The organism is Enterobacter sp. AN-K1 (genome assembly GCF_020971765.1).
In the GTDB taxonomy this organism is placed as follows: domain Bacteria; phylum Pseudomonadota; class Gammaproteobacteria; order Enterobacterales; family Enterobacteriaceae; genus Enterobacter; species Enterobacter hormaechei_C.
On the sequence record NZ_CP087390.1, the window covers coordinates 2,516,784 to 2,632,126 of the forward strand.

Below are 115,343 nucleotides of genomic sequence, written 5' to 3' on the forward strand. Positions count from 1 at the left end.
TCTGTCCGCGGTTGGTCGTATGAAGTTCAACCGTTCTCTGCTGCGCGACGAGATCGAAGGTTCCGGTATCCTGAGCAAAGACGACATCATTGAAGTGATGAAGAAGCTCATCGATATCCGTAACGGTAAAGGCGAAGTGGACGATATCGACCACCTCGGCAACCGTCGTATCCGTTCCGTAGGCGAAATGGCGGAAAACCAGTTCCGCGTTGGCCTGGTACGTGTAGAGCGTGCGGTGAAAGAGCGTCTGTCTCTGGGCGATCTGGATACCCTGATGCCTCAGGATATGATTAACGCGAAGCCGATTTCTGCGGCAGTGAAAGAGTTCTTCGGTTCCAGCCAGCTGTCTCAGTTCATGGACCAGAACAACCCGCTGTCTGAGATCACGCACAAACGTCGTATCTCCGCACTCGGCCCAGGCGGTCTGACCCGTGAACGCGCAGGCTTTGAAGTTCGAGACGTACACCCGACTCACTACGGTCGCGTATGTCCAATCGAAACGCCTGAAGGTCCAAACATCGGTCTGATCAACTCCCTGTCCGTGTACGCACAGACGAACGAATACGGTTTCCTCGAGACCCCGTATCGTAAAGTGACCGACGGTGTTGTTACTGACGAAATTCATTACCTGTCTGCTATTGAAGAAGGCAACTACGTTATCGCTCAGGCGAACTCCAACCTGGATGACGAAGGCCACTTTGTAGAAGATCTGGTTACCTGCCGTAGCAAAGGCGAATCCAGCTTGTTCAGCCGCGACCAGGTTGACTACATGGACGTATCCACCCAGCAGGTGGTATCCGTCGGTGCGTCCCTGATCCCGTTCCTGGAACACGATGACGCCAACCGTGCATTGATGGGTGCGAACATGCAACGTCAGGCCGTTCCAACTCTGCGTGCTGATAAGCCGCTGGTTGGTACCGGTATGGAACGTGCTGTTGCCGTTGACTCTGGTGTTACAGCAGTTGCTAAGCGTGGCGGTACCGTTCAGTACGTTGACGCATCCCGTATCGTTATCAAAGTTAACGAAGACGAGATGTATCCGGGCGAAGCGGGTATCGACATCTACAACCTGACCAAATACACCCGTTCTAACCAGAACACCTGTATCAACCAGATGCCATGTGTGTCTCTGGGTGAGCCAGTTGAGCGCGGCGACGTGCTGGCAGACGGTCCGTCCACCGACCTCGGTGAACTGGCGCTCGGTCAGAACATGCGCGTAGCGTTCATGCCGTGGAACGGTTACAACTTCGAAGACTCCATCCTCGTCTCCGAGCGTGTGGTTCAGGAAGATCGTTTCACCACCATCCACATTCAGGAACTGGCATGTGTGTCCCGTGACACCAAGCTGGGGCCAGAAGAGATCACCGCTGACATCCCGAACGTGGGTGAAGCTGCGCTCTCTAAACTGGATGAATCCGGTATTGTTTACATCGGCGCGGAAGTGACCGGCGGTGACATTCTGGTTGGTAAGGTCACGCCGAAAGGCGAAACCCAGCTGACGCCAGAAGAGAAACTGCTGCGTGCTATCTTCGGTGAGAAAGCGTCTGACGTTAAAGACTCTTCTCTGCGCGTACCAAACGGTGTTTCCGGTACGGTTATCGACGTTCAGGTCTTCACCCGTGACGGCGTTGAGAAAGATAAGCGTGCGCTGGAAATCGAAGAGATGCAGCTCAAACAGGCTAAGAAAGACCTGTCTGAAGAACTGCAAATCCTCGAAGCAGGTCTGTTCAGCCGTATCTATGCGGTGCTGGTTGCCGGTGGCGTTGAAGCTGAGAAGCTCGACAAACTGCCACGCGATCGCTGGCTGGAACTGGGCCTGACCGACGAAGAGAAACAGAATCAGCTGGAACAGCTGGCTGAGCAGTATGACGAACTGAAACACGAGTTCGAGAAAAAACTCGAAGCGAAACGCCGCAAAATCACTCAGGGCGACGATCTGGCACCAGGCGTGCTGAAGATTGTTAAGGTGTATCTGGCTGTTAAACGTCAGATCCAGCCTGGTGATAAGATGGCAGGTCGTCACGGTAACAAGGGTGTTATCTCTAAGATCAACCCGATCGAAGATATGCCGCACGATGCTAACGGTACGCCGGTAGATATCGTACTGAACCCACTGGGCGTACCGTCTCGTATGAACATCGGTCAGATTCTGGAAACCCACCTGGGTATGGCTGCGAAAGGTATCGGCGATAAGATCAACGCCATGCTGAAACAGCAGCAGGAAGTCGCGAAACTGCGCGAGTTCATCCAGCGTGCCTACGATCTGGGTACCGACGTTCGTCAGAAAGTCGACCTGAACACCTTCAGCGATGAAGAAGTGCTGCGTCTGGCAGAGAACCTGCGCAAAGGTATGCCAATTGCAACGCCGGTATTCGACGGTGCAAAAGAAGCTGAAATTAAAGAGCTGCTGCAACTGGGTGGTCTGCCAACGTCTGGTCAGATTACGCTGTTTGACGGCCGTACCGGTGAACAGTTCGAGCGTCCGGTAACCGTAGGTTACATGTACATGCTGAAACTGAACCACCTGGTCGACGACAAGATGCACGCTCGTTCTACCGGTTCTTACAGCCTGGTTACTCAGCAGCCGCTGGGTGGTAAGGCTCAGTTCGGTGGTCAGCGCTTCGGGGAGATGGAAGTGTGGGCGCTGGAAGCATACGGCGCAGCATACACCTTGCAGGAAATGCTCACCGTTAAGTCTGATGACGTGAACGGTCGTACTAAGATGTATAAGAACATCGTAGACGGCAACCATCAGATGGAACCGGGCATGCCAGAATCCTTCAACGTACTGTTGAAAGAGATTCGTTCGCTGGGTATCAACATCGAACTGGAAGACGAGTAATTCTCGCTCAAACAGGTCACTGCTGTCGGGTTAACGCCCGACAGCAGAGTGTGCTAACTCCGACGGGAGCAAATCCGTGAAAGACTTATTAAAGTTTCTGAAAGCGCAAACTAAAACCGAAGAGTTTGATGCGATCAAAATTGCTCTGGCTTCGCCAGACATGATCCGTTCATGGTCTTTCGGTGAAGTTAAAAAGCCGGAAACCATTAACTACCGTACGTTCAAACCTGAGCGTGACGGCCTTTTCTGTGCGCGTATTTTCGGGCCAGTAAAAGATTACGAGTGCCTGTGCGGTAAGTACAAGCGCCTGAAACACCGTGGTGTGATCTGTGAGAAGTGCGGCGTTGAAGTGACCCAGACCAAAGTACGCCGTGAGCGTATGGGCCACATCGAGCTGGCGTCTCCGACCGCTCACATCTGGTTCCTGAAATCTCTGCCGTCCCGTATCGGTCTGCTGCTGGATATGCCGCTGCGCGATATCGAACGTGTTCTGTACTTCGAATCTTATGTGGTTATCGAAGGCGGGATGACCAATCTGGAACGTAACCAGATCCTGACCGAAGAACAGTATCTGGACGCGCTGGAAGAGTTCGGTGACGAATTCGACGCGAAGATGGGTGCGGAAGCTATCCAGGCCCTGCTGAAGAGCATGGATCTGGAGCAAGAGTGTGAAACTCTGCGCGAAGAGCTGAACGAAACCAACTCCGAAACCAAGCGTAAAAAGCTGACCAAGCGTATCAAACTGCTGGAAGCGTTCGTTCAGTCTGGTAACAAACCAGAGTGGATGATCCTGACCGTTCTGCCGGTTCTGCCGCCAGATCTGCGTCCGCTGGTTCCGCTGGATGGTGGTCGTTTCGCAACGTCGGATCTGAACGATCTGTACCGTCGCGTGATCAACCGTAACAACCGTCTGAAACGTCTGCTGGATCTGGCTGCGCCGGACATCATCGTACGCAACGAAAAACGTATGCTTCAGGAAGCAGTCGATGCCCTGTTGGATAACGGTCGTCGTGGTCGTGCGATCACCGGTTCTAACAAACGTCCTCTGAAATCTTTGGCCGACATGATCAAAGGTAAGCAGGGTCGTTTCCGTCAGAACCTGCTCGGTAAGCGTGTTGACTACTCCGGTCGTTCTGTAATCACCGTAGGTCCATACCTGCGTCTGCATCAGTGCGGTCTGCCGAAGAAAATGGCACTGGAGCTGTTCAAACCGTTCATCTACGGCAAGCTGGAACTGCGTGGCCTCGCCACCACCATCAAAGCCGCGAAGAAAATGGTTGAGCGTGAAGAAGCTGTCGTTTGGGATATCCTGGACGAAGTGATCCGCGAACACCCGGTACTGCTGAACCGTGCACCAACTCTGCACCGTCTGGGTATCCAGGCCTTTGAGCCAGTCTTGATCGAAGGTAAAGCGATCCAGCTGCACCCGCTGGTTTGTGCGGCCTATAACGCCGACTTCGATGGTGACCAGATGGCTGTTCACGTACCGCTGACGCTGGAAGCCCAGCTCGAAGCGCGTGCGCTGATGATGTCTACCAACAACATCCTGTCTCCAGCGAACGGTGAACCTATCATCGTTCCTTCTCAAGACGTTGTACTGGGTCTGTACTACATGACCCGTGACTGTGTTAACGCCAAAGGCGAAGGCATGGTGCTGACTGGCCCGAAAGAAGCTGAGCGTATTTATCGCGCTGGCCTGGCCTCTCTGCATGCGCGCGTTAAAGTGCGTATCACCGAATACGAAAAAGATGAAAACGGCGAGTTCGTTGCGCACACCAGCCTGAAAGACACGACCGTTGGCCGTGCCATTCTGTGGATGATCGTACCGAAAGGTCTGCCTTTCTCCATCGTCAACCAGGCGCTGGGCAAGAAAGCGATCTCCAAAATGCTGAACACCTGTTACCGCATTCTGGGTCTGAAGCCGACCGTAATCTTCGCTGACCAGACAATGTACACCGGCTTTGCTTATGCAGCGCGTTCAGGTGCATCTGTTGGTATCGATGACATGGTCATCCCAGAGAAGAAACACGAGATCATCTCTGAAGCGGAAGCTGAAGTTGCTGAGATCCAGGAGCAGTTCCAGTCTGGTCTGGTAACCGCAGGCGAACGTTACAACAAAGTTATCGATATCTGGGCTGCGGCGAACGATCGTGTATCTAAAGCGATGATGGATAACCTGCAAACCGAAACCGTGATTAACCGTGACGGCGTAGAAGAGCAGCAGGTCTCCTTCAACAGCATCTACATGATGGCCGACTCCGGTGCGCGTGGTTCTGCGGCACAGATTCGTCAGCTGGCAGGTATGCGTGGTCTGATGGCGAAGCCAGATGGCTCCATCATCGAAACGCCAATCACCGCGAACTTCCGTGAAGGTCTGAACGTACTCCAGTACTTCATCTCCACGCACGGTGCGCGTAAAGGTCTGGCGGATACCGCACTGAAAACGGCGAACTCCGGTTATCTGACGCGTCGTCTGGTTGACGTTGCGCAGGATCTGGTCGTCACCGAAGACGATTGTGGCACCCTCGAAGGTATCACCATGACCCCGGTTATCGAGGGTGGTGATGTTAAAGAGCCGCTGCGCGATCGCGTACTGGGTCGTGTGACCGCGGAAGACATTCTGAAGCCGGGCACCGCAGACATTCTGGTTCCACGCAACACCCTGCTGCACGAACAGTGGTGTGACCTGCTGGAAGCGAACTCTGTTGACTCCGTGAAAGTGCGTTCCGTTGTATCCTGTGACACCGACTTTGGTGTGTGTGCGCACTGCTACGGTCGTGACCTGGCGCGTGGCCACATCATCAACAAAGGTGAGGCTATCGGCGTTATCGCGGCACAGTCCATCGGTGAGCCGGGTACACAGCTGACGATGCGTACGTTCCACATCGGTGGTGCGGCATCTCGTGCGGCTGCTGAATCCAGCATCCAGGTGAAAAACAAAGGTAGCATCAAGCTCAGCAACGCGAAGTCGGTTGTGAACTCCAGCGGTAAACTGGTTATCACTTCCCGTAACACCGAGCTGAAGCTGATCGACGAATTCGGTCGTACCAAAGAGAGCTATAAAGTGCCTTACGGTGCGGTTATGGCGAAAGGTGATGGCGAGCAGGTTGCTGGCGGTGAAACCGTTGCAAACTGGGATCCACACACCATGCCGGTTATCACCGAAGTAAGTGGTTTCATCCGCTTCACTGACATGATCGACGGCCAGACCATTACTCGTCAGACCGACGAGCTGACCGGTCTGTCTTCTCTGGTGGTTCTGGATTCTGCTGAACGTACTACCGGCGGTAAAGATCTGCGTCCTGCACTGAAAATCGTTGATGCTCAGGGTAACGACGTTCTGATCCCTGGTACCGATATGCCTGCGCAGTACTTCCTGCCGGGTAAAGCGATTGTACAGCTGGAAGATGGCGTACAGATCAGCTCTGGTGACACCCTGGCGCGTATTCCTCAGGAATCCGGCGGTACCAAGGACATCACCGGTGGTCTGCCACGCGTTGCGGACCTGTTCGAAGCACGTCGTCCGAAAGAGCCTGCGATCCTGGCTGAAATCAGCGGTATCATCTCCTTCGGTAAAGAGACCAAAGGTAAGCGCCGCCTGGTTATTACGCCAGTAGATGGCAGCGAGCCGTACGAAGAGATGATTCCTAAGTGGCGTCAGCTCAACGTGTTCGAAGGTGAACGCGTAGAACGTGGTGACGTGGTTTCCGATGGTCCAGAAGCGCCGCACGACATCCTGCGTCTGCGTGGTGTGCATGCTGTTACCCGTTACATTGTTAACGAAGTACAGGACGTATACCGTCTGCAAGGCGTTAAGATTAACGATAAACACATTGAAGTTATCGTTCGTCAGATGCTGCGTAAAGCAACCATCGAAAACGCGGGCAGCTCCGACTTCCTGGAAGGCGAGCAGGTTGAATACTCACGCGTTAAGATCGCTAACCGCGATCTGGAAGCGAACGGCAAAATCGGTGCGACCTTCGCACGCGATCTGCTGGGTATCACCAAAGCGTCTCTGGCAACCGAGTCCTTCATCTCTGCTGCATCGTTCCAGGAAACCACTCGTGTCCTGACCGAAGCGGCTGTTGCAGGTAAACGTGATGAACTGCGCGGTCTGAAAGAGAACGTTATCGTGGGTCGTCTGATCCCGGCCGGTACCGGTTATGCGTACCACCAGGATCGTATGCGTCGTCGCGCAGCGGGCGAACTGCCAGCTGCACCGCAGGTGACTGCCGAAGATGCATCCGCGAGCCTTGCAGAACTGCTGAACGCAGGTCTGGGCGGTTCCGACAACGAGTAATCGTTGATGCCGTAAATAAAAAACCCGCCTCGGCGGGTTTTTTTACGTCTGTATGTCTTCAATTCACTAACGGGATGCGTCGATAAAGCTCAATCATATCGCCCGCCAGATCCTGAATAACCATTGCGTTCATCAGGTGATCCTGAGAGTGGACGGTAATCAGGTTAACCGGAAGCTTCCCGGTGCCTTCATCAAGACCAATAAGCTGTGTCTGGATGGTGTGCGCATGCTTCACATATTCACGCGATTCTTCCATCGCTTTCTCGGCTTCATCAAAGTCGCCTTTTCGCGCCATCTGTAACGCCGTCAGGGCCGCACTGCGCGCTGCGCCTGCGTTGACCAGCAGTTCCATAATCGTGGTTTCTAAGTCTTCCATTATGACTCCAGAAGTTTGAGCGCTTTTTCCAGTACGGCATCACCTTTCATCATGCCGTAATCCATCATGTCGATGACCGCAACCTTTTTTCCGAGCGGATCGGCCTGCGCCTGGAGTTTTGCCTGTTCGTATTTAACCTGTGGCCCCAGTAATACGATATCAGCCGTCGCGATGTTATCTTTAAACTCCGCGACCGGAACGGCTTTAATGGTTACTTCGACTCCTTTTTTCTGCGCGGCATCTTTCATACGTTGAACCAGCATGCTGGTTGACATTCCCGCTGCACAGCATAAAACGATGTTCTTCATAGTCAGCCTCGATCTACATGTGTTTATTGATAATTATCCCGTGCAGACCGCTTCAACAACCGCTTTACCGCGATTGTGTGTCAGGCATCACAAAGAAATCGGCATTTTTCTGAAACCGGTTACAATTTTACAGCGGAGAGCATTCTGCCCGTCAGATCGGGCAGAATTTCAGGAAGGGTATTATCGGCTGGCCGTGCTTACGATGCGGTTTTTACCCTGTTGTTTAGCGGTATACAGCGCTTCATCTACGCTACCGATAAACTGCTCCAGCGGTTCGAAGTGCCACTCTCCCATCCCGGCGCTGAAGGTCACTCGCAGGTTCTCTTCCCGCCAGGTCCGCTTCTCAACGGCGGTGCGCCAGGCTTCCAGTAGCGCGTGCGCGGAGTTCATCAGCTCGGCCGGGAATATCACGCCGAACTCTTCTCCACCGTAGCGGTAAACGGAAACGTGGTGCGGCTGCATGATCTGAATACCTTCCCGCGCCACGTTGCGCAGCACAATATCCCCGCTCAGGTGGCCCCAGGTGTCGTTAATGGATTTGAAGTTATCGATGTCGATCAGCGCCAGAACGAAGGGTTGATGAGCGGTCAGCAGCTCATCCACATCGTTATCGAACGCACGGCGATTTTTGCAACCTGTCAGCGCATCATGGGTGGCCTGACGGACATAGGCCAGCTCGCGTTCTTTATTGGTTCGAATGGTATGGCTGAGCATCGCCTCAAGGCGTGGCGCCTGGTTGACGTCGCCGGTTTTGATGGCGTTGATAATGTTCATCAGCACAGAACGCGAGGCATGACGAAGGTAAAGCCCGAACAAAATGATGATGATTGCCGCCAGCGCAAATCCCCAGCCGACGACGGTGGTTTCATGCCGGGTGATGACGGTAAGCGTGGCATCGGAGACCCGATAAATCACAAACCAGTCCGGATTGGTGAAAGAGTAGTAGTAATACCAGGTTTTACTTTTGGGGTCGAAAAGATGGCCTTCGCCGCTGGTCATTTTGTCCATCAGCGCTTCGCTTACGTACTGCTTAAAGAGCGCCCCCGTGTCCGGATGCAGCACAACGGCACCGTCACGCTCCACGACAAAAAACTCACCCTGAACCGGCGCCACCATCTGGCGCAGGGTATACCCCATGGACGTTAAATCAAGATGGAAAGCGAGCGTGCCCTTCAGACGGCCTTCCGGTGAAATGACCGGCTTATAGAGGGTGACAGTAGGATGTTGGGTGAAATAGTCCAGATAGGGGCGGGTGTAGTGAGGAAAGTTGCTGGCTTCCGCTTGCCCGACAAACCATGGGCGGGTTCTGGCGTCGAACGACTTACTTTTCTCCGTTGGCAGCACTTCCGGCGCGCGCAGATGGCGCCCTTCTGTGTCCGCCAGAGAGATAGACGACACCGTCGGCATCAGGTTCTGCAAATGCATCAACATCTGCAAACCGTGTGTCGGATCGATATTTATTGTCTGATTTACTCTGTCGTTACGGGCGAAGTACATCGCAGCGCGACCAAGAATATAGTCATTTTCTCGCAGGATGGATTCGGTATAGTTCACCGCCAGATTATGGGTGAAATTACCATTAATTTTATGATAATCCTCAAGAAAATCCTTTCTCTGTGAAAGGACGACCAGGACGGCGATCAGCGCGAAACTGAACAGGATCCCCGCGAAGCTGACCATAATTGGCCGGGTAAAAGAGAGCTTTTTACTGTGGAGTGCCATGAGTTGTACATCAATCCAGATGGTAGACGCGTTGCGTCTGTCGATACCCTCAGCATAGTCGCTGTCCGGTTGCTGGTAGTAAATTATACAGAAGGCGATTACCGACGAGATGATTTATCTTAAGCGTAGATAAGAAACGACGTATTTATTGTATCAATTGAATTTTGTTTAAGAGGCGGAGGGCAGGGCGAAACGAGGAAGAAGCATTTTCACCCTGGTCAGCGTCCGTTGCTGACGTGGTTAAGCATAAGAAAACCGGGCAGATCGCCTCAATCGCCCGGTTATGATCTTACGAGCCGCCTCGTAACCTTTTCGCATTTTTGCAGACAGTTTCAGCGCTAATGCGAGGCTCTTCCCAGCCAGCTATCCCAGTCTTTCCACACCGGCTGTAGCCCCTGTGCAGTCAGGGCTTCCGCCACCGCTTCGGGCCGTCGGCCGTCGTGCGGTGCAAACTGTTCCAGTTCCGGGTGATCGTCCGCGTAACCGCCCGGCTGCGTTTTGGAAAAGGCGCTGACGTTATTGATCGCCAGCGGGATCGCGCGATCGCGAAACGCGGGGGATTCACGCGTGGAGAGCGACAATTCCACTTCCGGCGCGAACAGGCGAAATGCACACAGGGTTTGCACCAGCTGGCGCTCATCCATCAGCGAGGCGGGTTCAACGCCTCCCGTACAGGGACGCAGCCGCGGGAAAGAGATGGAATAGCGGCTTTGCCAGTACTGCTGCTGTAGCCACAGCAGATGCTCCGCCACCATATAGCAGTCCACCCGCCAGCTGTCGGACAGACCGATAAGCGCGCCCAGCCCAATTTTATCGATACCGGCGCGCCCCAGCCTGTCCGGCGTTTCCAGCCGGAAGATGAAATCCTGCTTCTTCCCTTTCAGGTGATGCCGGGCATAGGTCGCCTCATGGTAGGTTTCCTGATAAACCATTACGCCGTCCAGCCCGAGGGTTTTCAGCTCCGCATATTCCTCCTGCGACAGAGGCTGCACTTCCATTTGCAACGAGGCAAATTCGCGGCGGATGGCCGGAAGATGCTGGCGAAAATAGTCCATCCCCACTTTGCCCTGATGTTCACCCGTCACCAGCAGGAGATGTTCAAAACCCATCTCACGAATAGCCGCACACTCGCGGGCGATCTCATGCTCATCCAGCGTTTTACGCTTAATACGGTTGCTCATGGAGAAACCACAGTAGGTGCAGTCATTGGCGCACAGATTAGAAAGATAGAGCGGCACGTAAAAGCTCACCGTGTTGCCAAAACGCTGGCGGGTGAGGCGTTGCGCGCGCTGGGCCATCGGTTCAAGGTACGCGCTGGCTGCCGGAGAAAGCAGGGCCATCAAATCCTCGCGCGTCGAATGCCGGGCTGTTAATGCCCGCTCAACGTCCGCAGCCGTTTTGCTGTTGATGCGCAGGGCAATATCGTCCCAGTTAAGCTGACGCCAGCGATTGGTAAAGGTAGCCATCAGAGCGCCTCCAGAAAATCGGTCAGCGGGCTGGTGGCCTGCGCCTGAACACTGCGCGAGCCGGGGCCGGACTGCCGAGCCAGCAGACCGGACTCCACGGCAAGGCGGAACGCACGCGCCATCATCACCGGGTCGTCGGCCACCGCAATCGCGGTATTGACCAGCACCGCATCGGCCCCCATCTCCAGCGCCTGCGCGGCGTGACTGGGTACGCCGATGCCCGCATCCACCACCACCGGCACGGTCGCCTGCTCAATAATGATTTCCAGCATCGCGCGGGTCTCCAGCCCCTGGTTGGAGCCAATGGGGGCGCCCAGCGGCATTACGGCCGCGCAGCCGACCTCTTCCAGACGCTTACAGAGCACGGGGTCGGCACCACAGTAGGGCAGAACGGTGAATCCCTGCTGCACCAGCTTCTCTGCCGCTTTCAGGGTTTCGATCGGATCGGGCAACAGCCAGCGGGCGTCCGGATGAATTTCCAGCTTCAGCCAGCGGGTGTCGAGCGCTTCTCGCGCCAGTTGCGCAGCGAAAATTGCTTCCTCGGCCGTTTTCGCACCGGAGGTATTCGGTAAGAGCGTCACGCCTGCCTCCAGTAACGGCGCAAGTATGGCATCGTTGTGCTGACGCAGATCCACGCGCTTCATCGCCAGCGTCACCAGCTGGCTGCCACTTTCACGAATGGCATCCACCATCAGCTGCGGGGAGGCGAATTTTCCGGTTCCGGTAAACAGATGTGAATCAAAGACTTTGTCGGCAATACGTAACATCTTAGCCCCCTGCGATAACCTGAAACAGCAGGATCTGGTCGCCTTCATTGACCTGCTGATGTTCCCACCGCTCGCGCGGCAGGATCTGTTGATTGAGCGCCAGCGCCGTTCCCGGCTTCAGCTGGCGCAGCGTGTCGAGCAGGGCGGCAACGGTGAGATCGTCGTCGCACGTCATCGGCTCATCGTTAAACAGAATGCGCATTGCGGCCTCCGCATACCGGGCAGTGGCTGGCACGGTTTAACGCCAGATGACGCCAGCCGTTGGAGCGGGCGTCGAACAGCCGCAGCGTGTTGCGTTCTGTCTCCATGCCGCTGAGCAACTTGATGGTCTCCAGCGCCTGAAGAGTACCCATCACGCCCACCACCGGGCCCAGAATGCCTGCCGTGCGGCAGTTACGCTCCGGTTCAGCCTCGTCCGGCCACAGGCAGCGGTAGCAGCCCTGTGCCCACGGCGGCGTAAGCACCATTATTTGCCCACCGAAACCGACCGCGCTGGCGGTGATCAGCGGCGTGTTCTGCGCAACACAGGCCGCGTTGATGGCCTGACGTGTCGCCATATTGTCCGTACAGTCCAGCACCACGTCGGCAAGGGCCACTTCGCGTTGCAGATCTTCCCCGCTCAGCCGCGTCTGGAGTGCGACCAGTTCGATATCGGGGTTAAGCTGGTTCAGCCGCTGGCGCGTAACGTGCGCTTTAGGCTGGTTGATATCTTCTGTCGTAAAGAGGATTTGCCGTTGCAGATTGCTGAGATGTACCTCGTCGTCATCGGCCAGCACCAGCGTGCCCACGCCCGCGCCGGCCAGATACAGCGCTGCGGGGGTGCCCAATCCGCCCAGACCGACAATCAGTACCCGGCTGGCGAGCAGCTTTTGCTGCCCCTCGATGGCGATATCCTCCAGCAGGATCTGGCGGCTGTAACGCATAAAATCACGATCTTTCATCACCTGCTCCTGCCAGTTGTAAAAGCTGCGCGGTGGCGGCCTGCCAGTCTGCCGCCTGGGTGATAGCGCTGACGACGGCGATACTGCCGACGCCGGTCTCCAGCACCGCGGGCGCACGTTCAAGGCTGATCCCGCCGATGGCAACGGTGGGGTAATCGGCAAGGCGCTTAACGTGGGCCGCCAGCTGCGTCAAACCCTGTGGAGCGGACGGCATCTGTTTGGTTTGCGTTGGGAAAACGTGCCCGAGCGCGATGTAAGAGGGGCGGGCCGCCAGCGCCACGTCGATCTCCATATCATCGTGGGTAGAAACGCCCAGCCGCAGACCGGCGTCACGGATCGCGTTGAGATCGGTCGTTTCCAGATCTTCCTGTCCCAGATGCACGCCGTACGCCTGGTGTTTAACCGCCAGCCGCCAGTAGTCGTTGATAAACAGGCGGGCGTGGTAGCGACGTCCCAGCGCGATAGCGGCGATCACGTCGGCCTCCACCTCTTCATCGCGTTTATCCTTGATGCGTAGCTGGAGGGTGCGAACGCCAGCTTCCAGCAGGCGGGCGATCCACTCCACGCTGTCCACCACCGGGTAAAGCCCTAAGCGGAAGGGGACAGGGGGGAAATCAGGCTGGTACATTATGCCTCCTCTTTTTTGAGGTAGATTTCGCCGCCTTTCGCGCGGAAGGTTTCCGACATGTCCGCCATGCCGACTTCAATGGTCTGCGCGGCGGCATAATCACGTACTTCCTGGCTGATCTTCATCGAGCAGAATTTTGGTCCGCACATGGAGCAGAAGTGCGCCACTTTGCCCGATTCCTGCGGCAGGGTTTCGTCGTGATAGGCGCGGGCGGTGAACGGATCGAGGGCCAGGTTAAACTGGTCTTCCCAGCGGAATTCAAAGCGCGCTTTGGACATGGCGTTGTCGCGGATTTGCGCGCCCGGATGGCCTTTCGCCAGATCCGCCGCGTGGGCGGCAATCTTGTAGGTGATCAGCCCCTGCTTCACGTCCTCTTTGTTTGGCAGCCCGAGGTGCTCTTTCGGCGTCACGTAGCAGAGCATGGCGCAGCCGAACCAGCCGATCATCGCCGCGCCAATGCCTGACGTGAAGTGGTCGTAGCCCGGCGCAATATCGGTGGTCAACGGCCCCAGGGTGTAGAACGGTGCTTCGTGGCAGTGCTCCAGCTCCTCGGTCATGTTGCGACGGATCATCTGCATCGGCACATGGCCCGGGCCTTCAATCATCACCTGCACGTCGTACTCCCATGCGATTTTGGTCAGCTCGCCCAGCGTGTGCAGCTCGGCAAACTGCGCCTCGTCGTTAGCATCGCGGATGGAGCCCGGGCGCAGGCCGTCGCCCAGCGACAGGGAGACGTCGTACGCGGCGCAAATTTCGCAGATTTCGCGGAAGTGCTCGTAGAGGAAGTTTTCCTGATGATGGGAAAGGCACCATTTCGCCATAATCGAACCGCCGCGTGAGACGATACCGGTCAGACGTTTCGCCGTCATCGGCACGTAGCGCAGCAGCACGCCCGCGTGGATGGTGAAGTAGTCCACGCCCTGCTCGGCCTGCTCCAGCAGCGTGTCGCGGAACGCCTCCCAGGTGAGGTTTTCGGCGATGCCGTTAACCTTCTCCAGCGCCTGATAAATCGGGACGGTGCCAATCGGTACCGGGCTGTTACGCAGGATCCATTCGCGGGTTTCGTGAATATAACGGCCAGTGGAAAGATCCATCACCGTATCCGCGCCCCAGCGCGTCGACCAGACCAGCTTTTCCACCTCTTCTTCGATGGATGACGTCACCGCCGAGTTACCGATGTTGGCGTTGACCTTCACCAGGAAGTTGCGGCCGATAATCATCGGCTCGGATTCCGGGTGGTTGATGTTGGCGGGGATAATGGCGCGCCCGGCGGCCACTTCACCACGCACAAATTCCGGCGTGATGTTTTCCGGCAGGCGAGCGCCAAACCCTTCACCAGGATGCTGGTGGCGCAGCACTTCGCTGCGGATGCGCTCGCGGCCCATGTTTTCGCGGATGGCGATGAACTCCATCTCCGGCGTGACGATACCCTGGCGCGCGTAGTGCAGCTGGGTCACGCATTTACCCGCTCTGGCGCGTTTCGGCGTCAGCAGGCCGGTAAAGCGCAGCTCGTCCAGACCGTCGTCGGCCAGGCGCGCGTTGGTATACGCCGAGCTGCGCACGCTCAGTTCTTCGCAGTCGTTACGGGCGTCAATCCACGGCTGGCGCAGTTTTGCCAGACCCTGCTGTACGTTGATAGCAACAGAAGGGTCGCCGTACGGGCCGGAGGTGTCATACACCGGCACGGCTTCGTTGTCTTCAAACTGCGGGTTTTCTTTGCTGCCGCCGATAAGCGTCGGGCTGAGCTGGATTTCGCGCATCGGCACGCGGATATCAGCCTGTGAGCCGGAAATGTAGATGCGTTTCGAGTTCGGGAAAGCGGTGCCTTCCAGGGTGTCGATGAAGCGTTGTGCGTGTTCGCGCTGTTCGCGGCGGGTCAGTTTTGCAGTAGACATAGCTCATTCCAGATGTGAAGGACATGGCTTGTCAGACGACGGATGAAGCAAGAGAAGATCGCCTCAGGGGCGATACAACAGCAGTGTGACTCTTGTTCCCTTCGCAGGTATTAACCTGATCAGGTTCCGCGGATCCCGAATTAACGGTCTCAGCCCGTGCTTTCACACTGGGCACTCCGACAAGAAAAATTCCCCTCGTGAGAGGGGCGAATGGTTGTAAATTACTCGTTAACGATTAAGAACTCAAGCAGGGCGCGCAACGTTATCGCTGGTGCTGATATTCAGGTTGTTGTCCAGCACGAGGGCGATGAGCTTGTCTTCCAGCGTGAATCGCTCTTCCAGCGCTTCGCCAAGGTCGGAAAGCGCCTGCTGAAACTCAAGATAGTTATCGTGATCGATAGCGTTCTCTAGCGTGGAATCGTAGTAGTCCATGATCTGCTGGGTGTTGGCTTCCAGCAGCGGACAGAGTTTGCTGGCCGCTAAATACGGCGTTGTCCCTTCCATTTCGCGAATAATGCGTTCATAAAGGTTGAAATGGCCGTCGGAGAGGTAGTCGACCAGGCTCTGACAGAAGTCGTCCAGCGCTTTTTCATTCAGCCGCATAAAGGATTCTTTGCCAGGCTTAAGACCAACCAGATTGTAATACGCCACGAGTAGATGCTTGCGCACATGTAGCCAGCGATCCACCAGGGTGTTACTTCCTCCAACGCGCTCAGTCAGGCTTTCCAGCTGGTTTAACATGGTCGACTCCATAAGGTTTAGAATGGGATCTGCTTATCCAAAATGTAACCATAATGCTAACAACATGTCAGTGAAGCGAAGGTAGTGCAATAGATATGGAACGTATTATTGAAAAATCAGATCTGGGTTGGTGGATCGTCAGTCACGAACAAAAATTATGGCTGCCCGGTGGGGATATACCCTACGGTGCGGCAGACATCTTCGATCTCGTCGGCCAACCGGCGCTGCGGATCGGCGAGTGGCAGGGCGATCCGGTATGGTTGATCCAACAGGCTCGTCAGGATATGGGCTCCGTTCGTCAGGTGTTGGATCGGGATGTCGGCCTGTTCCAGCTGGCGGGGCGCGGCGTGCAGCTGGCGGAGTTTTACCGCTCGCACAAATACTGCGGCTACTGCGGCCACACCATGCACCCGAGCAAAACCGAGTGGGCAATGCTTTGCGGCCACTGCCGTGAACGCTACTACCCGCAAATCGCACCGTGCATCATTGTCGCCATCCGCCGTGATGATTCCATCCTGCTGGCGCAGCATACCCGCCATCGCAACGGCATTCACACCGTCCTCGCCGGGTTCGTGGAAGTCGGCGAAACGCTGGAACAGGCGGTGGCGCGCGAGGTGATGGAGGAGAGCGGCATTAAGGTGAAAAACCTGCGCTATGTGACATCGCAGCCGTGGCCGTTCCCGATGTCCCTGATGACCGCGTTTATGGCGGAATACGACAGCGGCGAGATTGTTATCGATCAGAAAGAGCTGCTGGAGGCGAACTGGTATCGCTACGACGATTTACCGCTGCTGCCCCCGCCGGGAACGGTGGCGCGTCGCCTGATAGAAGATACCGTGGCAATGTGTCGGGCCGAGTATGAGTAGTGTTACACTGACGGACTGACGCAATAAGGAACTGCAAAATGACCGAACTGAAGAACGATCGTTATCTGCGTGCGCTGCTGCGCCAGCCCGTTGATGTCACCCCGGTGTGGATGATGCGCCAGGCGGGACGCTATCTGCCAGAGTACAAAGCCACGCGCGCGCAGGCAGGCGATTTTATGTCGCTGTGCAAAAACGCCGAGCTGGCCTGTGAAGTGACGCTCCAGCCGCTGCGCCGCTTCCCGCTCGATGCCGCCATTCTTTTTTCGGACATTCTCACCATTCCGGATGCGATGGGCCTTGGGCTCTATTTCGAAACCGGAGAAGGCCCGCGTTTTACCTCTCCGATCAAAAGCAAAGCTGACGTTGATAAGCTGCCGATCCCCGATCCTGAAGGCGAGCTGGGCTATGTGATGAACGCCGTGCGCACCATTCGCCGCGAACTGAAAGGCGACGTGCCGCTGATAGGCTTCTCCGGTAGTCCGTGGACGCTGGCCACCTACATGGTGGAAGGCGGCAGCAGCAAAGCCTTTACCGTCATCAAAAAGATGATGTACGCCGAGCCGCTGGCCCTGCATGCCCTGCTCGACAAGCTGGCGAAGAGCGTCACGCTCTATCTCAACGCGCAGATTAAAGCGGGCGCGCAGTCGGTGATGATTTTCGACACCTGGGGCGGCGTGCTGACCGGACGTGATTATCAGCAGTTCTCCCTGTACTACATGCACAAAATTGTCGATGGCCTGCTGCGTGAAAACGAAGGCCGTCGCGTGCCGGTGACGCTGTTTACCAAAGGCGGCGGTCAGTGGCTGGAAGCGATGGCGGCCACCGGCTGCGACGCGCTGGGCCTCGACTGGACCACCGATATAGCCGATGCGCGCCGTCGCGTGGGGGACAAAGTAGCGCTCCAGGGCAACATGGATCCGTCCATGCTCTATGCGCAGCCTGCCCGCATCGAAGAAGAAGTGTCGACTATACTGTCTGGTTTCGGCCAGGGCGAAGGCCACGTCTTCAACCTCGGTCACGGTATTCATCAGGATGTACCGCCAGAACACGCTGGCGTATTTGTGGAGGCGGTGCATCGGCTTTCTGCCCAGTATCATAAGTAAGGAGTGGTTATGGATCTCGCGTCGCTACGCGCTCAGCAAATCGAACTGGCTTCATCAGTGATCCGCGAGGATCGTCTGGATACGGACCCTCCGCGGTACATTGGCGGGGCGGACGTCGGATTTGAGCAGGGCGGTGAAGTGACGCGAGCGGCGATGGTGGTGCTGAAATACCCTTCGCTGGAGCTGGTGGAGTACAAGGTGGCGCGTATCGCCACCACCATGCCCTATATCCCCGGCTTTCTCTCCTTCCGCGAATATCCCGCGCTGCTGGCCGCGTGGGAGCAACTCTCGCAAAAACCCGATCTGCTGTTTGTTGATGGGCATGGTATCTCCCATCCGCGTCGCTTAGGCGTCGCCAGCCACTTTGGTCTGCTGGTGGACGTGCCGACCATCGGCGTAGCGAAAAAACGCCTGTGCGGCGCGTTTGAGCCGCTCTCTGCCGAACCGGGCGCACTGGCGCCGCTTATCCATAAAGGCGAGCAGCTGGCGTGGGTCTGGCGCAGTAAAGCGCGCTGCAACCCGTTGTTTATCGCCACCGGGCATCGGGTCAGCATGGATAGCGCCCTGGCGTGGGTGCAACGCTGTATGAAGGGCTACCGTTTACCGGAGCCAACCCGCTGGGCTGACGCCGTGGCCTCTTCACGTCCGGCATTCATTCGTTGGCAGGAAATTCAGCCGTGATTCAGGTAAACTGCGGCTAATTTTCGATTCGAGACATTATCATGTTACAAAACCCGATTCATCTGCGCCTTGAGAAGCTGGAAAGCTGGCAGCACGTGACGTTTATGGCTTGCCTGTGCGAGCGCATGTATCCCAACTATGCCGCGTTCTGCAAGCAGACGGCGTTTGGCGAAGGCCAGATTTATCGTCGTATCCTGGATTTAATCTGGGAGACGCTGACGGTCAAAGATGCGAAGGTAAATTTTGACTCTCAGCTCGAAAAGCTGGAAGAGGCTATTCCGGCTGCGGATGATTTCGACCTGTATGGCGTCTACCCGGCCATTGATGCCTGTGTGGCGTTGAGCGAGCTGATCCACTCCCGTCTGAGCGGTGAAACCCTGGAACACGCCATTGAAGTCAGTAAGGCATCCATTACCACCGTTGCGATGCTGGAAATGACCCAGGAAGGCCGTGAAATGACCGACGAGGAGCTGCGTGCTAACCCGGCGGTTGAACAGGAATGGGATATTCAGTGGGAAATTTTCCGTCTGCTGGCGGAGTGTGAAGAACGTGATATTGAGCTGATCAAAGGGCTTCGCGCGGACCTTCGCGAGGCCGGTGAGAGCAATATTGGTATAATTTTTAACCAATGAGACAACAAAACGTGATTTAACGCCTGTTTTGTCACTCCTCGACTCTTCCCTTTCGCCCCCCGTCTGGTCTACATTTGGGGGGCGAAAAAAAGTGGCTATCGGTGCGTGTATGCAGGAGAGTGCTTTTTTGGCATTTTCGTCGCACTCGATGCTTAGCAAGCGATAAACACATTGAAAGGATAACTTATGAACAAGACTCAACTGATTGATGTAATTGCGGACAAGGCTGATCTGTCTAAAGTGCAGGCTAAAGCTGCTCTGGAATCTACCCTGGCTGCTATTACTGAGTCTCTGAAAGAAGGCGATGCTGTACAACTGGTTGGTTTCGGTACCTTCAAAGTGAACCACCGCGCTGAGCGTACTGGCCGCAACCCGCAGACCGGTAAAGAAATCAAAATCGCCGCAGCTAACGTGCCGGCATTTGTTTCTGGTAAAGCACTGAAAGACGCAGTTAAGTAAGACGCGTGGCAGTGAACAGTTTTAACGAAGGGGCGGCAACGCCCCTTTTGTCATTCTGGCGTGGAACGCTCGCGCTGGCAGGCGTACTGTTGCTGTCTGCCTGTAGCCATGATTCCTCACTCCCCCCGTTTACCGCCAGCGGCTATGCAGACAACCAGGGTGCGGTCAGGATCTGGCGCAAAGATTCTAGCGATGAAGTCCATATGCTCACCGCATTCAGCCCGTGGCATAACGGCAACACCTCGACCGCAGAATACCGCTGGCAGGGCGATGCGCTGTCGCTCATTGAACTGAATATCTACAGTAAGACTCCCGAACACGTGAAGGTGCGTTTCGACGACCACGGCGAGCTGAGCTTTATGCAGCATGAGGTCAGTGGACTGAAACAGCAGCTTTCCAGCGATCAGGTCGCCCTCTACCGCTACCGTGCGGAACAACTCCGCCAGACCAGCGATGCGCTGCGTCAGGGCCGCGTGGTGCTGCGCCAGGGGCGCTGGCATGCCGACGGCACGGTGACCACCTGCGAAGGGCAGACGGTGAAGCCTGAGCTTGAATCCTGGGCAACCGAACACATTCAGCGTCGTCAGCGGCATTCATCTGTGGAGGTGAGTGTGGCGTGGCTGGAAGCGCCGGAAGGCTCTCAGCTGTTGCTGGTGGCGAACGAAGATTTCTGCACCTGGCAGCCGACAGAAAAGAGTTTTTGATTTAAGTCCCCTCTCCCTTGAGGGAGAGGGTTAGGGCGAGGGGGAAATTACTCTCCCTGCTCCCGCGCAATGGCACGGTAGCCGATATCCTGACGGCTGAAGCTGCCGTTCCAGTGAATATCCGCCATCAGCGCATAGGCGCGCTTCTGCGCCTCTGCCACGGTCTGGCCCAGCGCGGTCGCACACAGCACGCGACCGCCGTTGGTGAGCACGCGGTCGTCGTCAGAGAGCTTCGTACCGGCGTGAAACACCTTCGCACCGTCAATCTCTTCCAGCGGCAGGCCGTGGATCTCATCTCCGGTGTTGTAGCTACCCGGATACCCACCCGCAGCAATCACCACACCTAAAGAGGCACGCTCGTCCCACTCGGAGGTTTTCTCATCCAGCTTGCCTTCGCACGCCGCCAGACACAGATCAACCAGATCGGACTTCATGCGCAGCATGATCGGCTGGGTTTCCGGATCGCCGAAGCGGCAGTTGAATTCAATTACCTTCGGGTTACCCTGCTTGTCGATCATCAGGCCTGCGTAAAGGAAACCGGTGTAGGTATTGCCTTCCGCCGCCATCCCTTTCACGGTTGGCCAGATGATGCGGTCCATGGTGCGCTGGTGTACTTCGTCAGTGACCACCGGAGCAGGGGAGTAAGCACCCATCCCGCCGGTGTTTGGCCCCGTGTCGGCATTGCCTACGCGCTTGTGATCCTGGCTGGTGGCCATCGGCAGAACGTGCTCGCCGTCAACCATCACGATAAAGCTCGCTTCTTCGCCGTCGAGGAACTCTTCAATCACGATGCGGTGGCCCGCGTCGCCAAAGGCGTTACCCGCCAGCATATCCTGCACGGCGGCTTCTGCTTCTTCGAGTGTCATCGCCACGATAACGCCTTTCCCGGCAGCCAGGCCGTCGGCTTTGATCACAATCGGCGCGCCTTTTTCACGCAGGTAAGCCAGAGCAGGCTCTACCTCGGTGAAGTTCTGATATTCCGCCGTCGGGATGTTATGACGCGCGAGAAAATCTTTGGTGAAGGCTTTTGAGCCTTCCAGCTGCGCAGCCCCTTCCGTTGGGCCGAAAATTTTCAGGCCCGCGGCGCGGAAGGCATCTACAACGCCGATCACCAGCGGTGCTTCCGGGCCAACAATCGTCAGATCGATATTCTCGTTTTGGGCAAAGCTCAGCAGCGCCGGGATGTCGGTTACGCCGATGGCGACGTTCTGTAGTGCGGGCTCCAGCGCGGTCCCGGCGTTACCCGGTGCCACAAAGACGGTTTCAACCTGCGGAGACTGCGCTGCTTTCCACGCCAGGGCGTGCTCGCGCCCGCCGTTACCAATCACTAATACTTTCATTTTCTGCTCCGGGAATTAATGGCGGAAGTGGCGCATGTCGGTGAAGATCATTGCGATGCCATGCTCGTCGGCAGCGGCAATCACTTCGTCATCACGGATTGAACCGCCAGGCTGGATCACACAGGTGATGCCCACAGCAGCGGCCGCGTCGATACCGTCGCGGAACGGGAAGAAGGCGTCAGAGGCCATGGCGGAACCTTCGACTTCCAGACCTTCGTCACCTGCTTTAATACCCGCGATTTTCGCAGAGTAAACGCGGCTCATCTGGCCTGCGCCTATTCCTATGGTCATGTTCTCTTTGGCGTAGACGATGGCGTTGGATTTCACGAACTTCGCCACTTTCCAGCAGAACAGCGCGTCACGCAGTTCCTGCTCGGTTGGCTGACGTTTGGTGACGACACGCAGATCGGCTTCGCCCACCATACCCAGATCGCGGTCCTGAACCAGCAGCCCGCCGTTCACGCGCTTGAAGTCCAGGCCTGGAACGCGCTCTGCCCACTGGCCGCAAACCAGTACGCGCACGTTCTGTTTCGCCGCGGTGATTTTCAGCGCCTCTTCGGATGCTGATGGCGCGATGATCACTTCGACAAACTGACGGGAGATGATGGCCTGCGCGGTTTCCGCATCCAGCTCGCGGTTGAAGGCGATAATGCCGCCGAACGCGGAGGTCGGGTCGGTTTTGTAGGCGCGATCGTAAGCTTCCAGAATAGACGCACTTACCGCAACGCCGCATGGGTTGGCGTGCTTGACGATAACGCAGGCTGGCTCGCTGAACTCTTTCACGCATTCCAGCGCGGCGTCGGTATCGGCAATGTTGTTATAGGAGAGGGCTTTGCCCTGTACCTGCTGGGCAGTCGCTACAGAGGCTTCTTTTACCTCTTCTTCTATATAGAAGGCAGCCTGCTGGTGGCTGTTCTCACCGTAACGCATATCCTGCTTCTTAATGAAGTTCAGGTTCAGCGTGCGCGGGAAGCGGCCAGAGGGATCTTTGCTTTCACCGTGGTAGGCAGGTACCAGGCTACCGAAGTAGTTGGCGATCATGCTGTCGTAGGCGGCGGTATGCTCGAAGGCTTTGATGGCGAGATCGAAACGCGTTTCAAGCGTCAGGGACCCTTCGTTGGCATCCATCTCATTAATAATGGCGTTGTAGTCACTGCTCTTTACCACGATGGCCACATCTTTATGGTTCTTGGCTGCGGAGCGCACCATGGTCGGGCCGCCAATGTCGATATTCTCAACAGCGTCTTCCAGAGAACAGCCTTCGCGGGCAACGGTCTGGGCGAACGGGTAGAGGTTAACAACCACCATGTCGATGGGGGCAATATTGTGCTGCTCCATAATGCCGTCGTCCTGACCGCGACGGCCCAGAATACCGCCGTGCACTTTCGGGTGCAGGGTTTTGACGCGTCCATCCATCATTTCCGGGAAACCGGTGTAATCGGACACTTCGGTTACCGGCAGACCTTTATCTGCTAACAGGCGAGCGGTACCGCCTGTAGAAAGCAGCTCTACGCCACGTGCAGAAAGTGCCTGAGCGAATTCGACGATACCGGCTTTATCAGAAACACTGAGCAGAGCGCGGCGGACTGGACGACGTTGTTGCATGGTAAATCCCCTGGATTTCACGATTACAGAGAGCGTTAGATGAATTTTCCTGTGAAAAACTCATCTAACACACCTGACGAGGCATCCTTGTGAAGCGCGAGCATTTTAACGAAAACGTTTGCGCAACGCTCGCACATTTTTACTTTTTCGTATCATTGTGGATAAGTCTGTGCGTAAAAAGGTATAAGGCGGGGTTTTGCTGTGGAATGCAGCAGTCAGTCATTTTTCTGTCATTTAGCGGTTGCGGCCTGCGGAGAACTCCCTATAATGCGCCTCCATCGACACGGAACATGTGAATCACTTCACAAACAACCGGGTCGGTTGAAGAGAAAAAATCCTGAAATAACGGGTTGACTCTGAAAGAGGAAAGCGTAATATACGCCACCTCGCAACGGTGAGCGAAAGCCGCGTTGCACTGCTCTTTAACAATTTATCAGACAATCTGTGTGGGCACTCAAAGTGACATGGATTCTTAATGTCTTCGGACACTAAATGAATACCAAGTCTCAACGAGTGAACACGTAATTCATTACGAAGTTTAATTCATTGAGCATCAAACTTTTAAATTGAAGAGTTTGATCATGGCTCAGATTGAACGCTGGCGGCAGGCCTAACACATGCAAGTCGAACGGTAACAGGAAGCAGCTTGCTGCTTCGCTGACGAGTGGCGGACGGGTGAGTAATGTCTGGGAAACTGCCTGATGGAGGGGGATAACTACTGGAAACGGTAGCTAATACCGCATAACGTCGCAAGACCAAAGAGGGGGACCTTCGGGCCTCTTGCCATCGGATGTGCCCAGATGGGATTAGCTAGTAGGTGGGGTAACGGCTCACCTAGGCGACGATCCCTAGCTGGTCTGAGAGGATGACCAGCCACACTGGAACTGAGACACGGTCCAGACTCCTACGGGAGGCAGCAGTGGGGAATATTGCACAATGGGCGCAAGCCTGATGCAGCCATGCCGCGTGTATGAAGAAGGCCTTCGGGTTGTAAAGTACTTTCAGCGGGGAGGAAGGCGATAAGGTTAATAACCTTGTCGATTGACGTTACCCGCAGAAGAAGCACCGGCTAACTCCGTGCCAGCAGCCGCGGTAATACGGAGGGTGCAAGCGTTAATCGGAATTACTGGGCGTAAAGCGCACGCAGGCGGTCTGTCAAGTCGGATGTGAAATCCCCGGGCTCAACCTGGGAACTGCATTCGAAACTGGCAGGCTAGAGTCTTGTAGAGGGGGGTAGAATTCCAGGTGTAGCGGTGAAATGCGTAGAGATCTGGAGGAATACCGGTGGCGAAGGCGGCCCCCTGGACAAAGACTGACGCTCAGGTGCGAAAGCGTGGGGAGCAAACAGGATTAGATACCCTGGTAGTCCACGCCGTAAACGATGTCGACTTGGAGGTTGTGCCCTTGAGGCGTGGCTTCCGGAGCTAACGCGTTAAGTCGACCGCCTGGGGAGTACGGCCGCAAGGTTAAAACTCAAATGAATTGACGGGGGCCCGCACAAGCGGTGGAGCATGTGGTTTAATTCGATGCAACGCGAAGAACCTTACCTACTCTTGACATCCAGAGAACTTAGCAGAGATGCTTTGGTGCCTTCGGGAACTCTGAGACAGGTGCTGCATGGCTGTCGTCAGCTCGTGTTGTGAAATGTTGGGTTAAGTCCCGCAACGAGCGCAACCCTTATCCTTTGTTGCCAGCGGTCCGGCCGGGAACTCAAAGGAGACTGCCAGTGATAAACTGGAGGAAGGTGGGGATGACGTCAAGTCATCATGGCCCTTACGAGTAGGGCTACACACGTGCTACAATGGCGCATACAAAGAGAAGCGACCTCGCGAGAGCAAGCGGACCTCATAAAGTGCGTCGTAGTCCGGATTGGAGTCTGCAACTCGACTCCATGAAGTCGGAATCGCTAGTAATCGTGGATCAGAATGCCACGGTGAATACGTTCCCGGGCCTTGTACACACCGCCCGTCACACCATGGGAGTGGGTTGCAAAAGAAGTAGGTAGCTTAACCTTCGGGAGGGCGCTTACCACTTTGTGATTCATGACTGGGGTGAAGTCGTAACAAGGTAACCGTAGGGGAACCTGCGGTTGGATCACCTCCTTACCTTAAAGAACCTGCCTTTGCAGTGCTCACACAGATTGTCTGATGAATGATGAACTTCTGAATGTACTTTTGAGTGCATTAAGAAGTTTTGCTCTTTAAAAATCTGGATCAAGCTGAAAATTGAAACGACACACAGCTCATGTGTGTTCGAGTCTCTCAACTTTTCGCAAGTCGATGATGAATCGAAAGAAACATCTTCGGGTTGTGAGGTTAAGCGACTAAGCGTACACGGTGGATGCCCTGGCAGTCAGAGGCGATGAAGGACGTGCTAATCTGCGAAAAGCGTCGGCGAGGTGATATGAACCCTTGACCCGGCGATGTCCGAATGGGGAAACCCAGTGCAATCCGTTGCACTATCGTTAGCTGAATACATAGGTTAACGAGGCGAACCGGGGGAACTGAAACATCTAAGTACCCCGAGGAAAAGAAATCAACCGAGATTCCCCCAGTAGCGGCGAGCGAACGGGGAGCAGCCCGGAGTCTGAATCAGCTTGTGTGTTAGTGGAACGGTCTGGAAAGTCCGACGGTACAGGGTGATAGTCCCGTACACGAAAGCACACTTGCTGTGAACTCGAAGAGTAGGGCGGGACACGTGGTATCCTGTCTGAATATGGGGGGACCATCCTCCAAGGCTAAATACTCCTGACTGACCGATAGTGAACCAGTACCGTGAGGGAAAGGCGAAAAGAACCCCGGCGAGGGGAGTGAAAAAGAACCTGAAACCGTGTACGTACAAGCAGTGGGAGCCTACTTGTTAGGTGACTGCGTACCTTTTGTATAATGGGTCAGCGACTTATATTCTGTAGCAAGGTTAACCGTATAGGGGAGCCGAAGGGAAACCGAGTCTTAACTGGGCGTTAAGTTGCAGGGTATAGACCCGAAACCCGGTGATCTAGCCATGGGCAGGTTGAAGGTTGGGTAACACTAACTGGAGGACCGAACCGACTAATGTTGAAAAATTAGCGGATGACCTGTGGCTGGGGGTGAAAGGCCAATCAAACCGGGAGATAGCTGGTTCTCCCCGAAAGCTATTTAGGTAGCGCCTCGTGAACTCATCTTCGGGGGTAGAGCACTGTTTCGGCTAGGGGGCCATCCCGGCTTACCAACCCGATGCAAACTACGAATACCGAAGAATGTTATCACGGGAGACACACGGCGGGTGCTAACGTCCGTCGTGAAGAGGGAAACAACCCAGACCGCCAGCTAAGGTCCCAAAGTCATGGTTAAGTGGGAAACGATGTGGGAAGGCACAGACAGCCAGGATGTTGGCTTAGAAGCAGCCATCATTTAAAGAAAGCGTAATAGCTCACTGGTCGAGTCGGCCTGCGCGGAAGATGTAACGGGGCTAAACCATGCACCGAAGCTGCGGCAGCGACACTTATGTGTTGTTGGGTAGGGGAGCGTTCTGTAAGCCGTCGAAGGTGTGCTGTGAGGCATGCTGGAGGTATCAGAAGTGCGAATGCTGACATAAGTAACGATAAAGCGGGTGAAAAGCCCGCTCGCCGGAAGACCAAGGGTTCCTGTCCAACGTTAATCGGGGCAGGGTGAGTCGACCCCTAAGGCGAGGCCGAAAGGCGTAGTCGATGGGAAACAGGTTAATATTCCTGTACTTGGTGTTACTGCGAAGGGGGGACGGAGAAGGCTATGTCAGCCGGGCGACGGTTGTCCCGGTTTAAGCATGTAGGCGGAGGTTCCAGGTAAATCCGGTACCTTGTTAACGCTGAGGTGTGATGACGAGGCACTACGGTGCTGAAGTGATAAATGCCCTGCTTCCAGGAAAAGCCTCTAAGCATCAGGTAACACGAAATCGTACCCCAAACCGACACAGGTGGTCAGGTAGAGAATACCAAGGCGCTTGAGAGAACTCGGGTGAAGGAACTAGGCAAAATGGTGCCGTAACTTCGGGAGAAGGCACGCTGATGTGTAGGTGAAGCCCCTGCGGGCGGAGCTGAAATCAGTCGAAGATACCAGCTGGCTGCAACTGTTTATTAAAAACACAGCACTGTGCAAACACGAAAGTGGACGTATACGGTGTGACGCCTGCCCGGTGCCGGAAGGTTAATTGATGGGGTTAGCTGTAAGGCGAAGCTCTTGATCGAAGCCCCGGTAAACGGCGGCCGTAACTATAACGGTCCTAAGGTAGCGAAATTCCTTGTCGGGTAAGTTCCGACCTGCACGAATGGCGTAATGATGGCCAGGCTGTCTCCACCCGAGACTCAGTGAAATTGAACTCGCTGTGAAGATGCAGTGTACCCGCGGCAAGACGGAAAGACCCCGTGAACCTTTACTATAGCTTGACACTGAACACTGGTCCTTGATGTGTAGGATAGGTGGGAGGCTTTGAAGCGTGGACGCCAGTCTGCGTGGAGCCAACCTTGAAATACCACCCTTTAATGGCTGGTGTTCTAACGTAGACCCGTTACCCGGGTTGCGGACAGTGTCTGGTGGGTAGTTTGACTGGGGCGGTCTCCTCCCAAAGAGTAACGGAGGAGCACGAAGGTTGGCTAATCCTGGTCGGACATCAGGAGGTTAGTGCAATGGCATAAGCCAGCTTGACTGCGAGCGTGACGGCGCGAGCAGGTGCGAAAGCAGGTCATAGTGATCCGGTGGTTCTGAATGGAAGGGCCATCGCTCAACGGATAAAAGGTACTCCGGGGATAACAGGCTGATACCGCCCAAGAGTTCATATCGACGGCGGTGTTTGGCACCTCGATGTCGGCTCATCACATCCTGGGGCTGAAGTAGGTCCCAAGGGTATGGCTGTTCGCCATTTAAAGTGGTACGCGAGCTGGGTTTAGAACGTCGTGAGACAGTTCGGTCCCTATCTGCCGTGGGCGCTGGAGAATTGAGGGGGGCTGCTCCTAGTACGAGAGGACCGGAGTGGACGCATCACTGGTGTTCGGGTTGTCATGCCAATGGCATTGCCCGGTAGCTAAATGCGGAAGAGATAAGTGCTGAAAGCATCTAAGCACGAAACTTGCCCCGAGATGAGTTCTCCCTGAGACCTTGAGTCTCCTGAAGGAACGTTAAAGACTATGACGTTGATAGGTCGGGTGTGTAAGCGCAGCGATGCGTTGAGCTAACCGATACTAATGAACCGTGAGGCTTAACCTTACAACGCCGAAGGTGTTTTGGCGAAGAGACAGACACGATTTTCAGCTTAGATTCAGAGTCCGAAGGATTTTGCGCTGAGACAAGGCGGCAAACGAAGGAAAGGAAGGAGCATACTGAGGTATGTGACTGACTTTACGAGAGCAGCCAACGCAGTATCAGTGCGAAAGACACAGGACAGAGCACAAGAATTTGCCTGGCGGCTGTAGCGCGGTGGTCCCACCTGACCCCATGCCGAACTCAGAAGTGAAACGCCGTAGCGCCGATGGTAGTGTGGGGTCTCCCCATGTGAGAGTAGGGAACTGCCAGGCATCAATTAAGAAGAACCCCGTACCGTAAGGTGCGGGGTTTTTTGCTTTGTACGTTCTGAAAAGTCGGGTGGTGGCCCAGCCTTACCCGCCCTACATGCTTTTCCTCCTTGAAACTTTCTCACCTTTCGCTTGCAGACTCGACATTAACCCTGTTTCTGGGTATCGTTAGCTGTCTGGATGTCTAAACGTTTATACGTATGCTTTGAGGATTTAAGGTTATGCCGATTCGGGTGCAGGACGAGCTACCAGCCGTCAATTTCTTGCGTGAAGAGAATGTCTTCGTAATGACAACTTCGCGTGCTTCTGGTCAGGAAATTCGCCCGCTGAAGGTGCTGATCCTTAATCTGATGCCAAAGAAGATCGAAACGGAGAACCAGTTCCTGCGTTTGCTCTCCAACTCTCCGCTTCAGGTTGATATCCAGCTGCTGCGCATTGACGCGCGTGAGTCACGCAACACGCCTGCTGAGCATCTGAATAACTTCTACTGTAATTTTGAAGATATTCGCGATGAGAATTTCGATGGACTGATCGTCACCGGCGCACCGCTGGGTCTGGTGGAATTTAATGACGTTGCCTACTGGCCACAGATCAGGCAGGTGCTGGAGTGGGCAAAAGATCACGTCACATCCACCTTGTTTGTCTGTTGGGCGGTACAGGCCGCACTGAATATCCTCTATGGCATTCCCAAGCAAACCCGCAGCGACAAACTTTCTGGCGTATACGAACACCACATTCTTCACCCGCATGCGCTGCTGACGCGTGGTTTCGATGACACTTTCCTGGCCCCGCATTCTCGCTACGCCGATTTTCCGGCACAGCTGATCCGCGATTACACCGACCTGGAAATCCTGGCCGAAACGGAAGACGGCGATGCCTACCTGTTCGCCAGTAAAGACAAACGCATCGCGTTCGTTACCGGCCATCCTGAGTACGATCCGCATACCCTCGCGTCAGAGTATTTTCGTGACGTTGAAGCGGGTCTGAATCCGGATGTCCCGTACAACTATTTCCCGAAAAATGATCCGCAAAACACGCCTCGGGCAACCTGGCGTAGCCACGGAAATTTGCTGTTTACCAACTGGCTCAACTATTACGTCTACCAGATTACGCCGTACGATCTGCGCCACATGAATCCGACGCTGGAGTAATCGTCTGCATTAAACGATCCTAAAGCGTTTCAGCTATTCAGATCAGGCACCTTCGGGTGCCTTTTTTATTTTCGAAATCCAACTCAACATCGAAGATAACTTTAATTCCATATTAATCATGCAGTTGTGATTAGATATAAATTAAAATGGAAATTGTTTTTGATTTTGGAAAAATTATAGATAGTCTTAATTCTGCTGAGCGAAAACTACACAACGATCTTTCGCTCGCGTCGGGGGCGTGATTTTGGATCTTTGATGAGGAGCAGAACGATGACTCAACAGGCAACAACGGTCGATGAACTGACCTTTACCCAGCCGAATGGTGAACAAGAACAGCAAGTTTTGACGGCAGAAGCGGTAGAGTTTCTGACTGAACTGGTGACTCGCTTTACGCCACAGCGTAATAAACTGCTGGCGGCGCGCATTCATCAACAGCAGGAGATCGATAACGGCAAGTTGCCAGGGTTTATTTCGGAAACCGCTTCCATTCGTCATGGTGAATGGAAAATCCGCGGAATCCCTGAAGATTTACAGGATCGTCGCGTAGAGATCACCGGTCCGGTAGAGCGCAAAATGGTGATCAACGCCATGAATGCCAACGTCAAAGTGTTTATGGCGGACTTCGAAGATTCCCTCGCGCCGGACTGGCAGAAAGTTATCGACGGGCAGATCAACCTGCGCGACGCCGTCAACGGCACCATCAGCTATACCAACGAAGTCGGTAAAATTTACCAGCTCAAACCGAATCCGGCGGTGCTGATCTGTCGCGTACGCGGTCTGCATTTGCCAGAAAAACACGTCACATGGCGCGGAGAAGCGATTCCGGGCAGCCTGTTCGACTTTGCGCTGTACTTCTTCCACAACTATAAAAACCTGCTGGCGAAAGGCAGCGGCCCCTATTTCTATCTGCCGAAAACCCAGTCCTGGCAGGAAGCGGCGTGGTGGAGTGAAGTCTTCAGCTACGCAGAAGACCGCTTTGGCCTGCCGCGCGGCACCATTAAGGCCACGCTGCTGATTGAAACCCTGCCTGCCGTATTCCAGATGCATGAGATCCTCCATGCGCTGCGTGACCATATTGTGGGCCTGAACTGCGGCCGTTGGGATTACATCTTCAGCTACATCAAAACCCTGAAAAACCATGCCGACCGGGTATTGCCGGATCGTCAGGTTGTCACCATGGATAAACCGTTCCTCAGCGCCTACTCGCGCCTGCTGATTAAGACCTGCCACAAACGCGGAGCCTTTGCGATGGGCGGTATGGCGGCGTTTATCCCGAGCAAAGATGCAGAGCGTAACAATCAGGTGCTCAACAAGGTGAAAGCCGATAAAGAGCTGGAAGCCCGTAATGGCCACGACGGGACGTGGATTGCCCATCCTGGTCTGGCCGATACGGCGATGGAAGTCTTTAACCGCGTACTCGGCGACAACAAAAACCAGCTGTTTGTCACCCGTGAAGACGATGCGCCAATCGCAGAAGAACAGTTGCTGGCGCCGTGTGCGGGCGAACGCACGGAAGAGGGGATGCGCGCCAACATTCGCGTCGCCGTGCAGTACATCGAGGCATGGATCTCAGGCAACGGCTGCGTGCCGATCTACGGACTGATGGAAGATGCCGCCACGGCGGAAATTTCACGTACCTCCATCTGGCAGTGGATCCATCATCAAAAAACGCTCAGCAACGGCAAACCGGTAACCAAAGCCCTGTTCCGTCAGATGCTGGCCGAAGAGATGCGGGTCATCCAGGACGAACTGGGCGAGCACCGCTTCAGCAGTGGGCGTTTTGACGATGCCGCACGTCTGATGGAGCAAATCACCACCTCTGATGACTTAATCGACTTCCTGACCCTGCCGGGCTACCGCTTCCTGGCGTAATTCACCACATAACAATATGGAGCATCTGCACATGAAAACCCGTACCCAACAGATCGAAGAGTTACAAAAAGAGTGGACCCAACCGCGCTGGGAAGGCATTCGCCGTCCGTACAGCGCAGAGGAAGTGGTGAAGTTACGCGGCTCGGTTAACCCGGAATGTACGCTGGCGCAGAACGGCGCGGCGAAAATGTGGGATCTGCTGCATGGGGGGTCTAAAAAAGGCTATATCAACAGCCTCGGCGCGCTGACCGGCGGTCAGGCATTGCAGCAGGCGAAGGCCGGCATTGAGGCTATCTATCTTTCCGGCTGGCAGGTCGCGGCGGATGCTAACCTTGCCTCCAGCATGTATCCGGATCAATCTCTTTATCCGGCGAACTCGGTGCCGTCAGTGGTGGATCGGATCAACAATACCTTCCGCCGTGCGGATCAGATCCAGTGGGCCGCGGGTATCGAACCCCACGATCCGCGTTTTATCGACTATTTCCTGCCGATCGTCGCCGATGCGGAAGCCGGTTTCGGCGGCGTGCTGAACGCCTTTGAGCTGATGAAATCCATGATTGAGGCCGGTGCAGCGGCCGTTCACTTTGAAGATCAACTGGCGTCGGTGAAGAAGTGCGGGCATATGGGCGGGAAAGTGCTGGTGCCAACCCAGGAAGCGATCCAGAAGCTGGTTGCCGCGCGTCTAGCTGCTGACGTGCTCGGCGTGCCGACGCTGGTGATTGCCCGTACCGATGCTGACGCGGCGGACCTGATCACCTCTGACTGCGACCCGTATGACAGCGAATTCATTACCGGCGAACGTACCAGCGAAGGGTTCTATCGCACACATGCCGGTATTGAACAGGCGATCAGCCGCGGCCTGGCGTATGCCCCTTACGCCGACCTGGTCTGGTGTGAAACCTCCACGCCGGATCTGGCGCTGGCGAAGCGCTTTGCCGATGCGATTCATGCGAAGTATCCGGGCAAGCTGCTGGCCTATAACTGTTCGCCGTCCTTCAACTGGCAAAAGAATCTGGACGATACGACCATCGCCAGCTTCCAGCAGCAATTGTCAGATATGGGCTACAAGTACCAGTTCATCACCCTGGCGGGTATCCACAGCATGTGGTTCAACATGTTCGACCTGGCGCACGCCTACGCGCAGGGCGAAGGCATGAAACACTATGTTGAGAAGGTGCAGCAGCCAGAATTTGCGGCGGGCAAAGAAGGATATACCTTCGTTTCGCACCAGCAGGAAGTGGGAACCGGCTACTTCGATAATGTGACCACGATTATTCAGGGCGGGGCCTCCTCCGTCACGGCATTAACGGGCTCGACGGAAGAAGCACAGTTCTAATCTTTTCCCCCTCTCCCCCCTCGGGGAGAGGGTTGGGGTGAGGGGGAATATATGTCGCGTGGTCTGGAATTACTGATTGCCCAAACTATTTTGCAGGGCTTCGATGCCCAGTATGGCCGCTTTCTGGAAGTCACCTCCGGCGCGCAACAGCGTTTTGAGCACGCCGACTGGCATGCGGTTCAGCAGGCCATGAAGCAGCGTATCCATCTTTATGATCACCACGTAGGTCTGGTGGTGGAGCAACTGCGCTGTATCACCGACGGTAAAAGCCCGGATGCGGAATTTTTACTGCGCGTGAAAGAGCATTACACCCATCTGTTACCCGACTACCCGCGCTTCGAGATTGCGGAGAGCTTTTTCAACTCCGTCTATTGCCGGTTATTTGACCACCGCTCATTATCTCCTGAGCGGTTATTTATCTTCAGCTCCCAGCCGGAGCGCCGCTTCCGTACCATTCCGCGTCCGCTGGCGAAAGATTTCTTTCCCGATCGCGGCTGGGAAAAGCTCCTGCACCGCGTCTTAACGGATTTGCCGCTGCGCCTGCCGTGGGAGAATAAACCCCGGGATATCGGCTATATCCACGCGTATCTCAGTGAAACCTTCGGCGAGGCGGTGCTCAGCCGCAGCCATTTGCAGGTTGCCAACGAGCTTTTCTACCGGAATAAGGCCGCCTGGCTGGTGGGCAAACTGGTTACGCCGACAGCTATCGTGCCGTTTCTGCTGCCCATTCACCGTACCGACGACGGCGAACTGTTTGTCGATACCTGCCTGACTACCAGCGCTGAGGCCAGTATCGTATTTGGCTTCGCCCGCTCCTATTTCATGGTCTATGCCCCACTGCCTGCCGCCCTGGTGGAGTGGCTGCGCGAGATCCTGCCGGGCAAAACCACCGCCGAGCTGTATATGGCGATTGGCTGTCAGAAGCATGCCAAAACGGAAAGTTATCGGGAATACCTGCGTTATGTCACCACGGCTGATGAGCAGTTTATCGAAGCGCCGGGTATACGCGGCATGGTGATGCTGGTTTTCACACTGCCGGGCTTCGACCGCGTGTTTAAGGTGATTAAGGATAAATTTGCCCCGCAGAAAGAGATGACCGCCGCGCACGTTCGTGCCTGCTATCAGCTGGTTAAAGAGCACGATCGTGTCGGGCGAATGGCCGATACCCAGGAGTTTGAAAACTTTGTGCTGGATAAGCAGCAGATCGATCCGGCGCTGATGTCGCTGCTAATGCAGGAAGCGCCGACGAAAATTACCGATCTTGGCGATAAGATTGCGATTAGCCATCTCTACATCGAACGCCGGATGGTGCCGCTAAATATCTGGCTGGAGCAATCCGAAGGCCAGGCTTTACGAGACGCCATTGAAGAGTACGGCAATGCGATTCGCCAGCTCGCCGCCGCCAATATTTTCCCCGGCGACATGCTGTTTAAAAACTTCGGCGTCACCCGTCACGGGCGGGTGGTGTTCTACGATTACGATGAAATTTGCTACATGACCGAGGTGAACTTCCGCGATATCCCGCCGCCGCGCTACCCGGAAGATGAACTATCCAGCGAGCCGTGGTACAGCGTATCGCCGGGCGATGTGTTTCCGGAGGAGTTTCGCCACTGGCTTTGTGCCGACCCGCGCATCGGGCCGCTATTCGAAGAGATGCATGCCGATCTGTTCCGCGCCAGCTACTGGCGCGGGCTGCAAACGCGGATCAAAAATGGGCACGTGGAAGATGTCTATGCTTACCGCCGCAAGCAGCGGTTTTGCATCCGCTTTTCTTCCTCTCCCTGTGGGAGAGGGCCGGGGTGAGGGCATCAGGCGGCAATGCACGTTTAACGAATCCCACCATACGCCAGCGTCACCTCTTTCGCGGCCTTAATCACCATCGCGCCCAGCTCGGTGACGCGGTCGTCGGTCATGCGTGAAATCGGCCCGGAGATGGAGATGGCGGCAAACGGCTCGCGGTGCTCGTCAAAAATGCAGGACGCGAGGCAGCGCAGCCCGAGGGCATGTTCTTCGTCATCAAACGAATAGCCGCGCTTGCGGGTCAGAGCCAGATCTTCTTTCAGATGCACGGGCGACACCAGCGTGGCGTGGGTATAGGCGTGCAGCCCTTTACGGTGCAGCAGCCCCGTTACCTGCTCTTCGCTCAGCTGCGAGAGAAACGCTTTCCCTGCGCCAGAGGCGTGCATCGGCAGTTTGCCGCCAATCGGTGCGGACATGCGCATCAGCTGCGTACACTGCACCTGGTCGATGATAATCGCCTGGTGATCGCTCTGATCCAGTACGGCCAGGTTTACCGTCTCGCCGGACTCCTCCATCAGCTTGCGCAGAATCGGGTGGACAATCGCCAGCAGGTTGCGGCTTTGCAGGAAGCTGCTGCCGACAATAAACGCATGCGCCCCCACCGCCCAGTGTCCCAGCTCGCCCACCTGACGCACGAAGCCCAGCTGCTGCATGGTGGTCAGCAGACGGTGCGTGGTGGAGTTCGGCAGGCCAGCCTGCTGCGCCAGCTCCGTCAGGGCCACGCTACCATGCGATTCGGCTATCCATTCCAGCAGCTTCAGGCCGCGCGTCAGGGATTGAACCTGTCCGCCTGGTTGTGCAGTGGTGGTTGCAGCAGGTTTTCTGCCACGTTTAGCGGGAACGGTCGTAACCATGACGAACTCCTTTTTCTGTATCGTGGAAATCATTTTCGTTTTATTTGGTGGTTTTGCAACCGCTTTCCTGACTGATCGGAGGAGTGATAGTGAACATGTCTCATGTTACCGCTGTGTGACTTTTCGACCCTGCGAGATTATGCCAGTATGGAACGCAGCCTTTTGGCCTTGTTGAGCGTTGTCGGGAGCAAGTGTGAGCAGCAAAGTAGAGCAACTGCGTGCGCAGTTAAATGAACGAATTCTGGTGCTGGACGGCGGCATGGGCACCATGATCCAGGGCTATCGTCTGAGTGAAGACGATTTCCGCGGCGAGCGCTTTGCCGACTGGCCTTGTGACCTGAAAGGAAACAATGACCTGCTGGTGTTAAGCAAACCGTCTGTCATCAGGGATATCCACAACGCTTACTTCGAAGCGGGTGCGGATATTGTTGAAACCAACACCTTCAACTCGACAACCATCGCCATGGCGGATTACCAGATGGAATCCCTGTCGGCGGAGATCAACTTTGAAGCGGCGAAGCTGGCGCGCGCCTGCGCCGACGAATGGACGGCCCGTACGCCGGACAAGCCGCGCTACGTAGCCGGGGTGCTGGGTCCAACCAACCGCACCGCGTCGATTTCTCCGGACGTCAACGACCCGGCGTTTCGGAACATCACCTTTGACCAGCTGGTGGCCGCGTATCGTGAGTCCACTAAAGCGCTGGTGGAAGGCGGCTCCGACCTGATCCTGATTGAAACCGTATTCGACACCCTCAACGCTAAAGCCGCGATTTACGCGGTGAAAGAGGAGTTCGAGGCGCTGGGCGTTGACCTGCCGATCATGATTTCCGGCACCATCACCGACGCCTCGGGGCGCACACTGTCCGGCCAGACAACCGAAGCGTTTTATAACTCCCTGCGCCACGCCGAAGCGCTCTCCTTCGGCCTGAACTGCGCGCTGGGGCCGGACGAGCTGCGCCAGTACGTGCAGGAGCTTTCGCGCATCGCAGAGTGCTACGTCACCGCCCACCCGAACGCCGGTCTGCCGAACGCGTTTGGTGAGTACGATCTGGATGCCGACACCATGGCGGCGCAAATCCGCGAATGGGCCGAATCTGGTTTCCTCAACATCGTCGGCGGCTGCTGCGGCACCACGCCGGAGCATATCGCCGCCATGAGCCGCGCCGTCGCCGGGCTTCCACCGCGCAAGCTACCCGAGCTTCCGGTAGCCTGTCGTCTGTCCGGCCTGGAGCCGTTGACCATCGGCGACGACAGCCTGTTTGTGAACGTGGGTGAACGTACTAACGTTACCGGTTCTGCGAAGTTCAAGCGCCTGATCAAAGAAGAGAAGTACAGCGAAGCGCTGGACGTTGCTCGCCAGCAGGTAGAAAGCGGGGCGCAGATCATCGATATCAACATGGATGAGGGGATGCTCGATGCCGAAGCGGCAATGGTGCGTTTCCTCAACCTGATTGCCGGTGAGCCGGATATCGCCCGCGTGCCGATCATGATTGACTCCTCCAAGTGGGAGGTCATCGAAAAAGGGCTGAAGTGCATTCAGGGCAAAGGCATCGTTAACTCCATCTCGATGAAAGAGGGCGTCGATACCTTTATCCACCACGCGAAGCTGGTCCGTCGCTACGGAGCCGCCGTGGTGGTGATGGCCTTCGATGAAGTGGGCCAGGCCGATACCCGCGAACGCAAAATTGAGATTTGCCGCCGCGCGTACAAAATTTTGACCGAAGAGGTGGGTTTCCCGCCGGAAGACATCATCTTCGACCCGAACATCTTCGCCGTCGCGACCGGCATCGAAGAGCACAACAACTACGCTCAGGACTTCATCGGCGCGTGTGAAGACATTAAACGCGAGCTACCGCATGCGCTGATCTCCGGCGGCGTGTCGAACGTGTCGTTCTCGTTCCGCGGCAACGACCCGGTGCGTGAGGCGATCCACGCCGTGTTCCTTTACTACGCCATCCGCAACGGGATGGACATGGGGATCGTCAACGCTGGCCAGCTGGCAATTTACGACGATCTGCCAGCCGAGCTGCGCGACGCCGTAGAAGACGTGATCCTCAATCGTCGTGACGACGCCACCGAACGCATGCTGGATCTGGCGGAAAAATACCGCGGCAGTAAATCTGACGAATCAGCCAACGTTCAACAGGCCGAATGGCGCTCCTGGGATGTGAATAAGCGTCTGGAATACTCGCTGGTAAAAGGCATTACCGAGTTTATCGAGCAGGATACCGAGGAAGCGCGTCAGCAGGCCGCCCGTCCGATTGAAGTGATCGAAGGGCCGCTGATGGACGGCATGAACGTGGTCGGCGATCTGTTCGGCGAGGGCAAAATGTTCCTGCCGCAGGTGGTGAAATCCGCCCGCGTCATGAAGCAGGCGGTGGCGTATCTGGAACCCTTTATCGAAGCCAGCAAAGAGAAGGGCTCCAGTAACGGTAAAATGGTCATCGCCACCGTGAAGGGCGACGTACACGACATCGGCAAAAACATCGTTGGCGTGGTGTTGCAGTGTAATAACTACGAAATTATCGATCTTGGCGTGATGGTCCCGGCGGATAAAATCCTCAGGACCGCGCGCGAAGTGAATGCGGATCTGATTGGTCTTTCCGGGCTGATTACGCCTTCGCTTGACGAAATGGTCAACGTGGCAAAAGAGATGGAGCGCCAGGGCTTTACCATTCCACTGCTGATTGGCGGGGCAACCACCTCGAAAGCCCACACGGCGGTGAAAATCGAGCAGAACTACAGTGGGCCGACGGTGTATGTTCAAAACGCCTCGCGCACTGTGGGCGTGGTCTCCGCGCTGCTGTCCGACACCCAGCGCGATGACTTTGTCGCCCGCACCCGCAAAGAGTATGAAACCGTCCGCATTCAGCATGGACGTAAGAAACCGCGCACGCAGCCGGTTTCGCTTCAGGCGGCGCGCGATAACGATCTGGCGTTCGACTGGTCCAGCTATACGCCGCCGGTCGCACACCGTCTGGGCGTGCAGGACGTGACGGCCAGCATCGAAACGCTGCGTAACTACATCGACTGGACGCCGTTCTTCATGACCTGGTCGCTGGCGGGCAAATATCCGCGCATTCTTGAAGATGAGGTGGTGGGCGAAGAGGCGAAGCGCCTGTTTAAAGATGCTAACGACATGCTCGACAGGCTGAGCGCAGAGAAAGCCCTCAACCCGCGCGGCGTGGTGGGGCTGTTCCCGGCGAACCGCGTGGGCGACGACGTGGAAATCTACCGCGATGAAACCCGCACCCACGTGCTGGCCGTGAGCCACCACCTGCGCCAGCAAACCGAGAAAGTGGGCTTTGCCAACTACTGCCTGGCGGATTTCGTCGCACCGAAACTCTCCGGTAAAGCCGACTATATCGGCGCCTTTGCCGTAACCGGTGGTCTGGAAGAAGACGCGCTGGCGGATGCGTACGACGCGCAGCACGATGATTACAACAAAATCATGGTGAAAGCGATCGCCGACCGTCTGGCGGAAGCCTTCGCTGAATATCTGCATGAACGCGTACGTAAGGTGCACTGGGGCTACGCGGCGAATGAGAATCTCAGCAACGAGGAGCTGATCCGCGAAAATTACCAGGGCATTCGTCCGGCGCCGGGGTATCCGGCCTGCCCGGAACACACAGAAAAGGGCACTATCTGGAAGTTGCTGGACGTCGAAGCGCATACCGGCATGAAGCTCACCGAGTCGTTCGCCATGTGGCCGGGCGCGTCCGTTTCCGGCTGGTACTTCAGCCATCCGGACAGCAAGTACTTCGCCGTGGCACAGCTTCAGCGCGATCAGATTGAGGATTACGCTCTGCGTAAAGGCATGAGCGTGTCAGAGGTGGAACGCTGGCTGGCGCCGAATTTGGGCTACGACGCAGACTAACGTCACTTTTCCTTACAACAAACAGGGCACCGCTATGGTGCCTTGTCTCTTTCTTACGTTTAAACCCTTATACTGAACCTCAGGAAAACGAATAACGATAAGGAGGAATACCTACCGTGTTGACGTTGTTACACCTGCTCTCCGCAGTCGCACTGCTGGTATGGGGCACCCATATCGTTCGTACCGGCGTGATGCGCGTGTTTGGCGCACGTTTACGTACCGTTCTCAGCGGCAGCGTTGAGAAGAAGCCGCTCGCCTTCTGCGCGGGTATTGGCGTCACGGCGCTGGTGCAAAGCAGCAACGCTACCACCATGCTCGTCACCTCGTTCGTGGCGCAGGATCTGGTGGCGCTCGCCCCGGCGCTGGTGATTGTCCTTGGCGCCGACGTCGGTACCGCGCTGATGGCGCGTATCCTGACATTCGATCTCTCCTGGCTGTCGCCACTACTGATTTTTATCGGCGTCATTTTTTTCCTCGGCCGTAAGCAAAGCCGTGCCGGGCAGCTTGGCCGCGTCGGTATTGGCCTCGGGCTGATCCTGCTGGCGCTGGAGCTGATTGTGCAGGCTGTCACGCCGATCACCCAGGCCAACGGTGTGCAGGTCATCTTCGCCTCGTTAACCGGCGATATTATGCTGGATGCGCTGATCGGCGCGGTATTCGCCATCGTCAGCTACTCCAGCCTGGCAGCGGTCCTGCTGACGGCGACCTTAACCGCCGCAGGGGTAATTTCCTTCCCGGTGGCGCTGTGCCTGGTGATCGGTGCCAACCTCGGCTCTGGCCTGCTGGCGATGCTCAACAACAGCGCCGCCAACGCTGCCGCCCGCCGGGTGGCGCTGGGGAGTTTACTGTTTAAGCTGGTGGGTAGCCTGATCATTCTGCCGTTTGTGCACCCGCTGGCGAACCTGATGGATAATCTCTCTCTGCCGAAAGCGGAGCTGGTGATCTACTTCCACGTCTTCTACAACCTGGTGCGCTGTCTGGCGATGGTGCCGTTTGCCGCGCCGATGGCCCGCTTCTGCGAGCGGCTTATTCGTGATGAACCGGAGCTGGACGCGCGCCTTAAACCGAAGCATCTGGACACCTCGGTGCTGGATACTCCTGCGCTGGCAATCGCCAATGCCGCCCGCGAAACGCTGCGCATGGGCGACGCGATGGAAACCATGCTGGAAGGGCTGCAAAAGGTGATGCACGGCGAGCCGCGCGAAGAAAAAGAGCTGCGCAGGCTGGCGGACGATATCAACGTGCTGTATACCGCCATCAAGCTCTATCTGGCGCGGATCCCCCAGGACGAGCTGGCGGAAGAGGAGTCGCGCCGCTGGGCGGAAATCATCGAGATGTCGCTTAACCTGGAGCAGGCTTCGGATATTGTCGAGCGTATGGGCAGTGAAATCGCAGACAAATCCCTGGCCGCACGCCGGGCGTTTTCTGTTGAAGGGCTGAAAGAGCTGGAAGCGCTGCACGAACAGCTGGTCAGCAACCTGAAGCTGGCGATGTCGGTCTTCTTCTCCAGCGACGTGCCGAGTGCGCGCCGCCTGCGCCGCAACAAGCATCGTTTCCGCATCCTTAATCGCCGCTACTCACACGCCCACGTTGAGCGTCTGCACCAGCAGAACGTGCAGAGTATCGAGACCAGCTCACTCCACCTGGGGCTGCTGGGGGATATGAAGCGTCTCAACTCGTTGTTCTGTGCGGTGGCCTATAGCGTGATGGAGCAGCCGGATGAAGACGATGAGCGGGATGAGTATTAATCTCTGAAAGCGCCTCGCAAAACCCTTTTGTGAGGCGTGACACCTTCTAAAGAGCAATTCATTCTTAAGGCCTTACATTTTTAAGGGAATAGAAAATGCTCGTTTATTACGCTACACTTCGCCAATTCATGCGCATTCCAATGGGGGTTATCATGCGCACTACTAATGGCATTAAAAAATCAGTCAATGTTTCGTTAGCACCAGAAATTCTTGAAGAAGCGCGACGTCTTAAGCTCAATCTCTCTGCTGTACTCACGGCCGCTCTACAGGAGCAGTTTCGTGCGCATCAGCGCGCAGAGTGGTTAGCAGAAAATAAAGCGTCTATAGAGGCCATTAACCAGTGGGTTGATGAAAACGGCTCCTTTAGTGACTTTCAGAGGTCATTCTGATGGAGCAATATTTTGCTTATGCGAATGAAGGTAATGGGAAAAAAGCATATCCATGGCTTATTAATATGCAGCACCCTGTTGCTAATGTGATGAAACATGTACTGGTTGCTCCCGCCGTTGAATTAAGCCAGTTGGGCGGCATTCGTCCGCCTGCGAAAGTGTGCCCTGTCGTTGAAATCGCGGGTAAGTCCTGCGTTGTCATGATGCATATGCTGTCAGGCATCTCTTCAAAAGAGTTAGGTGAACGCGTTGCCGATCTTACTAACAGCAGTGCTTCATTGCGGGATGCACTCGATTTTCTGATCAGCGGTTACTAGGACTTTTTTGTCAGGCGCAAGGTAAGGTATATTTCGCCCTTCACAGGAGAAACTATGCTGCCAACTCAATCAACCCGATTAAACAAATACATTAGCGAGAGCGGGATCTGCTCACGTCGCGAGGCTGACCGTTACATTGAACAAGGTAGCGTGTTTCTTAACGGCAAGCGCGCCACCATCGGTGACCAGGTGGTGCCTGGCGATGTGGTGAAAGTGAATGGTCAGGTCATCGAACCGCGTGATGCCGAAGACCTGGTGTTTATCGCGTTGAACAAGCCGGTTGGGATTGTCAGCACTACGGAAGATGGCGAGCGGGACAACATTGTTGATTTCGTGAACCACAGCAGCCGTATCTTCCCGATTGGTCGCCTGGATAAGGACTCTCAGGGGTTAATCTTCCTGACTAATCACGGCGATCTGGTGAACAAAATTCTGCGTGCCGGTAACGACCATGAGAAAGAGTACATTGTTACGGTGAACAAGCCGGTCACGGACGAGTTCATCCGGGGAATGGGCGCAGGCGTGCCGATTCTGGGCACCGTGACGAAGAAGTGTAAAGTCAGAAAAGAGGCGCCGTTTGCGTTTCGTATCACGCTGGTGCAGGGCCTGAATCGCCAGATCCGCCGCATGTGCGAGTACTTCGGTTATGAAGTGACGAAGCTGGAACGCACGCGCATCATGAACGTCAGCCTGTCTGGGATCCCGCTGGGCGAGTGGCGTGACTTAACGGATGACGAGCTGATCGAGCTGTTCAAACTTATCGAGAACTCCTCGTCCGAAGCGAAGCCGAAAGCTAAAGCCAAACCGAAAACGCAGGCGATTAAGCGTCCGGTGGTGAAGGCACCGCAGGCGGAAGAGAAAGGGCGGGGCAAGCCGGGCAACGGAAAACGCTTTACCCAGCCGGGGCGCAAAAAGAAAGGGCGCTGATTAGCGCCTTCCACGGGTTGATGTGCTGGCGGACCAGGAAAAAGTCGCCTCTGCATCGGGTTTATAAGCCTGCTCTTTTTTCAGCTTGCGGGCTTTTTTCGCCGCGGCATCACGTTGCGCCATCAGTTTATCGATGTACTCTTTTTTAACCTGATTGGTTTCGGCGTTCGTCAGCGTGCGGCCATGCGCGATGCGGGCGCGGTCGAGAAGCGTTTTCAGTTCGCGCTGCTCGGCTTCGGTCATGTCTTTCTGGGTCAAACGTGGTGTAGCCATTGCTGAAGCCTCCTGATGGGGAGGCTTCAGTGTAAAGCAAGCCGGGTCAATTAACCCTGTTTCACCGCATCTTTTTTCGGTTGGTCATCAATCGGCTTACCGGACCAGTATCCTGCTAACAGCGAACCGGACAGGTTGTGCCAGACGGAGAACAGCGCCCCCGGTAGCGCTGCCAGCGGTGAGAAGTAAATTTTACCCAGCGCCGCCGCCAGGCCGGAGTTCTGCATCCCCACTTCGATCGCCAGCGTGCGGCAGGTGGATTCGTCAAAGCCAAACAGCTTTCCGCCCCAGTAACCGCCCAGCAGACCAATAGTGTTATGCAGCACAACCGCGACGATCACCACAAAGCCCACCGAAGCAATGTGCGATGCGGAACCGGCTACCACGGCGCTGATAATGGCCAGAATGCAGACCATCGAAAACGCGGGCAGATACGGCTCAACCGCTTTCACCACCCGCGGGAAGAGATGGTGGATCACCAGCCCCAGCGCAATCGGGATCACCACGATTTGCAGGATGCTGAGCAGCATGCCCATCACGTCCACCTGGATATGCGCGTCGACGTACAGGCGGGTTAACAGAGGCGTGGCAATCACGCCCACCAGCGTGGAAACGGACGAGATGGTGACGGAGAGCGCCACGTCGCCTTTCGCCAGATAGATCATGACGTTAGATGCCGTACCGCTGGCGACGCTCCCCACCAGCACCATCCCGGCGGAAAGGTCGGGCGGCATCTTAAAGGCCATCGCCAGCAGCCAGGCCGCGAGCGGCATCACCAGGTAGTGCAGGAAAATCCCTGCGGCAACCGGTGCCGGGCGAGACAGCACGCGTTTGAAATCGTCAATTTTCAGATGCACGCCCATGCCGAACATAATCAGCATCAGCAGCGTGGTGACCCACGGACCAATGCCCGTGAACGTGGCAGGAGTGTAATACGCGAGTACAGAGAGCAGCAGCGCCCATAACGGGAACAGCCGGGTGATAGCGGAGAGCATAGTGAATTCCTTGCAGTATTGTCGTGTTGTTTTGTTATAAAAAAGCCGGGTCTGTGCCCGGCTTATTGATATTGTTTATCGTGCTAACGAATTTTATTCAAACAAATTCTGATGAAGTTTCTGCACGACCTGCTCGGCCTGATCGGCAGGGACCAGGAAGCAGAGGTTGTAGCTGGACGCGCCGTAGCAAATCATGCGGATGTTGAACGGGTCGAGCACGCCGAACACCTCTTTGCCCACGCCGCACGCGCGCGACAGCTTATTACCGATGATGGCCACCAGCGCCAGATCTTCTTCCACCTCCACGCGGCACAACTCGGAAAGCTCAATCAGCAGCGACTGCGTCAGCAGGGTGTCGCCGGTAGAGGTGGAGCCGGTGGTGTCGAGCGTCAGCGCGATGCTGACTTCTGACGTGGTGATCAGGTCCACGGAGATATTGTGGCGCGCCAGGATGCCAAACACTTCCGCCAGAAATCCACGGGAGTGCAGCATATTATGGCTGTGCAGGGTAACCAGCGTCTGCTTACGACGCAGGGCCAGCGCGCGGAACAGCGGCGGGTTCTCGGTTTTCTTGCAGACCAGCGTCCCGCCCGCCTTTGGATCTTTACTGGAGCCAACGAAGACCGGAATGTCGCTGCGCACGGCGGGCAGCAGGGTGGCCGGGTGCAGCACTTTCGCGCCGAAAGTCGCCATTTCAGCCGCTTCTTCAAACGCGATCACGTCAATACGTTTTGCCGCAGAGACCACGCGCGGGTCGGTGGTGTAGATACCCGGCACGTCCGTCCAGATATCCACGCGGGTGGCGTGCAGGGCTTCGCCCAGCAGCGCGGCGGTGTAGTCGCTGCCGCCACGGCCAAGCGTGGTGGTGCGTCCTTTGGCTTCGCTGCCGATAAAGCCCTGGGTGATCACTATGCCTTCATCCAGGCGCGGGGCAAGCTGCTGGTTGGTCAGCTCTGCCAGGGCTTCCACGTCCGGCTCGGCGCGGCCAAAGCGGTCGCTGGTGCGCATCACTTTACGCACGTCGAACCACTGCGCCTGAATATTGCGCTCGCGCATGATCTCAACGAACAGCAGTGTGGACATCAGTTCGCCGTGGCTGACCAGTTCATCGGTCAGTGCGCTGGAGGTGGCCAGCGACGCGGCTTCTGCCAGGGTGGTGATATTTTCCAGCAGGCGTTCCACTTCCTCACGAATGACGTTCGGGTTTTGCAGACGCTCGAGAATGTCGAACTGAATTTTGCGCAGTGCATCCAGCTTCACGAAACGCTCGGTCGCTTCCAGTCCTTCAGACAGGGAAACCAGCAGGTTCGTCACGCCGGCTGAGGCGGAAAGCACCACCAGGCGGGTATTCGGATCGGCCAGCACCACATCGGCGCTGCGGTTCATGGCATCGTAGTCTGCCACACTGGTGCCGCCAAACTTGGCGACCACAAAACTCGTCATAACAACCTCGTGTCAGGGAATGAATAGAGCGACCTTGGCACAAGAATGAAGCGAGAACAGGTGCAGGCGCAAAATACGGCCCTATAAATAAAATGCGGGGGAGGTCCTGTCAATGCTGGGATTATGCGGATTTTTCATGGGGGGGTACCCCTCAGAAACAGGACTTATAACAGGCCCATATTTTATGCTCCTTTTTCCCTCTTTTTGACCAACATTTCGCCACGCCGGAAGGGCGCGACAGCAGCTATACTTTTCGGGTCTTTTCACCTGCGTTTGATGCAGACCAGGGCAATGGCATAAAAACCATCACAATTTTTATTTGCAGGCGCTACAATCGACCGCAGTCACAATTCTCAAATCAGAAGAGTATTGCTATGAAAAACATCAACCCAACGCAGACCGCTGCATGGCAGGCACTACAGAAACATTTTGATGAAATGAAAGACGTCACCATCGCGGAACTGTTCGCGAAAGATGCCGATCGTTTCAGCAAGTTTTCCGCCACCTTCGATGACCTGATGCTGGTGGATTTCTCCAAGAACCGTATCACCGAAGAGACGCTGGCGAAGCTGCAAGATCTGGCGAAAGAGACTGAGCTGGCAGATGCCATCAAATCCATGTTCTCCGGTGAGAAAATCAACCGCACCGAAGACCGTGCCGTCCTGCACGTGGCCCTGCGTAACCGTAGCAATACGCCAATTATCGTAGACGGCAAAGATGTGATGCCGGAAGTGAACGCGGTGCTGGAAAAGATGAAAACCTTCTCTGAAGCGATCATCTCAGGTAGCTGGAAAGGCTACACCGGCAAAGCGATCACCGACGTCGTAAACATCGGTATCGGCGGCTCTGACCTCGGCCCGTTCATGGTGACCGAGGCGCTGCGCCCGTACAAAAACCACCTCAACATGCACTTCGTGTCCAACGTCGATGGGACTCACATCGCTGAAGTGCTGAAAAAGGTGAACCCGGAAACCACGCTGTTCCTGGTGGCGTCTAAAACCTTCACCACTCAGGAAACCATGACCAACGCCCACAGCGCGCGCGACTGGTTCCTGAAAACCGCGGGCGACGAAAAGCACGTGGCGAAACACTTTGCGGCGCTGTCCACCAACGGTAAAGCGGTGGGTGAGTTCGGTATTGATACCGCGAACATGTTTGAGTTCTGGGACTGGGTGGGCGGCCGCTACTCACTGTGGTCTGCGATCGGTCTGTCCATCATCCTGTCCGTGGGCTTCGACAACTTCGTTGAACTGCTCTCCGGCGCGCACGCGATGGACAAACACTTCTCCACCACCGCGCCTGAGAAAAACCTGCCGGTGCTGCTGGCGCTGATCGGGATCTGGTACAACAACTTCTTCGGCGCTGAAACCGAAGCGATTCTGCCGTACGACCAGTACATGCACCGCTTTGCGGCCTACTTCCAGCAGGGCAACATGGAATCCAACGGCAAGTACGTTGACCGTAACGGCAACGCGGTGGATTACCAGACTGGCCCAATCATCTGGGGCGAGCCGGGCACCAACGGCCAGCACGCGTTCTACCAGCTGATCCACCAGGGTACCAAAATGGTACCGTGCGATTTCATCGCCCCGGCGATTACGCACAACCCACTGTCCGACCACCATCCGAAGCTGCTGTCTAACTTCTTCGCCCAGACCGAAGCGCTGGCGTTCGGTAAATCCCGCGAGGTGGTTGAGCAGGAATACCGTGACCAGGGTAAAGATCCGGCTACGCTGGAGCACGTTGTGCCGTTTAAAGTGTTCGAAGGCAACCGTCCAACTAACTCCATTCTGCTGCGCGAAATCACGCCGTTCAGCCTGGGTGCGCTGATTGCCCTCTACGAGCACAAAATCTTCACTCAGGGCGCTATTCTGAACATCTTCACCTTTGACCAGTGGGGCGTTGAGCTGGGCAAACAGCTGGCAAACCGCATTCTGCCAGAGTTGGGTGACGATAAAGCGATCGACAGCCACGACAGCTCCACCAATGGTCTGATTAACCGTTATAAAGCCTGGCGTGCGTAATAAATATGTCATGAACAATGCCGGCGATATGCCGGCATTTTTTTATCGGATAATTCCTGATGTCTGTTAGTTATCTCAAATTCTGAAGCTGAGTTTAATCCGAAAAAGACGGTTAACCCGTTAATTGCTACGGTTTATTTTAAGAAAATACGGAGTGATGATTTAACGTTGTTATATTATAAACGTTTGATTTTTAATGTTTATATATTTTATTGATTCTTTTTTCTTTTCATTTTTAACCATTAGTCTGAAAACCTCATCCCTATTTACCCCTACGGTAAACCCACTGCTTTAGTTGTGTATACTCGAATCCGCCTGAATTTCTTTTCGGGCAAATCTCCATTCATTCATTGAAGGGAAATTGTTATGAAGAAAGTACTGTATGGCATTTTTGCCATATCTGCGCTTGCGGCGACGTCTGTCTATGCAGCTCCGGTCCAGGTCGGGGAAGCAGCAGGGTCGGCAGCGACGTCTGCGTCTGCGGGGAGTTCTACCGCAGCCAGCACCAGCGCCGTAAGTTCAGCCGTGGGTGTCGCGCTGGCGGCAACCGGTGGCGGTGATGGCTCCAATACCGGAACCACGACCACTACGACGACCAGCACCCAGTAATAACGGGTGTTTTAATCATAACCACACTTCGGTGTGGTTATTTCGCCCCTTCGGAGAAGAGTCGTGAAGCGACCTGCAATCATCCTGATTTGCCTGCTGTTGCAGGCGTGCTCAGCTACCACCAAAGGGCTGGGCCACTCACTGTGGGACAGCATGTTCGGCACGCCGGGCGTGCATCTGACCGATGACGAACTTCAGAACATGCCGTATGCCAGCCAGTACATGCAGCTAAACGATGGTCCGCAACTGTTTGTGGTGCTCGCTTTCGATGAAAACGGGCAGCAGAAATGGGTGACGCAGGATCAGGCCACCATCGTGACGCAGCATTCCCGCATCGTGAAAACGTTGCTCGGCGGCGACAACCTGCTTGAGGTGAACAACCTGGCTGAAGATCCGCTCATCAAGCCGAATCAGATCGTCGATGGCGCAAGCTGGACGCGCACGATGGGCTGGACCGAGCATAAACAGGTGCGCTACGCCACGGCCCGCTCCACCTTCCGCTGGGACGGTACGGACAGTGTCAAAGTGGGCAGCGACGAAACGCAGGTGCGCGTGCTGGATGAAGAAGTGACAACCGATCAGGCCACCTGGCATAACCGCTTCTGGGTGGACGAAGAGGGGCAAATCCGCCAGTCCTTACAGTATCTCGGTGCCGGTTTCTTCCCGGTGAAGGCCACCCTGATCAAGGCGGCGAAATCATGAAAATGTTCATCCACATTGCGCTTCTCGCCAGCCTGACCTCGCCGCTGGCATGGTCTGCGGGAACGGTACAGGTCTACACCCCGGACAGCGAAAAACCTAAAACCTTAACCAATGCCGGGCATCTGCTCGATCTGGTGGGGCAGCCGAGGCTGGCGAAAAGCTGGTGGACCGGGGCGGTGATCAGCGAGCGCCAGGCGACGATCGTAGCGGAACAAAAACATCAGGCGCTGCTCGCCCGACTGAGCGGGCTGGCACAACAGGAAGATACCGACGATGCCGCGGCCATTACTAGCCTGCGTCAACAGCTTCAGGCGGTTAAGGTGACGGGGCGCCAGAAGGTGAATCTGGATCCGGATGAGGTGCGCGTTGCGGAAAACGGCAATCCGTCGCTGGAAGGGGACTATACCCTGTGGCTTCCGGCTCAACCTTCCACCGTCACCGTGATGGGGCTTCTCAGCAGCCCTGGCAAAAAGCCGTTTGCGCCGGGCCGGGACGTGGCGAGCTATCTCGACGAGCAAAGTCTGCTCAGCGGAGCGGATAACAGCTATGCCTGGGTGGTCTATCCGGACGGGCATACGCAGAAAGCGCCGGTGGCTTACTGGAATAAACGCCATATCGAACCTATGCCAGGCAGCATCATTTTTGTCGGTTTTGCCGACCATTTCTGGACGAAAGCGTATGACGGGCTTAATGCCGATATCCTTCGCTCCCTGATACAGCGGATACCGGAATAATGAAAAAAACCTATCTCTACAGCATGCTTGCACTGTGCGTGAGTGCCGCCTGTCATGCAGAAACGTATCCGGCACCCATCGGCCCGTCGCAGTCCGATTTTGGCGGCGTGGGCTTACTGCAAACCCCAACCGCGCGTATGGCCCGCGAGGGGGAAATCAGCCTTAACTATCGCGATAACGATCAGTACCGTTACTACTCTGCGTCCGTGCAGCTGTTCCCCTGGCTGGAGACCACGCTGCGCTACACCGACGTGCGTACAAAACAGTACAGCAGCGTGGATGCCTTCTCCGGCGACCAGACCTACAAAGACAAAGCTTTCGACGTGAAGCTGCGCCTGTGGGAAGAGAGCTACTGGATGCCGCAGGTCTCCGTTGGTGCGAAGGATATCGGCGGGACCGGCCTGTTTGACGCGGAATACATCGTGGCCAGCAAAGCCTGGGGACCGTTTGATTTCTCACTCGGTCTGGGATGGGGCTATCTCGGCACCAGCGGCAACGTCAAAAATCCGTTCTGTACCTACAGCGATAAATACTGCTACCGCGATAACAGCTACCAGAAAGCGGGCTCCATCAACGGGGACCAGATGTTCCACGGCCCGGCCTCGCTGTTTGGCGGCGTGGAGTATCAAACACCGTGGCAGCCGTTACGTCTGAAGCTGGAGTACGAAGGAAACGACTACTCGCAGGACTTCGCCGGGAAAATTGAGCAAAAGAGCAAGTTTAACGTCGGCGCCATTTACCGCGTCACCGACTGGGCCGACGTTAACCTCAGCTATGAGCGCGGTAATACCCTAATGTTTGGCTTTACCCTGCGCACTAACTTTAACGACATGCGGCCGCACTACAATGACAACCCGCGGCCAAAATATCAGCCGGAGCCGCAGGATGCGATCATTCAGCACTCCGTGGTAGCGAATCAGCTGACGCTGCTGAAATATAACGCGGGCCTGGCGGATCCAAAGATCCAGACCAAAGGCGATACGCTGTACGTCACCGGCGAGCAGGTAAAATACCGCGACTCCCGCGAAGGGATCGAGCGCGCCAACCGGATCGTCATGAACGATCTGCCGGAGGGGATCCGCACGATCCGCGTGACGGAGAACCGCCTCAACCTGCCGCAGGTCACAACCGAAACCGATGTTGCCAGCCTTAAGCGTCATCTTGAAGGCGAACCGCTGGGACATGAAACCGAGCTGGTACAAAAACGCGTTGAGCCGGTGGTGCCAGAGAGCACCGAGCAGGGCTGGTATATCGATAAATCCCGCTTCGATTTCCATATCGATCCGGTGCTGAACCAGTCCGTGGGTGGGCCGGAAAACTTCTACATGTATCAGCTGGGGGCGATGGCGACGGCGGATCTGTGGGTGACCGACCACCTGTTGACCACTGGTAGTCTGTTCGGCAACATTGCCAACAACTACGACAAATTTAACTACACCAACCCGCCGAACGATTCAAAACTGCCGCGCGTGCGTACCCGCGTTCGCGAATATGTGCAGAACGATATCTACGTGAATAACCTCCAGGCCAACTACTTCCAGTACTTCGGCAACGGCTTCTACGGCCAGGTTTACGGTGGCTATCTGGAAACCATGTTCGGCGGCGCCGGGGCAGAAGTGCTTTATCGTCCTGTCGACAGCAACTGGGCGTTTGGGATTGATGCTAACTACGTGAAACAGCGTGACTGGCGCAGCGCGCAGGACATGATGAAATTCACCGACTACAGCGTCAAAACCGGCCACCTGACCGCCTACTGGACGCCGTCGTTCGCGCAGGACGTGCTGGTGAAAGCCAGCGTCGGCCAGTATCTGGCGGGTGATAAGGGCGGCACGCTGGATATCTCCAAACACTTCGACAGCGGCGTGGTGGTGGGCGGCTATGCCACCATCACCAACGTTTCGCCAGACGAGTACGGGGAAGGGGACTTCACCAAAGGGGTGTACGTGTCGATTCCGCTGGATCTGTTCTCATCAGGCCCAACCCGCAGCCGTGCGGCAGTGGGCTGGACGCCGCTGACGCGCGACGGCGGTCAGCAGCTTGGACGTAAATTCCAGCTGTATGATATGACCAGCGATAAGAACATTAACTTCCGCTGATGCTTATTTGCCCGGTGGCGCTGCGCTTACCGGGCCTACGAGAGTGTTTTTGTAGGCCGGGCAAACGCAGTGCCGCCCGGCAAGAATGTTCATCTGGACAAAACATAAACAAAAAATATAGATCCCCGTCACATTTTTGCGTTATACAGGAACCTCGCCCTGGAGAATGAGGTGCTGTATGACATCCCTGACTCGTCCGCGCGTTGAGTTTATCTCAACGATACTCCAGACCGTGCTGAACCTCGGTCTGCTGAGCCTTGGCCTGATCCTGGTCGTTTTTCTGGGTAAAGAGACGGTGCATCTGGCGGATGTGCTGTTCGCCCCTGAGCAAACCAGCAAATACGCGCTGGTGGAAGGCCTGGTGGTCTACTTTCTCTACTTTGAATTTATCGCCCTGATTGTGAAGTACTTTCAGTCCGGCTTTCACTTCCCGCTGCGCTATTTTGTCTACATTGGCATCACCGCCATTGTGCGGCTGATCATCGTCGATCATAAATCCCCGCTCGACGTGCTGATCTACTCGGCGGCGATCCTGCTGCTGGTGATCACCCTCTGGCTGTGCAACTCGAAGCGGCTGAAACGCGAATAAAAAAAAATGGCGGCCCGGAGGCCGCCGAATAACAGTCACAAGTTGGTTCAATACAATACGTCTAAAGTTGAGGGTTGCAGTGGCATAACAAATGAAACTTAACCTTTCACACCGCCCGCCGTCAGGCCGTTGACCAGCCAGCGCTGGGCCAGCAGGAACACCACGGTAATCGGGATGGCAGAGAGGACGGCCGCCGCGGCAAAGTCGCCCCACAGGTAGTTTTGCGGGTTGAGGTACTGCTGCATACCGACGGCAAGGGTGTAGCTGTTCACATCGCGCAGTAGCAGTGAGGCGACCGGGACTTCGGTGATGGCGGCGATAAACGACAGGATAAACACCACCGCCAGAATCGGCACCGACAGCGGCAGCAGCACCAGACGGAACGCCTGCCACGGTGTCGCCCCATCCAGCGCCGCCGCTTCTTCCAGCGAACCGTCGATGGTTTCGAAATAGCCTTTGATGGTCCACACGTGCAGGGCGATGCCGCCAAGATAGGCGAAGATCACGCCGCCGTGAGTGTTCAGGCCGATGAACGGCACGTACTGGCCCAGACGGTCAAACAGGGCATACAACGCCACCAGTGACAGCACGGCCGGGAACATCTGGAAAATCAGCATCCCTTTCAGCAGCGTCGCTTTGCCTGGGAAGCGCATGCGGGCGAAGGCGTAAGCACAGGTGGTGGAGAGCGTCACGATGCCGATCGCGGTGATGGTCGCCACTTTCACTGAGTTCCACAGCCACAGCAGCACCGGGAACGGCGGCGGCGTGACGCGGCCATCCGCATGTTCCACGCTGAAGCCCAGCGCGAGCTTCCAGTGCTCCCAGGAGATTTCGTCCGGGATCAGGCTCCCGGTGGCGAAGTTCCCCGAGCGCAGGGAGATGGCGATAACCATCAGCAGCGGGAACATGATCGCCGCGATGAAAATCAGCAGGCCTAAGTGCGTCGCGAGGAGGCGCAGTTTCTGAGATTTGGGTTGTACCATTGCCATGTTCAGTGCCCTCCTTAGTCAAATTTCATACGTGTGGCTTTCAGGTTCACAATCGCCAGGGCGCCCACCAGCAGGAAGATCAGGGTGGCAATCGCCGCCGCCAGGCCGAAGTCCTGACCGCCGCCGCCCTCGAAGGCGATGCGGTAGGTGTAGCTCACGAGCAGGTCGGTATAGCCTGCCGGCGTGGTGGTGCCGAGACGGTCCGGGCCACCGTTGGTCAACAGCTGAATCAGCACAAAGTTGTTAAAGTTAAAGGCGAAGCTGGCGATCATCAGCGGCGTCAGCGGCTTAATGAGCAGCGGCAGGGTAATTTTGAAGAAGTTCTGGAACGGACCCGCGCCGTCCATCGCCGAGGCTTCGTACAGATCGTCCGGGATAGCCTTCAGCAGCCCCATGCACAGGATCATCATGTACGGATAACCGAGCCAGGTGTTCACGATGATAATCATCGAGCGAGCGGTGGTTGGGTCGCTGAACCAGGCCGGTTTGATACCGAACAGCGCGCTCAGCATCATGTTGATTTCACCGAAGCTCTGGTTAAATAGCCCTTTGAAAATCAGAATCGAGATAAACGACGGCACGGCGTAGGGCAGAATCAGCAGCACGCGGTAAATCGCTTTGCCTTTCAGGGACTCCCACTGCACGAGGCAGGCCAGCACCATGCCCACGGCCACGGTCAGGATCACGGTTAGCACCGAGAAGACCACCGTCCAGACGAAGATGGCGAAGAACGGTTTCTGGATGCCTTCGTCGGTAAATACGCGGGTGAAGTTGTCCCAGCCGATGGTGACGGTATAGCCCGGGCTGAGTTTGTCGTCGCCCCAGCTGCCGTCGGCATTCACCGACTGATAGAAACCGATATCGTTGTTCGGACGGTACTTCACGCCGCTCTGGTTGTTGGTCAGCGTGCCGTCATCCGCCAGAGTATAAAGCGGCTGCGTGCCGGAGAACTGGCGCAGCGAGCTCATGGTTACTTTGCTGTCATCGGGCAGCACGGCGGTGAGCTGGGTCAGCGCCTGACGATTCTGGGTAATGATACGCAGGTTCGCACGTTCACCTTCCGGCAGGGCCGCAGCCTCTTTTAAGGCCAGCTTCTGCTCGCCGCCAAATTTGAACGCGTCGGAAAGATAGGTTTTGCCGCTCTCACCGTCAGTGAGCGCTAACTTCCACTCGTCACCCGTGGGATACAGGCCGAAGTTAAAGGTTTTACCCGCCTGGTAAGAACGATCCAGAAGCACCTGGGTGGCACGCTCCTGCGCGAGCTGGTTGGTGCTGCTGTAGTTGGTAAAGGCAATCGCGATGGTGCAGATCAGCGGAAAGAGGACAAACAGCCCCATCCCGGCAACGCCCGGGTAGACATAGCGCCAGGCGTACGCTTTACGGTTGGCGAAAATATACAGGCCAACCGAGCTTAAAATCAGCGTCATGATGGCAAACAGGTATTCCCCTTGCACGTACATTAAAACAACAAGGTAACCCACCAGCAGACACAGCAGACCTATCACTGACCACTTCAGTGCGTCGCTTTGCCACCAGTGTTTCTTTTTAATGACATCCATGGGGTTCTTCCTCTACAACGGTGGAAACTTATCGTCAGGTGGCGCTGCGCTTACCTGACCTACGGATCGTGCCGTAGTCGTAGGGCGGGTAAGCGCACGCGCCACCCGCCGTTTTTCAGACTTACTTAGTAATACGGCCCTGAGCATCTTTCAGTGCGGCATCGACAGTCTGGCGACCGCTTGCAGCGTTGATGACCGCGGTACGGGTGGCGTACCAGAACGCAGCCATCTGTGGGATGTTCGGCATGATTTCGCCTTTCTGGGCGTTATCCATGGTGGCCGCAATACGCGGATCTTTCGCCAGCTGATCCTGGAAGGATTTCAGCGCAACGGCGCCCAGCGGCTTGTCCTTGTTCACTTCATCCAGACCCTGATCGGTCAGCAGGTAGTTTTCGAGGAACTCTTTCGCCAGCTCTTTGTTCGGGCTGGCGGCGTTGATGCCTGCGCTCAGCACGCCCACGAACGGTTTAGACGGCTTGCCGTTGAAGGTTGGCAGTAGGGTCACGCCGTAGTTGATTTTGCTCTTGTCGATGTTGGTCCAGGCCCACGGACCATTGATGGTCATCGCGGTTTCGCCTTTGTTGAACGCCGCTTCCGCGATGGAGTAGTCGGTATCCGCATTCATGTGTTTGTTCTTGATGAGGTCAACCAGGAAGGTCAGACCCGCTTTCGCACCTGCGTTGTCCACGCCCACGTCTTTCACGTCATATTTGCCGTTTTCAAACTTGAACGCGTAACCGCCGTCGGCAGCAATCAGCGGCCAGGTGAAGTACGGCTCTTGCAGGTTGAACATCAGGGCGGATTTACCTTTCGCCTTCAGCTCTTTATCCAGAGCAGGGATCTCTTCCCAGGTCTTCGGCGGGTTTGGCACCAGGTCTTTGTTGTAAATCAGAGACAGCGCTTCAACCGCGATTGGGTAAGCGATCAGCTTGCCGTTATAGCGAACGGCGTCCCAGGTGAACGGGAACAGTTTGTCCTGGAAGGCTTTGTCTGGCGTAACTTCTGCCAGCAGGCCAGACTGCGCGTAGCCCCCGAAACGGTCATGCGCCCAGAAGATAATGTCCGGACCATCGCCAGTTGCCGCAACCTGCGGGAACTTCTCTTCCAGTTTGTCCGGGTGTTCTACGGTGACTTTGATACCGGTGTCTTTCTCGAATTTTTTGCCCACTTCGGCCAGACCGTTATAGCCCTTGTCGCCGTTAATCCAGATAACCAGCTTACCTTCTTCAATTTTGGCGAGAGCCGGTGCGGAAATCATCATTGCTGCGAGGGCGGACAATGCGAAAACGCGTGCGCCAGTCTTGATCTTCATATCTGCCATCCTTTATTGGTGATGTGCTCGTGGATACATAAGGTGGTTCAACGTGACTCAGTCTCCTTATTTGACATCCTCTTTCCATCCTCCCAGTCCCTACGCCCCACCCCCTGTTTGTGTGATCCCTGTAACATAAATTTAAGTTATGAGTGCTGGCGCACATAAAAACCCACTGAATTTTGCAGGCCGCTTCACGATTTTCGCCTCAGCCCCTCTGCTGCGGTCGCAGAGCCTGCTCTCTCATCCTCCCGCCTCCTCCCCCATAAAAAAGCCGGGGGGTGGAGGATTCACGAAAGTAATGGAACACGCATAGTGAACTTATCTTGAATGTTTCTGTCGGTGACAGGTTGTAACGAAGGGAGAAGGGCATGGCGAGCGTACAGCTGCGTAATGTAACGAAAGCCTGGGGCGACGTAGTGGTGTCAAAAGACATCAATCTGGACATCCACGAAGGTGAGTTTGTGGTGTTCGTGGGTCCATCAGGCTGTGGTAAATCGACTCTGCTGCGTATGATTGCCGGTCTTGAAACCATCACCAGTGGCGATTTATTTATTGGTGATACCCGAATGAACGACATCCCGCCAGCCGAACGCGGCGTGGGCATGGTGTTCCAGTCTTATGCCCTTTATCCGCATCTTTCCGTTGCCGAGAACATGTCCTTTGGCCTGAAGCTGGCCGGCGCGAAAAAAGAGACCATTAACCAGCGCGTCACCCAGGTGGCGGAAGTGCTCCAGCTGGCACATCTGCTGGAGCGTAAACCGAAGGCGCTCTCCGGTGGTCAGCGTCAGCGTGTGGCGATCGGCCGTACGCTGGTGGCCGAGCCGCGCGTGTTCCTGCTCGATGAACCTCTCTCTAACCTGGATGCCGCCCTGCGCGTCCAGATGCGTATCGAAATCTCCCGTCTGCACAAACGCCTTGGACGCACGATGATTTACGTCACCCACGATCAGGTCGAAGCGATGACGCTGGCCGACAAAATCGTGGTGCTGGACGCCGGTCGCGTGGCGCAGGTGGGCAAACCGCTGGAGCTGTATCACTACCCGGCAGACCGCTTTGTTGCGGGCTTCATTGGCTCGCCAAAGATGAACTTCCTGCCCGTAAAAGTGACCGCGACGGCAATCGAACAGGTACAGGTGGAGCTGCCAAACCGTCAGCAAGTCTGGCTGCCGGTCGACAGCGCTAACGTACAGGTGGGGGCCAACATGTCCCTCGGTATCCGCCCTGAGCATTTACTGCCGAGCCACATCGCTGATGTGACGCTGGAAGGTGAAGTTCAGGTCGTCGAACAGCTTGGTCACGAAACACAGATTCATATCCAGATCCCCGCCATCCGTCAGAACCTGGTCTACCGCCAGAATGACGTGGTGTTGGTAGAAGAGGGTGCCACATTCGCTATCGGTTTGCCGCCAGAGCGCTGCCATCTGTTCCGTGAGGATGGCACTGCATGTCGTCGGTTGCACAAAGAGCCAGGCGTTTAAGCATTCCAATTACAAAGAAAAGCAATGATCTCAGGAGATAGAATAATGATTACTCTGCGCAAAGTCCCTCTGGCTGTCGCCATTGCGGCAGGCATCCTGTCTGCCCAGGCGGGCGCCGTAGACTTTAAAGGTTATGCTCGTTCCGGCATTGGCTGGACCGGAAGTGGCGGTGAACAACAATGTTTCCAGGCAACAGGCGCACAAAGTAAATACCGTCTCGGTAACGAATGTGAAACCTACGCCGAACTGAAACTGGGCCAGGAAGTGTGGAAAGAAGGCGACAAGAGCTTCTATTTCGACACCAACGTAGCGTACTCCGTTTCTCAACAGAATGACTGGGAATCCACCAGCCCGGCCTTCCGTGAAGCTAACGTGCAGGGTAAAAACCTGATTGAATGGCTGCCAGGCTCTACCATCTGGGCCGGTAAACGCTTCTATCAGCGTCATGACGTACACATGATCGACTTCTACTACTGGGATATCTCTGGTCCTGGTGCCGGTATTGAAAACATCGATCTGGGCTTTGGTAAACTCTCTCTGGCAGCGACCCGTTCTTCTGAGTCCGGCGGTTCTGCAACCTTCGCCGATCGTGATGCGAACGGCGACCGTATTTATGACAACGTGGTACCAAACGATGTCTTCGACGTCCGTTTAGCCGGTCTGGAAACCAACCCGGGCGGTACGCTGGAGCTGGGCGTTGACTACGGTCATACCAACATTCCTGACGACTACTACCTGCAACCTGGCGCCTCTAAAGATGGCTGGCTGTTCACCGCTGAACACACCCAGAGCATGATGAAAGGCTTCAACAAGTTCGTACTGCAATACGGTACGGATTCCATGACCTCTAACGGTAAAGGTATTCCACAGGGCGGCAGCATCGATAACGACGGCTCTATGTGGCGCGTGCTGGATCACGGTGCAATCACCCTGGCAGACCGTTGGGACCTGATGTACGTCGGTATGTACCAGAACATCGATCGTGACAACAACAACGGTACCGAGTGGTGGACCGTGGGTGTTCGTCCAATGTTCAAATGGACGCCGATCATGAGCACCTTGCTGGAAGTGGGCTACGACAACGTCAAATCTCAGAAAACTGACGACAAAAACAGCCAGTACAAAATCACCCTGGCACAGCAATGGCAGGCAGGCGACAGCATCTGGTCCCGTCCGGCTATCCGCGTCTTCGCAACCTACGCGAAGTGGGATGAGAAATGGGGCTACGCGAACAACGGCGATACGGGCTACACCTCTGGCGTAGCGTATAGCGACACTTCCGCGAAAACCTTCAGCCGTGGCGACAACGATGAGTGGACCTTCGGCGCCCAGATGGAAATCTGGTGGTAATTCGTCAAGCCTGACGTAATGACCTGAAAAGAGGGGCGCAAGCCCCTCTCTCCTTAGGGTGCTGCGCGCTATTGCCTGGCCACCGCAGTGCTCACGCTATCAGAGGTAATAACAATGAAAATGAAGAAAAGTCTCGTCGCGCTGTGCCTCTCTGCGGGGCTGTTGGCCTGTGCGCCTGCGGTCACCTTTGCAGATGTGAATTTTGTTCCTCAAAATACCAGCGCTGCGCCAGCTATTCCGGCTGCCGCACTTCAGCAACTGGTGTGGACGCCAGTTGATCAATCGAAAACACAAACTACCCAGCTTTCAGCGGGGGGGCAGTCACTGAACGTGCCGGGTATCAGCGGTCCGGTTGCGGCTTTCAGCGTGCCGGCGAATATCGGCGAGCTGACCCTGACATTGACCAGTGAAGTCAATAAACAGACCAGCGTCTTCGCGCCTAACGTGCTGATCCTCGATCAGAACATGACGCCATCCGCATTCTTCCCAAGCGATTATTTCAGCTATCAGGAGCCTGGCGTCATGAGTGCCGATCGGCTGGAAGGCGTTATGCGCCTGACGCCAGCCCTGGGTCAGCAGAAGATTTATGTCCTGGTGTTCACGACTGAAAAAGATCTGCAACAGACAACGAAGCTTGTTGACCCGGCAAAAGCCTATGCGAAAGGCACGGGGAACTCTGTCCCGGATATTCCGGACCCGCTTGCCCGTCATACCACCGATGGTCTGATCAAGCTGAAAGTCTCCACCAACAGTGCCTCCAGCGTACTCGTAGGCCCGCTGTTTGGCTCATCTGGCCCGGGTCCGGTAACGGTGGGTAATACTGCCGCGCCTGTGTACGCCGCGCCAGCCGCAGCACCGGCCGCAGCCCCGGCCCCGGCGAAAAAAGCCGAGCCCGTGCTTAACGATACTGAAACTTACTTTAACAACGCCATCAAGCAGGCGGTTAAAAACGGCGATGTCGATAAAGCGCTGAAACTGCTTGATGAAGCCGAGCGTTTAGGTTCAACCACTGCCCGTTCCACCTTTATCAGCAGTGTAAAAGGCAAGGGGTAACCGTCTCCCCACAGTGCTGATTTTGTTAGTCGTTTAGTGCGCCTGAGTGGGCGCACTTTTTTTGGCTAAGTTGCACCATTGTTGCGATAGTGATCGCTAAATTTGGTTTGTCCGTCCTCATTTTGCCAATCTGCGATACAATGCCTTTACGTTATGTATCGGAGAGTCTGGCATGTCACACCCCGCGCTAACGCAGCTGCGTGCGCTACGCTATTTCGACCAAATACCCGCGCTTGACCCGGAGCAACTGGACTGGCTGCTGCTGGAAGATTCCATGACAAAACGTTTTGAGCAACAGGGTAAAACGGTCACGGTGACGATGATTCAGGAAGGGTTTGTCTCGCCTGCGGAGATTGCCAGCGAGCTGCCGCTGCTGCCGCAAGAAGAACGCTACTGGCTACGTGAAATTTTACTGTGTGCAGATGGCGAGCCGTGGCTTGCCGGGCGGACGGTGGTTCCTGAGTCTACACTTTCCGGGCCGGAGCTGGCATTGCAACGCCTCGGCAAAACGCCCCTGGGGCGCTATCTGTTCACCTCGTCTGAACTGACCCGTGATTTTATTGAAATTGGTTGCGATGCCGATTTGTGGGGGCGCCGTTCCCGCCTTCGTTTGAGTGGCAAGCCGTTAATACTGACGGAACTCTTTTTGCCTGCATCGCCGTTGTACTAAGAGGGAGAAAAAATGGAGTGGAGTCTGACGCAGAATAAGCTGCTGGCCTATCACCGCCTGATGCGTACTGATAAACCCATTGGCGCGCTGCTGCTGCTGTGGCCGACCTTATGGGCGCTGTGGGTTGCCACGCCGGGCGTGCCGCCGCTGTGGATCCTGGCGGTGTTTGTGGCGGGCGTCTGGCTGATGCGCGCTGCGGGCTGTGTGGTTAACGACTATGCTGACCGGAAATTTGATGGACATGTTAAGCGCACCGCGAATCGTCCTCTGCCGAGCGGTCAGGTGACCGGGAAAGAGGCGCGCATTCTGTTCGTGGTGCTGGTGCTGCTCTCATTCATGCTGGTATTAACCCTTAACACCATGACCATTCTGCTGTCAGTTGCTGCTCTGGCGCTGGCCTGGGTTTACCCGTTCATGAAGCGATACACCCATCTGCCGCAGGTGGTATTGGGTGCGGCATTTGGCTGGTCGATTCCCATGGCGTTTGCCGCGGTCAGCGAGTCCGTTCCGCTCAGCTGCTGGCTGATGTTCCTGGCGAATATTCTCTGGGCCGTTGCGTACGATACCCAATACGCGATGGTCGATCGCGATGACGATCTCAAGATTGGCATCAAATCGACGGCGATCCTGTTTGGTCGTCACGACAAACTTATCATCGGCATATTGCAGGTGGCGGTGCTGGCGCTGATGGTGGCGATTGGTCGCCTGAACGGGCTGAACTGGGAGTTTTACTGGTCCGTACTGGTGGCGGGGCTGCTGTTTGCGTATCAGCAGAAGCTGATCGCGAAGCGCGAGCGTGAAGCCTGCTTTAAAGCGTTTCTGAATAATAATTACGTCGGGCTGGTGCTGTTTCTGGGCCTGGCGATGAGTTACTGGTGATAAAAAAGCCGGGTGGCGGCTTCGCCTTACCCGGCCTACGATTTAGCGGAACATATAGGCCGGGTAAGCGTTAGCGCCACCCGGCTTTAGCATCACTCGCCCTGCGTCGAACTCTCAATCGTCAAACGCACATCCGCGGTAATCAGCTCTGCCAGCATCTGGTAAACCTTCATCGTCTCTTCCGGCTCGGCATCGCCCGTATCGCTAATGTACCCTTCGTCGCGCAGCGTCAGCACCAGGGAGCTGAATACCGCTTTGTCGAAGAATTCCGGGGCGTTAATGCCATGCAGAACGGAAAGGCGCTGGGCCAGCGTCCGGCTCTCTTTTTCCAGCGTACCGCGGTTGATGGACGGATTTGCACTCAGCAACCAGAAGGTAATGGCGTAGCGCTGCAACGTCTCACGCGCACCGGAAGCCAGAAGCTGCAAGGTACGGGAACGTGACGGATTGATATGCAGTTCATCATCACTGATGGTAATCAGCCCCTGACGATGCATCTCTGCCGTCATTTTATCGAGCTCTGCCGCCAGTTCATCCTTACTCCAGCGCAGGAACAGCTCCGCTTTCAGCATTGGGTAGATGGCCTGAATATGGCGCAGCAGCTCCTGACGCGAAATACGGCGGTGCTGGGTAATAATGGCCGCCATCAGCGACGGCAGCATCAGCATGTGCGTGATGTTATTGCGGTAGTAGGTCATCAGCACGGCCTGTTCGCGCGGCAGAATGATGATGTCACCAATCGTATCTTTCTCGACTTCGAACTTGTTCATCTGCAACGCGTGATCGATCAGCTCGCTGGCGGTGGCAGACGGCACGGTCGAATCAACGGAATACGGCACGTTGCGCATGATATCCAGGTAGCAGTCAATCTGCTCGGTCAGCTGTTCGCGGGTCAGTGAACGCTGGCGGGAGGCCAGAAGCGCAGTACAACACAGGTTCATGGCGTTTGCCGCACCAGCATTGTTGATGCGTACCATCAGCTCGGATGCAATGCCGTTGACCGTTGGCGTCAGCCAGGCCGGACGTACCGCTTCGATAGGATCGATAGACTCGCGCCACTCCGGAACATGATGGTTCAGATATGTCATCAGCGGCAGGGGCTCGCCAAAGTTCACGTAGCCCTGGCCGAGGTTGCGCAGTTTACTCAGCCCACGCAGCATCTGCGGCAGACTCTCTTTCTCTTTGGTCGCACCGCGCAGCTCTTTCGCGTAGGTGCCCACTTCCATCACGTGTTCATAACCGATGTAAATAGGCACCAGCGTGATAGGACGCGTACCGCCACGCAGCATGGCCTGAATGGTCATCGACAGCGTGCCGGTCTTAGGATCGAGCAGACGACCGGTACGCGAGCGACCGCCTTCAACAAAGTACTCCACGGAATAACCGCGGCTGAACAGCTCGCCCAGATACTCCCTGAAGACGGTGGAGTAAAGCTTGTTACCCTTAAAGGTACGACGAATAAAGAACGCACCCAGACGGCGGAAAATCGGGCCTGCTGGCCAGAAGTTCAGGTTGATACCGGCAGCAATATGCGGCGGCACCAGCCCCTGGTGATAGAGCACGTAAGAGAGCAACAGGTAGTCCATGTGGCTGCGGTGGCAGGGCACATAGACAATCTCGTGGCCGTCGTGCGCTAACTGACGCACGCGCTCGGCGTTGTGGACGTTAATCCCCTGATAGAGGCGGTTCCACGTGAAGCCAAGGATACGGTCAGAGAGGCGAATCATCTCGTAGGAGAAATTCGCGGCGATCTCTTCCATCAGCGCTATCGCGTTCTGCTGCGCTTTCTCGTGCGAAATTTTCTTGCTGCGCGCTTCGTCTTCTACGGCACGGGCAATCGCTTTGGAAGCCAGCAGCTTGTTGAACAGATCCTGACGTGCCGGGAGACGTGGTCCAACGGCCGCCAGACGCTGACGTGCAAAGTGCATACGCGCAACGCGCGCCAGCTTTTGCGCAATGATTTTGTCAGTGCCGTGTTCATCCGCCATGCGGCGCAGTGAAACGGAAGGTGAGAAGCGGACAAAGCTGTCGCGTCCTAGCCAGGAGACGGCGAAGAACTTCTGAATGCCGTTGAGCATACGCAGCGGCGGGTTCTCTTCCCCTTTTTCGCGCCCCGGACGACGGCCAAACATCACCGACACCGGCACCATCTGCACGTCCAGATCGGGGTTGCTGCGGTGCAGATCGAGGTAATCATGGAACAGCTTAATGGACTCTTCTTTCGGCGTGTAATAGGTGAACACGCGCGGCCCGCCATGGATGAACACGTAGCGCGGCAGCAGCGTACCGTCGACTTCCAGCGGTTCAAGCGGGTCAGGTAAATCGTGCGCCAGACATTGAGCGCGAAGCGTCAGCAGGTCTGCCTTCGAGTTATAAGGCAAAACGTACATAATAGGGCGCGACGTATCGAGCCCTAATTCCAGCGCAGGTTCTGCTGGGATAGACTTACTTTTTACCAGGACGCTTAATGGTAAATTAAGTAATTTGTAGTAAATTCGTGGCCAGCCGGACATAAACGATGTAAAGCCTCTGGTTAATAATGCAATTGCGGCGCAAGGATAACAGAAAGCGCGCAAAATTTCTGTTGTTACCCGTCATACTTCAGGTTGCAGCAAAACGCGCTGCGGCTTTAGTTACAGACGCTATTTATCATAAAAGGTTCTTTTAATGGCCAATAATACCACTGGGTTAACTCGAATCATTAAAGCTGCCGGTTATTCATGGAAAGGTTTCCGCGCGGCATGGGTTAATGAAGCCGCTTTCCGCCAGGAAGCGGTTGCCGCAATCGTTGCCGTTGTCATCGCCTGCTTCCTTGATGTTGATGCTATCACCCGCGTACTGCTCATCGGATCTGTCCTTCTGGTGATGATAGTGGAAATTCTGAATAGCGCTATTGAGGCCGTTGTTGACCGAATCGGGTCGGAATTCCATGAACTGTCTGGCCGGGCGAAAGACATGGGTTCCGCTGCCGTACTGCTGGCGATTATCACTGCGGCGATCACCTGGGTCACGCTGCTTTGGTCGCATTTCCGATGAGCCTCGAGGAATAATTAAGTCCCTGGTTTTTTGTGCAGTTTTTGGTTCCAAAATCGCCTTTGACTGTATATACTCACAGCATAACTGTATATACACCCAGGGGGCGGTATGAAAGCGTTAACGACCAGGCAGCAAGAGGTGTTTGATCTCATTCGGGATCATATCGGCCAGACGGGTATGCCACCCACGCGTGCAGAAATTGCGCAGCGTCTGGGCTTCCGTTCTCCTAATGCTGCCGAAGAGCACCTTAAAGCGCTGGCGCGTAAGGGCGTGATTGAGATTGTTTCCGGCGCCTCACGCGGCATTCGTCTGCTTGTGGAAGAAGAGAGCGGTATTCCGCTGGTGGGCCGCGTTGCCGCAGGTGAACCTCTGCTGGCGCAGCAGCACATCGAAGGGCACTATCAGGTTGACCCAGGCATGTTCAAGCCGAGCGCCGATTTCCTGCTGCGCGTTAGCGGAATGTCCATGAAAGATATCGGTATTCTGGATGGCGATCTGCTGGCGGTACACAAAACGCAGGATGTGCGTAACGGGCAAGTCGTGGTGGCGCGCATTGATGATGAAGTGACGGTTAAGCGCCTGAAAAAACAAGGCAATACCGTGCAGCTTCTGCCTGAAAATAATGAATTCTCCCCGATTGTGGTGGATCTCCGCGAGCAGAGCTTCTCTATTGAAGGGCTGGCGGTCGGCGTTATCCGCAACGGTGAATGGCTGTAATCTCTTCCTGACAGGCTGTAGTTCCTCTACAGCCTGGCCTGTTTTCTGATTCCGGTAATTTCCATGGCATTGCTAACTTCTGCCGATAAGGCGTTGTGGCGTCTTGCGCTACCGATGATTTTTTCCAATATTACCGTTCCTCTGCTGGGGCTGGTGGATACGGCGGTTATCGGGCATCTCGATTCGCCGATTTATCTTGGCGGCGTCGCGATCGGCGCAACGGCGACCAGCTTCCTCTTTATGCTGCTGCTTTTTCTGCGCATGAGTACGACAGGCCTGACGGCCCAGGCGTATGGTGCAAAAGATCCCCTGCGTCTGGCGCGTGCGCTGGTTCAGCCGCTCATTCTGGCATTCGGTGCTGGCGCGTTAATCGTTCTGTTGCGTACGCCGCTGATTGATCTTGCGCTCCATATTGTAGGCGGCAGCGATGCCGTACTGGAACAGGCCCGGCGGTTCCTCGAAATTCGCTGGCTCAGCGCGCCCGCTTCACTGGCAAACCTGGTCCTGCTGGGCTGGCTGCTGGGCGTGCAGTACGCCCGCGCGCCGGTGATCCTGCTGGTGGTGGGCAACCTGCTTAACATTGTGCTCGATCTCTGGCTGGTGATGGGGCTGCACATGAACGTCCGGGGCGCGGCGCTGGCCACGGCGATTGCCGAGTACGGTACGCTGCTGATCGGTTTGGGGATGGTCTGGCGCGTGCTGGCGATGCGCGGTATCACCCTGGATCTGCTGAAATCGGCCTGGCGCGGCAACATTCGAAAGCTGCTGGCGCTTAATCGCGACATCATGCTCCGTTCGCTTCTGCTGCAACTCTGCTTTGGTGCATTAACCGTTTTTGGTGCGCGTCTTGGGCCTGAGATCGTTGCCGTCAACGCAGTGCTCATGACATTACTGACCTTTACCGCTTACGCGCTGGATGGTTTTGCTTACGCCGTGGAGGCGCATTCAGGGCAGGCCTATGGCGCGCGTGAAAGCGGCCAGTTACGTGAAGTCTGGCGTGCTGCCTGTCGTCAGGCGGGCCTGGTAGCGCTGGTCTTTGCTCTGGTGTACGCCTGTTTTGGTGGGCATATTGTCGCGCTACTAACCTCGTTGCCCGCGCTACGTGAGCTGGCCGATCGCTACATCCTCTGGCAGGTAGTATTACCGGTGGTGGGCGTGTGGTGCTATTTGCTGGACGGCATGTTTATTGGTGCGACGCGAGGGGCGGAGATGCGCAACAGCATGGCCGTCGCGGCGGCGGGGTTCGGCCTGACGCTGCTAACCCTGCCGTATCTCGGCAATCATGGTCTGTGGCTGGCGCTGGCGGTGTTTCTCTCACTGCGTGGCCTTTCGCTGGCCGTTATCTGGCATCGTCACTGGCGAAACAATACCTGGTTTCCAGTCCCGCACGATATATCGTAACGGTTAAAGATTCCGAATATAAAAACAACTGCCGAATCCTTAACTACAATAATAATCACGTCCAGCAGAAAAGAACGAAGCGGACGATACTCATAGACGCTTAACACGAGGACACGATTATGAATAAAGACGAAATCGGCGGCAACTGGAAGCAATTCAAAGGTAAAGCGAAAGAACAGTGGGGTAAGCTGACAGATGACGATATGACCGTCATTGAAGGTAAGCGCGATCAGCTGGTAGGTAAAATCCAGGAGCGCTACGGTTACGAAAAAGATCAGGCGGAAAATGAAGTCAAAGACTGGGAAACCCGTAACGACTACCGCTGGTAACCGGCACTATCCCCAAGGGCGGCCCTGAGCCGCCTTTTTCTTTGGCTTTAACGCGGCTTTTTCTTCACCAGGATAGAGTGATCGTGCTGACAGGCATCCTGATGGCGGCATGACTCCACCTCCACGCAGGCAGAACATAAGCCGTGGGCTTCAATCACGTTATGGCGCAGCGCAAAGCCCATTCTGGCTGCCAGCGTATGCATAATATCTTCCACACCTTCCGCACACTCTTCCTTCACCACACCACAGCGATCGCAGATAAACATGGCGGACGTGTGAGTTGGCTGGTCAAAAAGATGGCACAGCACATAGCTGTTTGTTGATTCCACTTTATGCACAAACCCTTGCTCCAGCAGAAAATCCAGCGCCCGATAAACGGTCGGCGGTTTTGCCTGCGGCTCGCTTTCACGCAGCAGATCGAGCAGATCGTAGGCGCTGATGGCGCCCTGTTGCAGGCTCATCAGACGCAGTACCTCAAGGCGCTGCGGGGTCAGGCGCACATTGCGTTGCGCGCACAGCTTTTCAGCTTGCGCTAACAGCTCTTTTGTGGACTTGTCCATCGGGCACCTCGGATATGGTAAGGGGTGAAAACATTCACTTTATCATGTTCTGCTAAAAACACCGAGATCCGCCAGGCTGTGCTATACCTGACGCATCGCAAATCAGGAGATCGCAAAATGAAAAGACCTGACTGTATTCGGCACTGGCGGGACGTGGAAGGCGCTGATGACGCAACGTATCCTGACAGTAACGAACGTTTTTCTGTTGGCGCGCCGCTGGCCCGCAGGCTGGGTCTCGGCCGCATTGGTATTCACCATGAACGGCTGCCACCCGGACGCCGTACGTCTTATCCGCATGCGGAAAGCGACGAAGAGGAGTTTGTTTACGTTCTGGAGGGTTACCCTGAGGCCTGGATCAATGGCTATTTATGGAAGCTCGAACCCGGAGACAGCGTGGGATTTCCAGCCGGGACGGGCGTGTGTCACACCTTTATCAACAATACCGATGAAGAGGTGCGCTTACTGGTGGTGGGTGAGGCCAATAAAAAACATAACCGCATCTACTATCCGCTCAATCCGGTGTATGCCGCGACGCGCGAAGACCGCTGGGTCGACCATCCGCCTCAGTTTTTTGGGCCGCACGATGGAAAACCTGGGCGAAAATAATTTCCTCTTCTATAAATATTGATGGTCGTCACATATTACAACAGGCCGGGATGGAATTTAACTTAAGGAAATAGCGGGTCTTTTTGCACTTATTCACAGCAATAGTTCGTTCCTGTTTGGGTGATAACAGACAGGGTTAACTAATAACAAACTATTTACGAGCACACTGTGAAAAAACATTTTAAATTTTCGATGGTTAGCATCGCTGTCTCCTTTTTTATGGCAAATCAGGCGGGAGCAGCCAATACCTGGACGGAAGCGCGTAGCGACGCAATGGGCGGAACGGGTGTCGCGGCAGGGAGCTATGGCAGCGGGGCGTTAATCAACCCCGCGTTACTGGCAAAATCTAAGCCAGAGGATGATGTGACGGTCATTTTGCCGTCCGTTGGCGTGCAGGTGACCGATGAAGACAATCTTCAGGACGAGATTGATACCATTAACGACAAAATCAATCATTACAAGGATGTGGTTGATAGTCTGACCCCCATTGAAGTTATCACCAATCCATTAGGTTCGATCAATCAGTTCCAGGGCGCAGCGAAAGATCTCGCTGATGAACTGGACTACCTGAAAGGCAAGACCGCACACGCCACCGCAGGGGCGGGGATTGCCGTCAGTATCCCTAACGATGTTCTTTCCGTGGCCTTTATGGCAAAAGGCTATGCCCATGGCCGGGTCAGCTCTTCAATCGATCAGCAGGACATTGATTATCTGCGCGGTATACAACGAAGCGATGCGGTGGCTGCCGGTGTGGCGCTGGATGCCGCGCTAAACGGTACCGATCAGATCACCAAAAACCTTAACTCTACGGCGTCTGGTCGGGCGGCGATTGTGTCCGACTACGGTATTGCGGTGGCCCGTCAGTTCGATCTTGGCGGCGTTCCGGTTTCCGTTGGCGTCACGCCGAAGCTGCAAAAAACCTGGCTCTATAACTACACCACCTCAATCTACGATTACGACAGTAATAAGTGGAACGACAGCCGCTACCGTACCGACGACACTGGCTTCAACGTCGATGCCGGTATTGCTGCTGATTTCGGTGAAAACTGGACGCTCGGCGTGAGCGGGCAAAACCTGATGTCGCGCGATATCGATACCAAAGATATCCGCATCCGCAACGGGCGTACGGGAGAGGTGGTGAGTTATAAAGACACTTATCAGATCCGTCCGCTGGTCACTGCCGGGGCCGCCTGGCACAACGATCTGGTCACGCTGACCGCAGATGGCGATCTGACCGAAACCAAGGGCTTTAAAAGCGAAGACACCTCCCAGTACGTTGGCGTTGGTGCCGAAGTCACGCCGCTGAGCTGGCTGGCAGTACGCGCCGGTTATCGTGCGGATATGAAAGGGAACGACAGCAACGTCTTTACCGGCGGTGTCGGTTTCGCGCCGTTCAACTCCGTCCACGTTGACCTGATGGGGCTTTATGGCGAAGACGAGACCTGGGGCGCAGGGGCACAGTTGAGCATGACGTTCTAAAGTACACCGGAGGCGCTGCGCCTCCGGCTTTTCTTTGTGCTATAGTAGCGCCCCTTTTCCACCAGATGCTTAAAACTTCGCCATGTCGTCAGAATTCCAGACCGCCTTCCCTGCACACCGTTTCTCCATTGCGCCAATGCTTGACTGGACGGACAGACACTGCCGCTATTTCCTGCGCCAGCTCTCCCGCCATACGCTGCTGTACACCGAAATGGTCACTACCGGCGCAATTATTCACGGCAAGGGCGATTATCTGGCGTACAGCGAAGAGGAGCATCCGGTTGCGCTGCAACTGGGTGGCAGCGATCCGGCTGCGCTGGCGCAGTGCGCGAAGCTGGCTGAAGAACGCGGCTATGACGAGATTAACCTCAACGTCGGTTGCCCGTCCGACCGTGTGCAAAACGGTATGTTCGGCGCGTGTCTGATGGGTAATGCACATCTGGTGGCGGACTGTATCAAAGCGATGCGCGACGTCGTCTCTATCCCGGTTACGGTCAAAACCCGTATCGGCATAGACGACCAGGACAGCTACGAGTTTCTGTGTGATTTCATCAACACCGTATCAGGGAAGGGGGAATGCGAGATGTTTATCATCCACGCCCGTAAAGCCTGGCTCTCTGGCCTCAGCCCGAAAGAAAACCGCGAGATCCCGCCGCTGGACTACCCGCGCGTGTACCAGCTAAAACGCGACTTCCCGCACCTGACCATGTCGATCAACGGCGGTATTACGTCGCTGGACGAGGCCAAAGCGCATCTCGAACATATGGATGGCGTGATGGTCGGACGCGAGGCGTATCAGAATCCGGGCATTCTGGCGACGGTTGACCGGGAAATCTTTGGCGTTGACGGTGCTGACACCGATCCCGTGGCAGTAGTGCGCGCCATGTATCCGTACATTGAGCGCGAGCTGAGTCATGGTACGTATCTGGGCCACATTACCCGCCATATGCTTGGCCTGTTCCAGGGCATTCCTGGCGCGCGCCAGTGGCGTCGTTATCTCAGCGAGAACGCGCATAAGGCCGGTGCGGATATTGAGGTCCTGGAACACGCGCTGCGTCTGGTTGCGGATAAACGTTAAATTTCGCTAAAAGATGGTCAAATACGCCACGCCCTGCAAGACATTGCGGGGCGTTTTGCTTTCAGAACAACGACTTATTTTTGGCATGTTTCTTGTAACGATCGCAGCATCATTCGGGAACTCGTGGGAGAGCACCATGCTGGAACTACTTTTTGTGATTGGCTTCTTTATCATGCTGATGGTCACGGGCGTATCGCTGCTCGGCATCCTGGCCGCGCTCGTCGTGGCCACGGTGGTGATGTTTGTCGGCGGTTTATTTGCCCTGACGATTAAACTCTTGCCGTGGTTACTTCTGGCGATTGCGGTGGTATGGGCGATACGGGCGATTAAATCACCAAAACTGCCCACTTATCAGCGTAATAACCGCTTCCGTTACTAAGGTATTGAGGTGTACGTCACATACCTGCAACTTTTCCGGCAGCAATCCTTAGAACAGAATAGGATTTACTTATCGAATCTGTCACTATGGCTGCCGCTAAAGAATTCATCGAGCTGTACCCTACATACAGCCGAACTAAAAAAAGAAAGGGCTTCCCACGGGAAGCCCAATTTCTTTTTATGGCTCAGGGAATTAACAGACTTGATCCCTGCGTTGCCCGGCTCTCCAGCACCTCATGCGCGCGCTGCGCATCGGTCAGCGGATATTTCTGCGCCTCTGCCACATCCACTTTAATTACCCCACTGGCGATCAGCGAGAACAGCTCGTTGCTGGCTTCCTCAAGTTCTTCCCGGTTGGTGATGTAACCTTGCAGGGAAGGGCGAGTGACGTATAGCGACCCTTTCTGATTCAGAATGCCCAGGTTGACGCCGGTGACTGCCCCGGAGGCGTTTCCGAAGCTCACCATCAGCCCGCGACGTTGCAGGCAGTCCAGCGAAGATTCCCAGGTGTCTTTCCCCACCGAGTCATACACCACGCGGACCTTTTTGCCGCCAGTGATCTCTTTCAGCCGCTCAACGATGCTCTCTTCCCGGTAGTTGATCACCTGCCATGCGCCCGCGTCCAGCGCGCGCTGCGCTTTTTGCGCGCTGCCTGTGGTGCCGATCAGCTTCGCGCCCAGGGCTTTCGCCCACTGGCAGGCAATCAGCCCCACGCCACCTGCGGCTGCGTGAAACAGGAACTGCTCGTCAGGCTTAATTTCGTAGGTTTTGCGCAGCAGATAATAGACCGTCAGCCCTTTCAGGAATGAGGCGGCAGCCTGCTCGAAGCCGATCGCATTTGGCAGAAGCGCCGCTTTCTCGGCCGGAACGTTATGGATGGAGCTGTAAGCGCCCAGCGCCGACTGCGCGTACACCACGCGATCGCCTTCCTTAATGTGCTTAACCGCGCTGCCCACTTTGCTGACGATACCGGCCGCCTCGGTGCCCAGTCCGCTCGGCATCGACGGAGGCGGATAGAGGCCGCCGCGAATATAGGTATCGATGTAGTTAATGCCGATCGCTTTGTTTTCCACCTGGATTTCGTTCTCGCCAGGCGCAGCGGGGGTAAATTCCACCGCTTTGAGTACGTCAGGGCCACCATGCTTGTGAAATTCAATACGTGTTGCCATGCTTCCTCCAGAATGTGGTAATCTTTCGACCCACTCTTTATCTCGGTAACTCCATTCACTATGGCAGGAAACAAACCCTTCAACAAACAGACTGAACCTCGTGAGCGTGATTATCAGGTCGCCGGGTTAAAAGTCCCGCCGCACTCGATTGAAGCGGAACAGTCGGTGTTGGGCGGTTTAATGCTGGATAACGAACGCTGGGACGACGTCGCCGAGCGCGTTGTCGCGGAAGACTTCTATACCCGCCCGCACCGCCATATCTTTACGGAAATGGCGCGTTTGCAGGAGTCGGGCAGCCCTATCGACCTGATTACGCTCGCAGAATCGCTGGAGCGTCTGGGACAGCTCGACAGCGTCGGCGGATTTGCCTATCTGGCAGAACTGTCCAAAAACACGCCAAGTGCCGCGAACATCAGCGCTTACGCTGATATCGTTCGTGAACGTGCCGTTGTCCGCGAGATGATCTCGGTGGCGAATGAGATCGCCGAGGCCGGTTTCGATCCCCAGGGGCGCACCAGCGAAGATCTGCTCGACCTGGCGGAATCCCGCGTCTTTAAAATCGCCGAAAGCCGTGCGAACAAAGACGAAGGCCCGAAAAATATCGCCGATGTGCTCGACGCCACGGTTGCGCGTATTGAGCAGCTTTTCCAGCAGCCGCACGATGGCGTGACGGGGGTGAACACCGGTTATGACGATCTCAACAAGAAAACGGCAGGTCTTCAGCCATCGGATTTGATTATCGTCGCGGCGCGTCCGTCGATGGGTAAAACGACATTTGCGATGAACCTCGTCGAAAACGCGGCGATGTTGCAGGATAAGCCGGTGCTTATCTTCAGTCTTGAGATGCCCTCTGAACAGATCATGATGCGTTCTCTGGCGTCCCTGTCGCGCGTGGATCAGACCCGCATCCGTACCGGCCAGCTGGACGATGAGGACTGGGCGCGCATCTCGGGCACCATGGGGATTTTGCTGGAAAAACGGAACATCTATATCGATGACTCCTCCGGCCTGACGCCGACGGAAGTGCGCTCCCGCGCGCGCCGTATCGCCCGTGAACACGGTGGTATCGGCCTCATCATGATCGACTACCTTCAGCTGATGCGCGTTCCGTCGCTTTCCGACAACCGTACGCTGGAGATTGCCGAGATTTCCCGCTCGCTCAAGGCGTTAGCCAAAGAGCTGCACGTGCCGGTGGTGGCGCTATCGCAGCTTAACCGCTCTCTGGAACAACGTGCAGACAAGCGCCCGGTCAACTCCGACCTGCGTGAATCCGGCTCCATCGAGCAGGATGCCGACTTAATCATGTTCATCTACCGTGATGAGGTTTATCACGAGAACAGCGATCTGAAAGGGATCGCCGAAATTATTATTGGTAAGCAACGTAACGGCCCCATCGGTACGGTACGTCTGACCTTTAACGGCCAGTGGTCGCGTTTCGACAACTATGCCGGTCCTCAATATGATGATGAGTAATTTCTAAGGAATTCAAATGCAAGCGGCAACTGTTGTTATTAACCGCCGCGCTCTGCGACACAACCTGCAACGTCTGCGAGAACTGGCGCCCGCCAGTCAGCTCGTTGCAGTCGTGAAAGCGAACGCTTACGGACACGGTCTTCTTGAGACCGCGCGAACGCTCCCCGATGCCGACGCTTTTGGCGTCGCCCGTCTCGAAGAAGCTCTCCGCCTGCGCGCAGGTGGAATTACGCAACCGATACTGCTCCTGGAAGGCTTTTTTGAAGCCTCGGACCTGCCGACCATTGCCGATCAGCACCTGCACACGGCGGTGCATAACGAAGAACAGCTGGCCGCGCTGGAAACGGCTGAACTGAGCGAGCCGGTCACCGTCTGGATGAAGCTCGACACGGGCATGCACCGTCTGGGCGTGCGGCCGGAAAGCGCGGAGGCGTTTTATCAGCGTCTGAGTCAGTGCAAAAATGTGCGTCAGCCAGTGAATATCGTCAGCCACTTTGCCCGCGCCGATGAGCCTGAATGCGGCGCAACGGAACAGCAGCTTGATATCTTCAACACCTTCTGCGAAGGCAAACCGGGGATGCGCTCCATTGCGGCGTCCGGCGGGATCCTGCTATGGCCGCAGTCGCACTTCGACTGGGCGCGTCCGGGCATCATTCTTTATGGCGTTTCGCCGCTGGAGAACAAACCCTGGGGGCCGGACTTTGGCTTTAAGCCGGTGATGTCGCTGGTTTCAAAGCTGATTGCCGTGCGTGAGCACAAAGCGGGAGAGCCGGTAGGTTACGGCGGCACCTGGATCAGCGAGCGCGATACGCGTCTTGGCGTGGTGGCGATGGGCTACGGTGACGGCTATCCCCGCGCCGCACCAACGGGCACGCCGGTGCTGGTCAACGGTCGCGAAGTAAAGATTGTCGGCCGCGTGGCGATGGACATGATTTGTGTTGATCTGGGGCCCGACGCGCAGGATAAAGCGGGGGACGATGCGGTGATGTGGGGTGAAGGCCTGCCGGTAGAGCGTATTGCTGAAATAACAAAAGTGAGTGCTTACGAACTTATCACGCGCCTTACCTCAAGGGTCGCAATGAAATACGTCGACTAAGCATGAGCGGGATGAGATGCATCCCGCTTCTGTTAACATCCCCTCGATCTTCTTCCGCTTCCGGTTTATTGTTGAATGCCCTGCCTCATAATAATCCGGAGAACATCGCGTGTTTCAGAAAGTAGACGCCTACGCCGGCGACCCTATCCTCTCCTTGATGGAGCGTTTCAAAGAAGATCCTCGCAGCGACAAAGTGAACCTCAGCATTGGTCTTTACTACAACGAAGACGGCATCATTCCTCAGTTGAAAGCCGTTGCCGAAGCTGAAGCGCGTCTGAACGCAACCCCGCACGGTGCTTCGCTTTATCTGCCGATGGAAGGATTAAACACCTACCGCAACACTATCGCGCCGCTGCTGTTTGGTGCGGACCACGCGGTGCTCGCGCAAAAGCGCGTGGCGACTATCCAGACGCTGGGTGGCTCGGGTGCGCTGAAGGTAGGCGCAGATTTCCTGAAAAAGTACTTCCCGGATTCCGGCGTGTGGGTCAGCGACCCGACGTGGGAAAACCACGTTGCGATCTTCGAGGGCGCGGGCTTTAAGGTGGCGACCTATCCGTGGTTCGACAGCGAAACCAACGGCGTGCGCGTTGATGCGCTGCTGGAAAAACTGAACACCCTGCCGGAGCGCAGTATCGTATTGCTGCATCCGTGCTGCCATAATCCGACCGGTGCGGACCTCACCAATGCCCAGTGGGATGCGGTGATCGAGATACTGAAGGCGCGTAACCTGATCCCGTTCCTCGACATCGCCTATCAGGGCTTTGGCGCGGGCATGGAGGAAGACGCCTATGCCATTCGCGCGATTGCCAGCGCGGGGCTTCCCGCTCTGGTCAGCAACTCGTTCTCAAAAATCTTCTCCCTGTACGGCGAGCGCGTTGGCGGCCTGTCCGTGGTGTGTGAAGACGCCGAAGCCGCGGGACGCGTACTCGGTCAGCTGAAAGCGACGGTCCGCCGGATCTACTCCAGCCCGCCGAACTTTGGTGCGCAGGTGGTGGCGACAGTTCTCGGTGACGAAACGCTGAAAGCGTCCTGGCTTGCGGAAGTGGAAGCGATGCGTAAGCGCATCCTGTCGATGCGTCAGGAGCTGGTTAACGTCCTGAAAGAGGCCGTGCCTGGGCATAACTTTGATTATCTTCTCAAGCAACGCGGGATGTTCAGCTACACCGGACTGAGCGCAGCGCAGGTCGATCGCCTGCGCGAAGAGTTCGGTGTCTACCTGATCGCCAGCGGCCGTATGTGCGTGGCGGGTCTGAATGCCAGCAATGTCCAGCGCGTGGCGCAGGCGTTTGCATCCGTAATGTAAGCATTCACTTACTTGCATACTGTATGTAGGCCGGGTAAGGCGTAGCCGCCACCCGGCTTTTTTGTTCGCGTCGGTGCCAGTCATTGCCCGGTGGCGCTTCGCTTACCGGACCTACACGTTTCTTCTGCGCTTTGTGATCGTCTTCTTTTTATTCAGCCCCATAAGTAAAAACTCCTTTCCTTCCCCTACCGCTGGGGTTATGGTCGGATAGTTTTTTGACCATCCGCTCAAAATAAAAAGATAACAAACTGAATATTCAGGGGAAAATATGCGCAAGATCACACTGGCGCTCAGCGCCGCCTGCTTATTGTTCTCGCTTAATAGCGCCGTTGTTGCACGGGCTTCTGCACCCACGCCGCTTTACACCGGCACTACCGCCGCCATTCTTGCCGAACAGGCCCCCATTCACTGGGTTTCAGTGGCACAAATCGAAAATAGCCTGACGGGTCGCCCGCCGATAGCCGTGGGCTTCGATATTGACGATACCGTTCTCTTCTCCAGCCCCGGTTTCTGGCGCGGCAAAAAAACGTACTCCCCGGACAGCGAAGCCTATCTGAAAAACCCGGAATTCTGGGAAAAGATGAACAACGGCTGGGATGAGTTCAGTATCCCGAAAGAGGTTGCCCGCGCGCTGATCGCCATGCACGTAAAGCGCGGCGACAGCATTTACTTCGTGACCGGACGTAGCCAGACCAAAACCGAAACCGTCTCGAAAACGCTACAGGATGATTTCCTGATCCCGGCGGCCAGCATGAACCCGGTCATTTTTGCCGGGGACCAGGAAGGGCAAAACACCAAAACCCAGTGGCTGGAAAAGAAAAATATCAAAGTGTTCTACGGGGATTCAGATAACGACATCACCGCGGCGCAAGACGTGGGAGCCAGAGGCATCAGGGTGCTACGCGCCTCGAACTCCACCTACCGACCGCTGCCGATGGCCGGAAAATTTGGTGAAGAGGTGATCGTTAACTCTGAATACTGATTTATTAACGGCGGGGTGAATGCTTTTTTAAGCAAATCTTGCTGCGCGGGTTTTACCTTTCGCTTTCTTGCTGCACACTTAGAAAGATTCACCTTTCATAATGGAGCAGCACATGTGGTATCAACAGACCCTGACCTTAAGCGCAAAACCACGCGGATTTCACCTTGTGACGGACGAAGTCATCGGGCAAATCCGCGACCTGTCGCGCGTCAAAACGGGTTTGCTGCATCTGCTGCTTCAGCACACGTCTGCTTCTCTCACGCTTAATGAAAATTGCGATCCCACCGTCCGGTCCGACATGGAGCACCATTTTCTGAAGAGCGTCCCGGACAACGCGCCTTATGAGCATGACTATGAGGGGGCGGACGATATGCCTTCGCACATCAAATCCTCTTTGCTGGGCGTCTCGCTGATGCTGCCGGTCCACAACGGACGGCTACAGCTGGGAACGTGGCAGGGGATCTGGCTGGGAGAACATCGCATTCACGGTGGTTCGCGTAAAATTATCGCAACGCTACAAGGGGAATAAAGATGACAATTTCGGAGATACTTCAGTACTGCATGAGCAAGCCGGGTGCGGAACAAAGCGTTCACAGCGACTGGAAAGCCACGCAGATCAAAGTGGGTGATGTGCTGTTCGCGATGGTGAAAGAGGTGGATGCGCGGCCTGCGGCATCACTGAAAACCAGTCCGGAACTGGCCGACTTACTGCGCCAGCAGCACGATGATGTCAGGCCAAGTAAGCATCTGAATAAAGCGCACTGGAGTACGGTGTTTCTCGACGGCTCGCTGCCAGATTCGCAAATTTACTACCTGGTGGATGCGTCGTATCTACAGGCGGTTGAACTGCTGCCGGAAACGATCCGACAGCAGCTCTCCGTGTGACGATTACAGCAACGGTTTGAGGAAGCGCGCGGTGTGCGAGGCTTCGCACTCTGCAACGGTCTCTGGCGTACCGGAGACGAGGATTTCACCGCCGCCGCTGCCGCCTTCCGGGCCGAGATCGACAATCCAGTCAGCGGTTTTAATCACGTCCAGGTTGTGCTCAATCACCACGATGGTGTTGCCCTGATCGCGCAACTGGTGCAGCACGTCCAGCAACTGCTGGATATCCGCAAAGTGCAGGCCGGTGGTCGGCTCATCCAGAATATACAGCGTCTGACCGGTACCGCGTTTGGACAGCTCACGCGCCAGCTTCACGCGCTGCGCTTCACCGCCGGACAGCGTTGTCGCTGACTGCCCCAGACGAATATAGGTCAGACCCACATCCATCAGGGTTTGCAGCTTACGCGCCAGCGCAGGGACGGCGTCAAAGAACTCGCGCGCCTCTTCGATGGTCATATCCAGCACCTCGTGGATGGTCTTGCCTTTGTACTTAATCTCCAGCGTTTCGCGGTTATAACGCTTACCTTTACACTGGTCGCACGGCACGTAGATATCCGGCAGGAAGTGCATCTCAACCTTGATTACGCCGTCGCCCTGGCACGCTTCACAGCGGCCGCCGCGCACGTTAAAGCTGAAACGGCCTGGCGTATAGCCGCGTGAACGCGCTTCCGGCACGCCGGCAAAGAGTTCACGTACGGGCGTAAAGACGCCGGTATAGGTCGCCGGGTTGGAACGCGGCGTACGGCCAATCGGACTCTGATCGATGTCGATAACCTTGTCGAAATGCTCCAGCCCCTGAATGTCGCGGTACGGCGCAGGCTCGGCCAGCGTCGCGCCGTTCAGCGCCGTCTGCGCAATCGGGAACAGCGTATCGTTGATCAGCGTCGATTTACCGGAACCGGACACGCCGGTGATGCAGGTAAACAGCCCGACAGGCAGCGTCAGGGTCACGTCCTTCAGGTTGTTGCCGCGCGCGCCGGTCAGCTTCAGCACTTTTTCCGGGTTCGCCGCCACGCGCTGTTTCGGCACTTCAATTTTGCGCTTGCCGCTCATGTACTGGCCGGTCAGCGACTCGGGCACCGCCATGATGTCTTTCAGCGTCCCTTCCGCGACCACCTGGCCGCCGTGTACGCCTGCGCCCGGGCCGATGTCGATCACGTGGTCCGCGGCGCGGATCGCATCTTCGTCGTGCTCGACCACGATTACCGTGTTGCCGAGGTTACGCAGGTGAACCAGCGTGCCGAGCAGGCGTTCGTTGTCGCGCTGGTGCAGGCCGATAGACGGCTCATCCAGCACGTACATCACGCCGACTAAGCCCGCGCCAATCTGGCTCGCCAGACGGATACGCTGGGCTTCACCGCCGGACAGCGTTTCAGCCGAGCGGGAAAGCGTCAGGTAGTTCAGACCGACGTTCACGAGGAACTTGAGGCGATCGCCGATCTCTTTCAGCACTTTTTCAGCGATTTTTGCGCGCTGACCGGAGAGCTTCAGGTTGTTGAAGAAGTCCATCGCGTGGCCGATGCTCATGTCTGAGATGGTCGGCAGTGCCGTGTTTTCGACAAACACGTGACGCGCTTCGCGACGCAGACGTGTACCCTCGCAGGTGGCGCAGGAGCGGTTGCTGATGAACTTCGCCAGCTCCTCACGCACCGCGCTGGATTCGGTCTCTTTGTAGCGGCGCTCCATGTTGTGCAACACCCCTTCGAACGGGTGGCGACGCACGGAAGTGTCACCGCGATCGTTCATGTACTTGAACTCAATATTCTCTTTGCCGGAACCGAACAGGATCACTTTATGTACGTTCGCGCTCAGGCTGGCCCACGGGGCTTCAACGTCGAACTTATAGTGCTCAGCCAGCGATTTCAGCATCTGGAAGTAGTAAAAATTACGCTTATCCCAGCCGCGAATAGCGCCACCCGCCAGCGACAGTTCCGGGTTTTGGATCACACGGTCCGGGTCGAAATACTGCTGAACGCCCAGGCCGTCACAGGTCGGGCACGCGCCCGCCGGGTTGTTGAACGAGAACAGGCGCGGTTCCAGCTCGCGCATGCTGTAGCCGCAAATCGGGCAGGCAAAGTTGGCGGAGAAGAGCAGCTCTTCCGCTTTCGGGTCGTCCATATCGGAGACCACGGCCGTGCCGCCAGAGAGTTCCAGCGCCGTTTCAAAGGACTCCGCCAGACGCGTCGCCAGATCTTCACGTACCTTAAAGCGGTCAATCACCACTTCGATGGTGTGTTTCTTTTGCAGCTCCAGCTTTGGCGGATCGGACAGGTCACACACTTCGCCGTCGATACGGGCGCGGATATAGCCCTGGCTTGCCAGGTTCTCCAGCGTTTTGGTGTGCTCGCCCTTACGCTCTTTAATGATCGGCGCCAGCAGCATCAGGCGTTTGCCTTCCGGCTGCGACAGTACGTTATCCACCATCTGGCTGACGGTCTGGGCCGCCAGCGGGACGTCGTGGTCCGGGCAGCGCGGCTCGCCCACGCGCGCATACAGCAGACGCAGGTAGTCATGGATTTCGGTAATGGTACCGACCGTGGAGCGCGGGTTATGCGATGTGGATTTCTGCTCAATGGAGATAGCAGGGGACAACCCTTCAATGTGGTCGACATCCGGTTTTTCCATCAGCGACAGGAACTGACGCGCGTACGCCGAGAGCGATTCAACGTAACGACGCTGTCCTTCGGCATACAAAGTGTCGAAAGCCAGTGAGGATTTGCCAGACCCCGAAAGCCCGGTCACGACGATGAGTTTGTCGCGAGGGATTATGAGGTTGATATTCTTGAGATTATGGGTGCGGGCGCCCCGAACTTCGATCTTATCCATTCACCTTTCCCGGTTGGAACACGGATTGCCTGATTTGTTTGAAGGACAAACGGCTGTCAGAAACGGCTAATTATGACACAAAATGACCTGTTTGAATATACAGTATTGGAATGCATTTTCTGATTCACTGTGTAACAATGTCGAGTTCGCGGGAGAACTCTGGAACGTGCTACGCAACTATCAAAGTGCAGCATGGAAATGGTACACTCGCGCGTTTACACTATTAAGAAACGTATTCAGGAGACACGAACATGGCCAGCAGAGGCGTAAACAAGGTGATTCTCGTCGGTAATCTGGGCCAGGACCCGGAAGTACGCTACATGCCGAGTGGTGGCGCAGTTGCCAACATTACGCTGGCTACTTCCGAATCCTGGCGTGATAAAGCGACCGGAGAAATGAAAGAGCAGACCGAATGGCACCGCGTTGTGCTGTTTGGCAAACTGGCCGAAGTGGCCGGTGAGTATCTGCGTAAAGGTTCTCAGGTCTATATCGAAGGCCAGCTGCGTACCCGCAAATGGACCGACCAATCCGGCGCTGAGAAGTACACCACGGAAGTGGTGGTGAATGTGGGCGGCACCATGCAAATGCTGGGTGGCCGTCAGGGCGGTGGCGCACCGGCAGGTGGCGGTCAGAATCAGCAGCAGGGTGGTTGGGGTCAGCCTCAGCAGCCTCAGGGCGGCAACCAGTTCAGCGGTGGCGCGCAGTCCCGTCCGCAGCAGCAGTCTGCTCCGGCACCGTCTAACGAACCGCCAATGGATTTCGACGACGATATCCCGTTCTGATATCCAGACGCGTGAAAAACAAAAAACCCAGACAGTGTCTGGGTTTTTTTATAACAGGCTATCAGGTAATCACCATCGGCCAGTCTGGCGGAGTGTGGCTCATGGCTTCAACCATCACCACTTTAATGTTTTCCCAGACGGCGGCAATGTCTACCAGCGTAATGCCAAGCAAACCTGTCGCGAACCAGCATGCGGCGCCCAACCCTAACAGGGTGCTAATCACAGCAAGACCTGCGTAGTCGGACTTTCGAAACTGAATGTTTAACGTGCTGGCCAGGAACATCAAAACCGCGCTCAACAACGGCCAGCGCAGGAGCACCATGCTGGTGGTAATGGTTGCCATAAAACCCATCCTCGACAAAACAGACGAACTGGAATGAAACAATGTTTCTCGTTACATAAGATGTGTGAACTATATCACATTTGCTGTTTTATTCGCCAGTATCCGCGTGAGGTAAAAGTGGGATTATTGCCGGGGAAAATATATCGTCGTCGCTCAGAACGACGTCTGGTCGGAATTTTTATTTTTATTTCATCCAGATAGTAAAACCTTTGCAAAACGCCATCGGCTGTATAGCGTTTACAGCAGTATATCTATGGATTATGCTTGTGTGGAACAATAAATGTACCCGCAAAAATAATTCATCGCATTGAATCAATTGACTTTTTTGGATTTTGTATTCTTTGTTTTACACTCAGCATGCTCTTTGATTTCGTGGTCTTATTCTTTTATTCAGATATGAATTATTGCGGTTGCTCTCTCGATTAATGACCTGCGAAAAGATAATGAAAGAAAAAAGACGCGAGATTATTAACGACAGCATGCAGGCGCTGCATGCCCTGGCGAAGCTGATGCCGCAACTCAACGCGCAGTGTTCGCCGGTTGAAATGCTGGAAATTATCAACAGCGCACTGGGGGCAAATCTCTCATGGGTCAGTGTCGAATCCGCAGACGGGCCGCGCGTGGTTTGTGCCGGCGACGTGACGTGTCACGCCTTTAACGTGGCGGATTTTCTTGCCAGCACCCTGTTGCAGCGGCATCACCGCGCCTGGCGGGTGATCTACTGGAAAGAGCATATTGGCCGGGCGGTATTTTCCCCTCAGCACCCAGGCTATGCGCGGCTGCAAAGCGGCGTGCTGTGTAAATTCTCAGCGCATGGCAGACAGTGCAGTGGTTATTTCTTTTTGGCTTTTAATGAAAAACTGACCTCGTTGCCGATATTGAAAAATATCGTGGTGGTATTGGTTGAGAAGCTAAAAGATTATTTTGATGACATCATCGTGCGGGAAAAAACGGCGCAGGAAATGCAGCGCGTCGTCACGCAATATAAAACCTTATTTGAGCGTGCTCCGGTATTAATGAACGCCTTTGACAGGCATAACCGGTGTGTATTGTGGAATGCCGAATGCGAAAAAGTCTTTGGCTGGAGTATGACTGAAATCGGCGAGCATCCCGATCCGCTGGCCCTGTTTTACCCGGATCCTGAGGAGCGACAGCGCGTGCAGGAGTCGGTTCGTTTCGCACCACTTAAGGATATGTACGAATGGCACCCGGTGCGTAAAGACGGGACGCAGTTAACCATTCTCTGGTCAAACATCCTTTTACCGGATAACTCCATTCTCAACATTGGCCTGGATATCACCGAACGTAAAAAAGCAGAACAGCAGCTGACCGTCAAAGCCACCACGGACGATCTGACGGGCTGTCTGAATCGCTCGACAATCTTACAGCGTCTCAAAATGGCGCTGGCAGCCAGTTCGCCGCAGGATGTCAGTAGCCACTTCTGTCTCCTGATGTTCGACCTCGATTATTTCAAGCAGATCAACGATCGGTGGGGACATCAGGTTGGCGATGCGGCATTGATTCACTTTTGCGACCGAATTCGCGAGGTGAGCCCGGCCGGGTCGGCGCTGGGACGGGTGGGGGGCGAAGAGTTTGTTCTTCTGCTGGCGCGCACGGATGGTATGGCCGCTACGTTGCTCTCTTCCCGGCTGCGTGCCGCGCTGATCTCAAAACCGCTGCGTGTGGGCGATAAAACGCTGGTACTCTCTTTCAGCGCCGGGGTGGTTGAAGTCTGTCAGGGGCAACGGGATACTTCTGCCATACTGATGCGTGCCGATAAGGCATTATATGACGCCAAGCGTACGGGAAGAGGAAAAACGGTCCTGGCGTCTGATTATTTATAAATCAGCATAAGAACAAAGAGCAGGCTATTTCAGCCAGCGAATTTTCCACACCTGTCGCGGGTAATTATTTTCCTTATCAGAAACGCAATGAATACTTTTAGTTTGGCTTACGGGAAAATATTATCGGCATCACGAATTTTAGGATTTTTAATACCAAAAGTCAGTTGCTAACTTCCCATGATTCATGCAACGTAATCATCTGTTTATCAAAGCAGCCGGTCTTCATTGCTACAGGCGTACAACATGCAGGGATACAGAGCGGGAAATGAATCGTAGCGCGCTGCGCAACATGCTCAAAGTGGTCGGGATTATCATGGTAGTTATGCTGCCGGTGATGCTCGCGCTATGGTTTGCCCAGCTTAGAGCCGTGTCGGAAATCAGCGCCCAGCTGCGCACGTTTGCTGAACTTGCTTTAAACAAAACTGAACGGGTTATTCAACAGGTTGATCTGGCCCGGGAAGACGCGGAAAAATATCAGGGAAAAGTGTGTACGCCGGAGCATCGTCAATATATGTTGAACGTTTCCCGCGGTCGTCTTTTTGTTGCCGATTTAATTTATGCTGAAGGCCAGTCGTTTCTCTGCTCGACCCTTTTTACGCCGGATCATCCTTACACCATTCCCGCTGCCAATTACACACGTAAACCCGACGTTGCTATCTATTATTTTCGCGATACGCCATTTTTTGATGGTTATAAAATGATATATATGCAGCGCGGAAATTATGTCGCAGTGGTCAACCCGCTTTCGTACAGTGAGGTGATGTCAGACGATCGTTCCCTGTCGTGGGGGGTGTATGACACCGTCAGCAATGCATTCTTTTCTGTAAGCCAGAAAGCCAATATTTCTTTATTGCATTCGATGCTTCGACATCAGGAAACGACTTTTCAGAAAGGTGACCGTTTTTATACGATCGTGAAATCCGGGCAGCGGCCGATTGCGGCCATCGTTTCAACCTCCAGCGCCCGTTTTTATAAAACGCTTTATCATCAGGCTACCCTGACGCTACCGCTGGGGATAATTTGCAGCATTATTATTCTGCTGGTGTGGTCGCGTACACACCGTGAATTCAATTCGCCTGGCCGACTTCTGCATCGGGCGCTGAATAAACGCCAGCTGTGCGTCCATTATCAGCCCATTATTGATATTAAAAATAACCAGTGCGTGGGGGCAGAGGCGTTGTTGCGCTGGCCTGGATTCAACGGTCAGGTTATGAGCCCGGCGGAATTTATTCCCCTGGCAGAAAAAGAGGGGATGATTGAGCGCATTACGGATTACGTCGTGGAGGAGGTGTTCAGCGATCTGGGCCATTTTCTTGCCGCTCATCCCGATCTGTATGTCTCGATTAACCTGTCGGCGTCGGATTTTCACTCTTCGCGTCTTATCGCCCTGATCTCCGACAAAGCCCGCTTTTACTCGGTTCGCGCGCAGCAAATCAAAATTGAGGTGACGGAGCGGGGGTTTATTGACGTGCCGAAAACCACGCCGGTCATTCAGGCGTTTCGCCAGGCGGGGTATGAAGTGGCGATTGATGATTTCGGAACCGGCTACTCTAACCTGCATAACCTCTATTCGCTGAACGTCGATATCCTGAAAATCGACAAATCCTTTATCGATACCTTAACCACCAACAGCACCAGCCACCTGATTGCCGAGCACATCATTGAGATGGCGCAAAGCCTGCGGCTGAAAACCATTGCGGAAGGGGTCGAGACGGGGGAGCAGGTGAGCTGGTTACTGAAGCGTGGCGTGCAGTATTGTCAGGGATGGCACTTCGCGAAAGCGATGCCGCCCCAGGCATTTATGGCCTGGCAGCAGCAACCCTTGCGTTAACACGCATTAATTGAGCTGATGGCGGTAGTCGCTCGGCGTACGGTCAAACTCGCGGCGGAAGACGCGGGAAAAGGTCTGCTGCGACACATAGCCCAGATCCATTGCGATATCAAAAATGGGCCGCTGCGTTGAGCGTAACGCCTGCGCCGCCAGCAGGAGCCTGCGCTGGCGAATGTAATCACCCAGCGTTTGATGCATTACGGTGCGGAACATTCTCTGTAAATACCATTTCGAATAGCCCGACTTCTTAGCGACCACATCAATGTTCAACGGCTGGTCGATATGTTCATCAATCCATTCAATAAGTGTCTGAATAATTTGCTGATGCGACATAAGGTTACCCCTCTGTGGAGACATCTGTCCTGGTTGATTCGTCGTTTTCTCTGCGGGGGAGTATAATTCCTCAAGTTAACTTGAGGTAAAGAGGTTTTATGGAAAAGAGATTACCGCGCATCAAAGCGCTGTTAACCCCCGGTGAAGTGGCTAAGCGAAGCGGTGTGGCGGTGTCGGCACTCCACTTCTATGAAAGCAAAGGGTTAATAAAAAGTATCCGTAACGCCGGAAACCAGCGGCGCTACACCCGCGATGTGCTCCGCTACGTGGCGATCATCAAAATTGCGCAACGTATCGGCATTCCTCTGGCCACCATCGGTGACGCGTTCGGCGTATTGCCGGAAGGGCACTCGCTGAGCGCGAAGGAGTGGAAGCAGCTGTCGTCCCAGTGGCGAGAAGAACTGGATCGTCGTATTCACACGCTGGTGGCCCTGCGCGATGAGCTGGACGGCTGCATTGGTTGCGGGTGTTTATCACGCAGCGATTGTCCGCTGCGTAACCCGGGTGACAGGCTGGGCGAGCAGGGAACAGGGGCGCGGTTGCTGGAGGAGGATTGAGAGGTGTTTGCCGGGTGGCGCTTCGCTTACCCGGCCTACGCTCTCGGTTTTGCAGGCCGGGTAAGGCGCAGCCGCCACCCGGCAACAAGCATAAAGAACTAAAGCGCCACTAAGGGCGCTTTAGTTTTTTCCGGTCTTTGTCTTTCTCTCTATCCCGCTGGCTCACGGGAGGGTTTCCCCCGACATCAGTACCCCTCGTGTCGAGCTTGTGGAGGAGGTTCCGGTTTGTACTGACACTTTAATTCTATGCCCGGCCGCCGTTTTTGCCACCGGAGACGGTGAGATTTTAGCCGAATTTTTTTCGTGAAGTTGTTCAGTTTTCTATAGTTAAAAAGTATGAATCACCGGAGAACATCATGCTAACGGTCCACCACCTTAATCAGTCTCGTTCACATCGCGTCCTCTGGGCGCTGGAAGAGCTGGGTCTGACGTATGAGATTGTGCGCTACCAGCGCGAGAAATCCATGCTTGCACCGGATTCGCTCAAAAAAGTGCATCCGCTGGGGAAATCCCCGGTACTGGAAGATAACGGACTGGTGCTGGCCGAATCAGGCGCGATTCTGGAATATCTTCAGGAAACGTACGATTCGGCGTCACGATTCAAACCGTTAGATCCCGCCCATAAAGTGCAGTATCGCTTCTGGCTGCATTACGCCGAAGGGTCTCTGATGCCGCTGCTGTTAATGAAGCTGGTATTCAACAGCCTCGGTAAACCACCCGTCCCGTTTGGCCTGCGCACGCTGGGTAAGGCGCTGGGGCAGGGGGTGCAAAAAGCGTATCTCAACCGCCAGCTGGAAACGCATGCGCGCTTTATTAACGATCATCTTGCAGAAAACAGCTGGTTTGCCGGTGACACGCTGACCATGGCTGATATCCAGATGAGTTTTCCCCTCTTCGCCCTGCTGGCGAGAGGCGGCATCGACAATCTCGACCACATAGCGGCGTGGAAACAGAGAGTGGAGGCACGTCCGGGCTGGCAGACAACGCTTGCGAAAGGCGGCCCGCTGACGATCCCCGGCGAGGGATGAAATGTAACGAAATTGCGCATGGACGATAACGTTTGCGCATCCTCTGCTTAATTCTTCATCGTCATGAGGCAATTTTAGCGAAAAACGAGAAAGTTCAGTTGAAAAGGGCGGGTATTAGGCTAGATAATCGTTTGCCTACATTTGACCACCCGTTTTGTAAGCGCGGAGCTAAACGTTTGCTTTTTTTGTGACGCCCCTTTCGTCGCAAACGCAGCACAAGGATTTGACGTTTCGCTGGCAGTGGAGTCTCCACCACGCTTACGGACTTTCAATAAAAATTTTCAGGGGATGTTTTCTATGTCTACGCCATCTGCGCGTACCGGCGGTTCACTTGACGCCATGTTTAAAATTTCTGCTCGCGGCAGCACCGTGCGCCAGGAAGTTGTTGCCGGTCTGACCACGTTTCTGGCGATGGTGTACTCCGTCATCGTGGTGCCGGGCATGCTCGGCAAAGCGGGCTTCCCGCCAGCGGCGGTCTTCGTTGCCACCTGCCTGGTTGCGGGTGTGGGTTCGATTGTGATGGGCCTGTGGGCGAACCTGCCTCTGGCGATCGGGTGCGCCATCTCCCTGACCGCGTTCACCGCCTTCAGCCTGGTGCTGGGCCAGCATATCAGCGTCCCGGTAGCGCTCGGCGCCGTGTTCCTGATGGGCGTGCTGTTCACCGTGATTTCAGCGACCGGCATTCGTAGCTGGATTTTGCGCAACCTGCCGCAGGGCGTGGCGCACGGCACCGGCATCGGTATTGGCCTGTTCCTGCTGCTGATCGCTGCCAACGGCGTGGGTCTGGTCATCAAGAACCCGCTGGACGGCCTGCCGGTTGCGCTGGGTAACTTCGCGAGCTTCCCGGTGATCATGTCGCTGGTGGGTCTGGCGGTGATCATTGGCCTGGAAAAACTGAAAGTGCCGGGCGGCATTCTGCTGACCATTATCGGCGTGTCCATCGTCGGCCTGATCTTCGACCCGACCGTTCATTTCTCCGGGATTTTCGCCATGCCGTCGCTGAGCGATGACAACGGCAACTCCCTGATTGGCAGCCTGGATATTGTGGGCGCGCTGAACCCGGTGATCCTGCCAAGCGTGCTGGCGCTGGTAATGACCGCGGTGTTTGACGCCACCGGCACCATCCGCGCGGTGGCCGGTCAGGCGAACCTGCTGGATAAAGACGGACAGATTATTGACGGCGGCAAAGCGCTGACCACCGACTCCCTGAGCAGCGTCTTCTCTGGCCTGGTGGGTGCGGCGCCTGCGGCGGTGTACATTGAGTCCGCAGCGGGTACGGCGGCAGGCGGTAAAACCGGCCTGACGGCCATCACCGTTGGCGTACTGTTCCTGCTGATCCTGTTCCTCTCTCCGCTCTCTTATCTGGTGCCAGCTTACGCGACCGCACCTGCGCTGATGTACGTCGGCCTGCTGATGCTGAGCAACGTGGCGAAAATCGACTTCGCGGATTTTGTTGATGCCATGTCCGGCCTGATCACTGCGGTATTCATCGTGCTGACCTGTAACATCGTGACCGGCATTATGATCGGTTTCGCCTCGCTGGTGATTGGGCGTCTGGTTTCCGGTGAGTGGCGTAAGCTGAACATCGGGACCGTGTTCATCGCCGTTGCGCTGGTCGCGTTCTACGCGGGCGGCTGGGCCATCTGAATTGACTTTTTATGCGAAAACGGGTGGCTCAGGCCGCCCGTTTTTATTTTCAGGACTCATCCTGTTGCCTTTTACGTTACTCTGGAGAGGATAGAATAAGAGGCACGACGCCTCAGGTTTGGCATATAAGAAACACAGCAAACAGGGAACGCATGGAAATTTTCTTCACAATACTCATCATGACCCTTGTGGTCTCATTATCCGGGGTGGTTACACGCGTACTGCCCTTCCAGGTCCCCCTGCCTTTAATGCAAATAGCTATCGGTGCGCTGCTGGCGTGGCCGACGTTCGGTCTGCACGTGGAGTTCGATCCGGAACTGTTCCTCGTGCTGTTTATCCCGCCGCTGCTGTTTGCCGATGGCTGGAAAACGCCGACGCGCGAATTTCTGGAGCACGGGCGAGAGATCTTCGGCCTGGCGCTGGCGCTGGTGGTGGTTACCGTGGTCGGGATTGGTTTTCTGATCTACTGGGCCGTACCGGGGATCCCGCTCATACCCGCTTTTGCGCTGGCTGCCGTGCTGTCGCCTACCGACGCCGTGGCGCTGTCCGGCATTGTGGGCGAAGGGCGCATTCCAAAGAAAATCATGGGCATTTTGCAGGGCGAGGCGCTGATGAACGACGCCTCTGGCCTGGTCGCCCTGAAGTTTGCCGTGGCGGTTGCCATGGGCACCATGGTCTTTACCGTCGGCGGCGCGACCCTGGAATTCTTCAAGGTGGCGATTGGCGGTATCCTTGCGGGCTTCGTCGTGAGCTGGCTGTACGGACGCTCGCTGCGCTTCCTCAGCCGCTGGGGTGGCGACGAACCCGCTACGCAGATCGTCCTGCTGTTCCTGCTGCCGTTTGCCTCTTACCTGATCGCCGAACACATCGGCGTGTCGGGTATTCTGGCGGCGGTAGCCGCGGGGATGACCATCACCCGCTCCGGCGTAATGCGCCGCGCGCCGCTGGCGATGCGCCTGCGTGCGAACAGTACCTGGGCCATGCTCGAGTTTGTGTTTAACGGCATGGTGTTCCTGCTGTTGGGCCTGCAACTGCCGGGCATTATGGAATCCTCGCTGATTGCGGCCGAAGCGGATCCAAACGTTGAAGTCTGGATGCTGTTTACCGATATCGTGCTCATCTACCTTGCGCTGATGCTGGTGCGTTTCGGCTGGCTGTGGACGATGAAGAAATTCAGCGTTCGCTTCCTGACCAAAAAGCCGATGGAGTTCGGCTCGTGGACCACGCGCGAGCTGCTGATTGCCTCTTTCGCGGGCGTTCGCGGGGCGATCACCCTTGCTGGTGTGCTCTCCATTCCTCTGCTGCTGCCGACGGGCGACGTCTTCCCGGCGCGCTACGAGCTGGTGTTCCTGGCGGCGGGCGTGATCCTCTTCTCGCTGTTTGTCGGCGTGATTATGCTGCCGATTCTGCTGCAACATATTGACGCGGGGGACTCCTCGCAGCAGCACAAAGAAGAGCGGATTGCCCGTGCGGCGACGGCGGAAGTGGCCATTGTCGCCATCGAGAAGATGGAAGAGCGTCTGGCCGCCGATGCCGAAGAGAACATTGATAACCAGCTGCTGAAGGAAGTCAGTTCACGCGTGATCGGTAATTTGCGTCGCCGTGCTGACGGACGTAACGACGTGGAAAGTTCGTTGCAGGAAGAGAACCTCGAACGCCGTTTCCGCCTGGCGGCGCTGCGCTCCGAGCGTGCCGAGCTGTATCACCTGCGCGCGACGCGGCAGATCAGCAACGAGACGCTGCAAAAGCTGCTGCACGATCTGGACCTGCTGGAAGCGTTGTTGATAGAGAATCAGTAGCGCTGTAATTGCCCGGTGGCGCTGCGCTTACCGGGCCTACGTGCTCGATCGGTTCCCTCTCCCTGTGGGAGAGGGTTAGGGTGAGGGTACCCAAAACCCCTCACAGCATTGCAACCACGCCTGCGCGCTGTGCGACAGATAGACCCCTTCACGCCAGATCATCCCCAGCTGCCAGTGCAGGTCGCTCTCCAGCGGGATCCAGCGCAGCGTATTTTTATCCAGCCGCTCGCAGATCGGCTGCGGCAGAATGGCAATCCCCACGCCCGCCTGTACCATCGCCGCCAGAAAATCCCACTGGCCGCTGCGCACCGCAATGCGCGGCTTCACGTTATGCTGGTTAAACAGCGCCATCAGCTGGCGGCTTAAGGCGAAATCTTCGTTGTAGATCAGCAGCGGGTGTTCACCGAGCAACTCGGGTTTCACCGAGTCTATCCTAAGCCAGTCGCCGGAGCGGGGCACCAGCACGCACAGCGGGTGGCTAAAGAGCGGCAGCGTCGCCAGTCCGCTCTCCTCCTCAACAGGGAGCGCGGTCATCGCCACGTCCAGTTCGCCGTTCATCACCGCCTGCTGCACGGTCAGGCCGCCAAATTCAGCAATTTTTAGCTCAACGCCGGGATAGCGCTGACGAAACAGGCTTATCGGGCCGGCCATCATCATGCCGACCATCGGCGGAATACCGAGCCGCAGCAGCCCTTTTGTCAGATGGTTGATGTCCCCAAGCTCGGCCTCCAGCTGGCGGAACTCCGCCAGAATTGCCAGCCCGCGCTCGAACACCACGCGACCGGTATCGGTCAGCAGTAGCTTGCGTCCGTCGCGGATCAGCAGGGTACAGTTCAGCTCATCTTCGAGGTTTTTCAGCATCTTGCTGATGGTTGGCTGGGTTACGAATAACTTCTCCGCTGCGCGGGTAAAACTTTGCTGGCGAACCACCTCGACAAAATAGCGCAGCGTTCTTATGTCCATGATTATTCCTCGAAACTATACCTTCGATGATTTTAATTCATTTCAGTCGATACCGTACGCTCACTATACTGGCGCCTCGTCTCATTTCTGAGGAAAACCCCCATGGCCGTGGCGTTAAGCCGTGTTACGCCTGCCGTTGTTCAACGACTCCAGGTACCGGTTCAGGTACTGCTTTACGCGGGACTGTTTGTTTTCGCGGAATATCTTGTCGACTGGCTGCATCTGCCTTTACCCGCCAACCTGGTGGGGATGGTGCTGTTGCTGACGCTGATCCTCTGTCGCGCGTTGCCCCTTAGCTGGGTGCGGGCCGGCGCACGCTGGCTGCTGGCGGAGATGCTGCTGTTCTTTGTGCCGGCCGTGGTGGCGGTGGTGAACTATGCCCAGCTGCTGATGGTCGACGGCTGGCGCATCTTTGCGGTTATCGCCCTGAGCACGCTGATGGTGCTGGGTGCCACCGCCTGGGTGGTGGATAAAGTGTATCGCTTTGAAATCAGCAGGCAGACGCATGACTAACTTTCAGATAAGCGTGCTGTGCCTGATTGCGACAGTCGTCATCTACTTTGCCAACAAGCGCCTGTATCGCCGCTTTCGCGCGCTGCCGCTGATGCCGCTGGTCTTTACGCCGATCCTGCTGGTGCTGATGCTGGTCTTCGGCCATATCTCCTGGCAGAACTACATTGGCGAATCCCACTGGCTACTGTGGCTGCTCGGCCCGGCGACCATCGCCTTCGCCGTACCCGTTTATGACAACCTCGCTATTATCCGACGCCACTGGATGTCGCTCGGCGCGGGCGTCGTCACCGCGACGGTGGTGGCGGTGTGCAGCTCGGTCTGGCTGGCGCGGCTGTTTACCCTGTCGGATGAAATCCAGCGCAGCCTGGCGGTGCGTTCGGTGACCACGCCGTTTGCGCTGGCAGCCGCCAAACCGCTCGGTGGCCAGCCGGATCTGGTGGCGCTGTTTGTGGTGGTGACGGGCGTCTTCGGCATGGCAGTGGGGGATGTGCTGTTTCTGCGGCTTTCCATTCGCGAAGGGATGGCGAAAGGCGCGGGGTTTGGCGCGGCGTCGCACGGGGCGGGGACGGCACGTTCGTATGAGCTGGGACAGCAGGAGGGCGTGGTCGCGAGCCTGGTGATGATGCTTTCGGGCGTCACGATGGTGCTGATTGCGCCGCTGGTGGCGTGGGTGATGTTTTAAGCTCCCCGGCCAGAGCGACCGGGGAGAAAAGGCTTAGTGCGCGCGGCCCTGCTCAACGCCCAGGCCGGTTTGCGAGCGGATAAACTGGGCGCGGAATTTTTCACGCTCCAGGTTACCCTCCGGTGAATTATCGGTGGCAGAGAAAATCCAGATCCCGATAAACGCCACGGCAATGGAGAACAGCGCCGGGTATTCATACGGGAAGATAGCGCTTTCGTGACCGAGGATCTGCACCCAGATGGTCGGGCCGAGGATCATCAGAATCACCGCCGTCAGCAGGCCCAGCCAGCCGCCAATCATCGCCCCACGGGTGGTCAGTTTTGACCAGTACATGGAGAGCAGAATGATCGGGAAGTTACAGCTTGCCGCAATCGAGAAGGCCAGTCCCACCATAAAGGCAATGTTCTGCTTCTCGAACAAAATCCCCAGCAGGATGGCGACGACGCCCAGCACCAGCACGGTGATTTTTGAGACCTTCAGCTCATCGCGCTCGCTCGCGCCTTTACGGAAAACGTTGGCGTAAAGGTCATGCGAAACCGCCGACGCGCCGGCCAGCGTCAGCCCTGCAACCACCGCGAGGATGGTGGCAAAGGCCACGGCAGAGATAAAGCCGAGGAACAGGTTGCCGCCCACCGCGTCGGCCAGATGCACCGCCGCCATGTTGTTACCGCCGATAAGCGCGCCCGCCGCGTCTTTGAACGCCGGGTTTGCCCCCACCAGCATGATTGCGCCGAAGCCGATGATAAAGGTCAGAATGTAGAAGTAGCCCATAAAGCCGGTGGCGTAGAAGACGCTCTTACGCGCTTCACGCGCATCTGACACCGTGAAGAAACGCATCAGGATGTGCGGCAGGCCAGCGGTACCGAACATCAGGCCGAGACCGAGCGAGAGCGCGGATATCGGATCTTTCACCAGCCCGCCCGGGCTCATGATCGCTTCCCCTTTCGGGTGGACCGCCATCGCTTCGGTAAACAGATTATTGAAGCTGAACCCGACGTGCTTCATCACCATAAAGGCCATAAAGCTGGCGCCGAACAGCAGCAGTACCGCTTTGATGATCTGTACCCAGGTGGTGGCCAGCATGCCGCCGAACAGGACGTACATCACCATCAGCACGCCGACCAGCACCACCGCGACGTGGTAGTTCAGGCCGAACAGCAGCTCGATCAGTTTGCCCGCGCCGACCATCTGGGCGATCAGATAGAGCGCCACCACCACCAGCGAACCGCAGGCGGAAAGGGAGCGAATCGGCCCCTGCTTCAGGCGATAGGAGGCGACGTCAGCAAAGGTATAGCGTCCCAGGTTACGCAGGCGCTCGGCAATCAGGAACAGAATGATTGGCCAGCCGACGAGGAAGCCGAGGGAGTAGATCAGGCCGTCATACCCGGAGGTATACACCAGCGCGGAAATCCCAAGGAACGAGGCGGCGGACATAAAGTCCCCCGCTATCGCCAGCCCGTTCTGGAAGCCGGTAATGTTTCCGCCCGCGGTGTAGTAATCGTTACGGGAGCGTACGCGTTTCGACGCCCAGTAAGTGATGTACAGCGTCAGCACCACGAAAATCAGGAACATGATAATCGCCTGCCAGTTGGTTGGCTGGCGCTGGACCTCGCCGGTAATGGCATCCGCCGCGTGTGCCGCAAAGGGAAGTGTGGCGGCTAGCGCCGTCAGGACTCGCTTCATGATGCTTTTACCTCGCGCAGAACTTCTTTGTTAAGACGATCGAATTCACCGTTCGCACGCCAGACGTACACACCCGTGAGCACAAACGAAATGATGATCACGCCAATCCCAATCGGAATACCGCGCGTGACGCTGGTACCCTCATGCAGCGGGGTGCCCAGCCAGTGCGGCGCAAAGGCGATCAGCAGAATAAAGCCGACGTAGATAATCAGCATGATGATGGAAAGGATGAAGGCAAACCGTTGCCGTTTTTCGACGAGCTCCCTGTAGTGCGCACTATTCTCTATCTGCTGACAAATATCGTTATTCATCACAGAGTCTCCAGAAGTAAGGTTGGTTTGTTTTTATCCCCTCTCCCCTGTGGGGAGAGGGTGAGGGGAGGAAGGTGCGGTCTGATGCCCTCACCCCGGCCCTCTCCCACGGGGAGAGGGAGAAAACACTAGGAAGGCATTGCGATGGCCTGCTTCTCTTCGAGCAGTTTGTCCACCACGCCAGGATCGGCCAGCGTTGAGGTATCACCGAGGTTACTGGTGTCGCCCGCCGCGATTTTGCGCAGGATACGGCGCATAATCTTGCCGGAACGGGTTTTCGGCAGCGAGTCGGTCCAGTGCAGCACGTCCGGCGTGGCAAGCGGGCCGATCTCTTTACGCACCCAGTTGCGCACCTCGGTATACAGCTCTGGCGACGGCTCTTCGCCGTGGTTCAGAGTGACGTAGGCGTAGATCGCCTGGCCTTTGATGTTGTGAGGAATGCCGACAACCGCCGCTTCGGCAATTTTCGGATGCGACACCAGCGCAGACTCAATCTCCGCCGTGCCCAGACGGTGGCCGGAGACGTTCAGCACGTCGTCCACGCGTCCGGTGATCCAGTAATAACCGTCTTCATCCCGGCGCGCGCCGTCGCCGCTGAAGTACATGTTTTTGAAGGTCGAGAAGTAGGTCTGCTCGAAGCGCTCATGGTCGCCGAACAGGGTACGCGCCTGGCCAGGCCAGGAATCGACGATCACCAGGTTGCCCTCGGTAGCGCCTTCCTGCGGATTGCCTTCGTTGTCCACCAGCGCAGGCTGCACGCCGAAGAACGGACGGGTGGCCGAACCGGCTTTCAGCTGCGTGGCACCCGGCATCGGGGTGATCATGAAGCCGCCGGTTTCGGTCTGCCACCAGGTATCCATCACCGGGCACTTCTCGTTGCCGATCTTCTTCCAGTACCACTCCCAGGCTTCGGGGTTGATCGGCTCGCCCACGGAGCCGAGGATACGCAGGGAAGAGCGGTCGGTCCCTTCGATAGCTTTATCTCCTTCTGCCATCAGCGCGCGGATCGCCGTTGGCGCGGTGTAGAGAATGTTGACCTGATGCTTATCAACCACCTGGCACATACGCGCCGGGGTCGGCCAGTTCGGTACGCCTTCAAACATCAGCGTCGTTGCGCCGCAGGCCAGCGGGCCGTACAGCAGGTAGCTATGACCGGTCACCCAGCCCACGTCGGCGGTACACCAGTAGATGTCGCCCGGATGGTAGTCGAAAACGTATTTAAAGGTGGTGGCCGCGTAAACCAGATAGCCGCCGGTGGTATGCAGTACGCCTTTCGGCTTACCGGTGGAGCCGGAGGTATACAGGATAAACAGCGGATCTTCCGCGTTCATCTCTTCAGGCTGATGCTGGTCGCTCGCGTTTTCAATCAGATCGCTCCACCACAGGTCGCGCCCCTCGTGCCAGTCGATTTTGCCGCCCGTGCGTTTGAAGACAATGACGTTACTGATGGATTTCACGTTCGGGTTTTTCAGCGCTTCATCAACGTTTTTCTTCAGCGGAATACCGCGCCCGGCGCGCACGCCCTCGTCAGCGGTGATCACCAGCTTCGAATTCGAGTCGACAATACGCCCGGCAACCGCCTCCGGCGAGAAACCGCCGAAGATAACGGAGTGGATCGCACCGATGCGCGCGCAGGCCAGCATAGCCACGGCGGCTTCCGGCACCATTGGCATATAGATCGCCACCACATCGCCTTTTTTAATGCCCTGGGCCAGCAGCACGTTGGCAAAGCGGCACACGTCGCGATGAAGTTCTTTATACGAGATGTGTTTACTCTGAGAGGCATCGTCGCCTTCCCAGATGATGGCCGTTTCGTTGCCGCGTTCAGCAAGATGGCGGTCCAGGCAGTTCGCCGCCAGGTTCAGCGTGCCGTCTTCATACCATTTAATGGAGACGTTGCCCGGCGCGAAAGAGGTGTTCTTTACCTTCTGATAAGGTTTGATCCAGTCGAGGATGTGGCCCTGCTCACCCCAGAACGCGTCAGGGCTGGAAACGGACTGCTGGTATTTCTCCTGGTATTGCTCCGGGCTTATCAGGCAACGGTCCGCAATGTTTGCGGGAATGTCGTGTTTGTGTATTTGGCTCATGGCTTTTTTTCTCCTTGTAAGATGTTAATAATATGTCGCAAAAACGTTAATAGTAGGGGCTTTACAAGCTTTGTTTAGTATTTGGGCGACAGATCACGCAATGTCTGAAGAGTATGAAAATTGAGCGAATGAAACTTTGAAGGGAAATAATTCACCTGAAGAATTATTCACTTTTTTGAAGTGAAAATATTTTGTATAACAAATGGTTATTTATGCGAATTGCTATAAATTGCCGTCAATGACACTTTTTGCAGTGAAATGCCTTGTTCTTTAAGGCTTGCGCAGCATGCCGTGCAAATGATACTCATACGGCGCGTTAAAAAATCCCATAAACCAACGCAACACAATTCATACCCTTTCAGTATGTCTCCATATTCATGCAGTTTTGATGGTACGGAGATTTCATTGAGGAAGTCAGTTTCTATGAAAAATTTGAAAGTCAGCCTGGCCTGGCAGATCCTGCTGGCCCTTGTGCTGGGCATCTTGCTGGGCAGTTACCTCCATTATCATAGCGACAGCCGCGAGTGGCTGATTGCGAACCTTCTCTCCCCTGCGGGCGATATCTTTATTCATCTGATCAAGATGATTGTTGTGCCGATTGTGATCTCGACGCTGGTGGTCGGTATCGCGGGTGTCGGTGATGCGAAACAGTTAGGCCGCATCGGCGTTAAAACTATTCTCTATTTCGAAGTGATCACCACGGTTGCCATCGTTCTTGGCATCACCCTTGCGAATGTGTTCCAGCCTGGTGCCGGGATCGATATGTCGCAGCTGGCGACGGTGGATATTTCGAAATACCAAAGCACAACCGCCGATGTGCAGAGCCATTCGCATGGGCTGATGGGGACTATTCTGTCGCTGGTGCCGACCAACATTATCGCGTCCATGGCGAAGGGCGAGATGCTGCCGATCATCTTCTTCTCGGTACTCTTTGGTCTGGGGCTTTCTTCCCTGCCCGCGACGCACCGTGAACCGCTGGTCACCGTGTTCCGATCTGTCTCCGAAACCATGTTCAAAGTCACCCACATGGTGATGCGTTATGCGCCGGTCGGGGTATTCGCGCTGATTGCGGTAACCGTAGCGAACTTCGGCTTTGCCTCCCTGTGGCCGCTGGCGAAGCTGGTGATTCTGGTGCACTTCGCGATTCTGTTCTTCGCGCTGGTAGTGCTGGGCATTGTGGCGCGCCTGTGCGGGCTCAGCATCTGGATCCTGATCCGCATCCTGAAGGATGAGCTGATTCTGGCCTACTCCACGGCAAGCTCCGAGAGCGTGCTGCCGCGTATCATTGAGAAGATGGAGGCCTACGGTGCGCCGGCGTCCATTACCAGCTTCGTGGTGCCAACGGGCTACTCCTTTAACCTGGATGGTTCGACGCTGTATCAGAGTATTGCGGCAATCTTTATCGCGCAGCTGTACGGCATTGACCTGTCGCTGTGGCAGGAGATCGTGCTGGTTCTGACGCTGATGGTGACTTCAAAAGGCATCGCAGGCGTGCCGGGCGTCTCCTTCGTGGTGCTGCTGGCGACGCTGGGCAGCGTCGGTATTCCGCTGGAAGGCCTGGCGTTTATTGCCGGTGTGGACCGTATCCTCGACATGGCGCGTACTGCGCTGAACGTGGTGGGTAATGCGCTGGCGGTGCTGGTTATCTCCAAGTGGGAACACAAGTTCGACCGTAAAAAAGCGCTGGCGTATGAACGCGAGGTGCTGGGTCGTTTTGATAAAACGGCTGACCAGTAACATCCTAAGCCCGGTGGCGCTGCGCTTACCGGGCCTACGGGTTTTGTAGGCCGGGTAAGGCGAAGCCGCCACCCGGCACGTTACTCCCCGCTCAACGCATCAAACTCTTCACACCCGGTATCAAACCCTTCGGTACAGCTCAGGTTTAACCAGTAAAGCGCTTTCTGCTTATTCGGTGTGATAAAGCCTTTCTCACCCTGCCTGAACAGCATTCCTGCCCAGTACTCCGCATAGCCCGTCCGGGACAGAGCCGAACTCCGCTTGAACCACGATGCGGCCTGCACGTCATCCTGAGGGACTTCAACGCCGTTGGCATAGATCAGCCCCAGCAGCTGTTGCGCGTCTACCGCCGAGTCGCTATCGATGTCTTCGGTCGCCGATTGCAGCAGTGCGATGGCCTGCGGGTAGTCGGTTTTGCCCGCCTGCGTGTTCACCAGCACCCGCGCCAGCATGATCGCGCCGCGTTTGCTGCCCGCAATGTTTGCCTGCTGGGCCAGGGCTTTGGCCTGAGCATAGTCGCCCTGCGAAAAGTGGATTTGCGACAGCAGCGCCATGGCGTCGACATCACCGCCTTTTGCCGCTTTTTCCGCCCACAGCGCCGCCTGCGCGCTGTCGCCGGAACTGAACCAGGTATCGGCAAGATAATACTGCGCGCGCGCATCTCCCGCTTCAGCCTGCTTTTTATACTGGCTGCCTATCTCATCGGCATGGGCAAACGCGGTTAAAAATAACAACATCAGAAAAAGGGTTTTCATGGATTCTTATCATCTGGGTACACGCCGCGCAGTATAATCGCGGCGACAGAAGAAAAAAACGGGTGCGTTAAGACCTTAGCATCCCACAAGCCGGGCGGAACACGCGTTCCGCCCGAAGAGGTTAGCCTGCGTTACAGGCTAATTTCGCCGCCACCTCCTGATGTTCACTCTTTATTGAAAACTCACAGAGCTTATCGCGAGTAATAAAGGTAAAGATCACTATCGTCAGGCAAATAATAAAGACGATGCCTAACGTAGTTTTTAATGGCGTCATGCCTTTTACTCCTTGTGAAAAAAAGAATAAGAGGCTACTCTCAACCTGTTGGTTGTTGAGGGGTAGCCTCGGGTAAATGCAAATTTCCCGGGGCTTTCCACTTTCTGTCCCTCAACAATGCTCAAGACAGAAAGTCTTAAGCACCCGCCGCATATCTTATCTCGCTGAATTAAAATGCAAAGATGTAATTAATTTTCGCGCAAATTACATTTTTTCTGCGAGACGCCTTCAGAAATATATATAGATGTAATTAATAGCGATGCCATAAATAATAATGGGGTGAATATCTCACCCCATTTAGTCAGCGATTAATTAACGGCTTCATCCCATTGCACTTTCGCGCAGGCGGGCTTTCAGCTTGTTATATTCGTCGATCACATACTGTTCCGCAGCGTGTTGATCCGCTATTGGCTCCACGTTTACGGCGCAGTATTTATACTCCGGCGTTTTGGTTATCGGGCTTAAGTTCTCCGTCACCAGTTCGTTACAGGCGCCAATCCACCACTGGTAGGTCATATAGACCGCGCCTTTGTTCGGACGGTCGCTGACCTGCGCGCGGGTAATGATGCGGCCTTTACGCGAGTTCACCCACACCAGCGCTTCATCTTCAATACCGAGCCGTTCGGCATCGGCGGTGTTGATCTGCGCGTAGCCCGGTTCATCCGCCAGCGCCGCCAGCGCGGCGCAGTTGCCGGTCATGGAACGACAGGAGTAGTGGCCCACTTCACGCACGGTGGAGAGCACCATCGGATACTCGTCGGTGAGCTTATCGATCGGCGCGACCCAGTCGCAGGTGAAGAACTGCGCCAGCCCGTTCGGGGTGTCGAACTTCTCTTTAAAGAGGTATGACGTCCCCTGATCGGATTCTGATTCATCCCGGCACGGCCACTGGATGTAGCCCAGCTCACCCATTTTTTCATAGGTTGCCCCATAAAAGTCCGGGCACAGATGCCGCAACTCGTCCCAGATCTCCTGGGTGTTGTTGTAGTGCATCGGGTAGCCCATGCGGGTGGCGATTTCGCTGATGATCTGCCAGTCCGTTTTCAGATCCCACTTCGGCTCGACGGCCTTGAAGAAGCGCTGGAAGCCGCGGTCTGCCGCCGTATAGACACCTTCATGCTCGCCCCAGGAGGTCGACGGCAGAATCACATCCGCCGCCGCCGCGGTTTTGGTCATAAAGATATCCTGGACAATCACCAGCTCCAGATCCTCAAAGCCTTTGCGCACTGCGGACAGTTCGGCGTCGGTCTGGAGCGGATCTTCACCCATGATGTAGGCCGCACGTACTTCACCGTGCGCCGCGCGGTGCGGCAGCTCGCTGATGCGGTATCCGGTGTGTGCCGGCAGACTTTCCACGCCCCAGGCCTTCGCAAACTTCTCGCGGTTTTCCGGGAATTTGACGTACTGGTAGCCCGGATAGGTGTCCGGCAGCGCGCCCATATCACACGCACCCTGCACGTTATTCTGACCACGCACCGGGTTCACGCCCACATGCGCTTTACCCAGATTGCCGGTCAGCATGGCGAGGCTGGTGAGCGAGCGCACGGTTTCCACGCCCTGGTAGAACTGGGTCACGCCCATGCCCCACAGAATGGCGGCGGTTTTCGCTCCGGCGTACATCCGCGCCGCCTGGCGGATCTCCTGCGCGCTGACGCCGGTTATCGCCTCTACTGACTCCGGCGTATAGCCTTCGACAATCTTGCGATACTCTTCAAACCCTTCCGTACGGCTCGCGACAAACGCCTGGTCGTAGAGGTTCTCCTCAATAATGACATGCCCCATCGCATTCAACAGCGCGATGTTCGAGCCGTTTTTCAGTGCGATGTGCATATCCGCAATGCGCGCGGTTTCAATTTTACGCGGATCGCAGACGATGATTTTCGCCCCGTTCTGTTTGGCGCGAATAACGTGATTCGCGACGATAGGGTGAGAATCCGCCGGGTTATAGCCGAAGATGAACACCAGATCGGTGTTATCTATCTCATTGATGGCATTACTCATTGCGCCGTTACCGACCGACTGGTGCAGACCTGCAACCGATGGGCCGTGTCAGACGCGAGCGCAGCAGTCGACGTTATTGGTACCAATAACGGCGCGCGCGAATTTTTGCATCACATAGTTGGTTTCATTCCCGGTTCCGCGTGAGGAGCCGGTGGTCTGAATCGCATCCGGGCCATACTTGGCCTTGATGGCGCTGAGGCGCGTGGCGACGTAATCCAGCGCTTCATTCCAGGAGACGGCTTCCAGCTTGCCGCCGCGCTCGCGGCGGATCATAGGGGTTTTCAGGCGCGGCGTGAGGATTTGGGTATCGTTAATAAAATCCCAGCCGTAGTACCCTTTCAGGCACAGCGTGCCCTGATTGGTTTTACCCTGCGCCGCTTCCGCCCGGACGATTTTGCCGTTATCGACCACCAGGTGGATCTTGCAACCTGAGGCACAATAAGGGCAAACCGTGACGACTTTTTTCATCACTTTGCTCCAGTTAAACAGTTCTTACCTGCCCAATATGCAGCTTCTATGCCATGTTTTTACTATGGGTATTTCCTGACTTTACGGCCCTTTGCGGGGCAAAACCCTGACGAAAAACAGCCAATCGTCAAAATTGACGTGTCGAAAGGGCAGGGGATGTGACATGGATTGAATTTCCGTCACGTAAAAAACAATTCGGCTGGAGCCAGCGGCAGAATGGTTCAGACTTAACATAATCCCCTGACGGAAGCATGCGATGAAACCGGCGATTCTGGTGGTTGATGATGATGTCGCAGTCTGCGAACTGCTACAGGATGTGCTCAGCGAGCACGTCTTTACCGTGCTGACGTGTCACACCGGTCAGGACGCGGTGAACCGTGTCCAGCAGGATCCCGGCATTGCGCTGGTTCTGCTGGACATGATGCTGCCGGATATCAACGGATTACAGGTTTTGCTGCAACTGCAAAAGCAGCGACCATCGCTACCGGTGGTGATGCTGACGGGGCTGGGAAGTGAATCAGATGTGGTCGTCGGGCTGGAAATGGGCGCCGATGATTACATCGGAAAACCGTTCAATCCGCGCGTGGTGGTCGCCCGCGTTAAGGCGGTGCTGCGTCGAACCGGCGCGCTGGACGCGGAGCCTGCCGCGCCGCGCGTTGAAGGTATTACCTTTAACGGCTGGACGCTGGACACCACCCGCTGCGAGCTGAGCGATCCGCAGCGTAATACCGTGCCATTAACCCAGGGCGAATACGGCCTGCTGCTGGCATTAACGCAAAACGCCCGCCGGGTACTGAGTCGTGAACAGCTGCTGGAGCTGACCCACAGCGAAAGCGCCGAGGTCTTTGACCGCACTATCGACGTGTTGATCATGCGGCTACGGCGAAAAATTGAGGTCAATCCGCACCAGCCTTTGCTGATCAAAACCATTCGCGGTCTGGGCTATGTTTTTGCCACGGACGTTTCCCATCATGAGAAAGCCGCCTGACCGTTCTCCTGAATAAACGCCTGAAGCTCGGCCAGCGTTTTCGCGCCGTCAATCGCATTGGCCGCCAGCAGGCTGGCCCGCGCGCAGGCGTGCGCCAGATAAATACTCTCGGTAAGCGACAGCGATTCATGGCAACCGTATAAAAAGCCTGCGCAAAACGCGTCGCCCGCACCGACGCTGCCGATAATCTCGTCCTGCGTCAGCTTCCACGAAGGAACCCATTGCCCTTTTTCACCCGGCGCTTCACCCCATGCCCCTTCCGGACAGTGGATCACTACCCGCTGCCGCACGCCTGCTGCCAGCAACTGTGCGGCAGCGTCGGCGATATGGACCATGTTCAGCGCACCATGACCGTCGCGGATCTCAAGCCCGCTAAACTCACCGGCTTCCAGCTCGTTAATCACCAGATAATCAAGATGACGCAGGGCAGGGAGCACCAGCGGCTGATAGCGCGGATCGCCCTTGCGGGAGACCAGATCGAGCGAGGTTTCATACCCCTGATCGCGCATCTGTGCCAGTAACCGCGCGCTGCGGGTGCCAAACTCCTCGTCCGGCATGTCCAGGCTGTCGAGCAGCAGCAGATAGCCGAGATGGAAGATCTTCAGCGATCCGTCTAAACGATCGAAGGCGGGAAGATCCAGCAGGCGGTTGGCGCCCGGCGAGTGGAAAAAGGTGCGCTGTCCGCTGGGGTCGGTCATCACCTGCGACATCGACGTTGGGGCGAACGTCGTGCGCTGCACGCGCTGGCGATTGACGTGATACTGGTCGAGCATCGCCAGAATATAGTCTCCGTCGCTGTCTTCCCCAATCAGCCCCACCGCCTGTAGCGGCAGGCCGACGTGCATTTTCGCCAGCGTCAGCAGAACGTTGAGCGGCGCACCGCCGGTTGAGCGTTCACTGTGGGTGATTTCCGCCAGCCAGCCGCGCTCCGGCCACTGCACGATCTGGTGAACGTGATCCACCAGCATGTTGCCTGCGGCGATAATCCCTTTGCGTTCCATTATGCCTGCCCCGCGCTGCCGAAGATGCGCATCTGCTCCGCGACCGTATCGGTAATGGCCTCTTCAATACCCAGCAGCAGTTCGGCAAATTCATCGTACAGCGGCTGGCGGTTTGCCATGCGCTGCTCAACGGCGGCGAGCGCGGCCTGCGACATGCCGGTATAGAAGTTGATTTTATGAATGCCCAGCTCGATGGCGCGGCGGAAATCAGCATCGCTGATGCCAGAGCCGCCGTGTAACACCAGCGGCAGGCCCGTCTGCTGGCGAATGGCGTCCAGACGCGGGAAATCAAGCTTCGGCTCGCCCTTGTATTTGCCGTGCGCGTTGCCAATGGCGACCGCCAGCGCATCGATGCCGGTTGAATCAACAAACTCGCGCGCCAGCTGTGGGTCGGTAAAGAACGCTTCGTCCGCATGCCCGTACAGCGCGCCGCCTTCATCTCCGCCGACTGCGCCCAGCTCCGCCTCCACCGAGACGCCCACCGCGTGGCACATCTTCACCACTTCCCGGGTCTGGCGGATATTTTCCTCATAGCTCAGCGTCGAGCCGTCGAACATCACCGAGCTGAACCCTAAGCGCAGGGCGCGCACGACGGCCTCAAAATGCAGGCCATGGTCGAGGTTAAGCACCACGGGAATATTGTGACGGGCGGCTTCGAACTTCACCGCTTCCACCAGTGACTCCAGAGACACGTACTTAAAATGCACTTCCGCGATGTTGATGATAAACGGCGAACGTTCCTGCTTCGCGGCGGCAAACAGCGCGCGCAGAAAATGGGAGTCGAGAACGTTGAACGCGCCCAGGGCGTAGCGGTGTTCTCTGGCGTGTGCCAGACCGTCGGCAAGAGAAATCAATGGCATCATTCACTCCTTATATCCGAAACAGGGTGTACTCGTTGCACAGCACCAGCACCGCCGGTTCGTCTTCTTCGATGGTGTTATAGCGGTCAATGGGCTGTAAAAAGTGGTTGTCGTGTTCATCGTCATTGACCGACGACACTTCGCCCACCAGCACGTCGCCAAAGCCGCGTTCGCCCCAGAAACTATGGTACAGGCCGGGCGTCAGGCAGATGCTTTCCCCTGGCGTGAGGCGCAGCTGACTGCCGGGCGCGTGCGTCTGCCGACAACCGTCTATCGTGACGATCACGTCGGTGTTTTCGGTCTCCTCATGCGCCCCCGCATTCCATAACTCAATAATCAGATTCCCGCCGCCGCGGTTGATGATGTCCTCCCGCTTGCGCCAGTGGAAATGCATCGGCGTCACCTGGCCGTCGCGCACGTGCATGATTTTTTCGGCATAGCACTTCTCATAAGGCACGCCGTTGGGGGAGCCGTTGCGCAGGGTGAACAGCGTCAGCCCCTGTGCGGCAAAGTGGTTGCCGCCAAACGCCGTCACGTCCCAGCCGAGCCTGAGGTCGAACACCTCCTGCCAGGCGGCCTGGTCAAGCTGCTGCCATTTTGTTGGCGGAAAGCTGGCAAACGGCGGGAGATGCACGTCGTGCATGGAGAAGAACTGCCGCGTGTGGCCGAGGATTTCATTGATGTCGGAGCGTTTCATGGGGACTCCTTGAGTTTTATGCCACCCCCTCACCCCGGCCCTCTCCCTCAAGGGAGAGGGTGAGTAAGTTCCCTCTCCCTTGAGGGAGAGGGTTAGGGTGAGGGCATCAGGCCGCACCGGGTTTACTTAACCGTCCACCCCTTATACGTGCCGACGTTCTTTTTATCGATCATCGTCACCGGGATCAGCACAGGCTCTTTCGGCGCAGGTTTGCCCTGAAGAATGTCATAGCCGATCTCCACCGCCTTCGCCGCCATCACCTGCGGATCCTGCGCCGGCGTCGCCACAAACAGGGAGTTTTCGCGCTTCAGGGCTTCTTCACCGTCCGGGCTGCCATCCACGCCAACGATAAAGAACTCATTACGTTGAGCCTGTTTCGCTGCCAGATCGGCGCCGATCGCCGTCGGATCGTTAATTGCGAATACGCCGTCGATCTTCGGATTGGCCGCCAGCAGGGAGGTCATGACCTCCAGTCCGCCTTCGCGGCTGCCTTTGGCGTTCTGATTATCCGAAAGCACTTTGATATCCGGGTGGCGCCTGAACTCGGTCTGGCAGCCCTCCACGCGGTTTTGTACCGCAGAAACCGGCGGCCCGTTGATGATCACCACGTTGCCTTTACCTTTCAGGCGGTCGGTTATGTACTTACAGGCCATCTCCCCCGCCTGGGTGTTATCGGAGGTGATGGTCGCATCAGCCCCTTCCGCCGCCACGTCAACCGCCACGACCACGATCCCCGCCTCTTTCGCACGCTTCACCGCCGGGCCGATCCCTTTGGAATCCGCGGCGTTGAGGATGATCATGTCCACTTTCGCCGCAATGAAGTTGTCGATCTGCGACACCTGCTGGCCCAGATCGTACCCGCTGGAGACCAGCGTCACCTTGACGTTATCCCCCGCCAGCTTGCGCGCTTCCAGCTCGGCGCCTTTGGTGATCTGTACGAAGAACGGGTTAGCCAGGTCGCCCACCGTCACGCCGATGGACTTCAGATCTTTTGCCTGCGCAAACGGGGTTGCGGCCAGCAGCGCGCCAGCACAGAGCGCGGTCACTAAGGGCTTCAATCTCATGCTGTATTCCTCACGTAGGGTATTGTTGTTATGCACTTTGATGGTGTCGGGTACGGTATTTGTCGATCAGCACCGCTATGATGATCACCGCCCCTTTGATCACCAGCTGCCAGAAGTAGGAGACGCCCATCAGCGTCATGCCGTTGTTGAGGGTGGCGATGATCAATGCACCGACCAGCGTGCCGGTGATCGTGCCGATCCCGCCGACGAAGCTGGTTCCGCCGAGGATCACCGCCGCAATCGCATCCAGCTCGTACCCCGTGCCGAGGTTGCCGTTGGCGCTGTAGAGGCGCGAGGCGCTCATCACGCCGCCTAATCCCGAGAGCAGGCCGCTCATGCCGTAGACAAACAGCAGCACCAGCCAGACCTTGATGCCGGTTAAGCGTGCCGCCTGCATATTGCCGCCGACCGCATAGATGTGAACGCCGAGGGTTGTGCGACGCAGAATAAACCAGCACACCACAATCACCGCCAGGGCGATCACCACCAGCCACGGAATCGGGCCGAGGTAGTTGTTGCCGATCCACTCGAAGTTAATGTTGGAGTTAATGACCGTCGTGCCGTCCGCCAGCAGATACGCCGCGCCGCGCAGTGCCGTATAGGTGCCGAGGGTGACGATAAACGGCGGCAGCCCGGCAAAGGCCACCAGCGCGCCGTTGAACAGCCCCAGCACCATACCGAGCATCAGCGCCGCCGGAATGGAGAGCATCGCAAATTCAGGGATAAGCGAGACCACCATCGCCGCTACCGCCGTAGTGCCCAGAATCGAGCCCACAGAGAGGTCAATCCCGCCGGTCAGGATGATGAAGGTCATCCCCGCCGCCAGCACGATGTTGATCGACGCCTGCCGGGTAATATTCAGCAGGTTGCTCTCGGTGAAAAAGTTCGGGGCGATAAAGCCAAATACCGCCACAATCAGGATTAAAATCGGCAAAATGCCGATCGTTTGCATCAGATCGCTCATCAGCATTTTTTTGGCGGAGGCGGATTTCGCCACCTGCTGCGGATGGGTTGGAGTTGTCATAATTACACCGCCTGATGATGTGTGTCGTTCACGCCGGTTGCCAGCGTCATAATGTTTTCCTGAGAGATGTCGCGTCCGTGGAGTTCACCCGCGATGCTGCCTTCCCGCATCACGTACACCCGGTCGCTCATGCCCACCACTTCCGGCAGCTCGCTGGAGATCATCAGAATCGCCACCCCTTTGCGCGCCATCTGGTTCATGATGCGGTAGATCTCGCTTTTCGCGCCGACGTCCACGCCGCGCGTAGGTTCGTCCAGAATCAGAATGCGCGGGCCAATCGCCACCCAGCGGGAGATCAGCAGCTTTTGCTGGTTGCCGCCGGAGAGCCCGCCCGCGCGCACCTGAGAATGCGGCACGCGGATATTGAGCAGGGCGATGGCGTCATCGGAAATAGACTGCGCTTTTTTGCGGTTCAGCCAGCCGAAGGTGGCGTCGCGCTCCAGCGTCGCCATGGTGATGTTCTCCTGCGCCGCCAGCTCCAGAAACAGCCCCTGCTCCTTGCGGTTCTCGGTAAGAAAACCGATGCCGTTTTCGATGGCCGCGCGCGGAGAGTGGATCACCACCGGCTCGCCATCGACCTCAATCATGCCGCCCGTGGCTTTACGCACGCCGAAGATCAGCTGCGCCAGCTCGGAGCGACCGGCCCCGACCAGCCCCGCCAGCCCGACGATTTCACCGGAGCGAACCTGCAAACTGCACGGCAGCACTTTTTTGCCATCTGTCAGGTGGTGCACGTTCAGACGCGGGCTGCCGAGCGGAATATCGCGCTCTTTGTTAAACAGATCGCTGAGCGGGCGGCCCACCATCATGCGCACCAACTCAGAGGCATTCAGCTTGTCGCGCGTCAGGCTGCCGACGTACTGCCCGTCGCGCAGGACGCTGACGCGGTCGGAGAGTTCATACACTTCCGCCATGCGGTGGCTGATGTAGATAATCGCCATCCCTTCATCGCGCAGGCGCAAAATCAGTTCGAACAGACGGTGGGTTTCGCGCGAGGAGAGGGCGGCGGTGGGTTCATCCATCACCAGAATACGGCTGTTGCGGTGCAGCGCGCGGGCGATCTCCACCTGCTGTTGCTCGGCGATGGTCAGCTTCATGACCAGGTCGGTGGCGCTGAACTGCGCGCCCAGACGGTCAATGACCGCCTGCGCCTGGGCAGCCATCTCTTTGCGCTGGACCAGCCCGCCGCGCGACAGCTCGCTGCCGAGAAAAATGTTTTCCGCCACGGTCAGGTTAGGAGCAAGCTGCATCTCCTGATAAATCAGGGTAATGCCTGCGGCCAGCGCATCCTTCGGCCCTTTGATGTGAAACGGCTGACCGTCGATGAGGATGTCGCCGCTGCTGGCGGTATAGGCGCCTGCGAGGATCTTCATCAGCGTGCTTTTTCCGGCGCCGTTTTCCCCCATCAGCGCGTGGATCTCACCGGGGAAAACCGTCAAATCCACACCCTTGAGCGCGTGGAAATTGCCAAACGTCTTGGCAATATTGCGCATCTCTAAAACCGGGGTTCTGCTCATGGCGGATCTCCTGTGAATGTCGATATCTGCACTTCATCACAGGTGCGTAAATGCAAAATGTCAGAAGCTGTTCATATTTGTCATAGTTATGAATAGCTAATCGCCATCACATTTTCCTTTTCCCTCTCCCTGTGGGAGAGGGCCAGGGTGAGGGCACCAAACCGCAGAGGAGCCCAAACCCATGTCTTCACGCCCCCCGTTCTTCACCAGCGCCCGCGGTCGCCTGCTGATATTTAACCTGCTGGTGGTGGCGGTAACGCTGATGGTAAGCGGCGTGGCGGTGCTCGGCTTTCGTCATGCCAGCCAGATCCAGGAGCAGGTGCAGCAGCAAACGCTGGATGATATGACTGGCAGCATGAACCTCGCGCGTGATACCGCGAATGTGGCGACGGCGGCGGTGCGGCTGTCGCAGGTAGTCGGTGCGCTGGAGTACAAAGGCGAAGCTGAACGGCTGAAACAGACGCAGATGGCGCTGCGCCACTCGCTGGAGCAGCTTGCCGATGCGCCGCTGGCGCAGCAGGAGCCGGCGCTGGTGGCGAGTATTATCCGCAGGAGCAATGAGTTACAGCAGAGCGTGACGGGAATGCTGGAGCGCGGGCAAAAACGGCATCTGGAGCGTAACGCGCTGCTCAGCGCGCTGTATCAAAGCCAAAGCTACCTGCGTCATTTGCAGGATATCAACCGCCGTTACGCGAGCAATGTGCCAGACGCCCGGCAGCTTGCAGAGATGGACAGGCTGATCGTTGCCGCCATTGATACCCCTTCACCGCGCGCCACGGTGCAGCAGCTGGATGCAGTAACCGCGATGTTACCCGCGAGCGCCCTGCAACCGGTGGTCAACCTGGTGCTCCCGGATTTTAATGATGAGCTGCGCAAGCTCGCGCCACTGTCAAAGCAGCTGGAGGAGAGCGATCTGTCCATCAGCTGGTACATGTTCCACATCAAGGCGCTGGTGGCGATATTAAACCGCGACATCAATCAGTACGTTGAACAGGTGGCGCAGGCCTCCCGGCTGCGTACCGCCCAAAGCCACCAGGAGCTGCGCTCCATCAGCGTGTTTATCAGCGTCTTCGCGGTGCTGGCGCTGATCATCACCGGCTGCGCCTGCTGGTATATTTACCGCAATCTGGGCTCCAACCTGACGGCTATCTCAAGGGCAATGTCGCGCCTCGCTCACGGCGAGCAGGATGTGTCGGTGCCCGCGCTACAGCGGCGTGATGAGCTGGGGGAACTGGCGCGCGCGTTTAACGTTTTTGCCCGCAATACCGCTTCGCTGGAGCACACCACGCGGCTACTGAAGGAGAAGACCTCGCAGATGGAGGTCGACCGCATCGAACGTCAGGGGCTGGAGGAGGCGCTGCTGCACAGCCAGAAAATGAAGGCGGTTGGGCAACTGACGGGCGGGCTGGCGCATGATTTTAATAACCTGCTGGCGGTGATTATCGGCAGTCTGGAGCTGACCGATTCAGCGTCACCGGACGCGCCGCGCATCACTCGTGCGCTCAAAGCCGCGGAACGCGGGGCCATGCTCACCCAGCGTCTGCTGGCCTTCTCGCGCAAGCAATCCCTGCAACCTCATGCGGTAGAGATGAAGCCGCTGCTGGAGAACCTGAGCGAGCTGATGCGGCACTCGCTTCCCGCCACGCTGACGCTGGATATTGAAGCGCAAACCCCGGCCTGGCCCGCATGGATTGACGTCAGCCAGCTGGAAAACGCCATTATCAACCTGGTAATGAACGCCCGTGATGCAATGGAGGGGCAAAATGGTGTAATCAAAATCCGCACCTGGAACCAGCGTGTGACCCGCAGCGACGGGCGCAGGCAGGATATGGTCGCGCTGGAGGTGATTGACCACGGCTGCGGGATGTCGCAGGAGGTGAAATCGCAGGTCTTTGAACCGTTCTTCACCACCAAACAGACCGGCAGCGGCAGCGGGTTAGGGCTGTCGATGGTGTACGGCTTTGTGCGTCAGTCCGGGGGGCGCGTTGAGATCGAAAGCGCGCCGGGGCAGGGAACCACCGTGCGGCTCCAGCTGCCGCGCTCGACGCTGCCCGCGTTCTCCGATGATGCCGCGCTGGCGACCACGGCCCCGGCAGAGAGTGAGCTGCTTGTGCTGGTCCTGGAAGATGAGGCGGGCGTGCGGCAGACACTGTGCGAGCAACTGCACCAGCTTGGCTACCTGACGCTTGAAGCCGAAAACGGCGAGCAGGCGCTGAACATGCTGGACGCATCGCCGGATATCGGCATGTTTATCAGCGACCTGATGTTGCCGGGCGGCCTGAGCGGCGCGGAGGTGATCGGCCATGTACGCAGCCACTATCCGCAGTTGCCGGTGCTGCTGATCAGCGGGCAGGATTTGCGCCCGGCGCATAACCCGCAGCTGCCGGACGTTCAGTTACTGCGAAAACCGTTCACCCGCGCACAGCTGGCGCAGGCGCTGCGCAAGGTGATGGTAATTTGAGATTCCTCCGCTACTCCCGCTAACAGCCAGTCATTACTTTAAGGCCAGTTCACCTGCGAGTCTGGCCTTATGAAACGTTACTCTACCGCTCTGTTATTGGGTCTGCTGACTTTAACCAGCCAACTGGCGCATGCCGATGTGATTGATGATGCCATTGGCAATATTCAGCAGGCGATCAACGACGCCTATAACCCCGGCAGCAGCCGTAATGATGACGACGACGATCGTTACGATCGCAGCCGTCAAACCGACAGCCGCCAGTACGACGATCGTCGTCGACAGTTAGAAGATCGACGCCAGCGTTTAGACGAGCGTCAGCGGCAGCTGGATGACGATCGGCGTCGGTTAGAAGAGGATGAGCGCCGGTTGGAGGATGATTACGATCGGTGGTAACCCTGGTATTGCAACGCACAGGCCGGGTAAGGCGCAGCCGCCACCCGGCAAAATTTAATCCAACACCAGCACCATCCCGTCATACCCCGCTTCAATGCCGGACGGCAGCGGGTTATCCATCATCCACACGTCAAACTGATGGCTGATATGCGTCAGGATCACCTGCGGACAGCCAATCACCCCGTTCAGCGCAATCACCGTATTCAAATCACAATGGTTGCGCGGCGTTTCCGGGCGCGGTTCATGGCTACAGTCGATAATCATCGCCTGCGGCTGATTGTTTAGCAGAAACGTCACCGTTTTATCCGGTAGCCCGGCGGTATCTGAAAGCCACGCCACGCGGCTGTGGGCGGACTCCAGCAGATAGCCAAACGTGAGTTTTGAATGGTTGAGCGGCAGCGGCGTGACCCGTAAGCCCTGAAGTTCAAACATCACAAACGGCTCCACCGTGTGGCTGAAATCGAGAAGGCCCGGATGTTTGAACAGGTCGTCACAGCCTGCGTCGTCCGGCGGACCGTGAACCGGAATGGTCGCCCCCACGCCCCAGCGCAGAGGAAAAAGCCCCTGAACGTGATCCATATGATAATGGGTAAGCAAAATCTGCCTGAAACTCCCCGCGGGCCACTCGTCCATCAGGTGTGGAATACCCGCGTCCAGCAAGGTGACCGAATCGTTGAATTTCACCGCCGCGCTACAGGGGCGACGGCGATAATTTTCCTGTAAACGCGCCCGTCGGCACGCCGCGCAGTCGCAGCCAAACACCGGCACCAGCTGCGCCCCTCCGGTTCCTGTCAGCGTGATCGTCAGACTCATAACGCACCTCTACAGCGGTTTGGTGAAGCGGAAATGGCTTTGCGTATATCCTTCACGAACATAAAAACGGTGCGCGTCCACGCGCTTCACGCTGGTGGAAAGCTCGGTCAGCTCGGCGCCTGCCTGTCGCGCGACGTCCTCTGCCCAGGCCAGCAGCTGGCTGCCCACTTTTAATCCGCGCGCCTGCGGCATCACCACCAGCTCCTGGATCTCGCCGATCCAGCGGGCGTGATGCAGGTGAAACTGCATATGCAGGCCGATCATACCGATGATCTGCCCGTCCAGCTCGGCCAGCTGGTAACGCATATTGTGATCCTGCAAGTTGGCCAGATACCCGGCGTGAAACGCCTGATGATCGAACTCGGCCTGCTTAAGTTCGCAGATCAGCGCGTAAACGATCGGCGCATCGTCGGCGGTGGCGGGGCGAAGCTGGCAGTCAGGCATGCTGTTTCTCCTTCTGGCGAATAAGCGATAGCAAGGTCTCGACTGACTGTAGCAAACTTCCGTCGTTATTGAGGAGATGGCAACCCGACGGGGTGTAGCGCGCCGCCCGTTCCAGCCGCTGGTCGATCTCGCGCGCGTTTTCGCGCCCCCGCTTTTGCAGCCGGCTACGGAGAACGTCCGGGGAAACCTGCAAACAGACCGGGAGCAGCGCCGCTTCGTACCGGGCGCGAGCCTGCGGGAGATGCGCCCGCGAGCCGTTAACCAGTACGTCGAACCCCGCATGCAGCCAGAGGTCAATCTCAATACCGACGCCATAGTAGTAACCGTTGGCATGCCAGCTCAGCGCCAGCAGGTTTTGTCCGGCGCGGGTAAAAAACTCCTGCTCGCTCAGGGCGATATGGTTCTCGCTTCCGGCGTTGGCATCGCGCGTGATATAGCGGTGCGCCACCAGCAGCTGTGAATGTTCCCGCTGCCGTAACGCCGACAGCAGGCTGTCCTTCCCGGAGCCGGACGGGCCCATTAACCAGATGAGTCTTCCCATCAGAACACCCTTTTTCCCTGACGCCAGACGTGGTCGATATGAATGTGCTCGCCCTTACGGTGGGCGAGCACCAGATCGGCCCGTTTCCCCTCGGCAATTTCACCGCGATCGTGAAGATTAAGCGCGCTGGCCGGGTTTTTCGTCACCAGGCGAATCGCCTGTGGCAGCGTGAAGCTGTTGTTCTCGTCGTCCGCGACGCGGAAGGCCGCGTCCAGCAGGCTGGCGGGGTAATAGTCAGAGGAGAGGATATCCAGCAGGCCGAGCGAGGCGAGCCTGCTTGCCGCCACGTTGCCGGAGTGCGATCCGCCGCGCACGATATTTGGCGCGCCCATCAGGACGTTCATGCCGTGCTTACGCGATGCCTCTGCCGCTTCAAACGTGGTGGGAAATTCAGCTATCACGCTGCCAAGCTGGTGGGATTCGCGCACGTGATCGTGCGTGGCGTCGTCATGGCTGGCCAGGGCAATATTCCGGTCCCGGCACATCGCGGCAATGGAGAGGCGATTCGGCTGCGACCACTGGGCCGCAAGCTGGAGCTGCTCTTCTTCGTAGCGCACCATCTCCGCGTCGTTGAGCGAATATTTGCCCTGATAGTATTCGCGATACTTTTCAATGTTGGCGAACTGGCGCTGCCCCGGCGAGTGATCCATCAGGG

General features: G+C 56.3%; 97 protein-coding genes, 3 rRNA genes and 1 riboswitch (2 of these 101 cut by a window edge). Of the genes, 58 read left to right on the plus strand and 42 right to left on the minus strand.

What is annotated here, in order from left to right; translation table 11 throughout:
• Together rpoB and rpoC are read left to right on the plus strand one after the other, a co-directional pair.
• Window positions 1–2,842, plus strand: the 3' portion of a protein-coding gene (gene rpoB / locus LOC22_RS12090; protein ID WP_015569976.1) for a DNA-directed RNA polymerase subunit beta. 1,187 nt of this gene lie to the left of the window's left edge; the window shows 2,842 of its 4,029 coding nt (coding positions 1,188–4,029); its start codon lies beyond the left edge, outside the window; it ends in the stop codon at window positions 2,840–2,842.
• 76 nt (window positions 2,843–2,918) lie between these two features.
• A complete protein-coding gene (rpoC, locus tag LOC22_RS12095; RefSeq protein WP_017384083.1) occupies window positions 2,919–7,142 on the plus strand; it encodes a DNA-directed RNA polymerase subunit beta' in 4,224 nt (1,407 codons plus the stop codon).
• A 58-nt stretch (window positions 7,143–7,200) separates the two neighbouring features.
• Here the strand turns inward: rpoC and LOC22_RS12100 are convergent, their stop codons facing one another.
• The 10 genes from LOC22_RS12100 to LOC22_RS12145 form a co-directional block, all read right to left on the minus strand.
• A complete protein-coding gene (locus LOC22_RS12100) occupies window positions 7,201–7,518 on the minus strand; it encodes a PTS lactose/cellobiose transporter subunit IIA (protein ID WP_003862327.1) in 318 nt (105 codons plus the stop codon).
• On the minus strand, window positions 7,518–7,826 hold the full coding sequence (locus tag LOC22_RS12105) for a PTS sugar transporter subunit IIB (RefSeq protein WP_010425948.1): 309 nt from the start codon (window positions 7,824–7,826) through the stop codon (window positions 7,518–7,520). The genes LOC22_RS12100 and LOC22_RS12105 overlap by 1 nt, the downstream gene beginning before the upstream one ends.
• A gap of 180 nt (window positions 7,827–8,006) precedes the next feature.
• A complete protein-coding gene (locus LOC22_RS12110) occupies window positions 8,007–9,548 on the minus strand; it encodes a sensor domain-containing diguanylate cyclase (protein WP_015569974.1) in 1,542 nt (513 codons plus the stop codon).
• Window positions 9,549–9,886: 338 nt separating this feature from the next.
• On the minus strand, window positions 9,887–11,014 hold the full coding sequence (gene thiH, locus LOC22_RS12115) for a 2-iminoacetate synthase ThiH (RefSeq protein ID WP_230238925.1): 1,128 nt from the start codon (window positions 11,012–11,014) through the stop codon (window positions 9,887–9,889).
• Window positions 11,014–11,781 carry a thiazole synthase gene (thiG, locus tag LOC22_RS12120; protein WP_063133333.1) on the minus strand — a complete coding sequence of 256 codons (768 nt, stop codon included), beginning with the start codon at window positions 11,779–11,781 and terminating at the stop codon, window positions 11,014–11,016. Before thiG ends, thiH begins: the two co-directional genes overlap by 1 nt.
• 1 nt (window position 11,782) lies before the next feature.
• Window positions 11,783–11,983, minus strand: coding sequence for a sulfur carrier protein ThiS (thiS, locus tag LOC22_RS12125; RefSeq protein ID WP_003862324.1), 201 nt, complete (start codon window positions 11,981–11,983; stop codon window positions 11,783–11,785).
• On the minus strand, window positions 11,967–12,722 hold the full coding sequence (gene thiF, locus LOC22_RS12130; RefSeq protein WP_230238926.1) for a thiazole biosynthesis adenylyltransferase ThiF: 756 nt from the start codon (window positions 12,720–12,722) through the stop codon (window positions 11,967–11,969). The genes thiS and thiF overlap by 17 nt, the downstream gene beginning before the upstream one ends.
• Window positions 12,709–13,350, minus strand: a complete 642-nt coding sequence (thiE, locus tag LOC22_RS12135) for a thiamine phosphate synthase (RefSeq protein WP_230238927.1) — start codon at window positions 13,348–13,350, stop codon at window positions 12,709–12,711. The genes thiF and thiE overlap by 14 nt, the downstream gene beginning before the upstream one ends.
• Window positions 13,350–15,245 carry a phosphomethylpyrimidine synthase ThiC gene (gene thiC, locus LOC22_RS12140; RefSeq protein WP_230238928.1) on the minus strand — a complete coding sequence of 632 codons (1,896 nt, stop codon included), beginning with the start codon at window positions 15,243–15,245 and terminating at the stop codon, window positions 13,350–13,352. The genes thiE and thiC overlap by 1 nt, the downstream gene beginning before the upstream one ends.
• A 79-nt stretch (window positions 15,246–15,324) precedes the next feature.
• Window positions 15,325–15,434: riboswitch (TPP riboswitch) on the minus strand.
• A 54-nt stretch (window positions 15,435–15,488) separates the two neighbouring features.
• Complete coding sequence (locus LOC22_RS12145) at window positions 15,489–15,986, minus strand: Rsd/AlgQ family anti-sigma factor (protein ID WP_017384077.1); 498 nt, start codon at window positions 15,984–15,986, stop codon at window positions 15,489–15,491.
• 95 nt (window positions 15,987–16,081) lie between these two features.
• Here LOC22_RS12145 and nudC point away from each other — a divergent pair, with 95 nt between their 5' ends.
• From nudC to LOC22_RS12175, 6 genes are all read left to right on the plus strand, one after another.
• Window positions 16,082–16,852, plus strand: coding sequence for an NAD(+) diphosphatase (gene nudC / locus LOC22_RS12150; RefSeq protein ID WP_230238929.1), 771 nt, complete (start codon window positions 16,082–16,084; stop codon window positions 16,850–16,852).
• Between the two features lie 38 nt (window positions 16,853–16,890).
• Window positions 16,891–17,955, plus strand: a complete 1,065-nt coding sequence (hemE, locus tag LOC22_RS12155; RefSeq protein WP_022650209.1) for a uroporphyrinogen decarboxylase — start codon at window positions 16,891–16,893, stop codon at window positions 17,953–17,955.
• A gap of 9 nt (window positions 17,956–17,964) precedes the next feature.
• Entirely contained in the window at window positions 17,965–18,636 is a 672-nt protein-coding gene (gene nfi / locus LOC22_RS12160) for a deoxyribonuclease V (protein ID WP_003862312.1), read from the plus strand.
• A 41-nt stretch (window positions 18,637–18,677) separates the two neighbouring features.
• On the plus strand, window positions 18,678–19,268 hold the full coding sequence (locus tag LOC22_RS12165) for a YjaG family protein (protein WP_003862310.1): 591 nt from the start codon (window positions 18,678–18,680) through the stop codon (window positions 19,266–19,268).
• A gap of 186 nt (window positions 19,269–19,454) precedes the next feature.
• Window positions 19,455–19,727, plus strand: coding sequence for a nucleoid-associated protein HU-alpha (gene hupA / locus LOC22_RS12170; RefSeq protein ID WP_002445246.1), 273 nt, complete (start codon window positions 19,455–19,457; stop codon window positions 19,725–19,727).
• A gap of 11 nt (window positions 19,728–19,738) precedes the next feature.
• Entirely contained in the window at window positions 19,739–20,431 is a 693-nt protein-coding gene (locus tag LOC22_RS12175; RefSeq protein ID WP_017384076.1) for a DUF1481 domain-containing protein, read from the plus strand.
• 47 nt (window positions 20,432–20,478) lie between these two features.
• On the opposite strand, the gene purD is transcribed toward LOC22_RS12175, so the two are convergent.
• Window positions 20,479–21,771 carry a phosphoribosylamine--glycine ligase gene (gene purD / locus LOC22_RS12180; protein WP_015569963.1) on the minus strand — a complete coding sequence of 431 codons (1,293 nt, stop codon included), beginning with the start codon at window positions 21,769–21,771 and terminating at the stop codon, window positions 20,479–20,481.
• A 15-nt stretch (window positions 21,772–21,786) separates the two neighbouring features.
• Window positions 21,787–23,376 carry a bifunctional phosphoribosylaminoimidazolecarboxamide formyltransferase/IMP cyclohydrolase gene (gene purH / locus LOC22_RS12185; protein WP_015569962.1) on the minus strand — a complete coding sequence of 530 codons (1,590 nt, stop codon included), beginning with the start codon at window positions 23,374–23,376 and terminating at the stop codon, window positions 21,787–21,789.
• Between the two features lie 563 nt (window positions 23,377–23,939).
• On the opposite strand from purH, the gene LOC22_RS12190 reads away from it, so the two are divergent.
• The 7 genes from LOC22_RS12190 to aceK all read left to right on the plus strand — a co-directional run bounded on the left by LOC22_RS12190 (window position 23,940) and on the right by aceK (window position 35,062).
• Window positions 23,940–25,481: ribosomal RNA gene (locus tag LOC22_RS12190) — 16S ribosomal RNA — on the plus strand.
• A gap of 208 nt (window positions 25,482–25,689) precedes the next feature.
• A 23S ribosomal RNA gene (locus tag LOC22_RS12195) occupies window positions 25,690–28,595 on the plus strand.
• Between the two features lie 192 nt (window positions 28,596–28,787).
• Window positions 28,788–28,903 (plus strand): 5S ribosomal RNA (gene rrf / locus LOC22_RS12200).
• The 16S, 23S and 5S rRNA genes sit together here, the layout of an rRNA operon.
• Before the next feature lie 218 nt (window positions 28,904–29,121).
• Complete coding sequence (gene metA, locus LOC22_RS12205; protein ID WP_017382604.1) at window positions 29,122–30,051, plus strand: homoserine O-acetyltransferase MetA; 930 nt, start codon at window positions 29,122–29,124, stop codon at window positions 30,049–30,051.
• 270 nt (window positions 30,052–30,321) lie between these two features.
• Window positions 30,322–31,923, plus strand: coding sequence for a malate synthase A (aceB, locus tag LOC22_RS12210; protein ID WP_230238930.1), 1,602 nt, complete (start codon window positions 30,322–30,324; stop codon window positions 31,921–31,923).
• A 31-nt stretch (window positions 31,924–31,954) separates the two neighbouring features.
• Window positions 31,955–33,259, plus strand: coding sequence for an isocitrate lyase (aceA, locus tag LOC22_RS12215; RefSeq protein ID WP_023295753.1), 1,305 nt, complete (start codon window positions 31,955–31,957; stop codon window positions 33,257–33,259).
• Between the two features lie 51 nt (window positions 33,260–33,310).
• Complete coding sequence (gene aceK / locus LOC22_RS12220) at window positions 33,311–35,062, plus strand: bifunctional isocitrate dehydrogenase kinase/phosphatase (protein WP_230238931.1); 1,752 nt, start codon at window positions 33,311–33,313, stop codon at window positions 35,060–35,062.
• Between the two features lie 23 nt (window positions 35,063–35,085).
• On the opposite strand, the gene iclR is transcribed toward aceK, so the two are convergent.
• Window positions 35,086–35,913, minus strand: coding sequence for a glyoxylate bypass operon transcriptional repressor IclR (iclR, locus tag LOC22_RS12225; protein WP_230238932.1), 828 nt, complete (start codon window positions 35,911–35,913; stop codon window positions 35,086–35,088).
• Window positions 35,914–36,106: 193 nt separating this feature from the next.
• Here iclR and metH point away from each other — a divergent pair, with 193 nt between their 5' ends.
• From metH to rluF, 5 genes are all read left to right on the plus strand, one after another.
• Window positions 36,107–39,790 carry a methionine synthase gene (metH, locus tag LOC22_RS12230; RefSeq protein WP_230238933.1) on the plus strand — a complete coding sequence of 1,228 codons (3,684 nt, stop codon included), beginning with the start codon at window positions 36,107–36,109 and terminating at the stop codon, window positions 39,788–39,790.
• A gap of 116 nt (window positions 39,791–39,906) precedes the next feature.
• Entirely contained in the window at window positions 39,907–41,538 is a 1,632-nt protein-coding gene (locus tag LOC22_RS12235) for a Na/Pi cotransporter family protein (RefSeq protein ID WP_003860350.1), read from the plus strand.
• 95 nt (window positions 41,539–41,633) lie between these two features.
• Window positions 41,634–41,927: a type II toxin-antitoxin system CcdA family antitoxin gene (locus tag LOC22_RS12240; RefSeq protein ID WP_017382609.1), complete on the plus strand. Its 294-nt coding sequence runs from the start codon at window positions 41,634–41,636 to the stop codon at window positions 41,925–41,927.
• Complete coding sequence (locus tag LOC22_RS12245) at window positions 41,927–42,244, plus strand: CcdB family protein (RefSeq protein ID WP_017382610.1); 318 nt, start codon at window positions 41,927–41,929, stop codon at window positions 42,242–42,244. Before LOC22_RS12240 ends, LOC22_RS12245 begins: the two co-directional genes overlap by 1 nt.
• A 54-nt stretch (window positions 42,245–42,298) precedes the next feature.
• Window positions 42,299–43,171, plus strand: a complete 873-nt coding sequence (gene rluF / locus LOC22_RS12250) for a 23S rRNA pseudouridine(2604) synthase RluF (RefSeq protein ID WP_230238934.1) — start codon at window positions 42,299–42,301, stop codon at window positions 43,169–43,171.
• Here the strand turns inward: rluF and LOC22_RS12255 are convergent, their stop codons facing one another.
• The 3 genes from LOC22_RS12255 to lysC form a co-directional block, all read right to left on the minus strand.
• Entirely contained in the window at window positions 43,172–43,444 is a 273-nt protein-coding gene (locus tag LOC22_RS12255; protein WP_017382612.1) for a DUF3811 domain-containing protein, read from the minus strand.
• 50 nt (window positions 43,445–43,494) lie between these two features.
• On the minus strand, window positions 43,495–44,439 hold the full coding sequence (panS, locus tag LOC22_RS12260; RefSeq protein WP_015570166.1) for a ketopantoate/pantoate/pantothenate transporter PanS: 945 nt from the start codon (window positions 44,437–44,439) through the stop codon (window positions 43,495–43,497).
• A gap of 93 nt (window positions 44,440–44,532) precedes the next feature.
• Window positions 44,533–45,882: a lysine-sensitive aspartokinase 3 gene (lysC, locus tag LOC22_RS12265; RefSeq protein WP_006810501.1), complete on the minus strand. Its 1,350-nt coding sequence runs from the start codon at window positions 45,880–45,882 to the stop codon at window positions 44,533–44,535.
• 374 nt (window positions 45,883–46,256) lie between these two features.
• Here lysC and pgi point away from each other — a divergent pair, with 374 nt between their 5' ends.
• From pgi to psiE, 6 genes are all read left to right on the plus strand, one after another.
• Window positions 46,257–47,906 carry a glucose-6-phosphate isomerase gene (gene pgi, locus LOC22_RS12270; protein WP_017382613.1) on the plus strand — a complete coding sequence of 550 codons (1,650 nt, stop codon included), beginning with the start codon at window positions 46,257–46,259 and terminating at the stop codon, window positions 47,904–47,906.
• Window positions 47,907–48,272: 366 nt separating this feature from the next.
• Window positions 48,273–48,515, plus strand: a complete 243-nt coding sequence (yjbE, locus tag LOC22_RS12275) for an exopolysaccharide production protein YjbE (protein ID WP_003860341.1) — start codon at window positions 48,273–48,275, stop codon at window positions 48,513–48,515.
• Between the two features lie 63 nt (window positions 48,516–48,578).
• The gene (locus LOC22_RS12280) at window positions 48,579–49,217 is read left to right on the plus strand and encodes a YjbF family lipoprotein (protein WP_017382614.1); all 639 of its coding nucleotides are present in this window, start codon (window positions 48,579–48,581) and stop codon (window positions 49,215–49,217) included.
• On the plus strand, window positions 49,214–49,951 hold the full coding sequence (locus LOC22_RS12285) for a capsule biosynthesis GfcC D2 domain-containing protein (RefSeq protein WP_032103670.1): 738 nt from the start codon (window positions 49,214–49,216) through the stop codon (window positions 49,949–49,951). The genes LOC22_RS12280 and LOC22_RS12285 overlap by 4 nt, the downstream gene beginning before the upstream one ends.
• Window positions 49,951–52,047 carry a YjbH domain-containing protein gene (locus LOC22_RS12290; protein WP_032103673.1) on the plus strand — a complete coding sequence of 699 codons (2,097 nt, stop codon included), beginning with the start codon at window positions 49,951–49,953 and terminating at the stop codon, window positions 52,045–52,047. The genes LOC22_RS12285 and LOC22_RS12290 overlap by 1 nt, the downstream gene beginning before the upstream one ends.
• Window positions 52,048–52,225: 178 nt before the next feature.
• Complete coding sequence (gene psiE / locus LOC22_RS12295) at window positions 52,226–52,636, plus strand: phosphate-starvation-inducible protein PsiE (protein WP_000202963.1); 411 nt, start codon at window positions 52,226–52,228, stop codon at window positions 52,634–52,636.
• Window positions 52,637–52,734: 98 nt separating this feature from the next.
• On the opposite strand, the gene malG is transcribed toward psiE, so the two are convergent.
• From malG to malE, 3 genes are all read right to left on the minus strand, one after another.
• A complete protein-coding gene (gene malG / locus LOC22_RS12300) occupies window positions 52,735–53,625 on the minus strand; it encodes a maltose ABC transporter permease MalG (RefSeq protein WP_003860332.1) in 891 nt (296 codons plus the stop codon).
• A 14-nt stretch (window positions 53,626–53,639) separates the two neighbouring features.
• A complete protein-coding gene (gene malF / locus LOC22_RS12305; protein WP_015570169.1) occupies window positions 53,640–55,184 on the minus strand; it encodes a maltose ABC transporter permease MalF in 1,545 nt (514 codons plus the stop codon).
• Between the two features lie 121 nt (window positions 55,185–55,305).
• Window positions 55,306–56,496 carry a maltose/maltodextrin ABC transporter substrate-binding protein MalE gene (gene malE, locus LOC22_RS12310; RefSeq protein ID WP_017382618.1) on the minus strand — a complete coding sequence of 397 codons (1,191 nt, stop codon included), beginning with the start codon at window positions 56,494–56,496 and terminating at the stop codon, window positions 55,306–55,308.
• A gap of 371 nt (window positions 56,497–56,867) precedes the next feature.
• Between malE and malK the strand changes: the two genes are divergently transcribed.
• The 5 genes from malK (at window position 56,868) to ubiA (ending at window position 61,929) form a co-directional block, all read left to right on the plus strand.
• Entirely contained in the window at window positions 56,868–57,977 is a 1,110-nt protein-coding gene (gene malK, locus LOC22_RS12315; protein WP_003860329.1) for a maltose/maltodextrin ABC transporter ATP-binding protein MalK, read from the plus strand.
• A 42-nt stretch (window positions 57,978–58,019) separates the two neighbouring features.
• Window positions 58,020–59,327, plus strand: coding sequence for a maltoporin (locus LOC22_RS12320; RefSeq protein ID WP_026094413.1), 1,308 nt, complete (start codon window positions 58,020–58,022; stop codon window positions 59,325–59,327).
• A 114-nt stretch (window positions 59,328–59,441) separates the two neighbouring features.
• Complete coding sequence (gene malM / locus LOC22_RS12325; protein ID WP_015570172.1) at window positions 59,442–60,380, plus strand: maltose operon protein MalM; 939 nt, start codon at window positions 59,442–59,444, stop codon at window positions 60,378–60,380.
• A 172-nt stretch (window positions 60,381–60,552) separates the two neighbouring features.
• Complete coding sequence (ubiC, locus tag LOC22_RS12330) at window positions 60,553–61,050, plus strand: chorismate lyase (protein WP_015570175.1); 498 nt, start codon at window positions 60,553–60,555, stop codon at window positions 61,048–61,050.
• Window positions 61,051–61,062: 12 nt separating this feature from the next.
• Window positions 61,063–61,929, plus strand: a complete 867-nt coding sequence (ubiA, locus tag LOC22_RS12335) for a 4-hydroxybenzoate octaprenyltransferase (RefSeq protein ID WP_015570176.1) — start codon at window positions 61,063–61,065, stop codon at window positions 61,927–61,929.
• Between the two features lie 92 nt (window positions 61,930–62,021).
• Here the strand turns inward: ubiA and plsB are convergent, their stop codons facing one another.
• Window positions 62,022–64,442 carry a glycerol-3-phosphate 1-O-acyltransferase PlsB gene (gene plsB / locus LOC22_RS12340; RefSeq protein ID WP_003860322.1) on the minus strand — a complete coding sequence of 807 codons (2,421 nt, stop codon included), beginning with the start codon at window positions 64,440–64,442 and terminating at the stop codon, window positions 62,022–62,024.
• Between the two features lie 154 nt (window positions 64,443–64,596).
• Here plsB and LOC22_RS12345 point away from each other — a divergent pair, with 154 nt between their 5' ends.
• The 4 genes from LOC22_RS12345 to LOC22_RS12360 all read left to right on the plus strand — a co-directional run bounded on the left by LOC22_RS12345 (window position 64,597) and on the right by LOC22_RS12360 (window position 67,412).
• Window positions 64,597–64,965, plus strand: coding sequence for a diacylglycerol kinase (locus LOC22_RS12345; protein WP_017382619.1), 369 nt, complete (start codon window positions 64,597–64,599; stop codon window positions 64,963–64,965).
• Between the two features lie 108 nt (window positions 64,966–65,073).
• Window positions 65,074–65,682, plus strand: coding sequence for a transcriptional repressor LexA (gene lexA / locus LOC22_RS12350; protein ID WP_003860318.1), 609 nt, complete (start codon window positions 65,074–65,076; stop codon window positions 65,680–65,682).
• 63 nt (window positions 65,683–65,745) lie between these two features.
• Window positions 65,746–67,083, plus strand: coding sequence for an MATE family efflux transporter DinF (gene dinF, locus LOC22_RS12355; protein WP_230238935.1), 1,338 nt, complete (start codon window positions 65,746–65,748; stop codon window positions 67,081–67,083).
• 119 nt (window positions 67,084–67,202) lie between these two features.
• A complete protein-coding gene (locus tag LOC22_RS12360) occupies window positions 67,203–67,412 on the plus strand; it encodes a CsbD family protein (protein ID WP_003860314.1) in 210 nt (69 codons plus the stop codon).
• 47 nt (window positions 67,413–67,459) lie between these two features.
• On the opposite strand, the gene zur is transcribed toward LOC22_RS12360, so the two are convergent.
• On the minus strand, window positions 67,460–67,972 hold the full coding sequence (gene zur, locus LOC22_RS12365) for a zinc uptake transcriptional repressor Zur (RefSeq protein WP_006810484.1): 513 nt from the start codon (window positions 67,970–67,972) through the stop codon (window positions 67,460–67,462).
• Between the two features lie 117 nt (window positions 67,973–68,089).
• Between zur and LOC22_RS12370 the strand changes: the two genes are divergently transcribed.
• From LOC22_RS12370 to pspG, 4 genes are all read left to right on the plus strand, one after another.
• Window positions 68,090–68,578 carry a cupin domain-containing protein gene (locus LOC22_RS12370; RefSeq protein ID WP_017382621.1) on the plus strand — a complete coding sequence of 163 codons (489 nt, stop codon included), beginning with the start codon at window positions 68,090–68,092 and terminating at the stop codon, window positions 68,576–68,578.
• Between the two features lie 192 nt (window positions 68,579–68,770).
• Window positions 68,771–70,057 carry a conjugal transfer protein TraF gene (gene traF / locus LOC22_RS12375; RefSeq protein WP_413464788.1) on the plus strand — a complete coding sequence of 429 codons (1,287 nt, stop codon included), beginning with the start codon at window positions 68,771–68,773 and terminating at the stop codon, window positions 70,055–70,057.
• A gap of 82 nt (window positions 70,058–70,139) precedes the next feature.
• On the plus strand, window positions 70,140–71,135 hold the full coding sequence (gene dusA, locus LOC22_RS12380) for a tRNA dihydrouridine(20/20a) synthase DusA (RefSeq protein WP_015570180.1): 996 nt from the start codon (window positions 70,140–70,142) through the stop codon (window positions 71,133–71,135).
• 136 nt (window positions 71,136–71,271) lie between these two features.
• A complete protein-coding gene (gene pspG, locus LOC22_RS12385; RefSeq protein ID WP_017382623.1) occupies window positions 71,272–71,514 on the plus strand; it encodes an envelope stress response protein PspG in 243 nt (80 codons plus the stop codon).
• A 184-nt stretch (window positions 71,515–71,698) separates the two neighbouring features.
• Here the strand turns inward: pspG and LOC22_RS12390 are convergent, their stop codons facing one another.
• A complete protein-coding gene (locus LOC22_RS12390) occupies window positions 71,699–72,682 on the minus strand; it encodes a quinone oxidoreductase (RefSeq protein ID WP_003860300.1) in 984 nt (327 codons plus the stop codon).
• 60 nt (window positions 72,683–72,742) lie between these two features.
• Here LOC22_RS12390 and dnaB point away from each other — a divergent pair, with 60 nt between their 5' ends.
• From dnaB to LOC22_RS12420, 6 genes are all read left to right on the plus strand, one after another.
• On the plus strand, window positions 72,743–74,155 hold the full coding sequence (dnaB, locus tag LOC22_RS12395) for a replicative DNA helicase (protein ID WP_003860298.1): 1,413 nt from the start codon (window positions 72,743–72,745) through the stop codon (window positions 74,153–74,155).
• Between the two features lie 16 nt (window positions 74,156–74,171).
• Window positions 74,172–75,251, plus strand: coding sequence for an alanine racemase (alr, locus tag LOC22_RS12400; RefSeq protein ID WP_032646875.1), 1,080 nt, complete (start codon window positions 74,172–74,174; stop codon window positions 75,249–75,251).
• Between the two features lie 109 nt (window positions 75,252–75,360).
• Entirely contained in the window at window positions 75,361–76,554 is a 1,194-nt protein-coding gene (gene tyrB / locus LOC22_RS12405) for an aromatic amino acid transaminase (protein WP_017382625.1), read from the plus strand.
• A gap of 268 nt (window positions 76,555–76,822) precedes the next feature.
• Window positions 76,823–77,536, plus strand: coding sequence for an acid phosphatase AphA (gene aphA / locus LOC22_RS12410; protein WP_017382626.1), 714 nt, complete (start codon window positions 76,823–76,825; stop codon window positions 77,534–77,536).
• Window positions 77,537–77,648: 112 nt separating this feature from the next.
• Complete coding sequence (locus LOC22_RS12415; RefSeq protein ID WP_017382627.1) at window positions 77,649–78,065, plus strand: secondary thiamine-phosphate synthase enzyme YjbQ; 417 nt, start codon at window positions 77,649–77,651, stop codon at window positions 78,063–78,065.
• Window positions 78,066–78,067: 2 nt separating this feature from the next.
• Window positions 78,068–78,421, plus strand: a complete 354-nt coding sequence (locus tag LOC22_RS12420; RefSeq protein ID WP_017382628.1) for an MmcQ/YjbR family DNA-binding protein — start codon at window positions 78,068–78,070, stop codon at window positions 78,419–78,421.
• Window positions 78,422–78,424: 3 nt separating this feature from the next.
• Here the strand turns inward: LOC22_RS12420 and uvrA are convergent, their stop codons facing one another.
• Window positions 78,425–81,247 carry an excinuclease ABC subunit UvrA gene (gene uvrA / locus LOC22_RS12425; RefSeq protein ID WP_015570187.1) on the minus strand — a complete coding sequence of 941 codons (2,823 nt, stop codon included), beginning with the start codon at window positions 81,245–81,247 and terminating at the stop codon, window positions 78,425–78,427.
• Between the two features lie 251 nt (window positions 81,248–81,498).
• On the opposite strand from uvrA, the gene ssb1 reads away from it, so the two are divergent.
• On the plus strand, window positions 81,499–82,029 hold the full coding sequence (gene ssb1, locus LOC22_RS12430) for a single-stranded DNA-binding protein SSB1 (RefSeq protein ID WP_006177466.1): 531 nt from the start codon (window positions 81,499–81,501) through the stop codon (window positions 82,027–82,029).
• A 61-nt stretch (window positions 82,030–82,090) separates the two neighbouring features.
• Here the strand turns inward: ssb1 and LOC22_RS12435 are convergent, their stop codons facing one another.
• Complete coding sequence (locus LOC22_RS12435) at window positions 82,091–82,372, minus strand: YjcB family protein (RefSeq protein ID WP_003860282.1); 282 nt, start codon at window positions 82,370–82,372, stop codon at window positions 82,091–82,093.
• 443 nt (window positions 82,373–82,815) lie between these two features.
• Between LOC22_RS12435 and LOC22_RS12440 the strand changes: the two genes are divergently transcribed.
• On the plus strand, window positions 82,816–84,216 hold the full coding sequence (locus LOC22_RS12440) for a sensor domain-containing diguanylate cyclase (RefSeq protein WP_230238936.1): 1,401 nt from the start codon (window positions 82,816–82,818) through the stop codon (window positions 84,214–84,216).
• 265 nt (window positions 84,217–84,481) lie between these two features.
• On the plus strand, window positions 84,482–86,047 hold the full coding sequence (locus LOC22_RS12445; protein WP_015570189.1) for an EAL domain-containing protein: 1,566 nt from the start codon (window positions 84,482–84,484) through the stop codon (window positions 86,045–86,047).
• Window positions 86,048–86,053: 6 nt separating this feature from the next.
• On the opposite strand, the gene soxS is transcribed toward LOC22_RS12445, so the two are convergent.
• Window positions 86,054–86,380 carry a superoxide response transcriptional regulator SoxS gene (gene soxS, locus LOC22_RS12450; protein WP_003860277.1) on the minus strand — a complete coding sequence of 109 codons (327 nt, stop codon included), beginning with the start codon at window positions 86,378–86,380 and terminating at the stop codon, window positions 86,054–86,056.
• Window positions 86,381–86,478: 98 nt separating this feature from the next.
• Between soxS and soxR the strand changes: the two genes are divergently transcribed.
• The 4 genes from soxR to LOC22_RS12470 all read left to right on the plus strand — a co-directional run bounded on the left by soxR (window position 86,479) and on the right by LOC22_RS12470 (window position 91,411).
• Window positions 86,479–86,937, plus strand: a complete 459-nt coding sequence (soxR, locus tag LOC22_RS12455; protein ID WP_003860275.1) for a redox-sensitive transcriptional activator SoxR — start codon at window positions 86,479–86,481, stop codon at window positions 86,935–86,937.
• 356 nt (window positions 86,938–87,293) lie between these two features.
• Window positions 87,294–87,965 (plus strand): glutathione S-transferase family protein, encoded by a 672-nt coding sequence (locus LOC22_RS12460; protein WP_017694715.1) that lies wholly within the window; start codon window positions 87,294–87,296, stop codon window positions 87,963–87,965.
• Between the two features lie 297 nt (window positions 87,966–88,262).
• Window positions 88,263–89,612 carry an NCS2 family permease gene (ghxP, locus tag LOC22_RS12465; protein WP_230238937.1) on the plus strand — a complete coding sequence of 450 codons (1,350 nt, stop codon included), beginning with the start codon at window positions 88,263–88,265 and terminating at the stop codon, window positions 89,610–89,612.
• Between the two features lie 152 nt (window positions 89,613–89,764).
• Window positions 89,765–91,411, plus strand: a complete 1,647-nt coding sequence (locus LOC22_RS12470) for a Na+/H+ antiporter (RefSeq protein WP_003860270.1) — start codon at window positions 89,765–89,767, stop codon at window positions 91,409–91,411.
• 75 nt (window positions 91,412–91,486) lie between these two features.
• On the opposite strand, the gene LOC22_RS12475 is transcribed toward LOC22_RS12470, so the two are convergent.
• On the minus strand, window positions 91,487–92,374 hold the full coding sequence (locus tag LOC22_RS12475; protein WP_048973988.1) for a LysR family transcriptional regulator: 888 nt from the start codon (window positions 92,372–92,374) through the stop codon (window positions 91,487–91,489).
• Between the two features lie 102 nt (window positions 92,375–92,476).
• Here LOC22_RS12475 and LOC22_RS12480 point away from each other — a divergent pair, with 102 nt between their 5' ends.
• Window positions 92,477–92,887 carry a CidA/LrgA family protein gene (locus LOC22_RS12480; RefSeq protein ID WP_032668810.1) on the plus strand — a complete coding sequence of 137 codons (411 nt, stop codon included), beginning with the start codon at window positions 92,477–92,479 and terminating at the stop codon, window positions 92,885–92,887.
• On the plus strand, window positions 92,880–93,569 hold the full coding sequence (locus tag LOC22_RS12485; protein WP_017382633.1) for an LrgB family protein: 690 nt from the start codon (window positions 92,880–92,882) through the stop codon (window positions 93,567–93,569). Before LOC22_RS12480 ends, LOC22_RS12485 begins: the two co-directional genes overlap by 8 nt.
• A gap of 33 nt (window positions 93,570–93,602) precedes the next feature.
• Here LOC22_RS12485 and actP read toward each other — a convergent pair whose 3' ends face one another.
• From actP to acs, 3 genes are all read right to left on the minus strand, one after another.
• Window positions 93,603–95,252: a cation/acetate symporter ActP gene (gene actP, locus LOC22_RS12490; protein WP_032672106.1), complete on the minus strand. Its 1,650-nt coding sequence runs from the start codon at window positions 95,250–95,252 to the stop codon at window positions 93,603–93,605.
• Entirely contained in the window at window positions 95,249–95,563 is a 315-nt protein-coding gene (locus LOC22_RS12495; protein ID WP_047731407.1) for a DUF485 domain-containing protein, read from the minus strand. The genes actP and LOC22_RS12495 overlap by 4 nt, the downstream gene beginning before the upstream one ends.
• 128 nt (window positions 95,564–95,691) lie before the next feature.
• Window positions 95,692–97,650 carry an acetate--CoA ligase gene (gene acs / locus LOC22_RS12500; protein ID WP_015570198.1) on the minus strand — a complete coding sequence of 653 codons (1,959 nt, stop codon included), beginning with the start codon at window positions 97,648–97,650 and terminating at the stop codon, window positions 95,692–95,694.
• A gap of 423 nt (window positions 97,651–98,073) precedes the next feature.
• On the opposite strand from acs, the gene gltP reads away from it, so the two are divergent.
• Complete coding sequence (gene gltP / locus LOC22_RS12505; RefSeq protein ID WP_015570199.1) at window positions 98,074–99,387, plus strand: glutamate/aspartate:proton symporter GltP; 1,314 nt, start codon at window positions 98,074–98,076, stop codon at window positions 99,385–99,387.
• Between the two features lie 80 nt (window positions 99,388–99,467).
• On the opposite strand, the gene LOC22_RS12510 is transcribed toward gltP, so the two are convergent.
• From LOC22_RS12510 to fdhF, 3 genes are all read right to left on the minus strand, one after another.
• Window positions 99,468–100,142: a tetratricopeptide repeat protein gene (locus LOC22_RS12510; protein WP_015570200.1), complete on the minus strand. Its 675-nt coding sequence runs from the start codon at window positions 100,140–100,142 to the stop codon at window positions 99,468–99,470.
• Between the two features lie 121 nt (window positions 100,143–100,263).
• Window positions 100,264–100,416, minus strand: a complete 153-nt coding sequence (locus LOC22_RS12515) for a Hok/Gef family protein (RefSeq protein WP_023295770.1) — start codon at window positions 100,414–100,416, stop codon at window positions 100,264–100,266.
• Between the two features lie 321 nt (window positions 100,417–100,737).
• A complete protein-coding gene (gene fdhF / locus LOC22_RS12520; RefSeq protein ID WP_080024796.1) occupies window positions 100,738–102,885 on the minus strand; it encodes a formate dehydrogenase subunit alpha in 2,148 nt (715 codons plus the stop codon).
• 256 nt (window positions 102,886–103,141) lie between these two features.
• On the opposite strand from fdhF, the gene LOC22_RS12525 reads away from it, so the two are divergent.
• Window positions 103,142–103,873: a response regulator gene (locus LOC22_RS12525; protein WP_015570202.1), complete on the plus strand. Its 732-nt coding sequence runs from the start codon at window positions 103,142–103,144 to the stop codon at window positions 103,871–103,873.
• Here LOC22_RS12525 and LOC22_RS12530 read toward each other — a convergent pair.
• The 6 genes from LOC22_RS12530 to LOC22_RS12555 form a co-directional block, all read right to left on the minus strand.
• A complete protein-coding gene (locus LOC22_RS12530; protein WP_023295771.1) occupies window positions 103,855–104,874 on the minus strand; it encodes a carbohydrate kinase family protein in 1,020 nt (339 codons plus the stop codon). The genes LOC22_RS12525 and LOC22_RS12530 overlap by 19 nt on opposite strands.
• Complete coding sequence (locus LOC22_RS12535) at window positions 104,874–105,734, minus strand: ketose 1,6-bisphosphate aldolase (protein ID WP_045911460.1); 861 nt, start codon at window positions 105,732–105,734, stop codon at window positions 104,874–104,876. Before LOC22_RS12535 ends, LOC22_RS12530 begins: the two co-directional genes overlap by 1 nt.
• 10 nt (window positions 105,735–105,744) lie before the next feature.
• Window positions 105,745–106,431, minus strand: coding sequence for a D-lyxose/D-mannose family sugar isomerase (locus LOC22_RS12540; protein ID WP_047726984.1), 687 nt, complete (start codon window positions 106,429–106,431; stop codon window positions 105,745–105,747).
• A gap of 122 nt (window positions 106,432–106,553) precedes the next feature.
• Window positions 106,554–107,495, minus strand: a complete 942-nt coding sequence (locus LOC22_RS12545) for an ABC transporter substrate-binding protein (protein WP_003860240.1) — start codon at window positions 107,493–107,495, stop codon at window positions 106,554–106,556.
• A 28-nt stretch (window positions 107,496–107,523) separates the two neighbouring features.
• A complete protein-coding gene (locus LOC22_RS12550) occupies window positions 107,524–108,519 on the minus strand; it encodes an ABC transporter permease subunit (protein WP_003860239.1) in 996 nt (331 codons plus the stop codon).
• A 2-nt stretch (window positions 108,520–108,521) separates the two neighbouring features.
• On the minus strand, window positions 108,522–110,036 hold the full coding sequence (locus LOC22_RS12555; RefSeq protein WP_017382641.1) for a sugar ABC transporter ATP-binding protein: 1,515 nt from the start codon (window positions 110,034–110,036) through the stop codon (window positions 108,522–108,524).
• Window positions 110,037–110,217: 181 nt separating this feature from the next.
• Here LOC22_RS12555 and LOC22_RS12560 point away from each other — a divergent pair, with 181 nt between their 5' ends.
• Both LOC22_RS12560 and yjdP read left to right on the plus strand, forming a co-directional pair.
• Window positions 110,218–112,497 carry a hybrid sensor histidine kinase/response regulator gene (locus LOC22_RS12560; protein WP_230238938.1) on the plus strand — a complete coding sequence of 760 codons (2,280 nt, stop codon included), beginning with the start codon at window positions 110,218–110,220 and terminating at the stop codon, window positions 112,495–112,497.
• Window positions 112,498–112,566: 69 nt separating this feature from the next.
• On the plus strand, window positions 112,567–112,890 hold the full coding sequence (gene yjdP / locus LOC22_RS12565; protein ID WP_017382647.1) for a DDRRRQL repeat protein YjdP: 324 nt from the start codon (window positions 112,567–112,569) through the stop codon (window positions 112,888–112,890).
• 54 nt (window positions 112,891–112,944) lie between these two features.
• Here yjdP and phnP read toward each other — a convergent pair whose 3' ends face one another.
• The 4 genes in view from phnP to phnM are tightly spaced (at most 9 nt apart) and all read right to left on the minus strand, a layout consistent with a single transcriptional unit that may run on beyond the window.
• Entirely contained in the window at window positions 112,945–113,703 is a 759-nt protein-coding gene (phnP, locus tag LOC22_RS12570; protein ID WP_230238939.1) for a phosphonate metabolism protein PhnP, read from the minus strand.
• 9 nt (window positions 113,704–113,712) lie between these two features.
• Window positions 113,713–114,147 carry an aminoalkylphosphonate N-acetyltransferase gene (phnO, locus tag LOC22_RS12575; RefSeq protein ID WP_015570217.1) on the minus strand — a complete coding sequence of 145 codons (435 nt, stop codon included), beginning with the start codon at window positions 114,145–114,147 and terminating at the stop codon, window positions 113,713–113,715.
• Entirely contained in the window at window positions 114,140–114,691 is a 552-nt protein-coding gene (gene phnN, locus LOC22_RS12580; protein WP_032104477.1) for a ribose 1,5-bisphosphokinase, read from the minus strand. The genes phnO and phnN overlap by 8 nt, the downstream gene beginning before the upstream one ends.
• Window positions 114,688–115,343, minus strand: the 3' portion of a protein-coding gene (gene phnM, locus LOC22_RS12585) for an alpha-D-ribose 1-methylphosphonate 5-triphosphate diphosphatase (RefSeq protein WP_063931919.1). 481 nt of this gene lie beyond the right edge of the window; only the last 656 of its 1,137 coding nucleotides appear in the window; its start codon lies off the right edge, out of view; it ends in the stop codon at window positions 114,688–114,690. Before phnM ends, phnN begins: the two co-directional genes overlap by 4 nt.

Excerpts from the sequence above, each read along its gene's own strand:
- LOC22_RS12360 (WP_003860314.1), top strand. The coding sequence starts at position 67,203 with ATGAATAAAGACGAAATCGGCGGCAACTGGAAGCAATTCAAAGGTAAA.
- dnaB (WP_003860298.1), top strand. The coding sequence starts at position 72,743 with ATGGCAGGAAACAAACCCTTCAACAAACAGACTGAACCTCGTGAGCGT.
- LOC22_RS12105 (WP_010425948.1), bottom strand. The coding sequence starts at position 7,826 with ATGAAGAACATCGTTTTATGCTGTGCAGCGGGAATGTCAACCAGCATG.
- LOC22_RS12540 (WP_047726984.1), bottom strand. The coding sequence starts at position 106,431 with ATGAAACGCTCCGACATCAATGAAATCCTCGGCCACACGCGGCAGTTC.
- ghxP (WP_230238937.1), top strand. The coding sequence starts at position 88,263 with ATGTCTACGCCATCTGCGCGTACCGGCGGTTCACTTGACGCCATGTTT.
- lexA (WP_003860318.1), top strand. The coding sequence starts at position 65,074 with ATGAAAGCGTTAACGACCAGGCAGCAAGAGGTGTTTGATCTCATTCGG.
- acs (WP_015570198.1), bottom strand. The coding sequence starts at position 97,650 with ATGAGCCAAATACACAAACACGACATTCCCGCAAACATTGCGGACCGT.
- purD (WP_015569963.1), bottom strand. The coding sequence starts at position 21,771 with ATGAAAGTATTAGTGATTGGTAACGGCGGGCGCGAGCACGCCCTGGCG.
- gltP (WP_015570199.1), top strand. The coding sequence starts at position 98,074 with ATGAAAAATTTGAAAGTCAGCCTGGCCTGGCAGATCCTGCTGGCCCTT.
- LOC22_RS12560 (WP_230238938.1), top strand. The coding sequence starts at position 110,218 with ATGTCTTCACGCCCCCCGTTCTTCACCAGCGCCCGCGGTCGCCTGCTG.
- LOC22_RS12460 (WP_017694715.1), top strand. The coding sequence starts at position 87,294 with ATGCTAACGGTCCACCACCTTAATCAGTCTCGTTCACATCGCGTCCTC.
- LOC22_RS12370 (WP_017382621.1), top strand. The coding sequence starts at position 68,090 with ATGAAAAGACCTGACTGTATTCGGCACTGGCGGGACGTGGAAGGCGCT.
- ssb1 (WP_006177466.1), top strand. The coding sequence starts at position 81,499 with ATGGCCAGCAGAGGCGTAAACAAGGTGATTCTCGTCGGTAATCTGGGC.
- LOC22_RS12495 (WP_047731407.1), bottom strand. The coding sequence starts at position 95,563 with ATGAATAACGATATTTGTCAGCAGATAGAGAATAGTGCGCACTACAGG.
- aceK (WP_230238931.1), top strand. The coding sequence starts at position 33,311 with ATGTCGCGTGGTCTGGAATTACTGATTGCCCAAACTATTTTGCAGGGC.
- LOC22_RS12285 (WP_032103670.1), top strand. The coding sequence starts at position 49,214 with ATGAAAATGTTCATCCACATTGCGCTTCTCGCCAGCCTGACCTCGCCG.
- phnO (WP_015570217.1), bottom strand. The coding sequence starts at position 114,147 with ATGCCTGACTGCCAGCTTCGCCCCGCCACCGCCGACGATGCGCCGATC.
- pspG (WP_017382623.1), top strand. The coding sequence starts at position 71,272 with ATGCTGGAACTACTTTTTGTGATTGGCTTCTTTATCATGCTGATGGTC.
- aceA (WP_023295753.1), top strand. The coding sequence starts at position 31,955 with ATGAAAACCCGTACCCAACAGATCGAAGAGTTACAAAAAGAGTGGACC.
- soxS (WP_003860277.1), bottom strand. The coding sequence starts at position 86,380 with ATGTCGCATCAGCAAATTATTCAGACACTTATTGAATGGATTGATGAA.
- malG (WP_003860332.1), bottom strand. The coding sequence starts at position 53,625 with ATGGCAATGGTACAACCCAAATCTCAGAAACTGCGCCTCCTCGCGACG.
- LOC22_RS12145 (WP_017384077.1), bottom strand. The coding sequence starts at position 15,986 with ATGTTAAACCAGCTGGAAAGCCTGACTGAGCGCGTTGGAGGAAGTAAC.
- pgi (WP_017382613.1), top strand. The coding sequence starts at position 46,257 with ATGAAAAACATCAACCCAACGCAGACCGCTGCATGGCAGGCACTACAG.
- LOC22_RS12245 (WP_017382610.1), top strand. The coding sequence starts at position 41,927 with ATGGAGCAATATTTTGCTTATGCGAATGAAGGTAATGGGAAAAAAGCA.
- soxR (WP_003860275.1), top strand. The coding sequence starts at position 86,479 with ATGGAAAAGAGATTACCGCGCATCAAAGCGCTGTTAACCCCCGGTGAA.
- dinF (WP_230238935.1), top strand. The coding sequence starts at position 65,746 with ATGGCATTGCTAACTTCTGCCGATAAGGCGTTGTGGCGTCTTGCGCTA.
- uvrA (WP_015570187.1), bottom strand. The coding sequence starts at position 81,247 with ATGGATAAGATCGAAGTTCGGGGCGCCCGCACCCATAATCTCAAGAAT.
- thiG (WP_063133333.1), bottom strand. The coding sequence starts at position 11,781 with ATGTTACGTATTGCCGACAAAGTCTTTGATTCACATCTGTTTACCGGA.
- LOC22_RS12345 (WP_017382619.1), top strand. The coding sequence starts at position 64,597 with ATGGCCAATAATACCACTGGGTTAACTCGAATCATTAAAGCTGCCGGT.
- LOC22_RS12445 (WP_015570189.1), top strand. The coding sequence starts at position 84,482 with ATGAATCGTAGCGCGCTGCGCAACATGCTCAAAGTGGTCGGGATTATC.
- nudC (WP_230238929.1), top strand. The coding sequence starts at position 16,082 with ATGGAACGTATTATTGAAAAATCAGATCTGGGTTGGTGGATCGTCAGT.
- panS (WP_015570166.1), bottom strand. The coding sequence starts at position 44,439 with ATGCTCTCCGCTATCACCCGGCTGTTCCCGTTATGGGCGCTGCTGCTC.
- psiE (WP_000202963.1), top strand. The coding sequence starts at position 52,226 with ATGACATCCCTGACTCGTCCGCGCGTTGAGTTTATCTCAACGATACTC.
- LOC22_RS12470 (WP_003860270.1), top strand. The coding sequence starts at position 89,765 with ATGGAAATTTTCTTCACAATACTCATCATGACCCTTGTGGTCTCATTA.
- malM (WP_015570172.1), top strand. The coding sequence starts at position 59,442 with ATGAAAATGAAGAAAAGTCTCGTCGCGCTGTGCCTCTCTGCGGGGCTG.
- LOC22_RS12390 (WP_003860300.1), bottom strand. The coding sequence starts at position 72,682 with ATGGCAACACGTATTGAATTTCACAAGCATGGTGGCCCTGACGTACTC.
- LOC22_RS12510 (WP_015570200.1), bottom strand. The coding sequence starts at position 100,142 with ATGAAAACCCTTTTTCTGATGTTGTTATTTTTAACCGCGTTTGCCCAT.
- LOC22_RS12290 (WP_032103673.1), top strand. The coding sequence starts at position 49,951 with ATGAAAAAAACCTATCTCTACAGCATGCTTGCACTGTGCGTGAGTGCC.
- thiH (WP_230238925.1), bottom strand. The coding sequence starts at position 11,014 with ATGGCTACCTTTACCAATCGCTGGCGTCAGCTTAACTGGGACGATATT.
- LOC22_RS12475 (WP_048973988.1), bottom strand. The coding sequence starts at position 92,374 with ATGGACATAAGAACGCTGCGCTATTTTGTCGAGGTGGTTCGCCAGCAA.
- LOC22_RS12555 (WP_017382641.1), bottom strand. The coding sequence starts at position 110,036 with ATGAGCAGAACCCCGGTTTTAGAGATGCGCAATATTGCCAAGACGTTT.
- traF (WP_413464788.1), top strand. The coding sequence starts at position 68,771 with ATGGTTAGCATCGCTGTCTCCTTTTTTATGGCAAATCAGGCGGGAGCA.
- lysC (WP_006810501.1), bottom strand. The coding sequence starts at position 45,882 with ATGACGAGTTTTGTGGTCGCCAAGTTTGGCGGCACCAGTGTGGCAGAC.
- metA (WP_017382604.1), top strand. The coding sequence starts at position 29,122 with ATGCCGATTCGGGTGCAGGACGAGCTACCAGCCGTCAATTTCTTGCGT.
- LOC22_RS12530 (WP_023295771.1), bottom strand. The coding sequence starts at position 104,874 with ATGGAACGCAAAGGGATTATCGCCGCAGGCAACATGCTGGTGGATCAC.
- LOC22_RS12440 (WP_230238936.1), top strand. The coding sequence starts at position 82,816 with ATGAAAGAAAAAAGACGCGAGATTATTAACGACAGCATGCAGGCGCTG.
- thiS (WP_003862324.1), bottom strand. The coding sequence starts at position 11,983 with ATGCGCATTCTGTTTAACGATGAGCCGATGACGTGCGACGACGATCTC.
- LOC22_RS12435 (WP_003860282.1), bottom strand. The coding sequence starts at position 82,372 with ATGGCAACCATTACCACCAGCATGGTGCTCCTGCGCTGGCCGTTGTTG.
- LOC22_RS12415 (WP_017382627.1), top strand. The coding sequence starts at position 77,649 with ATGTGGTATCAACAGACCCTGACCTTAAGCGCAAAACCACGCGGATTT.
- LOC22_RS12165 (WP_003862310.1), top strand. The coding sequence starts at position 18,678 with ATGTTACAAAACCCGATTCATCTGCGCCTTGAGAAGCTGGAAAGCTGG.
- ubiA (WP_015570176.1), top strand. The coding sequence starts at position 61,063 with ATGGAGTGGAGTCTGACGCAGAATAAGCTGCTGGCCTATCACCGCCTG.
- aceB (WP_230238930.1), top strand. The coding sequence starts at position 30,322 with ATGACTCAACAGGCAACAACGGTCGATGAACTGACCTTTACCCAGCCG.
- malF (WP_015570169.1), bottom strand. The coding sequence starts at position 55,184 with ATGGATGTCATTAAAAAGAAACACTGGTGGCAAAGCGACGCACTGAAG.
- plsB (WP_003860322.1), bottom strand. The coding sequence starts at position 64,442 with ATGTCCGGCTGGCCACGAATTTACTACAAATTACTTAATTTACCATTA.
- LOC22_RS12485 (WP_017382633.1), top strand. The coding sequence starts at position 92,880 with ATGACTAACTTTCAGATAAGCGTGCTGTGCCTGATTGCGACAGTCGTC.
- iclR (WP_230238932.1), bottom strand. The coding sequence starts at position 35,913 with ATGGTTACGACCGTTCCCGCTAAACGTGGCAGAAAACCTGCTGCAACC.
- phnP (WP_230238939.1), bottom strand. The coding sequence starts at position 113,703 with ATGAGTCTGACGATCACGCTGACAGGAACCGGAGGGGCGCAGCTGGTG.
- LOC22_RS12240 (WP_017382609.1), top strand. The coding sequence starts at position 41,634 with ATGCTCGTTTATTACGCTACACTTCGCCAATTCATGCGCATTCCAATG.
- purH (WP_015569962.1), bottom strand. The coding sequence starts at position 23,376 with ATGCAACAACGTCGTCCAGTCCGCCGCGCTCTGCTCAGTGTTTCTGAT.
- LOC22_RS12420 (WP_017382628.1), top strand. The coding sequence starts at position 78,068 with ATGACAATTTCGGAGATACTTCAGTACTGCATGAGCAAGCCGGGTGCG.
- hemE (WP_022650209.1), top strand. The coding sequence starts at position 16,891 with ATGACCGAACTGAAGAACGATCGTTATCTGCGTGCGCTGCTGCGCCAG.
- LOC22_RS12100 (WP_003862327.1), bottom strand. The coding sequence starts at position 7,518 with ATGGAAGACTTAGAAACCACGATTATGGAACTGCTGGTCAACGCAGGC.
- LOC22_RS12525 (WP_015570202.1), top strand. The coding sequence starts at position 103,142 with ATGAAACCGGCGATTCTGGTGGTTGATGATGATGTCGCAGTCTGCGAA.
- hupA (WP_002445246.1), top strand. The coding sequence starts at position 19,455 with ATGAACAAGACTCAACTGATTGATGTAATTGCGGACAAGGCTGATCTG.
- malK (WP_003860329.1), top strand. The coding sequence starts at position 56,868 with ATGGCGAGCGTACAGCTGCGTAATGTAACGAAAGCCTGGGGCGACGTA.
- LOC22_RS12545 (WP_003860240.1), bottom strand. The coding sequence starts at position 107,495 with ATGAGATTGAAGCCCTTAGTGACCGCGCTCTGTGCTGGCGCGCTGCTG.
- ubiC (WP_015570175.1), top strand. The coding sequence starts at position 60,553 with ATGTCACACCCCGCGCTAACGCAGCTGCGTGCGCTACGCTATTTCGAC.
- LOC22_RS12515 (WP_023295770.1), bottom strand. The coding sequence starts at position 100,416 with ATGACGCCATTAAAAACTACGTTAGGCATCGTCTTTATTATTTGCCTG.
- zur (WP_006810484.1), bottom strand. The coding sequence starts at position 67,972 with ATGGACAAGTCCACAAAAGAGCTGTTAGCGCAAGCTGAAAAGCTGTGC.
- LOC22_RS12255 (WP_017382612.1), bottom strand. The coding sequence starts at position 43,444 with ATGGCTACACCACGTTTGACCCAGAAAGACATGACCGAAGCCGAGCAG.
- malE (WP_017382618.1), bottom strand. The coding sequence starts at position 56,496 with ATGAAGATCAAGACTGGCGCACGCGTTTTCGCATTGTCCGCCCTCGCA.
- LOC22_RS12535 (WP_045911460.1), bottom strand. The coding sequence starts at position 105,734 with ATGCCATTGATTTCTCTTGCCGACGGTCTGGCACACGCCAGAGAACAC.
- LOC22_RS12110 (WP_015569974.1), bottom strand. The coding sequence starts at position 9,548 with ATGGCACTCCACAGTAAAAAGCTCTCTTTTACCCGGCCAATTATGGTC.
- LOC22_RS12550 (WP_003860239.1), bottom strand. The coding sequence starts at position 108,519 with ATGACAACTCCAACCCATCCGCAGCAGGTGGCGAAATCCGCCTCCGCC.
- dusA (WP_015570180.1), top strand. The coding sequence starts at position 70,140 with ATGTCGTCAGAATTCCAGACCGCCTTCCCTGCACACCGTTTCTCCATT.
- rluF (WP_230238934.1), top strand. The coding sequence starts at position 42,299 with ATGCTGCCAACTCAATCAACCCGATTAAACAAATACATTAGCGAGAGC.
- thiE (WP_230238927.1), bottom strand. The coding sequence starts at position 13,350 with ATGTACCAGCCTGATTTCCCCCCTGTCCCCTTCCGCTTAGGGCTTTAC.
- thiF (WP_230238926.1), bottom strand. The coding sequence starts at position 12,722 with ATGAAAGATCGTGATTTTATGCGTTACAGCCGCCAGATCCTGCTGGAG.
- actP (WP_032672106.1), bottom strand. The coding sequence starts at position 95,252 with ATGAAGCGAGTCCTGACGGCGCTAGCCGCCACACTTCCCTTTGCGGCA.
- LOC22_RS12480 (WP_032668810.1), top strand. The coding sequence starts at position 92,477 with ATGGCCGTGGCGTTAAGCCGTGTTACGCCTGCCGTTGTTCAACGACTC.
- yjdP (WP_017382647.1), top strand. The coding sequence starts at position 112,567 with ATGAAACGTTACTCTACCGCTCTGTTATTGGGTCTGCTGACTTTAACC.
- aphA (WP_017382626.1), top strand. The coding sequence starts at position 76,823 with ATGCGCAAGATCACACTGGCGCTCAGCGCCGCCTGCTTATTGTTCTCG.
- nfi (WP_003862312.1), top strand. The coding sequence starts at position 17,965 with ATGGATCTCGCGTCGCTACGCGCTCAGCAAATCGAACTGGCTTCATCA.
- alr (WP_032646875.1), top strand. The coding sequence starts at position 74,172 with ATGCAAGCGGCAACTGTTGTTATTAACCGCCGCGCTCTGCGACACAAC.
- thiC (WP_230238928.1), bottom strand. The coding sequence starts at position 15,245 with ATGTCTACTGCAAAACTGACCCGCCGCGAACAGCGCGAACACGCACAA.
- yjbE (WP_003860341.1), top strand. The coding sequence starts at position 48,273 with ATGAAGAAAGTACTGTATGGCATTTTTGCCATATCTGCGCTTGCGGCG.